Source organism: Vibrio sp. Isolate32 (assembly GCF_022397955.1).
GTDB lineage: Bacteria > Pseudomonadota > Gammaproteobacteria > Enterobacterales > Vibrionaceae > Vibrio.
This window is the reverse complement of sequence record NZ_JAKEUQ010000016.1, coordinates 1-104709: the sequence shown is the minus strand read 5'-3', so window position 1 is coordinate 104709 and position 104709 is coordinate 1. Positions and strand designations below refer to the sequence as shown.

The window sequence follows — 104709 nt, the reverse complement described above, 5'->3', positions numbered from 1 at the left end:
CTTTATTAAGTAAATTGTACGATTGAACTTGAAGGGCACATCGCTTTGAGGCTTTTCTCAAGGCGAGCGAGGTCAAGATAAGGTTGCGATAGCAATCTTATCAACCCGTTAGCTGTTTTCCGTTTCTTTCGTCGTTACATCTCCTTTGATTTCGTCAATGCCATTCTCCTTATTATCGGTGCCTTTCSGCTACGTGGGTCGGCTGACTCCAACACACGCCATTTCATGCTGACAGCAAGGGCATGCCCGYATCGCTTTTGTCCTTATCGGTGCGGTGAGTGGCGGCATGAKATAGAGCAGGTTCAACAGCAGCAGTTGAATGCGAACTCTTAAGGCGTGTGCTTGACCACGTAAAAATCCGTAATCTCGAACTCGTTGTAGCCCTTTGGGGAKCACGTGCTGCAAGATGAGCAGCAAGAACTCAAGGATGGGTAAGGTTCGAGTTTGCCATGCTTTGGTCTGACTCTCTTTATAACGGAAGGTGACCGTATCATCGGTGACCTTGATAATGTCTTCATCAGGCAGCACACCACGATAGAGGTAGCGAGATAAATAGTTCAGTGCTGACTGACCATAACCAACCTGCCTACAATCAACCACCCATTGTTTGGGTATGCCACTCGGCAGCCACAACGTTAAAAAGGTAATGCTTGTTGTCTTTGTGCCACGTTTGTCTGGATGGGGCGTAACTGCCTGCTGCCACAATAATGTGCAGGTGTGGGTGCAAGTTTCGTTGTCGGCTGTGGGTATGCAGCACAGCAGTAAACCCAAGTTCACCTTGCAGCTGGCGGTTGACAAAATCCTTTAAAACCCCCGATGCCACCTTAAACATACCGTTATATGTCGCTTTAGGCTGATGCCTTGCTAGCACTCTCAATTGATACGGTAAAGTAAAGGTAACCATGAAGTAGTGAATAGTTAACCGTTTTTGTTGCTGACGCTGAAGCCAATCAGCGGTGGTGCGCTGTTGGCATTGAGAGCAGTGACGATGACCACAAGAAAGGGGCAATCGGTCATCATGATGGCAGTGGCTGCAAAACCATTGTGACCGACCTTGTTGCTCTGTTTGACACCGTAACATCGCTTGGGTAGCCGAGCGCATATTTTGGTTGAGTTGATTGGCATACAGATGTTCGAGCGCCTCTTTATGCCTGCGCAACAGTTCAATGAAAGTACTCATGCCGCCTCTGTCCATGGGCGCATCGCAACCTTGACCAAGGCCAGGGAAAAGTAATTGAGGGTGCTTATGCGTGAGCCAATGTGCGCGAAGGGCATCGTCGGTCTCGACGATAGTAAACTCAACAGTTTGAGTGGATTCATCGACCTTAATCGACTGGATTGCCTGCCCCTGAATGTGCAAAAGCTGAGAAAGTAACTGGGTCAAAATAGGATCCATCCATGCTGACTAAAAAAGGGTTATTAGTCAGTATGGTAGAAGTCAGAGTCATTGCGTTCTGACTCAACAAAGCGGAGAAGAACCGAAAAACCTTATGGTTCAGCCTACGGGCTTACGTACAGCCTTTAAGCCCATACCTGATGATTTAGATCTCAACACTATCTGTGTGCAAAAAGAGTATCGCAAGATACGCCGAGACCACACCCTCAGTAATGACATTAAGTCACTCTGTGACCCGACTATCAGCTAACCCTGTTTAAAGTCCGTCAATTTTAACAAACCTTCATAATCACTGTCTCGAATCACTGAGTTGATTTTTCATATACGCCAGAAACGAAAAATGTCGCATCCATGCGACATTTTTCTTTTGGCGGCCAAACCAGTTTTGCTATATCCATTCTAGAATGAAACTAATTAAGAATTTATTCAGAATGTACCTATAAGACGCTGTTAATCTTGATTAGTTCCCTCTAAGCAGCATTTTTTTCTGATTTATTTTCTAAGTCGAATGACGCTGCGATTAACTTCTTGGTGTAGTCATTTTTCGGTGCATTGAAAATCTCTTCAGCTGAGCCTTCTTCCATCACTTCACCTTTCTGCATCACCACTACTCGATCCGACAGTGCCTTCACTACCGAGAGATCGTGGCTGATAAACAGGAAGCCAATATTGTGCTTAGTTTGGATGTCTTTTAGTAGGTCGATTACGGTCAATTGCACTGAACGATCGAGCGCTGAAGTCGGCTCATCTAGCAGAATAAAAGATGGCTCAAGAATCAACGCGCGAGCAATCGCAATACGTTGTCTTTGTCCGCCAGAGAATTCATGCGGGTAGCGGTTAATTGAGTTTGGCTCTAATCGAACCTCAATCAGCGCTTTACGAGCTCTTTCTAAACGTTCTTGTTTTGATAAGTGAGGTTGATGCACCGTTAAGCCTTCGGTGATGATCTCCCCAACCGTCATACGTGGTGACAAGGAGCCATAAGGGTCTTGGAACACCATTTGAACATCTTTTTTCAGACTATGGCGCTGTTTGTCGTTGAGTAAGCTGACGTCCTGTCCCTTATAAACAATACGACCTGAGCTTGGCAATAAGCCGATTAACGCACGTCCAAGGGTTGATTTACCAGAACCAGATTCGCCCACAATGCCGAGGGTTTCACCTTGTTTTAGGTTCAACGAGATGCCTTTCACCGCTTCAAAGTACTGATTTTTTGACTTGATGAAGTGCGGTTTCACCAAGAACTTAACGCGAATATCTTCAGCAGACAGAAGCTCTGGAGCAGCGGCGCTTACCGGATCTTTCGTTCCTTTAGGTATCGAGTTAATGAGCATTCGTGTGTAGTCATGTTTAGGACTATCGAACAGAGATTGAGTCATCCCTTCTTCTACGAGTTCACCTTTACACATCACTAGCACGCGGTCGGCGAAGTGTTTCACCACACCTAAGTCATGAGTGATGAACAAAATTGCCATTCCCATCTTGCCTTGGATCTCTTTGATAAGAGAAAGCACTTCAGCTTGAACCGTTACATCGAGTGCTGTCGTCGGTTCGTCCGCAATCAGGATATCCGGTTCATTAATCAGTGCCATTGCAATCATGATGCGCTGTAGCTGACCACCCGAAAATTCGTGCGGGTACTTGGTGTAAGCCTGCTCAGGCATTGGTAAATGCACAAGGTTAAACAGCTCTAACACACGCTGTTTTGCTTTTGATTTCGATACCTTACGGTGACACATCATGGCTTCCGCCACTTGAATACCTACGCGTAAATACGGGTTGAGAGAGGTCATCGGCTCCTGAAAGATCATGCCGATCCTGTCGCCACGAATCGACTGCATTTCTCGCTCAGTCTTGCCAAGTATTGATTGCCCCTCAAATTCGATTTCCGATTGAGCATCAATAATCGCGTTGTCTGGAAGTAGACGCATCAGTGCGTTAGAAGAGACAGACTTACCAGAACCTGATTCACCAACAATGGCCAAGGTTTCGCTGGATTTAAGGGTAAAGTTAACCTTTTTCACCGCATCAACGATTCCATCGTTGGTTTTGAAGCTAACGGAGAGGTTATTGACTTTAAGAAGAGCCCGGTCCGACATGATATATCCTTATCAATTTAAGACGTTTGGTGAAGATTGAACTTCTGACGTTGTTTTAAGTTGCCCAAAATGGTGATGAGCACGTTGAATTTGTTCTAGCTCTAGCATCCAATGCGAGCTGCGTTGAGCACTGCAAAAAGCGATAAGGTGATTTAGTAGATCTTCACTCTGCTTTTCGAGCAATTCATGGATGCGTTGAATCAACTCTGTGCTCTCAAGAGAGATAAATTGCATTAACGCATAAGACTGATTCAATGTATCAAAGGCTTGCTTGTGCTGACCTAGGCGGTTGAGAATCTCAGATTGAGCCACGCTTGCATCTCTGAGTCCCGCAAGTAGACAGGCAAATTGGCAAGGCTTGATATCGCTTTGGTATGCCGCATCTTGAATGTGGTGAGGAAGAGAATTGAGAACATCACCATAAAGGCGCTGTGCTTCTGGCCAGTGACCTTGCTCCATTAACTGTTCAGCTTTTAGGTAGTGCATCCAACATCGTTCAATTTCCATATCCACATCCTCGATTTTTAATATCTAAAAATGTTAATGATATTTATTATCAATTGCAAATTAAAATCATTCAGATGTTAAGTTTGGTGAATTAAATTGCTTGTTATTCGTAAAATCGCATTAAATTGCGTGTTATTTGTTCGGTTGAACAGCGATGTAGCGTAAGTCACTAAATTTATAGGTAATTACATCTACACTGAGTATATCTACACCTAAGAAATAAAGGACTAAGGAGGCGGCGATGGCGATTCAAAGACTCAATACAGAACAGCTGTATCAGGTAGCAGAACTCGGAAAGTTACCATGCAAGTCGACCAAAGAACTGGCTCCAATTGACGAAATCGTCGGGCAAGAACGTGCGCAAAAAGCCGTTGAGTTCGCGATGTCAATTAAGGAAAAGGGTTACAACATTTATGCGATAGGGCGCAACGGTCTGGGTAAGCGTACCATGATCCTGCGCTATCTCAACCGACACCCTCATGAAGTTGAGGAGCTTTTTGACTGGTGTTACATCGCGAATTTTGAAGATATTCGTACACCTAAGGTATTGAAACTTCCACGTGGTGTGGGCAGCAGCTTAAAGCAAGATATTGAAAAGTTGATGCGCAAGCTCATTAAAGCGATGCCACTCGCGTTCGACAATGAGATGTACTTCAGCCGTGCTGACCGATTAAAGAATCAGTTAGCAGCGAAACAACAAGCAGCGCTAGAGGCGATCAGCCAAGAAGCGAAAAAGAACGGCGTGAACCTGACGATCACCACTCAAGGTGATTACCAGTTTGTGGCGATGAACGGTGATGAGCTTCACACCGAAGAGAGCTTTGATCTGCTATCACCTGAAGAGCAAGATCAGTTTGATAAAACCATCGATGAGTTGGAAGTTGGGCTGCGAACTATTTCTCGTGAACTGACGGAACTTGAAGAGACCTATACCGAGAAGATTCAAAAGCTTAATGATGATACGGCGCGAGATGTGATCACGCATTTCATCAAGCAGCTTAAGAAGGATTACAGTCAATATTCAGACATTAAAAAGTACTTAACCGCATTGCGTAAAGACATTGTCGATAACGCTGATATTTTCTTAGAAGAGAGCACAGAGCAGGCCGAAGTCGCGACAGCCTCTTTGGATAAGAAAATGCCGCGTCGCTACAAAGTGAACGTGATTGTGAGCCAGAAGGAAGACACTTTACCGATAGTGGTCGAGGAGAATCCGAATTATCACTCTCTGTTTGGTTATGTAGAAACGGCAACGTTTAAAGGCACTGTATTTACTGATTTCTCATTGATTCGCGCGGGTAGCTTACACCGAGCGAACGGTGGCGTGCTGCTAATGGACGCAGTCAAAGTGCTAGAACAACCTTACGTATGGGAAGGCTTGAAACGTGCGCTGCGTTCTCGTCAATTGAGCTTCACTTCATTAGAGAAAGAAGTGACGCTAACAGGTGCGGTATCGCTCGACCCAGAACCTATTCCTCTAGACGTGAAGATCATCTTGTTTGGTGATTACCGCACATACCAACTGCTGCAACATTACGATGCGGAGTTTGGTGAGCTGTTCCGTGTGACGGCCGACTTTGAAGATGAGATGAAGCGTACTGCTGATTCTGAAATGCATTATGCGCGCTTCATTTCGAGCATCGTCCATGACAACAATATGCTCCACTGTGACCGCAAGGCGATTGCTCGTATCATCGAGCACAGTTCTCGTCAGGCGGGTGACCAAGGTAAGCTATCCCTGCATTCAGCACACATTGCTAATTTGCTTCGTGAATCCAACTACGTGGCGAGAGGTTCGAAATCGAATCTGATTCGTGCATCGCACGTCGACCAAGCGTTATCGAACCAACAGATGCGTGTTGGGCGACTGCAAGACAGCGTGATGGAAACCTTCACCAACGGTACAACGCTAATCCATGTTGATGGTCAGGCGGTAGGGCAAGTGAATGCGCTGTCTGTACTGAGTACAACCGATCATATGTTTGGTGCGCCGAACCGAATCACGGCGACTACCGCTTATGGTGATGGTGAAGTGATTGATATCGAAAGAAACGTTGACCTTGGTGGCAGTATTCACTCGAAAGGGGTGATGATCTTGTCGGCATATCTCTCTTCTGTGTTTGGCAAGACTGCGAAAGTCCCGCTCACCACCAATATCACCTTCGAGCAATCGTATGGTGGCGTAGATGGTGACAGTGCCAGTATGGCCGAGTTTTGTGCGGTGGTGTCTGCATTTTCAAAACAGCCAAACCGTCAAGACATTGCGATTACTGGCTCGATGAACCAGTTCGGTGAATCTCAGCCAATTGGTGGTGTGAACGAGAAGATTGAAGGCTTCTTTGATGTATGTGAAATCAAAGGTCGTTCTAATGAGCAAGGGGTTATTATCCCGCGCTCTAATGTTCATAACCTAATGTTGCGCAGTGACATCGTGAAAGCAGTGGAAAAAGGTGAGTTTAATATCTGGGCGATTGATCATGTGACAGAGGCGATTGAGCTGTTCACTGGTAAAGCCGCAGGTGAAGCGAGTGATGAGGGCAGTTACCCTATCGATACTATCTTTGGTATCGCGCAAGCTAAGCTTAATGCCTTACGTAAATAGAGATATACGGTAGTTGAGAACAGGAAAATGTTCTCAACCTATTATCGAGATAAAACAAAAACAGCCATCGATAACGTCGATGGCTGTTTTTCTATTTGGGGTCTTTTGCTGTTTCTATCGCGAGCTTTTAAGCGTTACGCAAACGAAGTTTGGTGCCGTCGAACTTCAGCTTACTGAGCAGGTTCTTGGCGTTGGCTTTACCGATATCATCAAATTCTACACCGTATCGAGCGTAGTGCGTCGATTTTTGCAGATTACAGATGATACCTCTCAATGGCAGGAGCAGCGGGCCATTGTAGTTCTCAGGCGTAATCTCAATAGAGACTCGATCGGCAATTTGAATCGGACGAGAGGTCGGTGAGGTAACAAAACGGCAACCACTCTTCGATAAGTCTCTTATCTCACAGTTTGCACGTTGGTCGCTGAAGATGATTTTTGAAGCTAAATTCACTTCGTAGCGAGTCTCTTTACGCAGTTGAGCCACTTGCATTGAGCTTGGTATAGAAAGCACGATGATAGGGAAGGGTTCACCAACCTTGTGATGAATTTGGCTTCTAAAGTGGATAAGTGCACCTTCACCTCTCAGAGAATAAGCACGAGCTGTCATCCAAAAACCTTCTTGAAAGAAAAAATCAAGATCTTCATTGGATATCTCTGGAACCTCAACCACAATACAGTTATCACTGTGCGTACCGATAAATCTAGTGGTGGCGAGGAACTTAGTGCCAATAGGAGTCGAGATGTTTAACGTTAGCTCACTGCCATGCTCTATCATGGCCAGAGCATCGGTGCTATTAATGGTAGAAACCATTCGGCTACCAGGCTCTTGAACTACCTGATTATGCGCCAAGGGCTTCTTCAGTGGTGCATTCATTATATGTTTCTCCATGTGCCAGCATGCGTCCGTTATATTAATAACCGCGAACAAAAAGGTTATTGCGTGCCAGCTTTATTCTGTGTGCTTTACTCTAATTTATAGAGCGCTTTTATTGACTAGTGATTTATGCAAATTGTAGCTCTATAAAGTGTTTTTTTGTAAGCAATTGACATTATTTATATGTAACTAATTTAGTATATTACATAGTGTTCATACTTCATACTTCATACTTCATACTTCATACTTCATACTTCATACTTCATACTTCATACTTCATACTTCATACTTTAATTGTTTGTCGTATCCATTATTTGCAGGAGTTGAGAATGCAGGCTGTTAAATGGGATCAAGATGCGAACCAGATCACGGTTGAGTTGGAACCAAATCAATTTGCGGTTGTTAAGTATAAAAAGGATGGCGATGTACTGCATATCACCTCAACTCGAATCCCTGATGAACTGCAAGGCAAGGGTTTTGGTAAGGTGATGATGGAGTCGATACTCCCTGAAATTGAGCGCGCGGGTTATACAATTGTCCCGGTATGCAGTTATGTTGTTCATTACATGAACAGACAGTCACAATGGTCACACCTTTTAGCCGATAAGGCGTAGCAACGAGTTATATGTCTCAATCAATATCTTCAAAACAGTCTGTCGAATCCGATGTTAATTCCATTCAGCAACCTTCTGAGCTTTATCAAAAAATAGCCACGTCACTCGGTTGCCATCAAGGGTTCGATATTCACGTGATTCAGCGCTTGTGGGGCGGCTATGGCGAGTTAGTGCGCTCAGTCTTCACAAATAGTAGTGATGCTGGATTCAACAGCGTTATCGTTAAACATGTCGCGTTGCCCGACAAAACTGAACACCCGAAAGGATGGAACACTAAGCTGTCTCATCAGCGTAAAGTGCATTCCTATCAAGTCGAGACGGCTTGGTATCAATCGTTCACTCAGCAATGGGATGAGCGCTGCCCCGTGCCTGTGGGTTTGCAATGTGAATTAGCAGACAACGAATGGCTTATCGTGATGCAAGACTTAGACGATAGCGGTTTCCCATTAACGTCTCAGTTTGATGTACTGGCCGCTTCTGATGAATCAGCTTCAGGCGAGCAGCATCATGCTTATACGCCTGTTGAGGTTAAACAGCGTAATGCTTGCTTAAAATGGCTGGCTAATTTTCACGCAAAGCACATCAATGTTAATCAAGAGCAGTCGGCATCATTATGGCCAGTCGGTACTTATTGGCATTTAGACACTCGTCCTGATGAGCTGAGTGCCTTGGCGGATTTACCTTTGAAACAACAAGCGCAACGTATCGATCGTTTATTGAAAGAGTGCCCTTACCCAACTTTAGTGCACGGCGATGCTAAGCTCGCGAACTTCTGCTTTGATCCTGAAAGTGAAAACGCGGCTGCAGTCGATTTTCAATACGTTGGCCATGGGTGTGCAATGAAAGATGCCGCCTTGTTCATGAGTAGCGCGATTAGGCCGCGAGATTGCCAGGAGTATGAAAGTGAGGTGTTAGATACTTATTTCCAGCACTTGAAAGAGGCGCTTGCACACTATCAACCACAGCTCTCATTTGAAGACGTCGAACGCGTATGGCGACCACTGTTTTATGTTGCGTGGGCTGATTTCCAACGTTTCGTAAAAGGTTGGAGCCCAGAGCATTGGAAAATCAACCCTTACACTGAGCAGTTGACCCAAACGGTCATCCAACAGTTAGAGAGAGCTGAGTAACAGGCTTATAATCAATGGATCAAACAAAAACGCCCAATCATTGATTGGGCGTTTTTGAACATTGAGTGACGGACTAATTTATTTGGCTGCTAGGCTCCGCTGTACGGGCCGCTACAAGCTGATTAGCAAGTTTGAGCTTACTGTTAAAGCCTGCTTTGTCGATATCTCCCATGACTCGTGCCGGTTCTAACTCACCGCTAGCGGGTGAGTAAAAGAAAATGGCTGGTGGGCCAAACACATTCTTATTGTTGAGCCATGCCATTTGTTCTGGCGAGCTTTCTGTCACATCTAGCTTGATGGTCTGCCACTCTTTGAGTTTTTGGCTGATTTCTTGATCATTGAATACGTTGGTCTCAATTACCTTACAAGAGACACACCAGTCCGCATAAAGGTCGACTAGCACCTTTTGCTCAGCATTGGCTGCAGCTTGTAATTGCTGTTCCAAGTGAGCTATTGAGTCGGTTTTCTCAAAAGGCGTGATGGCCATAGATTGTGCGGGCTCTCGGTTCGCAAGTGGGTTGAGAGGATCGGAATTTCCTAGGAAAAAACCAACAAACAGAATCAAGCCATAGCTCAGTGGTAGTAGCGCGGAAAACTTACGAGTACGAGCCCAGCCCGGTTGTGCGGCTTCTAACGCGCCGAAGTGTACACCCGTACCAATAGCAAGGAGCGCCCACAAAATCATAATGATTGATGGGTCAACGAAGCGGCTTAATAACACGATAGCCACCGCGAGCAGCAGTACGCCAAAGACTTGTTTAACCGATACCATCCATGCACCACTTCTTAACAGTAAGCGTCCGCCACTAGCACCGATCGCGATAAGCGGAACACCCATGCCTAGAGCCATGACAAACAGGGTGGCACCGCCAAACACCCAGTCTTGAGTGGTGGATACATAAAGCAATGCACCGGCTAGTGGCGCACTCACACAAGGTGAAACCACTAGCGCAGATATTGCGCCCATCGCGAATACGCTAGCAATTTTACCGCCGCCCAACTTGTCTGAGCCGCTGTTGAGTTTCTGCTGCAGTGCGGCAGGGAGTTGAAGTTCATAGAAACCGAACATGGCTAACGCTAGTAAAACGAACACGGCGGCAAAAATGCTGAGCAACCAAGGTTGTTGCATCGCCGCTTGTAAATTGATGCCTTTTGCTAATGTGGTGACCAAAATCCCGGTTAGGGCATAACTGGTCGCCATGCCCAGAACGTATGAGCTGGAAAGCGCAGCACCTTTCTTGCCTGTCATCGCTTTTTCACCACCTATAATGCTGGCTAAGATAGGGATCATAGGCAGCACGCACGGCGTGAGAGATAGGCCTAAGCCAAGCAAGAAGAACACAAGCAGTGCCTGTAACTTACCTGCTTGAGAGAGAAACGATGACAAGCCATTGGTGTCGTCACTGATCTCACCTAGTGTTTGAACCAGAGAGTTTGATGGCTTCTCAGTGGCGACTTCTGTTAACGCTTTGCGCGTAGGTAAATCCAACACTAGCTTTTGTGGCAGGTAGCAAAGCCCTTTGTCTGCACAGCCCTGATAGCGGACGGTGAGCTTGCCAATCCCGGTGTAAGGCACGGTAACGGTAAGCGGTTCGTGAAACACCACTACATTACCGAAGTTAGGGTCTTGTTTTTCTTCACCTGGCAGAGAGTATTGAGGAGCTAGTGTCGATAATGAGGACTCTTCTTTAAACGAGAAGCGAGATCGGTAAAGATAGTACCCCGGGTGTGTATCAAAGCGGATAACCGCTCCTTGATCCGTGGCTTCCCATGTAACAGGGAAGGCTTCTTCAACTGGAAGAAACTCGCTGTCTTGAGCATGTAAAAAGCTGCTAAAGAATAGAATTAACGTGAGTAGGTAGTTTTTCATGAATGCAAAAACTCCGTGCTTTGGTGAATGTGTAATTGATCGTCGATGTAAATAACGGCGCTCTCTTCTGGTACTGAAATGTTCGGGTTGAGCGTCAAGGAGGTGCTAAGTACACCCGCTTCCAAAGTGGAGGAAGCTATTGCCGTAACAGACAGAATTTTCTTTTCCACGTCTTGTTTCGACAAAATATGAGACGTGGTTTTATCGCCGAACTGCATTTGACGTTCACTGTGGGCTGATGTGGTCAGCGCCGCGTCGGTAATCGGAACGGCAAAAAAAGGTGTCTTGTTGTCTCTTGGATCCAGAACTGCAATATTGAATGGCGAACCATCTGGCTTTGTACCCAATGCATAGATATCGCCGCCAAAATTCACCAACATTGAAGTTGCACCAAGTCGCTTGCCTATCTTTACTGCTTGATCGACCGCGTACTCTTTGATGACGCCACCAAAATCGAAGCGGGTGCGTGGATCAGGGATGTGTAGTCTTGTCCTTTGTAAATCAAAAGCTCTTTGTAGACCGACCGTTCCTTCTCGATCCATTGTATCTTCTAGATCAATTGTTTCTTTTAGCTCCCATGCTTGCTTGCCCAGCGCGGTAGACAGGGCTTGAAAGGCATGGCTGTGTGACATCTTCGGCTTCTGCTGTAAAAGATGTTTAATGCTGCCAACAGTGGTATCAAACGTGTCGAATGTCAGTTGGCTTAATCGGTCGAGATGCTCAAAAACTTCCGCAGACTCTGAGTCGAGTTCGACTTCATTGGCTGTACGCTGATTAATATGTCGTGTTAGCCATGAATCATCGCTGTAGAAGTTATATTTGTCTTCTAAGCGGTGTGTGTTCTGCTCTATCTCATCAGCGATGTCTTTTGCGCACGCCTTTGGGAGGTGGGTCAAATCAAGCGATAAGATCTGCACTTCACATGGTACTGTCATGGCATGGAAGCGATGGACAAAGGGCAGCTTAGAATTCATAAGTTGCTCCAACCGCCCACCACTGCGCTTCAAATCCGTTGCTCTGTTCGTAGTAAGCCGCCAGCGCATTTAAACGCACGGTTTTATGGACCTTAACGCTCGCGCCAAGCTCATAAGCATTCGCGGTGAAGTTACCTAGGCGAAGGTCGGAAGTCGCGTAACCTGTCGAAGCAAAAGAAGGATCGGCACTGCTAGGATCGCGATAGAAATCTGCCGCATCTTGCGTATACCAGAAATAACCGGGTGCTAAGGTTAGCAACTCACTGATATGCCAAGATAATTTACCGCCTATTTGATGAGACATCACGCCCCAGTCATCCGTGAACCATTTGTAACGTGGTCGGATTTTTATGCTATCCGACAAAGAGTAAAAGGCCTGAAGGTTAATACCGCCAGAGAGTCGGGTATCTGGTCTAGAATCTTGCCCCAAGAACACTTCGTCATCATCGATTTTGCCATCGTCATTGATGTCGACTTCACGAAGCACCGTTAAATAGTGGTTGCTCAAGTAACCGCTACGGTAGCCTGCATAAGCGGTAAAAATGCTGTACAGATTTGGTGTAAAGGTTTGAGATAACCCCGCTTCTAAGCTACCAGTGAAGATGTCTTCCCAGCTTTGGCTGTTAGAAGAGCCATAAACGTATTTGCCAAATGCCTGAGTTTGGTCGAAAAGAGCAGAGCCCCCCAAGCTGTACGAACGGTTTTTAGCGCTATCGGCATAAATCAAACCTTTACCATTGATACCAATGCTCTCGTAGTCTTCTTCTTGGGATACATTGCCACCAAAGGTCCATTCATTACGCAGTCTGTCACGGTAGGTGGCACTCAAGCTGAGTGCTTTTCTTGTGTCTTCTAGGCCGACTTTCTGGACCTCATAACTGTCTCGGTGAGGATCATAACCCGCACGGATGACCTCGTTAGTTTTGTCTTGAGCTTGCTGAGTTTTCAGGGCGCGATTTATTTTGTCGGCATCCGAAGCTGGAGGCGTCGTAGGGCCCCATGCTGGAGAAGCACCTGAAACACTGTCGTAGCTTATTTCTGCGTTTAGGGTCCAATCTAAGCCGATACTTTTTTCAATCGAAACCATGGTGTCCTTAGCTGAAACTCTGTCGTCATACTCTTCATAGTTCAGGTAATGCACAGAGACATGGTCTTCAGCTAATGCCACATTAGCCACTGCCGCTGCACTTAGCAGCGTAATTGGTAGTTTTTTCATTTTGTTCTTATTTTGTTTTTGAAGTACTGAATGTTTTTTTATTGATTGAGTGTTTTTTGTCGATTGAGTTTTTGGGGTCGATTTACTCGTTAGTTACAGCCGCAGCCGCCACCGCCAACACCGCTGCCACCCACAGAGCCCTGTTTGTAGGCAAAGACTTTTTCAGAGAAAACATCGAATTCTGGTACTGGACCGCCCGGTTTCATCTCTTTTTGAGCTAGCGTCCCTTTCTCCCAAGGCTTTACCGGCTTAATACCAAGAAATTCATCGACAAACGCTAACGCTGAAGGCTTGTTAGTCTCTTCTGGCTCTTTTTTTTTGATAACCAGCTGTTTTGCCTTTGGTGTAACCATGTCGATGTTGCGTCTAGTTGCGCTTTTGGTGGTTTGGTTTGAGTGCGTGCCGCCACTGGAGTAAACTGTGCCGGAAATGATCTCTTCTTCTACGATAGGAGCATCGCTATTAGTGCTGTTATTACTGGTTTGCTGTTCAACGGACTTTTTTCCTAAACCACTAAGGTCGAGTTCAAGAGCCGCGTTCGTGGTCATTGGAATAGCGAGCAATCCAACAAGAGTGGCTTTCATCAACATCATAACTGCACTCCCATTTTCACTAGGTCATCAGTAATGACGTCGCCAATGTGGTTGATTGCGCCAAAGCGAATCTTGATAACCTTGCCTTGGTAGATGTAATAAAGTGCAGGCATACCGATAGGTTTAAACTCTGCGATCAATGCTTGCTCTGGATCGTTGACTACTGGGAATTCCAATCCGAGTTGCCTTTGAAACTCAAGAGCAACTTCAACATCCTCATCGACATCAACACCTTTGAATGTCACGCCAGTGCCTTTGAGTTCTTTGTAGAGTTGGTTTACTTCTGGAAGTTCTTTACGGCAAGAAACGCACCACTCAGCAAAGAAGTCGACAATAGTGAGCTCCTCGTTGTTGAGTTGCAGTTTCTTGACAACGTCTTGCGATAAAGCATCTCCTTCTTGATAAGCCATTGCAGGTAAAGAAAGGCACAGCGCTAATAACGCTAGGGCTCGTGTAAACATGTATTTCTCCATATTGTTTTTAAATTTGTTTGTTTTAATTTCAGATGTTTTGAGTCACACGCTTTGTTTGAATTAGCGAGTGAGTTGGATGCTTGCTGAGTATTCAACCGCCAAAATGTCGGAAAAGTACTCGTTAAGTTGTGTCGTATTGGTGGCACTGAATACGCGTAAAGGATTTCCTGCACAGTTCTCGAATTGAGTAATTCGAGTTGGGCTGACGCCATAGCCGATGAAATTCATTTCAATGCCGTATTGCTTGATAGCCTTAGTGCAGAACCCAGCGTTTACCAGTTGATTGAACGCGTTTCCTTCGTCAGCGCCATCGGTGAATAACACCAGTTTTCTTCTAGTTTCGGCTACCGTGCTTACGTGTATTCCCCATGCTTGTTGCCAACTTGGGATAAGCTGCCTTACGCCCCATACCAAACCTTGATAAGAGCGAGTACCGCCATTTGCTTTCAGGCTGTTTATCGAGTTTTGGACGCGGGAAAAGACATTGGTCAAGGGCAGCATTGGTGAGTCTTGATTACAGTCGCTTAACCACTTACTTGGCGGCGTAAACTTCACCGGTCGCTCTGAATGCAGCGTCGCGAGGTTATCTACGGTCAGCGACGCAGAGAAATCACCATTACGATAGCTAAGCCCATCGATACAGTAGATTCCGGCCGCTTCTTTGGCTAACCAGGGCGGGCGATATGTTGCTACCCCAGAATCGAAAGGAACGATCGAGATGCTTACTGAATCTAAATCGTTAGCGTTTTCGCTCTGAGATTGAATCGTATTCAATGCGTTGGACAAAATAGATTTTAGTGACGACATGTTTGAGCCCATGGAGCCAGATACGTCGAGCACTAGTACCAACTCTGTTGGAATCGCAGAGTGTTTGCTTTCAACCACCCCCTTAAAGCCTCCACCTGTTGCAGTCACCTTTTGGTCATCGCGTCTATAACTGAAATGAGGCAATAACGGTGTAACGGAGTAACCTAGGCTAATTCGACACTCTTGGTTTTTCGGTGTTAATCCACTTACACCTTTCAGTGTCGGGTGATAGTAATCTTGGTATGCGCGCATCATTCTCAGAGTCGCCTCATCAGCAAAAGCACAAGCTAATGCGGCAGAGTCAGCGGCTTGCGCGGCTCGATTAGAAACCATCACTTGCGCCGATATCATCAAAGTGCCGACGGCGATAAATAGTGCAGGGAGCAGTAGTGCAAGAAAGGAAAGGGTGATGGAACCCTTTTGCTGACGGGCTAGGCTGCTAAACATTGACTTAACCATAGTGCTTACCTATCACTACAGATGAGCTCTTTAGGCTTTTTGGAAGATCGAGCCGTTCGTAGTCAAATGGTGTCTTTACGCATAAGGTCAGCTGAATCAAAGTGGATGGTTTTCCATCCAACGCAGGATCGCCGCTGCCTACAACGAGCATGTCCGTAAGCTGCTCAATCGGTGAATCACTTTGGCAGTTTCTTCCCGCGTAAAGACGTTTGTATTCCCACGTTGAAGTAGCAGTATCAAAGACACGACTTTCAAGTAAAAGCCCAATATCGCCGCGGGCAATGCTACTCGGCAGGTAACTTTCAGCGAGCACGAGTAATGGACCTTTAAGAGTCTCGGGTAAACCATTCTTACCTTGCTCAGGTTTGAGTTGAGTTGAAGAAATCGCATTTACGAGGTTGTAGGTAACATTGTCTAACTGAGTCTGCATACTGAATAAGCGGTAGATAGCAACGAACCCCCACAGAATGATCATCATCGCAAGCACGACAAACGGGAACTCAACTGCGGCTGAGCCTGCCTGTTTTTTGGTGTGTGTGTTATTAACCGTCATAACTCACCAATACCTTTCTTTCCAAGGTTGTCATTTGGCCGGTACGTTCTAAAAAACGAGTTGAAAGGCTAGGCAGTAGAGCGAATGAAAATGCGTAAGACACCGTGTATTCCCCCAATACCGCTTTGCTTATCGGTGCCGCTTTCCTGTTAACTAAGTCCGGTAGGGTTTCAACGTACAAAGGTTGGGATAGCTTGATCTTGCTGCGATCGATCAGCGGGAACTTGTCGATAGTGTCGATGAAAACTTGGTTTGATATAGGACTAACTGGTCGAGTTTTGACTTCTCGAGCTCCTGCATGAACGGCAACATCGAAGATGATGTTGACTAGCAGTAGACGGCAGATCTCAAAGACCCCTAGTATCAGCAATAGAAACGGTAGGGTGATCATTAGAAACTCAACGCTATTCGCACCTTTCTGACGAGAGAGCATTATTGTTCTCCTCGATCAGCGTGAGCGGCTAGGGCTTGGTAATACAGGCTATTGTTAGCGTATTCCGGTTGCGATAAGTGTTCACGAGCGATCGCTTTTGCAGACTCGCTGTCGCCAGAAAGTGCGTAAGCCAACGCAAGGTTAAGCTGGAGTTTTACGCTCGCTTCGCCTCTGACAAAGATCGGGTACAGAATATGAATCCCTTGCTCTGGTTTACCATCGAGTATCCACGCCATAGCGAGGTTGTTTCGGTATTCGTTGCTTGAAGGCATTAAGCTAAGTGCATTTGAGTAACACTCTCTGGCTTTGGGATACTGCTTATTGAGCGAGTAACTGACTCCTAAGCTATTTTGAGCAACGTCATCGGAAGCTTCCAGTCGAACAGACTCTTCAAGAGCCGAGGTTGCTTGTTCAAGCTCTCCTAAAGCTAGCCATGAACGGCCTAACTCACGGTAAATCGCACTGGATTGATTAAGCTCGATAGCACGCTTTAAGTAATGCAGTGCTTCGTCATAACGACTGGCTTGATTGGCTGCGGAGCCCATCAAAAGTAGTAACTGCGGGTCATTGGGCTTCGATACCAGCATTTTGCGATAGAGCTCCATGGCGCTCTCTGGCTTACCATTCATTAACGCAACTTCTGCCACCTTCATGTTTTCGGCGGTATCTTTTTCAACATGGTTGGTTGATTGACAGCCGAACAATATCAGCGACAAAAAGAATAACGGGATGGTTCTCATAAGCCCCCCAGAGTTTGTGTAAGAGACAACATGATTGGCACGACGATGATGCCCACCACAGGTAGCATGATGAAAACCACCAAAGGGAATGACATTTTGGCTGGTATTTTCCCCACCCACTCTTCCAGTTCTAAGAAGTGGTATTGACGGCTATCTGAAGCGATCAGTTTGAGGGCATCAGCGATAGGCGTACCGTATTGCAGCGCTTGGTTCATGGTAGTGACAACGTTGTTGATGTCAGACAGTTGGACACGTTTGTCTAAGTTGTTGAGTGCCGTTTGTGGTGAATCAAGAACAGATATTTCTGTTGCGGTTAACAGCCATTCTCGTGACAAGGCAGGGGAGATCGAACGCATCTCTTCACCAACGCAGCGAAATACCGCTTCGAGTGTTAAGCCAGATGCAACACACACCACCATTAGGTCGACGGCATCGGGTATTACTCGGCTGATCTGCATTCGAACTTGGTTCACTCGCCATTCAAGAATGCGATCGAATAGAATGCCGACCACGATGCCGATAGCAATACACTCTGCCGCCGAATTCATCGTTAGCACTGGAATGCGAGTGGCATACCAAGTACCAGCACCTACGGTCATTGTGATTAATCTAAGCCCTAAAAAGTACATCTCTGCATTTGGGTTAAGCCAGCCAATCAGAACCAGCTTTTGACGTCGAGATTTCTCACCTTGGAAACGCCACTTACTCGACGTGTTTTTATACTTTGAGGAATAGCTTGATACGCGATTCAGTCGCTCAGCCACAACGTCTCGTTTGAACGAAGATAGGTGTGCGATCAGCGTCAGAAGAACAGCTAATCCCAACAGCAATATGGCAACATACATCATGATGAGAACCTCTTATTGCGAGTCAGAGCATTCAAAATTAAGGTGCCGATACTGATGCTGATTAGTGCATAGGTCAGCACTCGTTGGCCCAGTTCAGTGTTAAACAGCTGCTTAATCATGTAGGGCTCAATTAAATAGATGCCACCCAGCAACCCTATGGGTAAGACAGAGAGAAATAACGCTGTGATACGAGGCTCTGAGGTTAAGCTCTTCACCTTCTTTCTCATCGCTCGGTTGTCATGCATGGTTCGGCTTAAGCTATGAAGAATGTCGCGCAGTTGACCACCATTCGACTGGTTAAGGATCAGTGCAACAGAGAAATAACGAAAGCTGCTGTAAGGGAGGCGAATGCACGCATCGTCGAGACTCTGGCGAAGACTAAGGCCAAGCGCAAGATTGTCGCGAAGGTAAGAGAACTCGCGTCCTAGTAAGCCAGGTTGCGTCTGTGCCACTTGATCAATCGCTTGTGGGATAGATAGCCCTGCTGATACCGCTCTAGAAATCAATCCAAGGACATTGATGATGTCTTTTTCAAACTCTTCTACTTGTCTCTTTCTGCGATAAAACACAATGGCACACGTACATATGAGCCACAGCCCAACTGCTGCAAGCAATCGAAGATGCACTGGAAGTTCCGGTACTAACAGGTAACCAGCAACTGGAAAGCCAACAACCATTGAGGCGATAAAATACTTATCCCAAACAGGCAGCAAGGCATTTATTCGCAGGAAAAAGGCATGCAGCTTGTTGGTGCGCTGGTGGCTCGACTTTTTGATAGAAACGTCTGCAGGACTTGCTTTGTAAACAGCTGATACCAATGACAGTCGCTTATTAACAATGGCTTGTTTTGAGTTGAGCTTTATTAGCCAAACCGTAGCCAGCAGCGCAGAAATTGTAAGAACAAGAATCATCCGGCTTCAAGCTCCATTGCCACCCTTAGTTGAGCGTCTAGCTGGTGATATTTCGCTTTTTCGTTGAAGCTTGGCACGCACTTGGCACTCTTATATTCACCAATTAGGTTGCCTTGCTGGTCTTCCGATAGCGTTTTAAAGGCGAACAGCTCTTGAGTGACGTATTGCTCGCCCTCTAATCCTTGTACCTCGGTTATTGAAACAATGCGTCGCTTACCATCGCGCATTCGTTCTACTTGGATAACCACATCAATGGTGTCGGCGATTTGGCGACGCAGTGAAAATAGAGGTAGCGTCGCTTGGCTCATCATTAGCATGTTCTCCATGCGTACCAGCGCATCCGTTGCAGAATTGGCGTGAAGTGTACACAGCGAGCCATCGTGGCCTGTGTTCATTGCTTGCATCATTTCAAAGGCTTCATCGCCACGAACTTCGCCTAAAATGATGCGATCTGGTCGCATACGTAGGGCATTTCGTACTAACTCTCTTTGAGTAATCGGCGTTAAACCTTCTGCATTGGCTGGGCGAGTTTCTGCACGTACCACATGGGGTTGTTGCAGGCGCAGTTCTGCTGTGTCTTCAATGGTGATGATGCGCTCTTTAGGTGAGATGCTGAAAGACATTGCATTAAGCAGGGTGGTTTTACCTGCACCGGTACCACCCGCAACAAGAACGTTGAGACGAGAGCGAACGATAATATCAATAAGCTTAATCATCGAATTCGACATCGCACCAAACTGTGCCAATTGGCTCAGTGTCAGCTTCTTTTCATTGAACTTACGGATAGAGATGTAGGTTCCATCAAGCGCGAGCGGTGGGATCATGACATTGACACGGCTGCCGTCGTCTAGCCTTGCATCAACTAATGGATTCGATTCATCGATTCGACGACCTACTTTGCTCACGATGCGTCGAGCTAAGTTAAGAAGCTGTTCTTCATTACGGAATTGGACCGTGGTTTTTTGCAGTTTGCCCGAACGCTCGACGTAAACTTCACGGTAACCATTGACCATGATGTCAGTGACCGTTTGATCTTCAATCAGAGGCTGGAGTGGCCCCAAACCTAAAAACTCATGTAAGAGCTGCTCTACAGAATGAGTCACATCCTGATGCCCGAGTGGTAGGTGCTTAGAGATCACAATTTCCGATACCATTTCTGAAATTCGAGCTTCAAGATCGGACGCACTTAAACTCACAACCGCTGAAGGATCGATTGCCTTGATGATCTCTTCATGAATCACATGATAATGATCACGTAGCGAAGGAGCGGATGTTAACGTTTCATGCAACCGAGCTTGGCTGACTTCAATAGGATCAACCGTGTTTGCTTTTTGACCAAACATTATGCACCTCGCTTCCAAAAACGGCGGCTGCTTTGCTGCGATTCACCTGTGATTAATTCAACTAAAGAGTTGAACGCCACTTTCACCTTTCTGTTGCCTTTGTGGGCAGGTTGACCAAGTGATGACTTGCTCAAAAAGTGGTTCGGGGAGAATGGAATGACTACGTCTACCGGGACACCTAACGACTTTTTCACATCGTTAACTGAAATCATTGAGCCTGAATCGGACTTGGTGTGATTGAGCACAACAAGCGTTTGGGAGTCGGCTTGATTCTGAAGTCGTTTGATTATTTGACCGGCATTGCGGATAGAGCCGAGTGTCGGCTCTACGACAATCACTCGGATATCGGCACTTTTCAGTGCGTCAAAGCCAACTTGATCACGCAAAGAGTAAGTCGGGATATCCACTAATAGGTAGTCTGAGTTTTGTAGGCAAAACTTGGTAAATTGGTCTAAAGCGCTCTTTTGTGGCCAAAATGGTGTGGCATCTAAAGGTAGATAGCCAGTAAAGAGGGTGTGTTTTGCTGATACACTGATCCCACTACGTTCGAAAACTAACGGGTCGAGTCTCTCTGGGTATTGTAAAAGCTCGATCAATGCTGAGTTTCCCTCAACATTGAGTAGCAGATCCAAGTCGCCCATTGAAAAGTCTAGGTCTAGACAAGCCACTTTCTTATCGAGCTCTGCAAGTTGCTGAGCAAGAGTTGCAGTAATGGTGCTGCTGCCTGAGCCACCCTTTGCACTGACAACCGAGATGACTTTTTCATGTCGTTTTTCGCTGTTGTTTTGTAAAGCCGCGAAAGAAACGTGTTCCAGATCTTGCTGAGTCACGGGAGGTACTAGATAGTCACTCGCGCCTGATGCAAGCATGCCACGGTAGATGAAAATTTCATCTGAGTGGCCAAGAGCGATAACTTGACAACCTGTACGCTTAATCAAGCGCTGCAAGGCTTGTTTCGACTCAGCCAGCTCACAACTCAACACATCGAGAAATATCGTCTTGATGCCATGCTTTAGCACTTGACGCACTACGTCGTCTTCTTGATTTGAAGAGACAGTGATGTTGTGGATACCAAAGTCATTCAGTGTATGCGTAAGCGCTAAGGCATCGAGTTGCTCAGACGCTGCGATCAGTACCGTCAACTGGTGTACTTGATTCATAGCGAACCTCCTTGCGTGGTCGTCGAAGAACCATTATTTGGCTGTTGGTTTTGGGCTGGTGGAGCAAAGTAGTTATCAATACTAGAGACAGCTTTCTGCCCTTGAGCACCATTAATCGGTTGACCGACGATCAGGTCTTTAGGGTTGGCTACCATTTGTGCAAGCGCATTGGCATTTGCACACCCAAAATTGCGCTGAGTACGGTAGGCGTTGAGCGTCGTTCTTGGCGTTTTACCCGCGTCACAGGCTGTGACTTTGGCGCGGTAAGATTCGACTAAAATAGTGATGTCGCCTTTACCTTCTGTTGCTTCGTCTGCTACCCAAATTTGTGATGGGTAGAGCCCTGATTCGATAAGATGAAGCCTTACTTTCTCGAGCTGTTTTTCACCTTTCGGAGTTGTTTTTTCTATTTTGATCATCAAGCTACTCGCGCTGCCTCGACGAACGATAAAGTCAGAAATATCCGCTTTTTCCTGAGTCGACAGTGTTTTCCCGGCAAGCGTTAGAGAGAACTTGTTAGTCACAGACACCACATCGACCGATGGTTGTTGAGTGGTTGGTGTAGGTGCGCATCCCGCAAATACAAATAGGGCAGGGAGCAATAAGGATAATTTATTCATGATGTCCTCAGTAATAGAACCCGTTGTCACCCAGCAAGCGAGGCTTGTGGTTGTCGGTGTATGTGTCTTCGTCGTGTGTTCTTTTACGTTGAATTCTTGGCCATGCTAGAAGACGTTCTACATCGCTTAGTGGAATGAGACCGTCGGTTGGTAGCTGCATCGAATCTGAACGAGTTGGCTTCACTAGGTAAGCCGTGACAATGATGATCAACTCTGTTTCTCGGCGAGTGAATTCAGTTGAACGGAACAGACTTCCTAGTACAGGTACTTCACCGATAAGCGGCACTTTTTGCAGTTGTTCAATATCTTCTGATTTCAATAAGCCGCCCAAGGCAAAGCTCTGTCCGCTGGCCAATTCGATGGTGGTAGCAGCGCTACGACTAGTAAAAGAGGGGAAGTTAGTCCCATGTATCACTTGTTGGCTTTCGATGGAGAGGTTACTGACCTCAGGATTCACCTTTAAACTGATGCGATTTTGACTGAGCACCGTTGGCGTAAAGTTGAGTTTTACACCGAAGTCTTGGTACTCGATTTGAGTCGTATCAGCAGTGATCAAAGGCAATGGAACCCGGCCACCCACCAGAAACTCAGCGTCTTCGCCGGACATCGCCGTCAAGTTAGGCTCAGCCAGTACAGACATCATGCCGTTTGTCGCTAATGCATCAATCAGTGCGGTTATGCTTGGTTTAGTCCAACTGCTGACATTCGGCAGTTTTGAGAATGAAAACTGTCCAACACCACCTGCGATAGATCCCCACTTGATCCCCAATTTGTTAGAAACATTTCTCGATACTTCAGCGATTTTCACTCGAATGTTGACCTGGTTTGGCATGGTCACAACCAATTGATTAATCAGCTCATCTTCATTGGATTGCATTGGCTGATCTTTCGTCGTCGTATTGCTACTACCTGCATTGTTTTGAGTGTTTGAGCTTTCTTGTTGCTGGGTTTGGTCAACAATAGGAGACAGGTAGCCTTTCGCTAAGGACACGATATTATGCGCCATCATAGGTGAAGGCACTTGCCCTTTTAGCCATAGCTTTCCACCCAGAGATTCCGCATTTACGGACGCTTCTGGGAACTTGTTTTTGACCAGTTCATTGAACTCGCGGCTGTTGTGAGTCACGCGAATCTTATTGGTATAGATGACGCGTTCTTGCTCGTTCAAAACAGTGATAGTGGCACTGCCAGCTCGCTTACCAAATACCATTACCTTGGTGTTAGTTAAGGTCTGGTAATCAGCAATATGGGTGCTAGAGATGAAAATCGATTTCGCTTTTTCTGGTAAGCGAATCATTTTGGCCTCATTGATTGTCACATCAAGCGCAGATGCTGCTGATGCGAAAGAGAGGCACAGGCTTGATAGTAGGAGAATCCCCCACCAACGACAGGTACTAGCCATTGTTATCAGCTCCGGTTTTATTGTTGATCGTTTTGTTGTCGGCTCTAAACTCCACCAAACCGACGTCAGGCAGTACCTGAGTTGTGTCTGGCGAGATGGCTTTCAGCGTCGCTGAATTTGCGTGCTGAGTTTGATTTGGGTCTTCGTTTTGTCCGCGTAAGACAAGTGTTAACTTGCCTAATTGCTTAGCCAAAACAACTTGGTTTGCTTGTTCCGGGGTTACCTCTAAAGAGACACTGCTGTCGTCAGGGATACCATTTTCATAATGATTAGATTCGCGGGCCTTTTGATAAGACTCAGCCGTTTGTTTGTCATTAAATGCCAAGACTCTCACATCATGAGCGATCGTTGTGACATACAAACCCTGCGACGAATTGCCATAACGAAGCAGTTCACCATCTTGTGAACCGAGTAGGAGAATATCCACGTGGTCGCCCGGTTCAATAAATCCCGAATTTGATGTCACCTGATCAACAGGCACTGAGATAGCGCGATAACCGGGTTGTAGCTTTAATGAAAGCGAATAACCGCCTTCTGGCTCGGTAATATCCGCTCTCGACAATATCGAGTCTTTGACAAGCTTGGTACGCGCAAGCCCCGACATAGAGTGATCAGCAGAAATATCTTCCGGTGTCACATGGTCGATGTAGTTCTCCAACTCTTGTTGTGGAACTTCTTTCCATCGGAACGAGTTTGGAGTGTAGGCTTGACCTATCTCTATCGTGCGAGTTGGAACCAGCACTTTGACCGTTTGCTTAACGGCTTGTTTAGAAGAGGTGGTCGCAGACTCGCTATTGGTTTGGCTCAACAGCAAAACGGATATTCCGAGCACCGAGCAAAATAACGACAGCAACATGAGTCGCTTGGCAGTCATAACTATTCCTTTAATTTGCAATAAACGGGCTTACTCTGAGGCTTGTTGTGCGTTTTTTAGTTGGTCGACTACAGTACCGTAGGCGTCACTGATAGCTGTAGTTAGCTCACCGTTCTCACCGCCAACAAAATTGAGTAGTACGACTGCCATTGCTGCTGCGAGAATGGCGTATTCGATTGCGGCTGCACCGCGTTGCTTTTTCTTGTTCAACATTTCTTGTTTCCTAGATGAAAACAGCCTCAGCAGAGGCTGTTGTAGTAATTAATAAGAGATTTTGAGTGCCTATTGGGCAACGAGTCGGTATAGGTAACGGCCGTCGTAACTTTGAGTGCCAACTTGGTTTTCATCCATGGTTGTCATGTTCAATCCGAGGACACGACCATAAGGAGCGGGATCGCTGGTGATATAGGAACTATGGTTGGAATAACCTCCACCAGTTACTTCGTTAAACTTGAAGACATCCGCATTGATAGGAAGTAATCCATACAGCTCTGCTTTCGATGGATAGCGCCAGTTCGCTTTGCCACACACCTTTTGTGTATTTCGTGTTGAAATTAAAGGTGTTACCTCTACGTATTTCTTGAAACGACTGCTGTCTCCGTTGGTAAACAGTTGCCAAACGAGCTTGCTGTCAGTGTCTTGCGCGCAAATCGCATTTTGGCGATCGGCTACTACGTTCCCATGCATATCTAGGTACTGGTATGTTGTCGCTTTTTCTCTAACCAGACGCCCTAAGATGACGGCATCTTCAGTACCACCGACTGCCGAACGACGGACATCTTGGTAGCTGCGTTCAGAGCTGTAGTTTGTGATGTATTGTTTGGCGTCCTTTGCTTGATTCGACCAGTAATAAAAGATCACGCCGCCATAAGAGCTATATTTGTCGTATTCCGGATCCAGCCCTCGGTGATGAGGGAACGCATCTGTATCGATTGTTATGGTCGAGTTTGAGCTAGATATTGCTTTAGTTTGTAGTGAAAGTAGCTGAGACAGCGCTGGTACTTTCCAATCATTGAAGCCACATAAGTTCGCATCATTAGTGCTTTCTAGCAGGCCGTTACTGCCTAAGACACTCGCGACACCAGATGCCGAAGCGTCATAAGCAAGATCGTCAGCACCTTTTGGTCGGCCGTCTTTGAGCAGTGTCCAAACTCGGCGTTTGCCTGTGGTGTTAGTGTCCTCGACACAACGCCAGCCTTGTTGGTAGGTGGTGTCTTTTGGTAGGTAGTTACCTAACTCGTCCAATTTAGCGAAGCGGTTGCTGACCATTGCGTCTGTTTGAGAAACGCTAAAGCCATTGTCTTTTGCCAGTTTCAGTCCATCTTTTGCTAGCACTTTTGATTGTACTAAGTTGTGGATTGTGGCCGTTGTGTTCATCTCAGTGACAAACTTCTGGAACAATGTACTTAGGGTGGCAAATTCCGAGCCTAGCGTTTGTGTTGATGTATTCAGCTCGCTTACGAGCGAATTAACCATGCCATATTGATACTCTAAGTCTGAGATAGCCTTGTATAGGTCTAAACTTGCTTGGTGAATATCCTTAGCCAGTGACGCAGAGCTTAGTGCGTTGGTTGAGCTTGATAGAGTTACGGACTTTTGCTGCATGAACGCCAATTTTTGAGCAAACTCAGAACCAGAGACTAATGCGCTCAGTGCAACGGTGTTTTGTTCTAATTTAGCGACTTGTTCCTTATACGCTTTGACCTTGTTAATGAATTCAAGGCTCTCAGCATCAGTTCGGCTTTGAGCAACAGACGCCTGAAATTCAAGAGCTTTTAGCTTTAGCTTCGTACTCTTAAGATCATCTGCCCATGGTTGGGTTAAAGCCTGCAGTTCTACTACTTTAGCCTGAGCTTCCGTTTCTAATGCAGCGTAACCTTTGCTCTTAGATTGGTTGGCGGTTAGCCAGGTTTCTAAATAAAGCTCTGTAGCGCTAATCTTCGTATCTTGTGTACTCAGAAAGGTGGTTATTTCAGTCGTCGCGCTATTTATACCAGTGAGTAACTTTGTACCTGATGGCAATTGCCATTTAGCGTATGCGTATTTTGAATAATATTGCTCAACAGATTCTTGGCCTTTGTTGATAGTGACAGCGACGCCACTTTTATCCGCTAATACATTCACTGACTGATTCGATACCAAGTAACCACTTCTTAGATTTGAAGGGAGTGTTGCAGGATCTCTCTGCGACAACGTGATCACTTCATTGGTGTCTGGAAGTGTCCAACCAGTGATATCACAAGCAATGAGTCGAGCGACTTTATCGAAGACGGTATCGGTTTCTGAAGAGAATCGCTCCGCCCAAAACGTCGGCTCCCCTTGTCCTTTATCGTTGTATTCAGCAATACAATTGAGCGAGTACGTATTCCATGAACCGTTGTAACTAAAATCAGCGGCTTGCGAGCGGGTTTTCATCGGTACGAATTTTAGGCCGATAAAGCGACTGCTTGCTGCTGTTGCCCAAAGCGTGTCGCTGGCTGAGTTTGCGACACCTTCTTTCGCATGTGCTTTTAGTCGGATACCGACATTAGCATTGTCATATGCTTCAGGGCCAATGAACTGTGGGTTCGAAACAGCAGGGTGCCAAGTCAGGCCTTTGTCGTTGGTGAACTCATAGTGTTCAGCTTCATCAAAGCGAACAGATTGGCCATCAACGTTAGCCGTTAGATAGTCCCACTCAAAACCATTGGTCTTGATTGGGTTTGAGCCAGTGAAAGTGTTAGTGATTTCAGGCGAGGTTGGTGCTGGAATCTCAAACACTTTGGTGAAGGCTTGTGTGGTTAATGCTGCTACGCCATGAGGCATGCCATTCGTCGGATTTTGAGCGACGCGTAATTGAACCTCACCGATACTCTTGTCGAGGTTACCGATCACAACCGGTTTTGCGGTGACTTTAGTCCAAGTAGAACCTGAGTCGAGCGTGATTTCGAAATGCTCTGGTTGTGTGAATTTGCCAAAGTATGTCCAATCTAGCGTGTTGTCCGTATCGTTCACCACTAGGCCTGTCGGAGCATTGGGTGCAGATGGACGAACGGTAAACGCAGTATTATTTGTCAGCTCTGATCCACTAGGACGACCGGTAATTGGGTCTCGTTTGACTCGCACTTGAATTGAGTCGATAGCGTAAGCTTGATCGTTTAACTGATAAGGTTTCTGAGTAACAGCTATCCAACCAGTGTTGAGCACATTGATCTCGTAATCCGCAGCATCTGAGAAGCCTGTTACGAATGTCCAATCAAATGTATCTAACCCATCGTGAGTGATTGGAGATGTTGGTGCCGATGGCTTGTCAGGTGTCACCGAATATGGCTTATCTGAGCACAGCGTTTCACCAGGATCATGTTGAGGATCGGTTCCTGCTTTCACTCTCACGCAGACTTGTCCCTTAGCAAACGTCTCATCTGGGATTGCTTGTGGGTTGTTAGTTACCGAGCTAAATGTAAGACCTCTGTCTAGTGAGTATTCGTAGAAGTCATTGCCTGCAAACTCTGTAACTTCTGTCCACGCAAACGTGTTTTCAGCATCATCAATAATCGGCAGGGTTGGTGCAACAGGCTGGTTTTCTGAGCGAGTGAAAGCCGTACCAATCACTAGTGGATTGCCTGCAGGGCGAGCATCTTGCAAATTTGATTTTACACGGATAGAGATGCTGTTAGCCGGAAGTGAAACGTTGCCAACCACATAGGGAAGTTCAGTGACAGTATTCCAACCGTTACCTAGATTAATCTCGTAGAAAGATGGCGCATCATATCCAGAGACCCAAAGCCAGTTGATCTGATTAGTGCTGTCGTTTGCAAAATCCAGCACAGGTTTTACTGGTTGCGCTGGGGTTACTGTCATCGGTTTGTCTGAAATAGCACTTAAGCCGGTCGGGTGACCTAGGGAGTCGTCTTTCGCAATACGTACTTTTAGATGCCCAACTGGAATATCTAAGTCTTGAATGCGTTGAGGTTTTTCGGTTGCTTTTACCCAGTTAGCCCCGTTATCTAGAGAGTACTCGTAAAGAGAGAATTCATTGAAAGAATCGACCAGCGCCCAATCAAATTCGTTGCTTGCGTTGTCCACTGTAACCCAAGCGGGTGCTGCCGGGACTGTCGTAAGCGTAAATGCTTTGCTTGAAAGAAGCGGTTTACCTGCTGGAGTATTACGAGCACTAGAGGCTGCGACTCGTACCTGAATAGCGCCTTTATCGAATGCCTGTTTTCCAACCACAATTGGTTTGCGAATCACAGTAGACCAGGTGCTACCCGAATCTAAGGAATATTCGTAATCTGTGTTTTGGTTGAATCCACGCACAAACTGCCAGTTGAAAGTGTCTGATGCATCATTGACTTTACCGTGCTTGGGCGCTGGTGGCTTAACCACGATTTCACTACCGTCGATATCTTTTTGCGAGACTTTGAGCTGCTCTCGGTACTCCTTGCCTAGTTGCTCCAGAGCACCCTCTGTCCCAGACGCACCGTGTGAAAGTCGATCCGTTTTGGCTTTGAACTCGACCAAATCAAGATCAGCAAGTTTGTACATTGCACCTTTACGGGCGTTAACTTGGTCGACACCTGCGTCTACCGAAGCCTTTTGAGCTTCTTGCAGTACGCGAGTCACACCACGCGCAAACATGTGCACTTCACGACTTTTCGCTGAATTTGATGCAGAGTAATCACCTAATGCTAGGCTTTTGTCGATCCCTAGGTCGTTAGCAACAAGCTCAGTCGCATCATCGAAGCTGATACCGCTGGTCTTTGACACACTGGCAATCAGTGAGGTAACCGGGCTCACTACGTCCGAGTTGTTACTTGGTACTTCTAAGGTAAACCCAGACTCAATTGCTTGGTTGGGGGAGTCCATATCTACGGTGATGCCTGCTACGGCCTCAACCAGCACTTTGTATTGAGCCACATCATCGTCGACATTGAGTTGGAATTGTCCTTTGGCGTCCGTCGTCGCAATTTCTCCATCGGCAGAATCACACATCGCATTGCTGTTTTTGTCTAAACAGACCTTGGCTTTGTGCAAATAACCATCTAACGCTATGCCTGAAATGTTCGAGGATTTTGGCTGAGTTTGTGACTGGCTAAGCTTGGGATCTGACTCTGCACCACCACAAGCAACAAGCATTGTAGAGACGAGTGAAACACCCGCTAATTTGTATGGATTCCTTACCACTTGAACTCCAAAAGATTTATAAATTACCCGCAAGAAAGGCTGAGAATATTAATTTAAATGATAGTAGTTATCAATATCATTTGATCTTTTATTTCGTTAAGTGATTTAATAGCAAAATAAAATACTATCAACGCAACAATAAACTAGGTGAATCGGTCGAAAAAATGCACAATAATTTTTTAGTATGCAAACTATCACTAGCTATATCTAGTGTCTTAATGGTCGCAGGATGCGGAGGCGGTTCTGATGGCGAAAACCCAGTTGGATCTACTACTTCAGGCTATGCATTTCAAAGTTCATTAGTATGTGCTGATGCAGATCTGAATGGTGTATGTAGTGAGCAGGAAAAGCAGCTTGAAGAGGTTTCTGGTTATGCAAAACAGCGCCAGTATGATGGTGCAATTTTAACCGCCTCACCGAGTATGGCGTTGGTTACCCCATTCACCACTTTGATTCATAGTGAGATGATGTTTAATCCTGGCGTCAGTAACAATGTTGAACAAGCTAAGGTCTCACTTCAAAGTAAATTGGGTGACCATGTTGGTGTTAATTTTGCCTCACTAGATACAACGTACGGCCCTAAAGCTCAGTCTAATGTGTTGCTAAAGTCGCTGAAAAAGGCACAAACTGAAGGGAAGCAAGCTGCATACACCAATATCGCTCATGCGCTCGACCTCATGATCGAGCATAAAACGTTGGATCTGTCAGGCGTCGATGTCGCGGGGACCGCTTCGAGGCACTTACAAATAGAGGATGTTCTGGTTGTTCGCGGTTCACAATCAGTACCACAGTTATCTGGTGCGAAGTCGATTGCTCTCAACCCAGCGAGCAGTCAGATAGTGTTTCTAACGGCGAATGATGTCGTGATGCAAATCGATAGCTCTTCACGTAATAAGCCAGTGACTCTTGATAATGGTTTGGCGTCCCAAGCTAATTCTGGCTTGATTAGTATTCGTTCTCACGACGACGATTACGATGATCATGATGACGATGACGATGACGATGACGATGACGATGACCACCATGGAGGCGGAGATATACCGGTAGAGTCTAATGAAATCATTCAGTTAGTACCTACATTGAATGGTAGCCAAGCCTATAAAGTTTATAAACCTACGTCTTACGCCTCACCGACGGCGAGTGATATTTGTAATAGTAAAGGTGCCAATGGCATCTTCTTATCTAATCTAACCAGTACCAATAATAATAGTGTTGTAAAGGTATTTAAGGTTGATACCTACAGTAGCCGAAGCGGAGGAACGCTGCCGCCAATTCCTAAACCTAAACCTGCTGAAACTCCTGACTCTAGTCAATCATGTATCAACGATAACTTTACAAAAGTGATTCCATTGCTGCAAAGCGGTTCGTTGTTGGCAGTTAAGAATACCGGTAGTTCGATTTACTCGCAGCAAGAGCTTAGATCACTAAGTGCTGACAAGTTAGCGATGAATAATTGGCGTCACGCACTTAAATCCTCTTCGCCGCAGATAATGCCATCTTACGACCAAAGTGAAGCTTTGATTGTTTATAAGAATTATTTTTCGAGCGCCAACTTAGCGGCTGAGGTTATTGATACGACCAACCTATCGACGAAGATGACGCTTGATAAGTTGAACATGAAAACAGCCAATATTGTAGCGAACCAGCAAATTTTGTTGGGGCTAGATAATAACAAGCTTGAATGGGTTTCAAACTCGATTCAGCAAACGGTACTTGGGGAGTTGGATGTCGATTCCACCATCAGTAAGATAGCAACATCGAAGGATGGCAAAATAAGTGCGGTTGCTACAGCGAACACTCTCTATATCGTTGATAACACGAATAGAACCTTGGTAGTGAAAGAGGTGTTGAGCAGTTCGGCAATCAACTCTTTGTATGTATTGGCTGAAAAAGTGATTGCGCTGACTTCTTCAGGAGTAGATTACTATCAATTCCGAAATATTAGTGGTCCAGCTCTTAAAGTTGGCAGCCAACTGGTAACAAAAGAACTCCTAAAAAAATGGGAAGACAGTGGAAACTCAAGCTGGAACTCTACTAACTTGGGCTACATTCTTTCTCAAACAGGAACGGAAAGTAGCATTTCTGATAAATTCAAAAATGTTAACCTTTCATTCTCTCCTTCTAACGCAACAACCTCGAGTGGTATCACTGGAGTAAACGTTAGCGGCTTAGAACGAGGCGAGTGGTTAACCTTCTATAAATCTCTATAAGAGTTTTTGTTAGTGAAAGGGGGGAGTGGAGGTTAGCTCCCTTCTTTTTACATTTTTGCCTCTAAGCTTTATTAAATAATTTCCCCTGCATATCATTATTACCACCCAATATTTACTCGCCATATAAGCATAGAAAAACAAAAGTTAATTATTTGTTACTCGACATAAAACCGGCGTATGATACAGGGCGGGATCGCACTTTGTTAACAAATATGATCTAATAGCGCCAAATCCATAATCACACAGCCACTTTCGCTTTGAACTTAATCGAACACCTATCAGTCGTCCGAGGTACTCGATCAGATATTAATCAGAAGCATGACCTTATAGACGTTATGTTCCTTGTGATTAGCGCCATCGCACCTGGATGCGATGGATGGCAAGATATTGAATTGTTTGGGAAAGATAAACTAGATTGGTTGAGGAAATACAGACCATTCGAACATGGCATTCCACGTCGACATACAATAGCCCGTATTTTGCGTTCAGTTGTTGCAGAATCTTTGCTAGAGGCATTAGCCCTCTGGATTAACGAACAAAGCACGAGTCAAACAAGCCGATTATCGCATTCGATGGAAAAGTGCTTCGGGGCTCATACCGAAATGACAAAAAAACAGCGTTACAATTGGTCACTGCCTACGATACTGAACGTGGTCTTGTACTGAGTCAAAATCCGACTGAGAACAAGAATGGCGAGATCAACGTTGTACGGCAACTGCTTGATGTTATAAATGTAAAGGGTAGTGTTGTTACAGTTGATGCACTGCATTGTCAGCGTGAAACACTAGAAAAAATCAAAGAAAAACAAGCGCATGTTGTTGTTCAGGTTAAGAATAATCAGCCTAAGCTTAGAGCGGCTGTTGTGGCGCAGTTCAAAGCAGTTTTTGATGCTGGTAAAGAGAAAATAGTCACCGAGGTCAAAGAGAAACAACATGGTCGTAGTGAAGAGCGATACGTGTTTCAGCNTGCTTGATGTTATAAATGTAAAGGGTAGTGTTGTTACAGTTGATGCACTGCATTGTCAGCGTGAAACACTAGAAAAAATCAAAGAAAAACAAGCGCATGTTGTTGTTCAGGTTAAGAATAATCAGCCTAAGCTTAGAGCGGCTGTTGTGGCGCAGTTCAAAGCAGTTTTTGATGCTGGTAAAGAGAAAATAGTCACCGAGGTCAAAGAGAAACAACATGGTCGTAGTGAAGAGCGATACGTGTTTCAGCTAAAGGCTAAATTACCCGACGAATTAGCGAAGAAATGGGCGACGATAAGAAGCATCATAGCAGTAGAACGCCATCGAGTGATCAACGGAAAAGGCACTGTAGATACCTCTTACTACATTAGTTCTTTGTCGCCGAACCACAAGCTTTTGGGCCATTATATTCGCCAGCATTGGCGGATTGAGAGCAGTCAACATTATGTTTTAGATGTTGTTTTCAAAGAAGATAGCTCTCGAATTACTTTAGATGGTGCCGTTGAAAACATTGCATTGTTTAGACGTTTTGTGATGAATATGCTCAAGCAATGCGAATGGCGGATTGAGAGCAGTCAACATTATGTTTTAGATGTTGTTTTCAAAGAAGATAGCTCTCGAATTACTTTAGATGGTGCCGTTGAAAACATTGCATTGTTTAGACGTTTTGTGATGAATATGCTCAAGCAATGCGAATGTGGTGCGCCGAGTCAAAAAGTGAAGCTGAAGAAAGCGGGTTGGAACGATGATTATAGGGCAAGAGTTTTCTTTGGGTTATAAATCCATCAAAGTATGCTCCCGCCCTGATTCCTACCCAGTCTGAAAACCTGAATGCCTAGCGATGTCAACATGTTTGGATTTTTTTGTAGCAATAAGGTTCAACATCGACCTGATGGTCACCTCTTGCCATTCTCTATGTAAATTATTTTTAAATCTCAATAAAAATAGAAAATTTCGTTAATTCAATAGTTAATAAAAAATTACTGATTCATTATATGTCTTATATAAGACATATAATGAAATACATCTTGCATAAATGTTGCTGTATTGTTAAGTTTTATGGAGACTAATAATCAACAAGAGGATACTGGGATGAGTGAGACTCACTTTCTGATACATGATAGTAATGATTCAGTTGGCGTAGCCGTCGTTGAAACGATTAAAGCAGGGATGGAGGTTGTCGGTTATAAGATGGATACTAATGAAGAGGTTCGTTTAACAACATTAAGCGATATCCCGCTGGGTCATAAGATTGCGTTGGCAGACCTCGATATTGGCGATACCATTTTTAAATACGATCAAGACATGGGTAAAGTGGTTCAGCCTATCAAGAAAGGCGAGCATGCGCATGTTCATAATATTAAAACAAAGCGTTGGTAATCACAGGATTTAGGAGAATAAGACTATGACTTCAAAAACATTTATGGGTTACCGTCGTGAAAATGGTCGTGTAGGTATCAGGAACCATGTTTTGGTTTTACCGTTAGATGATATCTCAAATGCTGCTTGTGAAGCGGTATCAAATAACATCAAAGGTACGATTGCTATCCCGCACGCCTATGGTCGTTTACAGTTTGGCGCCGATCTTGAGTTACACTTTCGCACTATTATTGGGACAGGCTGTAACCCGAATGTAGCCGCTGTCATTGTGATCGGTATTGAGCCTGGTTGGACGCAGAAAGTGGTAGAAGGAATCGCAAAAACAGGCAAACCGGTTGCTGGCTTCTCAATTGAGCAAAACGGTGATTTAAATACGATTGCGAGTGCATCACGCAAGGCTAAAGAATTTGTTCATCATGCAACGACCCTTCAACGTGAAGAGTGTCCAGTTAGCGATCTTTGGGTCGCTGTTAAGTGTGGTGAGTCTGATACGACATCGGGCTTGTCAGCAAACCCTACCGTGGGTAATTTTGTTGATAAGATGGATGCCGCTGGCGCCACATTATGCTTTGGTGAAACATCAGAAATTACAGGCGCTGAACGTATCGTTACTGGCCGTGCTGCAACACCGGAAGCTGCTCAAAAATTCATGAAAACGTGGAGTTCTTACAACGATTTCATCATGGCAGAGAAAACGGATGACTTATCTGATTCGCAACCAACAAAAGGTAATATTGAAGGCGGTTTAACAACCATAGAAGAAAAGGCTTTGGGTAATGTTCAGAAAATCGGTAAACATACAAAGTATGTCGATGTTCTTGAGCCTGCAGAAGAACCTGCGAAAGGTAATGGTTTGTATTTCATGGATACCTCTTCAGCCGCTGCAGAGTGTAATACATTGCAAGCTGCCGCAGGATATGTGTTGCACTTGTTCCCGACAGGACAAGGTAACGTTATTGGTAACCCTATAATGCCAGTCATTAAAATTACGGGTAACCCACGTACAGTTCGTACTATGAGTGAGCATATCGACTTAGATGTTTCTGCTATTTTGCGACATGAAATGACACTCGACCAAGCTGGTGATGCACTGATTGAACAAGCTATTGAAGCTGCTAGTGGCCGTAATACAAGTGCTGAAGTTCTTGGACACCGCGAGTTCTCACTAACAAAACTTTACCGAAGCGCATAATTCACGCTTAGAGTCGGCTAATTAATCGAAATTAGCCGGCTTTTTATTTTTCACACCTTTTACAAGGGTAAGGTTTCATCATTATGGATACACCAAGCTTTCTGCCTTTATACACCCAAGTGAAAGAGTTAATGATTAAGCGCATTACAGACAGTCTTTGGCTTCCTGGAATGTTGTTACCCAGTGAGAATGAGCTAGCTAAAGAGTTGAAAGTAAGTCAAGGCACTGTGCGTAAAGCGCTTGATGAAATGGCTTTAGACAAATTGGTTGTGCGAAAACAGGGAAGGGGAACTTATATTACGGAGCACGACAACCAAAGAGATTTGTTTCATTTTTTTCATTTAGTAAATAGCAAAGGTGTCGGTAAGAATTTACCTGAAAGTCATGTTATCACTATCGAAGAAGGGGTTTGTACCCAACAAGAATTAGAGCTGTTGGAACTGCAACCTACTGATGAAGTGATTAGAGTCTCGAGGGTCCGGTTATTGGAAAATAAACCTGTGATATATGAGCTGATTTCGGTGCCTAAAAGCTTGTTCCCATACTTAAGTGAGACGGAAGCAAACCTACCTAATTCGTTGTATTCATTGTATGAAAGTCGATACGGTGTTTCAGTAGCTAGGGCCTCAGAATGGTTGTCTGCCCGAAGCGCTAACCAATACACATCTGAACAATTGAAGATAGAAAATGGAGCGCCGATTCTCACTATTCGACGTTTGGCTTACACTCTTAGCCACCGTCCTGTGGAGTTACGTGTTAGCCATTGTAATACAGAAAATCATCATTATTTGTCTGAATTAATTTAGTTCATTAAAGTAAGAATAGTTCTCTGTTAAGCAATAACTGATCCTCAGCTCAATGGGAGTGTTATCCAATGCCATGGCTAGACGCTCTATTTTCAATATTGGACTGCCGGTTTGGATGTTGAGATATTTAGCCGTTGCTTCTTGTGCAGCGATTGCACTCAAATTTTCATTTGCTTTGGTGACTGATTGGAAAAATTCTCGCTGATAATAGCTATATAAATTGTTCGGTAATGTATCTTTTTCGATTTCACGAGTGAATATTGAAGAAGGTAATACGATGTATTCCAATATCGCAGGATGACCTTCCAGTAATCTTCCTCTTAGAATTTCTATCACTTTTTCGTTTTTAGTCAGGTTCAACTTTTCAGCTTCAAGTTTTGTTGCCACTCGTTTAGTTGAAGATATGACTTCACTGTTTGGCGCCTGTCGATTACCATTTTGGTCCACGAGTTTGAAAAAATGGAAAAGCGTTTTTTCGTCGGTGTGCTCGGCAATAAATGTGCCTCTTCCTTGCTTGCGAATTACAAGCTTTTCAGTAGACATTTCATCCAATGCTTTACGCACGGTACCTTGACTAACATTCAGCTCTTTAGCAAGCTGTTGTTCGCTAGGTAGGTGCATGCCGGGTTTCCATGATTTATCGATAAGCCTTTGGATAAAAAGTTGTTTCACCTGAGAATAAAGCGGTTGGTATTGGGTAAGTCCGTTTGCGTTTGTCATTTTCTCGCTCGTTCTGTTACTAAAAATTATTCAGCTCAATAGGATTGACAACAGACGGCACTATGCCCTTTTCGTTTTACTACGTCAAATTAAGGATGAAAAGTGGAAGGAAAATGGGAGAAAAAGGAGAAGAGAAATTAAAGGTTGTTATTTAGGCACCACTCAAATGCCACCCTCAATTTCTCTCTTAAAAGTCAGTTCTATTGGCATTTCAATACGATTTTTGCTGCCGACGTTTTGCCTTGGTCTAGGTCTTTAAAGGCTTGTGCTCCCTCGCTAAGATCTCGGACTTCCACCCAACTTAAGTCACCCAGTGCACCGCTATTCAGGGCATGCACGGCAGCAATCATGTCTATTTGAGTATAAGAAAAAGAACCGACTAGGGTGATTTCGAATAAGGTTAATTTTCGCATATCGAATTCTCCGACGGAGTCTTGTAACCCAACATGGACAATTACGCCGCCAGGCAATACCGCATCGATAGCAGTGTTTCGAGTGATACCGGCTCCGACAGCATCAATGACTAGATCAAATGTATTGCTATCTATGGTGTTATCAGTTGATGGATTATGTGTCTTACAGACTCTTGTCTTTGACGCTGTCTTTAATCGTAAGTCATTGGTATCACTTATAACGATTTCTTGGCAGCCTTTGCTTTTAAGGAACAAGGCTATCAGTAGGCCAATTGAGCCTGCACCAATGATTAAAGCACGTCCTTCGCTCAATGAGCGAGAGGACAGCTTTTCCGCTAACGCGACGCTGTGTAAGGCTGTCGCGGCTGGCTCTGCTAACGCAGCATGAACCGATGTCATTCCTTCGGGAACCTTGATCAGATTTTGTTGTGGAACCAATGTAGATTGCGCAAGCGCACCTGGCTGAGATAAACCGATCGCGGTCCTTTCGATGCATAAATTCTGTTTACCTATTTGGCAGGAAGGGCAATGGCCACACGTTATTAGTGGGTTAATAACGACACGCTTACCTTTAAATATGCCTTGTGTTGCAATTCCGCATGCTTCATGCCCAAGAATTAATGGTGGAACCCTTCTTGGATCATGGCCATGATAGGCATGCATGTCAGAACCGCAAATACCTGCAGCCTCAATATCGACTACGACATGCCCAATCCGATAGTCTGGTGTGGGTTCGTCGCGATACGTCATTTCATTTTTTTTTGTGTATACAAGAGCTTTCATTCTATCCCTCATTGGCTTTATCCATTTATCAGTTATTTCGCGGTAAATCCGCCATCAACATACAATATTTGTCCGGTTACATAATCTGATGCTGACGAGCTGAGGAACAATAATGGTCCGTCTAAGTCTGTCAGCTTGCCATTGCGTCCGAGCGCAGTTTGGGAAGCTAATTTGGCAATGTGTTCGGGCTGACTAAACACCTCCTCCGTTAATTCGGTTGGGAAAAATCCGGGAGCGATTGCATTACAAGTGATACCAAAACAGGACCAAGCTTCGGCCATGGCTCTTGTCATTTGCGCGACGCCGCCTTTAGACGCCCCGTAGGGTAAGCTATTAGCAAAAGCACGTTGTGACTGAAGAGAGGCAATATTTATGACCTTCCCCCAACCTTGATTTTTCATTGCTGGCATAAATGCACGAGCAACAAAGAAAGGGGTCTTTAGGTTGATGTTAAGAGTTTGGTCCCAACTTTCTGATGTTATTGCATCGATGGGTTCTCTAAGGTTAACGCCAGCAGCGTTGACGATGATATCAGGTGGTCCAAAAGGCTCGCTGGCAGATTTAACTATGTCGTCTAATTTGGATAAATCACTTAAATCTGCGACTAGTGCTGACGCGTTTCCATTCAACGAGCGAATAATATTAACGGTTTCATTTAAAGGTTCAGCTCTACGAGCAACAACTATGACTTGAGCACCTGCTTTTGCTAAAGTGATAGCCATCGCTCGCCCAATGCCTGAACTGCCTCCAGTAACGAAGGCAACTCGGTCGGCTAAATGGGTTGTATTTAGCAGGCTATCCATCTATTTGTAATCCAAATTAAAGGTTTCTTGTGGGAAGTATTTGGCCAAACGTGCGTCTCCTGTGCGAGCATGAGCTTCCATACCTTCAAGGCGAGATATACGTGCGGTAACGGCAGCAACTTCACGGTTAGCCTCCGGTGTCAGGCGTTGATAAGAGCAGATTTTGACAAATTTACTGACAGAAAGACCACCAGTATAACGGCCAGCGCCCTTTGTCGGTAAGATATGGTTAGGACCTGAACACTTATCACCAAAGGCAACAGTAGATTCTTCACCGAGGAAGAGCGAACCGTAATTAGTGAGGTTGTCTAACCACCATTGGAGATCCTCGGTCTGAATTTCAAGGTGTTCTGACGCATACTCGTCGCTCACTTGAACCAATTCTTCGCGTGTATCACAAAGAATAACCTCACCGTAATCACGCCAAGATACTTCGGCTGCTTCACGTGCCGTAGCAGGTAGTTCAGCGATTAACTCAGGGATACGAGCCATGACTTTTTCGGCCATTTTAGGGCAGTCGGTAAATAACCATGCCGGTGTATCAAAACCATGTTCGGCTTGCCCAACGAGATCGACTGCGACAATTTCTGGATCAGCGTGAGTATCTGCTATTACTGCAATTTCTGAAGGCCCTGCAAACATATCGATACCGACACGACCGTATAACTGGCGCTTAGATTCGGCGACGAATCGATTACCAGGTCCGACCAAAATGTCAGCTTTATTACCAGTAAATAAACCATTGGCCATAGCTGAAATAGCCTGAACACCACCGAGAGCCAAGATGTGGTCGGCTCCACATAGCTTCATTGTGTAGAGAACGGCCGGATTCATGCCTATGCCAGCTCGAGCTGGTGAGCATGCTACAACATTTTTAACCCCAGCGACTTTTGCAGTGGTAATACTCATGATTGCAGAAGCGACATGAGAATAACGACCACCAGGCACATAACATCCTGCGGTATTCATTGGGATCAGTCTTTGGCCAGCAAACAAACCTCGTGAAAGCTCCGTTTCGAATTCTGAAATAGATGCTAACTGTGCTTCAGCAAACTTACGAACACGGTCATAAGCAAACTGAATATCATCTTTAATTGCTTGAGATAGCGAAGCTTCTGCTACCGCAATTGTTTCGTCTGAGACTAAAATCTCTCCATCATAGTTGTCCAAATTTTTGGTGTATTGGATGACTTGTTCTTCACCATTTAAGTCAATATTTTTCAGCATATCGGCCACAATGTCTTTTACATCGCTTTCTCCAGTTGCTGCGGTTTTAGTTGCTTTTTTAATGTATTGAATAGCCAAGATGTATCTCCTTAAAATTAAAAATAGGGTGTTTATTTTCGTTTGATTAGACGTTTTATTAATAATAATTAGTTGTAAAACTTAAATAGTTAAATAGTTAAATAGTTAAATAGTTAAATAGTTAAATAGTTAAATAGTTAAATAGTTAAATAGTTAATCGTTTTATGTTATTGCCCAAAGTGATAACTCGGGTACGAAGGCGAGAATTAACACAACGCCTAGCATGGAAAAAACATATGGAATGGCATATTTTGCTACACTCAATACAGGTGTATTGGTGACGCCAGATACAACAAATAAGTTCAAACCTAATGGTGGAGTAATAAAACCAACGCCTAAAGCCGAAACCATCATGATACAAAAGTGGATATCATCCATCCCTACAGAGCGAGCGAGTGGCAACAGTATAGGTGACAAAACTACGATATTGGGTGTGGTTTCCATGATGCAACCTGCCAGGATTAATATTCCTATCATAAGAAGCGTCAGATAAGTCGGGTCTTCTGTGATAGACGTCATCATATGAACGAAATTATCTGGAATCTCTAGTACGGCCAGTGTTTGTGCTAATGGTAAAGAGAGCGCGATAATCGGTAGGATAATGCCATTGACCTTAGCTGAGCTATGCAACATTTTAGGGAAATCTCGCCAACTCAGTGTTCCTTGCATAAAACCAATAGACATACCAACGACAACTGCAACTCCTGCAGCTTCTGTTGGGGTAAATAGTCCAGAATAGATCCCGCCTAAAATGATAAAGGGTATTACTAGAGCGTAGCGTCCATCGTAGACCGCTTTGAGCCATAGTTTTAATGAAAATCCAGTTCTGCTGTTTTCGTACCCATTAAGTCGATTGACGACTGCGTTAGTTGCCATAATTGAAACCATTATCATGACGCCAGGCACGGCTGCAGCAAGGAATAAAGTAGAAGCAGATATCCCTAATATTAGCCCGATAATAATGTAGGCAATCGATGGTGGAATAAGAATGCCAGTACAAGAGCCTGCGGCAACAAGAGCACCAGCGTAAGCTTTTGGATAACCTCGCTCAACCAAGCGATGTACTGTCATGCGGCTCACTGCTGCGGCACCAGCAGCATCAGATCCCGAAATACAAGCGAAAAACCCGCAACCCAGTACCGTGGCAGTACCTAAGCCGGAACGTGCACCACCTGCTGTTGCTTCTGCAACATCTAGTAGCCGATTTGATAATCCAGTTCTGACTAAAACATCGCCTGTTAAGATAAACAGCGGTATTGCAATCAATGCAAAAGCGTCAATACCATCAAACAGGGACTCTCCTAGCAATGATATCGGTAGGACATCAGTCATGAGCAACATGCCAAGCGTACCAAGGCCTAATACTACCCATATAGGAAAGGCAAGTACGACCATAATAATCATTGCGATTACAGGAATATAAACACCAGCCCCGATGACAAAGTCCGCGCTTTCTTGTGGTAAATAATAATTCGTCATTTTTTTTCTCTTAGTCGATTATGCTATCGCCTTCAAATACGTCACGGTTCGAAATTAAATCGGAAATATCTCGTTTCATCGACTGTATCAGTCGTATAATAATGAGGCTAAACCCAAAAGGGACAGCAGCAAAGAACCAATATTGACCAATTCTTAATCCATGAGTTACCGATTCATACTTTATAGATGTTAAAACGGGGTCTGTAGACACCCATAATGCAACACATGCTAGAATTAAAGTGGAGAAATCAGATAAAATATAAAGAATAGCTTTTCCACGATTCGGTAACATATTTAATATTACGTTGATTCTAATATGAGACCGGTTTTTAACGGCAAGAGCAGCTCCAATCCAAGCAAGGTAAATAAAACTATATCTCGCTACTTCTTCTCCCCAAGATGAAGAGTAACTGAGTGCAAATCGCCTAATAATCTCAGAAACAATAGTTGTTACGATCATCGAATAGAAAATCAAACATAACCACCGCTCAAAATTACTATCTATTTTAGTAATAAACGATTTCATACTAACCTCAAATGTTGACAATCCACTTTAATTATTAAAACTAGCAATGATGATTTTAGGGTAAATAATTAATTCTTAAATTTACAGTCGAAAGAGTTGATATTCTTTCTTTTGCCTATCTTTAGAGTGAAATTAAAAATTTTGCATCATTGTATTTTGTGAATAAATTAATATGGCTATCCGTTATTTAACGGTATCCACGTACAATGTGGACAGTTTGGAATACCCCCGCCAAAGGCGGGGCTAACAGGGTTTGATGATATACATCAAGCCGAATTATATTTCACTTACTTAAATGTCATGTACGTAATAACGTCCTCTCGTATTCGCAGCCTCATGTAACTTGTCAAAAACTTCCAATGAACCAGCGAGTTCTTTCTTAGTATCAGTCCAAATCGGAAGTTGGTGTCCAGAGGCCTGTTTCCATTGTCTTATCTCATCCTCAGTAGGCGAGTAGAAGTTAATACCTTTCTTACTGAGTTCAGACATTGAGTAAGCTCGTGCTGCAGGCACCTTAGCTAAATTCTGATGGGCGGTTATTTCACTTGCCATTTCGATACCTTCTTGAACATCTTTAGGTAGGCTGTTGAACCATTCCAAGTTACAAGAGTAAACTTGAGAATCTGGAACGGCACGAATGAAACTAACCGAGGAAAGTACGTCTTTGAAACCAAAAATATTAAGTGCTTCAACAGAAGGATCTAGTGCTTCAGCAACACCTTGTTTGATTGCTGATGGTGTTTCCCCCCAAGCGATTGGAGTCGGGTTTGCTCCTAGTTGGCGATAGAATTTCTGAAGTATTTTAGAACCAGAAACTCTAAACTTTATACCTTCCATTTGATCTGGTGTTTTAACAATGGTGTTTTGACCTGTTCGCATTGCGACCACTCTAGGATCAATACAAACATACCAAAGTGCTTTGAAGCCACGAGCCTCTAGCTTCGGGTCTACATGGGATTTCCAAACATCGGAGTTGACCAAGTTAGTAAATTGTTGGTTTTCACCACACCAATAAGGGATGTTGATTAGGTCAACTATTGGGGCAAAAGAAGAGAAGTTAGCTAAAGAGTGTTGAGCTGCCTGTATAGTACCTTGTTGAACTTTTTGTGCTAATGCCCCCCCTACACCAAGTTGACCCCCAGGTGCCAATTTCACATAAACTTGACCGTTGGTCATATTCTGTATGTTCTCTTTAAAATCCAATTGCATAATTGGATAGCTTCTAGAGGCTCCTAGGATATAACTGGTTGCGATCGTCATCGTGTATTTTGCGGCTTTTTGTCTTTCTTTCTCTTCTCGAGAAATGGCTGCTGCGGCTTCTGGCGTATAGAGGGCGCCTGCTGCTGTCGTCATTAGTGCTACGGTAAAACCAAATTTACCCGTTGTTTCAAAAAACTTACGACGTTCTGGAGACTCAATTGAGTCACTGGACTTTAGTGATTTCATTGCACTTCCTTATGGTTGAGTAGATATATTCTTCTACTCATTGTTAGTGAAAAGTTAGCTTTCATCGTTCAAAAGAATAAAAATCATCCCGGCAGTTACTGCGGCAAATAGAAACGCAGCTTCATATAGGTCAGTAAGGTGGATGGCATCAAAATCAAAACGAATCGATGCGACGCCGAGAAGTATATTTGTCAAAAAAAACAAAAAAAACAGCGCAGACGTCACCAGTAACTCTTTGTGATGCGTGTTTTTTAACTCAACCTCAGTTACTAGATCAGCGGCTTTGGGGCTAACTGATTGTTTCGCGTCTGAGTTCATATGTACTCCTAGCAAGTTCCAAGCGGGTGCAGTGAATAGCAGCCCTTCCCCTTATTAATGAGTTGTTAACATAAATATAACAACTAAGGTTATTATTTAACCAAACATTAAAATAGTCAAATGCAAGCGCTTACATTTTTTCTTTTATTGAGAATAATGTTATTTACATCACACCCTTTAAATGGAAATCCAATGTATAGTTCCCAACAGTAATAACGTGATATAGTTAGAAGGCTTACAAGTAAATAACAGACATAATAATTTAATATAAACAATATCTTATTGGATTTTGTTGATGTAGGAATAGATAGGGTTTCAAGGTGTACACTATGATTTTTGATGGTTTTTTTACAAAGTATTTTTTTTATGAAAGAATGTAATCGCTTACTAATATCACCAAAAGCAAAGAAGGTAACGCTTTCTGATGTCGCGAAAGCGGCTGGGGTTTCTACCGCAACTGTTTCACGAGTTGTTAACAATAAAGGGTCGGTAAAAGAAAAGCTTAAACTTCATATTGAACAACAAATCCAACTTCTCGGTTATGTGGCGGACGGAAGCGCGAGAGCGTTAGCGTCAAATAAAAGTAGGATGATCGGTGCAGTGATACCAACGCTCGAAAATGCAATTTTTGCTTCAGGAATTAATGCTGTCGAGGCGGTTTTGAAGAAATTCGGATATACACTGCTTGTTGCTGTATTCAATTACGATCAACACAATGAATTGGCACAGATCCGGTCTTTAATGGAGCAAGGTATTGATGGTTTACTTCTAGTTGGTAATGATCATCTCCCAGAGACTTATGCTTTGCTAGAGCAACGCGAACAGCTTTTCGTGAACACTTGGGCCTTCGAGAAAAACAACCCGTACCCATGTGTTGGTTTTGATAACAAAGCAGCAGCAAAGCAAGTGGCTCAACATCTCATCGAGCTTGGACACACTAAGTTTTCCGTTGTTTCTGCTTTGCAAGTTGGTAACGATAGAGCCAGAGGTCGTATCGCTGGAGTGATTGAAGCGCTCGCGGAGCATGGTTTACAGCTCAAGGAGCAAGACATTGTTGAAGCTAAACTTGACATTTGGAGTGGTCGACGAGCCACTCAATATCTTCTTAATAGACCGCTAAAAGAACGTCCAACCGCTATTATTTGTACGAATGATGTTCTGGCGTTTGGATGTCTGATTGAGTGTCAGCACTTAGGCGTTGAAGTGCCGAAACACATCTCTGTAACGGGGTTTGATGATCTTCCTCTGGCGGAGCATTTACAACCTAGTTTGACAACGGTACATGTCCCCAATACCCTAATGGGTAAGCAAGTTGCGCAGTTTTTAATAGACACTATAACAGGAGATGTTCGCGCCGAAAGTTTCGAAATACCCACACAATTTCTCATTAGAAATAGCACGGGAGCTCCCCCTAGTAATGAGTAGGAATAACTAGGTAAACACATATAAAAAAGAGAGAACCCTAAGCTTCTTTTTCCTGCTCTGGTTCTAAAAGTGGGAAGACAGTGTCAAGTCTAGTTAGAGTGCAGCGCCCTCGTGTAACATTTCTGGGGTACACGAGACTGGTTTAGAACGAGGTGAGTGGTTAACCTTTCATGAAAGCCTTAACGGTTTGTTGATCGCCATAAAACCGGCGTATGATACTGGACTACCATTTAGGATTTGGCTGCTATGAGTACATCGAAGGCGAACTGGAAAACGTCGCAAAATTTTTTATTACTGATTTCGATTGTTGTACCGATCGCGTTTTCGAGTTGGATGGCTCTGTTGAATAACTTCGTGATTGAAAAAGCGAACTTTGATGGTGCTGATATTGGGTTACTACAAAGTGTGCGTGAGATCCCCGGGTTCCTTGCGTTTACCGTGGTATTTGTGTTGGCTTTTATACGCGAGCAGCGCTTGATGCTGGTATCACTGGTGATGTTAACTGTGGGTACGGCGATAACGGGTTTATTTCCTTCACTCACAGGCCTGTTGTTGACTACGATTTTGATGTCGACTGGCTTCCATTATTTTGAAACGTTAAAGCAGTCTTTATCACTGCAATGGTTGAGAAAAGAAGAAGCGCCAGAGATGTTGGGTAAAATGATCTCGGTTGGCGCACTGGCCTCGTTAATCACTTATGCTTTTATTTGGGTGATGTTAGAGCAACTTAAATTCGACTTCGTTTGGGTGTATGGGATTACGGGGGGCATCGGTTTTATTCTGGTTTTGGTGATGATCTTTGGTTTTCCTGAATTTCAGACCAAGACTCAACAGAATAAGAAGTTGGTACTGAGAAAGCGTTACTGGCTTTATTACGCATTAACGTTTATGAGTGGAGCAAGACGACAAATCTTTACCGTGTTTGCAGGCTTCTTGATGGTAGAGAAGTTCGGTTACTCAGCTGCTGAGATAACGCTATTGTTCTTAATCAACTACCTATTTAACTTCTTGTTCGCGAAACGTATTGGCCGATTTATCGGTGTGTTTGGCGAGCGCAAGGCGTTGATCTTCGAGTATGTTGGCTTGATCGGTGTATTCGTCGGGTATGCTTTAGTACAAACGGCGGAATGGGCGGCAGTATTGTATGTTGTCGACCACCTTTTTTTTGCTTTAGCTCTAGCAATCAAAACTTACTTCCAGAAGATTGCAGACCCGGCAGATATGGCATCAACAGCTGGTGTCTCTTTCACCATTAATCATATTGCCGCGGTTGTTATTCCAGTCGCATTTGGTGTTATTTGGTTATCGTCCCCTGCAACGGTTTTTTACACTGGTGCGGTGATGGCGGCGGTTTCTTTGGCGTTATCTTTAAATATTCCTAAAAAGCCTGAAGAGGGCAACGAAGTTCGGTTGTTTAGCTGGCGCTAAGTTGGTTTCAATCTGATGAGATAAACAAAAACCTTCAATATTGATATTGGTGTTTTTTTATATGTGTTAGGTCGAGAGATCTAATCGATCAAATAGGTTCCAGTAGGATTAGCTTCGTACGGTTTTTAATCCTGTGCGTAGCTTGAAGATGCTCTTCGGTGCTTTAGTTAGCAGGATGCCACAAAGCAGAGGGAGCATCATAAGCAGTGACTGTTCAGATAGAACTTCACCATTGATGTAGCAAGAGATCAACAGTGCAACCAGTGGGAAGATAAGGAAACAAATGGATGCTTGGAAAGGTGTCGACACCTGACCTAGTTTGAAGTAAGCCACAATACCGCCGACACTCGCTACAAAACCTAAGTACACGACTGCCGAGATAGAATCCCAAGTGAAAGATTCTACGTTCACGTTCTCACCAACTGCCGATACAGCAAACAAGAAAATCGCAGCAATGAAACTTGGAACAGCGTTGTAAGTCAGTACTTCGATGCCTTTACAGTGTTTTTGAACTAACACGTACATTACCGCATGAATTGCAACCGCAAGACCTAGGCAAACCGTACCGATAAAGTCGTCATCACCCCCCATTTGCATTTCGTTACCAAGAATCAAGCATAGGCTCACAACCGCAGTCACTAGGCCGAATATTTGATGCTTTGCTAAGCGTAGACCAAGGAACAAACCCGACATCAGCATCACAGCAACAGGCATGTTAGCGAAGATGATCGAAGCCAAACCAGAAGAGATGTATTGCTCACCGTAGATCATCAAAGTGAACGGAATCGCGAAATACATCAGTGCCACAATAAGTAGCCATTGACGCTTGCCCTTAGGGAACAGCAAGGGTTGATTGAAGGCTTTTGCTAATACTGCAAGTATAGGGGATGCAAGTAAAAAGCGCAGTCCAGTAGCAAAAATTGGTGGGATAGAATGCAATGCCACTTCCATAGCGAACTAAGTGGTTCCCCAAATTAAGCAAACAGAGACAAAAAGCAAGATAGTTAGCGACTTCGAATTCATGGTGACTACTCATTAATAATTATTTTAAATCATAGGCTTGTAGCGCCTTAATGACGTGGCACAGTATAAGGAGGTCGTCGGAGAAAAAATTTGTCTTTTTGTCTCTAATTGAAATGAAATTTAGGAAATTAATCTAAAATATAACTATTTAAAAGTAAATCTTTTCACTAATTGATATTTATATAAAGTAATTATTCTTTTTGAGGTTTAATTTAGGTTGATAATTAACCAATTTAGCGGCGCATAGTGATTTGGTTAAAATCAATCCAACCGTTCGCCAACTGCTCCACAGGGTTTACGGTTTTGGCATAATTGAGCCGCTGTTTAACGTGAAATATTGGTCGATAGATTCCGAATGTGATCAATTGCGCTTCTATGTCTAGGAAGAAAGGTTGTCGTTGTTGGTAATCGGTTATTTTCCAAAGCCGTTCAAGGCTTTCATCTCGCCACTGTTTTTGCTCATCAGTGAGGCACACTTCTAATGCGATAGAACTTTGTAGCCACCCCATCCAACTGCTATCGAGGTTATCTGAAAACACTTCGCCGCTAATTAATATGTCTGCATCTTTTAGGTTATCTGGCTGACAAAATTCAGGGAACTCAAGCACTTGGTATTCGCAGTTAAAACCAAGCTCATTCAAAAGCTCACAATGGTGGCGAGCCATTTTTATGTGGTCAAATAGCTGATAGGTTAAGATCTTTAACGGTTGTTTAGGCTTGATAAGTTGGTCAGCGAATTGTCGAGCCATTTGTAATGGGCTTTGGTTATTCGCCGTTTCTATCTTTGGCTGTGTTGATTGATTGGACGTCGATAGCATCCCCGCAGCGTAGCCGACAGTGTCCAGAGGTATGTCTTTCGCGACCCCCAGCAAACGTAGTAATTCACTCAGTGATTTAAGGTGTTGTGGGTTTGATAGCCAAGTGTGTCGATGTGGGTTTATCAAAGCGTACTCGCACCCCTTTTCCCACTGTTCTATTTCGGCAAGCTCATTTGATATGGATGAGTGTTGGTAATGTGGGTGTGAGTGAACAATATCACAGTGCATTTCATAGTCTTTGGCTCTATCACCGACATTCCAAATTTCGATACCGTCTACCCAAGGCCGGTGTCCATGATAGGAGTTGAATGTCTCGAGTTTGGTTAGCCATTCGGACTGTTCCACTAATTTAAAGCTGCCGCTACCAATGATTTTATCTCCTACTTTTTTGGCAACACCTGCGGCGGAGCACGATAGCAGTGACGGAAGGTAGCCAGCGTTAGCATTGATATCGAAACAGAGGTGAAGCGGATCGATAACAGTAATAGCGGAGATGCATTTAAATTGCTGACTATTGTGATGACTGCTGCCTATCAGACGTTGAAAATGTGCTTTGATATCTTGCGCTAGAATTGGTGAACCGTCATGAAAGACTAAGCCTTTGCGTAACGTGAAGTGCCAACGGTGCTCTGTTTGGTACCAATCAATGGCAAGATCACCATCAAACGAGTGAGTCGATTTGTTGAAACGCAATAGGTTACTAAAAAGGTAGCTAGTGATGTGAGCTTCAGTGCGTCGTGTGACCTCAATCGGGTCCAGACTGTGTGTTCCTCGATAAAAAGGGATTTGCAGAATATCTAGTTCAGTCGGCAAGCTTTGATAGCGGCTGATATAACCTAGTAGAAACTGATCCCGTTGTGACTCATCAACCAGATCCAATGCTTGATCAACTTTATTCTCAGAGAGCAATTCATCTATCCGCATCTCAAGCTCACTGTCCAAGTTTTTTAATAGCGTGAGTGTGGGTAGGTTGCCTCTGCCAACTCCCGACTTCCAGTCAACCCAACCTTCGCTGACTAGCTTTTTGATCACCAATTGAGCGTTACGTTTGGTACAACCTAGCGCATTCGTTACTTCAGTTAAAGAGAGTGAAGTCGGTTGGTTAACGAGTACCCGAGAACGTAAAAATGCTAGAGCCTTCCAGTAATACATAAAGGTGAAATCCTTGTTTAATCTTTCTATTTTTCTTCATCTTTTAATCTCGATAATAGAGTTATTCGATTATTTTTAAAAGGAATGAGAAATGGAAAGTGTAAAAGATGCAGGGGCATCACCCTCTATTTGGAAAAGCTCAAGCTTTATTGTTTTGTTCTCAACAGCGTTCTTTGTTGCCTTTGGTACCAAGATTTATGACCTTGCTTTGCCCTTGTTGGTTTACGAGTTGACAGAGTCTTCAGAGATGATGGGTTGGATGAGAGCCGTCGAGTTTTTACCCAACCTACTATTCGCTCTGTTCATCGGTGTTTGGGTTGATAGGTTTAATAAAAAGCAGTGGTCACAATACATGTTGATCGGGCAAGCAGCAGTATTGGTCGTCTCTTATATTGCAGTGAGATGGTTGCCGAACCCTTTGTACGCACTGTTTCCGTGCGCATTCCTGATGATGGCGTTTAACTATGGTTACCACAATGCGCGTATTGGGATGATGAAAAATGTTTTACCTCAGCACATGCAAAATACCGCCACCGCGAGAATGAGTTCTTTGTACAGTTTGTTAGAAACTGTTGGCCCGGTTTTTTCTGGTGGGCTGCTTTTATTGTCTTCGTTACATAACGTGTTTTTGCTTATTGCGGGGATGTATGTGCTAGCATTTTGGCAGCTCAATAAACTGGAATTCAAGCCATCAGCCCCCGTCGCTCAACAGTCGGTGCTGAGCGCGCTTAAAGAGGGTTGGTTGATCTTATATGCGAACAAAAACATGTGGCACATCACCTTGGTCGTGATGGTGATCAATACCACGGGTGCAATTTTCTGGATTCAAGCCATCTATTTTGCCAAAGCTGAATTAGCGCTCAGTCATATCGAGGTGGGTTACTTGATCGCGGCGTCCGGCGTCGGTGGTTTATTAGGTTCTTTTACCGCGGATAAGGTTAGAAAGCGCATCGGGCTTGGCGTGCTGCTTATTTTGTCGATTGTTTTAGAGGCGTTTGGATTCTTGTTCCCTGCATTGCTGAGTCAAAGCTATTTATTGCAAGGTATGACTTCAGCGCACATGGTTGTCATTGAAAAAGGCGTATTGATGATGTCGTTCTTATGGGTGAGTGCGATTGGCGTCTACAGCAGCATTTGTATTTGGAGCTATCGTCAAGAAGCATTCGAGGAAAAGCACCTTGGTCGTGTTGCTGGAATTACAGGGTCTTTGTTTAAACTCTTGATGCCATTTGGTCTGGCTGCTTCTGGATACTTGGTGACAATGTTTGGTTTGCCGGTACTCTTTGTCAGCTGTTTCGTGGCTCAAGTGTTGGCTGCCTTTGGGTTGATGATGACCAAGGTTCGATATATTGATTAGACTTAGACTTAGACTTAGACTTAGACTTAGACTTAGACTTTGGCTTAAGTTTTGTAACGACCATTGATAAATAACGCGCCAGTTTAAGGCGCGTTTTTACAATTTAGTTTGCAGCTTTTACTGCGTAACGGGTTTGATTGTCTTGGACTGTCGGATTGCAAGGATCAGTTGTGGTAGTAGTGACATGATGATCATGCCTGTCATGAGTGAGTATTGTACCGCAGTGAAGGATTCACCCATCAACACCATGCCTGTCACGATGCCAGCTACTGGATTGGCGATGCCACCAAAGGTGAAATCAACCACCGTCATGCGTTGCAGTAGCCATACATACATGCCATAACCTAGCGCTGTGTTTAGCCCAATCACCCAAACTAAGCCCATTGCGTTACGAGTATCGAAATGAGTCACCGCATTTAAATAAGGTTGTGGGTCGATGAAGGCATGAACGCCAGACGCGACAGATAAGATTACACCGCCCAGAATGAGCTGCCATGTCAGTACCTTCCACCAGTGCATGCGATTACCCAGTGATTTGGTAATGCTGCTGCCGATAACGATACACATGATCGCGGCAAACATGGCACCTAAACCGATAGGGTTCAATGCGATTTGACTTGGGTTGAATAGAATCCACGCCAAGGTGACCAATCCAATACCTGACAGGGCTTGAATCAAATGTGGGCGCTGTTTTTTCACTACCCAATGGAAGATCATTGCGAACACAGGCACAGAGATCATACCCACGCCCGAAATCGCTGAAGGCAGGGTCAGTGCCATCACGAAGATCAAACCAAAGAAGGTCGCGATGTTGATCAGGCCTAGAGTGAAAATGATTTGCCACTCGCCTTTTTTCGGCAGTGTTGGTTTTACCGCTAGCAATAACAAACCAGCAGGTAATGCACGCAAAGCACCGAGTAATAGTGGTGGCCACTCCTGTAGCGTAAATTGCGTCACTGCATAAGTTGTTCCCCAAAAGAATGCGGGAATCATTGCTAATAATATGTTCATCTAAAATATCTTTATGTTAAGATAACTATTGTGTGAACTGTATACTGAGAACTAGTGGTTGTAAAGTATCTTTATGTTAAACTAGTTTAAAGTAATCAGACTAATAACGGAGCTAGATTGCAAATGGATGCTATCGACCGTGTTGTAGAGCAATGGGCAAAGGAAAAGCCCGAATTAGAAACTGAGCCTATGGCAATGATGGGCCGGATTATGCGTATTGCCAAGTATATGGAGACGCAAGTCGCCGATCTTCATAAAAAGTACGACATGAAATTGGGCGAATTTGATGTATTGGCGACCTTACGACGCTCTGGCAAGCCATACCGACTAACGCCCTCTGAGCTAATTGGGTCAATGATGCTGACATCAGGTGCGATGACTAATCGTCTTGATAAACTGGAAGCTAAAGGGTTAATCAGCCGTGAGCACAGTAAAGAAGACCGACGAAGCGTCAGCGTGAAATTGACCAAAGATGGTTTAGTTCTGATTGACGAGATGATGACTGAGCATGTCGAAATGCAGAAAAAGCTGGTTAAGTCTTTATCGGCAAGTCAGAAGAAAAACACTAACCAACTTTTAAAAACTTGGTTGAGTGCCTACGAGTAGGTTCGCTTATCTCTTTTTAGATTCATTAAAAAAACCGAAGCATAAGGCTTCGGCTTTTCTTTTTAAGTTATCTCTATTGCTGCTGAAGTAAGCTTGCAGCATCTCGTCACTAAACAGTTCTGCGCAGCCAATTCCATTGATGGCGCAGCTTTCATCGATGTCTGAAATGTCACCGCTGACACCAATAGCACCGAGTACCGTTTTATCCTTGTCTCGAATCAGTAAGCCCCCTGGTACTGGCACCATGTTTCCGTGTGCGAGTACGTTCACCGCGGAGATAAATGCTGGCCTGTTGTCTGCATCTTGGGCGAGTTTTCTTGAGGAACACCCTAGTGCGAGTGCGCCCCAGGCTTTAGCAATGGCGATGTCAGGTCGCATCATGCTGGAGCCATCTTGACGTTGCAGAGAAATCAGTTTTCCACCGCTGTCTAACACAGCAACAGTGAGTGGCTCTGTGTGAATCTTTTTGCCTGCTTTAAAGGTACCATCTATAATGGTTAACGCTTGTTGTAGAGTCAAACTTCCCATGTTATCTCCTAATTTTCAGGGGCTTGGCTAATTCAAGCAGACCAAAATCAGTGTTTATTGATCTGTTTGAATCGCCGCAAGACGCCTAGCTGGATTCTTGCAAAAGCCCATAGCTGGGTAAAGTTAGGAAGGCAGTGAACTCTTCGGCTGTAGAAAGTTGATAGAAAAGATCGGCCGTCTCTTCGAATCGACCTGCTGCGTAGCGCGAGTCACCGACTTCGTGTTTTATTGTGTCTAACTCTTGGTAAAGCCAAGAGTGGAACAGTTGTTTGGTATAGGTTTGGCCGTCATCGAGCGTGACGCCATGATGAATCCATTGCCAAATGTTGGCTCTTGAGATCTCCGCGGTGGCGGCATCTTCCATTAGTCCGTAGATAGGTACGCAGCCGTAGCCTTGGATCCAAGCCTCGATGTAATACAGCGCAATACGGATATTCTTACGTACGCCGGCTTCGTCGCGGCTGCCTTCACATGGTTTCAGTAAGGTGTCGGCATTGATGGTGTGTTCAGGGCTTTGGAAATCCATCTGATTTACTTTGCCATCAAGGTGCTTGTCGAAGATCGACATCGCTAAATCGACTAGGGCAGGGTGTGCGACCCATGTGCCATCGTGGCCGTTTTGCGATTCTCTTTGTTTGTCTTCAATAACCTTGGCGGTAACACGCTCCATCTCTTGTGGATCTTTTGCTGGAATGAAGGCTGACATGCCCCCCATTGCCAGTGCTCCACGAGCGTGACAAGTACGCACCAACAGCTGGCTGTAAGCGTTCAGAAACTCTTGATCCATGCCGATCCCGTGACGGTCTGGCAAGATACGATCTTTATGATTTTTCAGAGTTTTAATGTAGCTGAAGATGTAATCCCAACGGCCGCAGTTCATCGCAACGATGTGATCGCGCATGGCGTACAAGATCTCTTCCATTTGGAAAACGGCCGGCAGCGTTTCAATCAATACGGTCGCACGGATGGTGCCTTTTGCTACGTTGAAATAGTTCTCGGTGAAACTGAAAATGTCGTCCCACCATTGTGCTTCTTCCATGCTCTCAAGCTTTGGAATGTAGTAGTAAACGCCCAAGCCTTGTTGTGCACGTGATTGATAGTTATGGAAAAAGTACAACGCAAAGTCCATCAGACAACCCGCGATAGGTTGATTGTTGAATTGAATCGATTGTTCAGGTAGATGGATTCCACGAGGGCGAGCGATTAGTAACGCTGGGTCGCTGTTTAGCTGGTAGTTCTTTTGTTTCTTCTCATCGAAATAGCTGATGGTGCCTAAATTGGCATCTCTTAAGTTAATTTGCCCTTCGACCATGTTGGCCCAAGTTGGGGAAGACGCATCCTCAAAACAGCACATGAAGACTTTCGCACCTGAGTTTAATGCGTTGATCACCATCTTTCTCTCTATAGGGCCTGTGATCTCTACGCGTCGATCCAGTAGTTCTGGTGGCGGTGTTGCCACTTTCCACTCTTTATTCTGACGAATAGAGCTAGTGTCCTTTCTAAAATTAGGTAGCTCACCGTCATCATATTGCGCTTGTTTTATGTCGCGATCATTTAGCAGGGCATGACGGCGATCTCCAAACTTGTTAACGATAGCTTCTAAGAACTTCAATGCATCTTTAGACAAGAGCTCTTTGTACTCGGGGTTGTCCATATTCCCAAGTACCTGCATACACAGTGTTTCTTCTCTTTCTTTCACGTCATTCATCATTGCTTGTCTCCTTTACACAATACGATGTCATTTTGTATACAAAATGTTATTTTTAACGGTATTTATATTGTAGAAATTGTAAGCAAGCAAATGGTATTTAACGTTTATTTATCATTTGATCTTTTTATAATTTATTTTTACGTAAAGATATTTTATGTAAAGCATTGAATTGTAAGGTTTTCAGGCTTGTTTTCTGTTCAATAGGATAGGTTGATGTAACAAAATTGTTTCAAGTTGGGCTCGATAAATGCTGAGGATAATCCATAGTACACAAAAGTTAATTTAATTGAATACAATCTGAACTGGAGGTTCGAATGGCAATTATGAAAGCGATTGAAGCAGCGGTTGAAGTGCTTAAACGTGAAGGAGTAGACATCGCATTTGGTGTTCCCGGCGTATCTGAATTGCTGCAGCAGTTTGCTGAGGTCACAGGTGTACCTGTGACCCTAACCTTGTTGTACTGGGACTCTATCCTAGATGAGCATGACTTAATGGCAGGCATGGTGGGGCTACAAACTTCCCACCGTTACGATAACGAAACCATGTTCAACTATGACTTTGTGTTTGGTGTCGGTAACCGCTAGGCAAACCGTCATACTGGCTCTGTGGATGTTTACACCGAAGGCCGAAAATTCGTACATGTGGATATTGAACCGACCTAAGTCGGCGCGTGTTCTTCCCAGAACTAGGCACTTTCTCTGACGCGAAAGCGGTGCTAGAGCGAATGGTTGAAGTGGCACAAGAGTGGCGTGACGCTGGCAAATTACCGAACCGAAATGCTTGGGAAAGTGAGTGTTAGAAACGTAAGTCGACCATGCTGCGCAAAACTAATTTCGATGAAGCACCAATGAAACCGATGCGTGTTTATGAAAAGGTGAACAAGGTATTTGGTCGTGATACTTGCTATGTGAGCACCATTGGTTTGTCGCAAATTACCGCTGCGTTTAAGCAAGCAAAAGAGCTGATGAACAAGCATAAAGTACCGGTTGTTGTTGAGCTGATTCTTAAGCGAGTAACCAACATAGCGATGGGCGTAGAGATCAACGCCATCAACGAATTAGAACTGCTTGCCGAAAGTAGTGGCAATGCCTCAACCGCGCTAGCGTACAAGTAATCATTAAGTAATGTGTATCCGTAGAGCGAGATTGAGCTCTACGGAAAGCCTCCAACAGAGCGAGGCTTCACCAAACCACATTAGCTTCATCAAACCAAGAGTAAGGACAGAATCATGGCAAAATTTGCAGCAAACTTGTCAATGTTATTCACGGAAGTTGATTTTATGTACCGTTTTGAAGCCGCCGCAGAGGCTGGTTTTCAAGGCGTCGAGTACCTTTTCCCATATGCCTTTGATGCGGATGAGATTAAACAAAAGTTTGATGCTAGTAATCTAAGCAAGTGCTATTTAACTTACCTGCTGGAGATTGGGATGCAGGCGATCGTGGTATTGCGGTTGACCCAGCACGCGTTGAAGAGTTTCAAGCGGGCGTGCCTAAAGCGATAGCTTATGCCAAGAAACTTGGTTGTAAACAGGTGAACTGCTTGGCGGGCATTGTCCCACAAGGTGTCACTCCGCAAGACGCTCAGTCGACCTTTGTGATTAACCTTCACTACGCCGACCATGCAGCAGAATATTGGTCAAATCGCTCACGTGCAGCTGGCTGATAACCCAGGTCGACACGAGCCGGGTACCGGAGAAATCAATTATCCATTCGTACTTAACTACCTTGATGAACTTGGCTATAAAGGCTGGGTTGGCTGCGAATACAAGTCGATGTGCTTCTTACCACGAGGCCTACGCTGACCAATGTGAATGACTTCCGTGCGATATTGATTATTTAATTTGAACAGTTCAAAAACACAGCATGGAATGGTCGCTTCTTAACAAATAGAGCGGCCATTTTATTGTTATCAATACGGTGACCTTGAGTTCTGAAATTATCTTCTGGACTAATAAAGCACGTTGATTACTATGGTTTAAGTAATGAGCTGTAAAGGAAGTCATATGTCTAGGATCAGACAAAAGAATCAACATTTAATCATCGAAGTGGCGTGTGTACAATTCGCTACTCATGGTTATGCCGCAACCAAAATGACGGATATCGCGAAGGCGGCGGACATTCCCAAACCCAACGTATTCTATTACTTCAGCTCGAAAGACAAGCTCTACAATGCCGTTTTAGAAACTGTCACACAGCCGTTACTTGAAGCATCTCGTCCTATTGAAGAGCTGAGCGATCCCGTAGAAGCTCTATCTCAATACATTCAAACTAAGTTGATCATCTCACGCGACCATCCACACGCTTCTAAAGTGTTTGCTAATGAGGTGATGTCAGGCGCTAAAGTGCTTCCGAAAGAGATCGGTGATGAGTTGTATAAGCAATCGCAGATGATCCTTGATAAGTTCTCTACTTGGTCGGCAAAAGGGCTGATGGACGACGTGCCTGCGCATCACCTGATGTTTACCATTTGGGCTGCTACTCAAACCTATGCCGATTTTGGTTGGCAGATTTGCAGTGTAATGCAGAAAGATAAGCTAGATGATAAAGACTACGAAGAAGCCGCTGAGTTTATCACCCAGTTAGTTATTAAAGGTTGCGGTGTGAAAAGTTAACGGTATTTGAAGGTTTATCTAGGTCTGCGGTTGCTGGCCTTTTCTGTTTTTGCACATGAGCGACGACTAGCGTGAAGACACTTTTTGCGGCAATGTTGTTCTCAAGCTCCAATAGCTAAGAACATCTAAGTGAAGCTTCTAACAATATTAAACGCACAACATAAAGGTATAGTAATGACGCTTAAAAGCTTGGCATGCACCATCAGCGCCGTTTTACTGGCTGGCTGTGGTTCGACAGTGGCAACTCAAACATATAACGCCGATCTGATTATCACTAATGGACAAGTCCTGACGATCAACTCTGAAATGGATGTCATTGAAGATGGTGTTGTTGTCGTGAAAAACGACCAGATCATCGCGGTGGGTAATGAGGACTTGATTACTCAATACCGAGCTGAAAAGGTTATTGATGCTCAAGATGGTATTGTTATGCCGGGCATGGTCAATGCTCATAACCACCTTCCTATGATAGCGTTTCGCGGTCTAGGCGAAGAGGGTATTTCCAACCGATTATTCGCTTACTTCTTCCCGCTTGAAGCAGAAAAGTTAAGCCGTGAACTGATTTATAATGCGACCAAGCTGGGCAGTATCGAGCTAGCACAGAGTGGTGTCACGACTTACGCCGATATGTATTACCACATGGATGAAATGGCAAAAGCGACCAAAGAAGTTGGCCTACGTGCGGTACTCGGCGAGACCGTGATTAAGTTCCCCGTGGTAGACGCTAAAGAACCTTATGGTGGTATCGATTATGCCAAAGGCTTCATTAAGCAGTACCAAAACGACGAGCTAATTACGCCCGCTTATGCACCACACGCGGTGTACACAGTGAGCAAAGAAAAGCTTCAAAATATCAACAAACTGTCTGCTCAATACGATGTGCCGGTGTTAATTCACGTTGCTGAATTCCCAAATGAAGAGAAGCGCATCAAAGATGAAACTAAGGCAACATCGCCAGTCGAATACATGGATGAAATTGGTGTGTTGGACGAGCGCGTAGTCATTGCTCACGGTATCCACCTTTCAGAGAATGATCAAAAGCTTCTAAAGCAAGCTGACGCAGGGATCTCATACAACCCAATGGCGAACGCTAAAGGTGCAACCGGCATTGCACCAGCATGGGATATGTACCGTGCTGACATGCGAGTAGGTTTGGGAACCGACGGCCCAATGAGCTCAAACCAAGTAGATATCATGCGTACCCTAAGCTATGCAGCGAACATGCAACGTTTGAAGCACTCAGATCGCACCATCATGATCCCAGAGCAAGTGATCGAAATGGCAACCTTAGGTGGCGCGAAAGCCTTACACATGGAAGACCAAATTGGTTCTCTGGAAGTCGGTAAAAAAGCGGACATCGTGATTGTCGAAACACAATCAGCGAACATGATGCCAAGCTACGACCCATACGCAACCTTGGTTTATCAAGCGAACCCGAGCAACATCGACACGACGATTGTGAACGGCCAAATCGTAATGGAAAACCGCGTAATGCAAACTGTTCAACTGGATGAGATTCGTCAAAGCGTCGATGAGTTTGAAGCCGACATTACCGAGTTTGCCAAAGAACTGTCTAAGAAGGCGATTAAGTCTAAGAGTTTGATGGACTAGTCTCCAAACGAAACTAAGCACTGGAATGAAAAAATAAGGCCGACGAGATGTCGGCCTTTTTATGGCTATGAGATAGCTTGGCAATTCCTCACATCAGTTTGAACAACTGTTGCCATTTGGGATACCACTGCCTAAGAATTCGACCCTAATTTGTTCGATATCTTTTAGGTATTGGTTGTTGGCTTGGTTTGCCTCATCAAAGTTGTTGAGGGTGACATTCCATGTAGAGAATGGAGTTGGTTGGAAGTACGCATACTCGAATTTATTCGCCACTGCGCCATCGGTGATAATGCTAACGTCATTGGTGGTGGGATCATCCAAGCGGTAGTAAAACGCTCGTGAGACCGGATTAGAACTGAATTGGTAATCCTGATCCTGATAGCGGTCGGCATAGTTACCTGAACTCGATATTCCAAGGTTGAGCTGCTTGCCATAAGGTAAGTTTTCCCCTTCTAAGAACACACGTACTGTAGAGAGTCTGACTCGGTCGAATGAACATAGTTGTGCCTGCCCTAATGGAATAGTGAAGTTCAACTCGCCAGTGGTTGCGAAGCTATCGAGTTGCTCTGGGCTAGAGATGGTGTAGTTGTCGATAGTGAAGTCTTGTGGTGCTGGCTGGAATGAAGAGAGTGCATTCACATACTCACTTTCTATGGACGCGAGGTCAAACTGGTAGTCCAAGTAACTTTTATTTAGCGAAGGCGTGATCTCACTTGGTTTCAACGCCCAGTATTCGTATGCCTGAACATAGTTAGACAAAGCCACATACATTGGTCGTTTGAAGTGCATTAGCACTCGCGAAAGCTCACGCTCGATGGAGTCGAAACTTTCGCTGTCTACCTGATAACCTTCAATGGCGTCACTCAATCTTTGCTGTTGATTCGCGGTGACGTTTTTGGTCAATAATAGGTCGACGAGTTTGGCTTGCTCTTGTGCAAAGTTGAGCTGAGTGGTGTTAATTGCTTTGCCTAATAGCACCTGTTTTTCGAGTTCGACTAGGTATTGTCTTGCGCCTTTAATTCCCAAGGTATCAGCAAGTCTTAAGTTACTGCGGATCTCGGTGATCATCAGATCCCAAGCAAGATTGCTCTCATTCAAAGTCGGAATATTAAAGTTAAAGCCATCCATTGCTTCAGAGATCTTGTGAAGTTTGATGGTCGATTTCACATCGGCGGTGAGCTGCGCGATGCCCGAAATGGTCTTAGTAACGCTATCAATGATTCCCGTGACTGATTTGATATTGGTGACCAAGTTTTTCGCTTTATCTAACGCTTCTGGGGTTTTGGCTAATTGTTCGGTGAGGTCGTTAACGCCAGAGAGGTTCCCTGTGAACACACCGCTGACAGCACTGCCAATCTCGGCAATAGCTTTGAAAATAGCCAATGCTGCCTTGAGCTCTTGCTGAGTTTTCCAGTTTTCTACACCGACCAAGTAAGTGGTTCTTGCACTCAGGGTCACAAGTTCCTGAGCTTTGTATTGGCTGTCGATTTCGGTCAGGCTATCTCCTATTTTGTCTATGTTGGATTGGGTTTGAGTGATGATCGAGCTTTGTGCTCTGATAACGTCTTCAACATTAGCGAGTGCTAACTTCGCGGCTTCAATCTTGTCTTCGATCACCGTACTTCTGTCTTGAATGACATCCCACTGTGCTTGATACGCGATCATTGCATTCAGGTATGCTTCGTATTTGCCTTGGTAGAGCACCTTGTCGAGATAAGGCACATAGTTGCTTTCTTTAGTGCTGAAACTAATGAACTGTTTAAAGGCGACGGTTTGGAGGTACAGGTCTGAAAGGATAGGGTCATCTTCCACCACTGAGCCTGCGTGGCGCAAACTTTGCTCAATCCAGTTAATCAGTTCGAGGCTAAGCTCTGGGTTGGTGTCGAATAAGCTGGCAGCCATATCAAAAGAGCGGTTAACAATGTCTGTAAAAGGTCTGGTCGCCAGTTTCATTTGCCCTGTAATGTTCGAGTCGATGGTGGTTCTGCGGTAGTGTTCTCCTGCTAATACCACAGAGGTTCCATCACCGTCTTCTGCAGAAAGGGCATCTCGTGTAATGCTGCCATCGCTTTGGAAGGCAAGGACATTAATTGGAGTTTCGATCTGTCCTGCTATTACAGTCACCGATGCTGCGGCGCCTTGTTGCCCAAGAACGAAAGTTGGGGCACCTTGACCGACAATTTTACGGGCAAAAATGAGAATATTTTGGTTATTCACTACCAAGTTGAAGTTTTCAGGAACCTCAATGGTATCGGCAAAAACGACGATCTTTGAGGGTTTAGTCACGTAGAGGTTCTGCTCCGCAATCCAGTCACTGAGGTTGATGTGAAGATCAGATGTAGATCGAGAGAGAACATCGACATCGGAATAGACAGACTGAACCCAAGTTGGGTATTCGGTGGAATTAGGCAAGTTATTAAGTTCTAGCCAGTCACTAGCAAAAGCTTGTGGAGATAATGAAAGAGAAATAATAATCGGTAGAATTCTCATATTAATGTCCTGTCGAAATGAGTATTAGCCAAATTTTGGGTAGCAGAAACCAACACCTTATTTTTCATAAGGCGTGGTGTTCTGTTGTTATTTTGTTTTTATTGGTCTTGCTGGTTTAAGTTATAGCGAGGCGTCGCTTTGCCGAGCTATTTGTCGATAGTTATGGACTACTCCATTTCTTGAATATAAGCATTATTTGCAAATGCCTTGGCTTTCTCGCTGATGTTTTTCCAGTTCATTTCTGCAATCGATGTATTGGCTAATGCACCGATGGCACCGAGCATTGCGTTGTCTTTCATGATGTCGGCATTATTTTGAGCTTCATCCAATGCAGCAAGCAATGATGTGAAGTCGGTATTCATTTTCTGCCAATTTAACTTCAGCTTATTAATATACGGGATAGCGTTTTCAATTTGCTGAGATATAAGCTCAATGCTTTCTGAAGAACGATGGTAAGAGTTATATACCTTTTGTGTGTAAGACAACTGTTCTTCTAGATCTTTGACTTCATTTTGCAGCTCATTGCGAAGCTTACGCGCTTTTTCGGCTTTATCGCCAAAGATTCCCATGATTGGTGCGGCCACCAAAGGGAACCACGCGTAGATAACGGCAGTAGAAGAAACGGTGACATAGTGAGTATAGTCTTTATTAAGCTGGGTAATACGAGCATTTATGTCATTCACTTGCCGTTGAAGTGCACTGCCATCATCCGTTAGATACCCGTTATGGGTCCCTTCTAATACTTCAAGTTGTAGCTTTTGTGTTTCTAGCTGCGCAGAAAAGTCCAACAAGTTGTCACCCACATCGGACACCTCTTGCTGGTATCTCAATGAAAAGTTTTGCAGGCTTTTCAGGTAAGCAATCGCCATTTTTCGGTTGCGTTCAACTGCTTCGATATCTTCTGGTAACGGTGAGAATGCCTTTGCCAACATCTCATTCAAAGCGTCGCTCAAAGGGTGCAGCATGTAATCTTTGATTTGTGCGTAGTTAGCCAAGCTTAGTGACAGGTTAACGATGCTTGGGTACAGATCCTTTTTCCAGTAGAAAGCGGTGTCGTGAATATTAGAGTACTGGTCAACGAGCGCTTGGAAGTTGGAGAAAGGGATATCATTGGGGATTCCTAGCGTCGATTTCATACTAGCTTCTGTTACGGGTAGAGCCAAAGCACCTTCTATATAGGCTTGGATTTGATACCACTCTTGCTGTTTGAGAATAAAGTTATCGGTATTCAAATCGATAAAGACGCCATTCTCGCCAATGATCGTATCGTAAGTCACTTGAGGTATGTTTTGTTCAGCCGACGCTTGGTTTATTTGAATTGGAGTTGCTTGAGAAGTGAAAGCAAGAGAGGAAAGTAGTCCAATTGAAATCGAAGATAATACGAGTGTTCGTGTGATTTTTTTCATTCTTTACGCCTGTTAAAATTGTTATTAGCTTTTTAGAGACAATTATAACCCTACCGTTAAAGTGGTATTTAGGTGTGTTTATGCGGGTTTATTGAATTCTTTATATTGTTATTTTTGTAATTATTTTTTGGGTGTTTTAAATAAATCTCCATTAATGTGTTTTTTGTTTTTATAATATTTGGTCAATCTATAGTAAATTTATAATGAAAAGTTCTATTTAGATCACATATTTGAATCCATATTGTTTTATTGTTGATCTATTGAGTTTAGTGATATTTAAATCACTAGTTCCTATTCTTTCTTCAGGCCATGCCTGAAAAGGCGTTGGTGGGTTTTATTTTATTCATTAATGCATTAACTGATAGAAGTGTAATTAACTAAATTCAATTGTATTATTACTAAATATGTTGATCGAATTGATGTTTATATAATTAGAACAAGCGTTTTAAATTTGACCTGTGCCAAAGAAATAAGAGGATCTAATTTAAGCTAGAATTAAATTAGACCTATTCACTTGAAGGTGCATGTCTCAGGGTCTGAAAATTAGCTGTAACTCTGGGCACAAGTGAACCTGCAATTTTTGTTAACGTCACATCGAAAAAATTTTTGATAGCAGGGCGGGATCGCACTTTGTTAACTAATGTGATCTAATGGTGCTAAACCCTCAGAAATACAGTCATTTTGAACCTTATTGAACACTTATCTGTCGTAAAAGGCACTCGATCGGACATTAATCAGAAACACGACCTTATTGATGTGATGTTCCTTGTGAACAGCGATATCTCATCGGGATGTGAAGGTTGTCAAGATATTGAATCTTATGGATAAAAAAGGATCTCTTGGCTTGTTTGGGCATCAGTACCGCATCGACTTACAAATCCAGGCCAATGCCATAATATTGAGATCATCAACATACCAATTTACCATTTTATGTCGCAGGCTCTCAGTCGGATTTAGTCAACCAGATAACTCACTTTAGTGTGTTGCAATCGAATTCCTGTTTGTTGAACAATGGATTTGAAATTTCACGTTGGGCGCAAGAGATCAAGCATTCGTCCGAAAGTCGTCAACAGTTGGCTATGGATGAAATTGGTTTGATGCTTAAACGAATTTGTCTTGATGGCTGGCCACAACTGTTGGTAAATCGACAGGATAAGTCGATCAAGAAAGGGGTATTGAAACACTCCCAATTCTATGTCAGCCAGATGGTGGAATATATTGCGACTCATCATAATCAGCCATTGACCGTTAAAGATATTGCTGAACATATTGGATTACACAGCAACTATGCGATAAACGTATTTCAGCGAATGATGCAAATGACCATTAATCAGTATATTACTGCGATGTGCATCAACCACGCTCGTGATTTGCTGAGTGATACGGATAGAATCATTCTCGATATCTCACTCACGGTGGGCTTCAATTCGAGCAGCCGATTCTATGAAAGTTTCCAAACATACATTGGTGTCACGCCGACTCAATATAGAAAATTAGCTAGGGAAGAGCACCGATGGAGCAACTATGGGCCAGACCGCTATATGACCTTGAGAAAGGTGCGTGTGATGGGGAAAGGCCGTTAACGACGACAGTTAGCGGTATTGATACAACCAGATAAAGAAAAGCCACAGCATTTTGCTGTGGCTTGGTCATTCGAGTTGGGGCGTCTTTGAGTTAGTTAGAGTGGTGCAAGCCGTTCCAAACAATGTCGCGATATCGCGGTTGGTTGGTATCACCTTCAGTGCTAAATAACATGATGGTTGCGTCTTGGTTTAAACCTAGCTCATCACGTACTGCTTGGTCTGCACCTTCACGACATAACGTGTAAAGTAAACCAAGTGTGATAGCGCCAGATTCACCACTGATCAATTGCTCATCACCGCTAAGTGGGTTGCCAAGGATACGCATACCCGTTGCTGAAATATTGTCGTCAACCGAAACAAAGTGATTGCTGCAATCGCGCAGTACAGGCCACGTTACTGGGTTTGGTTCACCGCAAGCAAGGCCTGCCATGATGGAATTCATTTCGCCCGTTACATTAACCATTTCACCTTTCTCGCCGGATCGGAAAATGCAATCTGCCGCTGCTGGTTCCGCAATGATGGTTTCAAAGGTGTCAGCCCCCAGTTTGTCTGCAAGGTAACCTAACACACCACCTGCCATTGCGCCTACCCCAGCTTGCAGAAGAACGTGAGTGGGAGCGCCGAACTCTAATGCGTGAGCTTGCTCAACAGCTTCATCTGCCATTGTCATGTAGCCTTGAGAAATCCACGTTGGGATCTCTTCATAACCATCCCATGCTGTGTCTTGAACTAGCATCCAACCGTTGTCATGAGCGGTTTGGTTCGCCATGCGAACCGTATCGTCGTAGTTCACTTCTGTCACGATACATTCAGCGCCTAGACCTTGAATACGGTTAACGCTTGCTTGAGACGAACCTTTTGGCATGTAAACCACGGCTTTTTGGCCCATTTCACGAGCTGCCCAAGCGACACCTGTACCATGGTTGCCTGCGGTTGCCGTGGTGAAAATAAGTGGTTTTTCTAGCTTTGAAGCCACCGTCTTAAGGTTGATCTCAGAGATATCAATACCAAGGTGTTTTGCCAATTGGCGACCGAGAGCGTAAGAACCACCGAGTACCTTGAACGCATTTAAACCGAAGCGCTTTGATTCGTCTTTAACTAGAATCGCTTTAACACCAAGCTGCTTAGCAAGATGTGGAAGAGACACGAGCGGAGTGGGTTGGTAGCCTTCGATCTGTCGGTGAAACTCACGCGCTTGTTGCGCTTGAGAAGCGGTAAACAGTTCGCAGACTTGACCAGTGTAGAATGAATTTTTTGATAGTTTTAACATAGGGCACACTTAGATACAGGCGGAGGAATTAAAGGTCATCAACGATGCTCAATGACCTTGTTTTGTTGTTATAGCTTTACGTTATTGGATTTAGCTATACGTCTTCAATTAAAACGGTTCGTGATTAGTTGATGTAAGCGATCGCTTCTACTTCAACTAATGCGTCTTTTGGTAGACGAGCTGCTTCAACACAAGAGCGTGCAGGTGCGTTCTCTGTACCAAATACTTCCGTGTACACCTCGTTAAATGCAACGAAGTTTTCCATATCAGATAGGAAACATGTGGTTTTAATAACGGTATCCAGTGAACCACCACTTTGTTCCAAAACTGCTTTCAGATTTTCTAATGACATACGAGCTTGCTCTTTGATGCCACCTTCAACAAACGCCATTGTTTTTGCGTCAAGCGGTAATTGACCTGAAGTGAAGATTAGGCCTTGGAATGCGATACCTTGAGAGTAAGGGCCGATTGCTGCTGGTGCTAGATCTGTTTGGATTTTTGTTTTCATTTCATTTCTCTTTATATGATTTCTATAGCTCTAAACTCGCGTATGTATTTGTAAATAGCGTGGCGAGTAATACCAAGACGCTCAGATACGAATGCTGTCGCCTCTTTTAATTCGAAAATACCGTTCTCAAGCAATAGCTTGGTGATGGCTTTGTTTCGACCTTTTAAGTTAACTGACTCATCGTTGTCGACTTCAAAAATGGCATGATCAAGCGCTTGCTCAATCATTTCCGTTGTTGAAGCTCCAAAGTTCTCATGCACGCCCACAGGGGCATGAGCCATGTCTGGCATTAAAGTTTTTATGATCTCAGGAAACGGGTGAGACAAGTTCATATTGATACAGAACAGCCCGATTGGTTTGCCACTGTCTCCTGCCAACACACAGGTCGTAGACTTAAGCAATGCCCCGTCTTTACTGGTGGTGAAATAACTTTTTGGTGTCACGTCACCAGTGATCTCAAACACACTCAACATTTTTAGACCCAAATCGGTAATAGGTGACCCTACATTTCTCCCGGTATGGTGTCCGTTCACAATCTTCACCACTGACTTTTCAAAGTTCTCGAATGAGTGAATCACAACCTCACAATGCGGACCTATAAAGTCGGCAATGGTCTCGGCTAAGCGAAAGTTCAGTGCGAGATGCTCTCTGTCATTGTCGGTGAATTCTACGTTAAACGATTTATATGCTGATGCGTTCATTTTAGACCACTGTTGTTAACTTTAATTGCCAGTCATTATCTTTGGTTACTCAAAGATTTTCAAGTTGCCAATTAACTTTATGTAACTATGAAACTATATATCCGCCTCCCGAACAAGCGCAAAGTTACAAATAAGTGTCCAAAATTGATCAAAATCAACAATAACTCCAGTTTTGGTCAATCTCAGATCACTATAGTTGACTGTAAGATCATGGTCACATTATTTGACTGAAATGTCAGTAAGATGCTCGACGTAACGTAAACAAAATTGAACTACAGGGTTGGTTACTGGTTGTGAAGAGCAGCAGAAGTGCCTACCTAAATACAATAATTAGAGGTTCCAATGACTAACTACCTAAACCGCGGCTTTGAACAGGCTGAGTTTGAACACAGAACATCACGCGCTCAAAAAGTCATGCATGAGATGAATCTGGATGCGATGATTTTCACAACCGAGCCAAACGTTCGCTACTTCACTGGCTTCCACACTCAGTTTTGGCACAGCCCAACTCGTCCATGGTTTGTCATCGTTCCTGCAGAAGGAAAGCCAATTGCGATTGTTCCTGAAATAGGAGCAAGTGGTATGGCGGGAACATGGGTTGACAACATTATTACTTGGCCTTCTCCACGTCCTGAAGATGACGGTATTAGCTTAGTTGCAAGCGCGTTGAACTCTTTACCTTGTCGTCATGGCAGAGTTGGCGCGACATTAGGTATTGAGTCTCACTTACGTATGCCAGTGAACAACTACCTCAAATTAACCACTATGGTTAAGAAAGATTTTGTGGATGTGTCTTTAGCGATGCATGAGCTACGTCAGATCAAATCACAAGCTGAAATCGAGAAAACTCGCGAAATCTGCCGCATTACTAACGTTGGGTTTAGCAAGATTCCGGGTTACGCAAAAGCTGGCATGACCGAGCGTGAAATCTGTAAACAGTTCCGTATCGATATGTTGTTAGAAGGTGCGGACGAATGCCCTTACATCATCGCAGGCTCAGGGCCAGATGGTTATGACAGCATCATTATGGGCCCGACTGATCGCATCATTGAACCGGGAGATGTGTTGATCATAGATACGGGTGCTGTACGCGATGGTTATTTCTCCGATTTCGACCGTAACTGGGCATTTGGTCATGCAAGTGAGCAAACCAAAGCGGCATACCGTGCTACTTACGAAGCGACCACGAAAGGCTTCGAGGCTGCGAAACCGGGCGCAACCACGACTGACATCTACAACGCGATGTGGGGAGTACTAGAAGCGAATGGTGCACTGGGTAACGACGTTGGTCGTCTTGGTCATGGTTTGGGTATGGAGCTCACAGAGCGCCCGTCTAACACGGCCACCGACAATACAGTACTTAAGCCAGGTATGGTGATGACGCTAGAACCGGGCATGGTTTACGCACCAGGTAAGTCAATGGTTCACGAGGAGAATATCGTGATCACTGAAGACGGCGCTGAATGGTTGAGCGAACGAGCTGAACCAGAACTGATCATTATTTAACTCCAGATTCAACACCCCTACAAAAGCTGACTCTGGACTTCGGAGTCAGCATACAAAAACTATAAAAATACGAGTTTCTCATGCAAACAATAGAACAGTTTCGACAATTTGAAATCCCATTACAGCATGTTCAGGCCCCAAGGATTGGTCGAGTTCATATCGGTTTAGTGCAACTAAGTACTGACCACTCTTTAGAGATGGACTGGGCAAAATTACTGGGTAGACAAGCAGGAGTGTTTAGCTCCCGTGTTTATTACAGCAGCGAAATGACTCCAGAAGCGCTCGACCAAATTGCGGTTGGGATCAGCGAAGCATCAGATCTGATAGCGACGGGTTTACCCATGGATGTCATGGCGTTTGGTTGCACTTCAGCCTCTATCATTATCGGTGAAGAAAAAGTCGCTAACCTTCTTACACAAAATCGCGGTGATATTCCCGCCACCAATCCATGGACAGCTGCTCAAGCCGCATTTAAGCACTTGGGTGCAAAAAAAGTTGCTGTGTTTTCCCCTTACCCAACAGAAGTGAATTTCCCTCTTTATCAACAACTGACTGCCGCTGGCTTTGAAGTTCCTGTTTTAGGTTCACTTGGCATTGAGAAAGACACTGACATCACGACGGTTTCAAAGGAATCGATGATGGAAGCGTTGAACAAAATGTTACCTAACTCTGGTGCTGATGTGGTGTTTATGTCTTGCACCAACCTTCGTGTTCTTGACCACATTCAAGAGATAGAAGACCGATTTGGTGTCCCAGTCGTGTGCAGCAACTCTGCGATGTTCTGGCACTGCATGCACTTAGTTGGCAACAAAGCTCAATGTCCAGGTTACGGACAATTGCTCAATCAATAGCAACGAATGAAAGGAATTTAATGATGAGTAATACAGTAAAAGGTTGGATTGCGGCTATTTTCATTGGCCTGTTATGGGGTATTCCATGGATCGTAGGGACACCTATTTTAGAAGTAATGGACGCACAAGTCTTGGTATGGGTTCGCTATACCGTAGCTTTCATTACTCTGTTTGTGATTATCCAAGTCAGCAATGCGATGGGTAAACCACAGAAAAAAGTCGATTTTAAACTTAATTGGGCAAACCGACACGACATCTTCTGGGCGGCATGTTGCGGCATTATTGGTCAAGGTGCTTTCAGTTTTCTATCGTTCCTATCTCTTGATTACATTACCGCTTCAGAAAACGGCGTGATCCAAGGCCTTATCCCAATCATCATTTTGTGTGTTGGTTTCCTTCGCCACGGCGAGCGTTTTACACCACTACAAATTTTGGCAGCCGTTGGCGCCTTCGTTGGTGTCACTATTTTGGTAATGGATCCTTCTGTTGAAGGCAGCGGGTTTAACATTGGTCATTTGATCTGTCTTGGTAGTGCCGCGAGCTTCTCTACGATGGCTTACGCTCGTGCCAAGCTTGCTGAGAAATATGGTTCAGTGGCGACGATGTATCACCAGTTTGTTTTTGCGGCAATTGGCTTCGGTCTTTACCTATTGGTTGTCGGCGCCGATTTCTCTTCAGCGCTAGGCATCTTTAGCTCTCCACTTCGTATGCTCTGTATTGCGATTCTAGGCGTCGGTATCTCTGGTATTAGTTACCTGATTTACATCTACGCAATGGAACGTGTTGGCGTAGACGGAACGGGTATGGCACTTAACTTGATGCCTCTGTCTTCTTTTGTCCTGGCTGTGTTTGCTCTCGGTGAAGCGGTAACACCAATGCGATTACTTGCGATAGCCGTGGTTATTGGTTCGATGATGATGTTCATGAAATTTGGCAAGGTGAAGAAAAAAACGCCTCAGCTGAAAACGGCGACAGAAGCGAATTAACCACTAGTTTTTATATGTAAATCATCAGTATTCAGGCGGTGTTCTGCACCGCCGTTATCAAAAGTTATGGAAGATAGACAGATGAACACAACAAACAGAGACACAATTTTAGGATGGACTGCTGCCATCGCTGTAGCCTGTATCTGGGGCGTAACTGGGGTGGTATCAAAGCCACTTTCTATGGCTGTTGACCCGATGACATTGGTATTTTTCCGCTACGTTACTGCGGTAATTGGCCTTTCCATCATTTTCTTTTTTACATCACGTAGCAAAAGCTTGAGCGCTGATTTAGGTTCTTCATTAAAGATCGATACCAAAGATATTGGACGCATTGCACTTTGTGGCATCGTAGGGCAAGGTGTTTTCTCGTTATTTAACTTCCTTTCTCTTTCTCATATCGGTGCAACCGAAAACGGTGTTATTCAAGGCATGCAACCTTTCGCGACAGTATTCTTTGGCATGATGTTTATGAACTTCCGCATGAACAATATTCAGTGGGGGGCTTTCATTGCCTCTGCAGTATGTATCTATGCGATGAGTGTTGGTCCAACAAATAGCATCGAAGGCGGTACACCGTTGTTAGGCTATGTGTACGTGACTTGCTCTATGCTCGCTCTAGCATGGACTGCTCACTTGAGAGCGAGTTTGGCAGATAAATATGGCTCAGTTGTTTCTATGCTGTACCAATACATTTCGGTTGCTGTCATGGGCATTATTGTTGTGATCACCATGGGGTTGGACCTATCTCAGATCTACATCATATTCTCTAGCCCATTGTTGATTGCGCTGCTTATTTTCCTAGGTACAGGTATCTCTGGTGGTAGCTACTTGATTCAGTTGTACTCTTTCAAACGTATTGGTGTAGAGAAAGCGACAATGGCTCTTAACTTAATGCCTTTGGTTGGTTACTTGGTGGCCGTTATAACACTTGGCGAACAGATGGCAATGGGTAAAACCATCGTTGTTTCATTAATTGTGGTTGCACTTTACGTGTTCACGAAGTTTGAGACAAAGCGGGAAGAACAATCATCAGAAAATTTAGCTTGCGTTAAAAAAGCAACACCAGAAGCGAGCTAAGTGATGAAATCAGTGACTAAAGGTTGGATAGCGGCAATTGGCGTAGGGTTGTTACGGGGTTCAGAGGGCGCATTAGCTACCTTGCCATTACAAACCATTGATGCGCGATTGTTGGTGTGGCTACGCTACATGATGGCATTCTTTGTTTTATCTTTAGTCCTGATTTTCTAAGCAATGATCCACAAGAAAACTCAAAGCAAACCGAAGTTGGCGTTGAGTTGGGCTAATCGGAGCGATCTATTCAAGTTGTTGGTGTGCGGTGTCGTTGGCCAAGGTTTGTTTAGCTTTCTTTCGTTTCTCTCGTTGGACCATATTTCACTGTGAGAAAATGGCGTCACCATGTTAGTGCTAGCTCCTCCGTTTACTTCTCAAGATAGAGGGGTAAACATCGGGCACCTGATTTGTCTATTGAGTGTGCTGAGCTTTGCGTCGGTGACTCATTTACGCGCTCAACTTGCAGAAAAATACGGTGCAACTTGCACCATGTATTAACAATTTAATTTTAAGTATTTATTGGAGTTTCCATGACTAACATTGCCAACGTTACAGAATGGCGCCGCCATTTACATCAGTACCCAGAATTCGGTACTGAAGAGTTCATAACATCTGAATTCGTAGCGAACAAGCTCGAAGAGTTCGGCATTGAAGTTCAACGCGGTATTGGCGGAACAGGTGTGCTTGGAATTCTGAAAAATGGCACAAGCGATCGCTCGATTGGTTTACGTGCGGATATGGATGCACTGCGCATTCATGAACAGAACACTTTTTGTCACGCTTCAAAACATGAAGGAGCAATGCACGCTTGTGGACATGATGGCCATACCGCAATGCTACTGGGTGCGGCGCAAGAGTTAGCAACCAGTAAGCAATTCGATGGCACTGTGTACTTCATTTTCCAACCAGATGAAGAGCGAGGCACAGGAGCGAAAGCGATGATCGCTGATGGCTTGTTCACTCGTTGGAATATGGATGCGATTTACGCTATGCATAACTTACCGGGTATCCCAGAAGGTAAATTTGTGACTCGTCCAAGCTCGCTTATGGCAAGTGAAAGTAGTTTTGAAATTGTGATCAAAGCGACGGGCGGCCACGCGGCGATGCCACACATGGGAACCGATCCGATTGTGGTTGGGGCTCAGGTGGTCACAGCACTGCAAACTATCGTTTCGCGTCATTTGAGCGCCATTGATGAGACGGCGGTTATCTCGGTGACTAACTTTGTTACCAATGGCACCGTGAATGTGATTCCTTCGCAAGTGACTATTTCTGGTGACACTCGCAGCTTTACCGATCAAGCATTACACAAGATTGAGAAAGCGATTGAGCGTGTCGTCGCTGGCCAGTGCATGTCGGCAGGTGTTGATTATCAATACCACTTCAACAACAGCTTCTTATCAACGATTAACACGCCTGAAGAGACTGCTCACGCAGTGAAAGCAGCACAAGCGGTTGTTGGTGAAGAGAATGTGAATGGAGCATGTGAACGCTTCACCATAAGTGAGGATTTCTCGTTCATGTTACGCGAAGTAAAAGGGTGTTATGTGTTAGTTGGGAATGGTGTTGGTGAATGTGGAGGCACTGCGCTTCATAACCCACACTACGATTTCAACGATAATATTCTGGAGTACGGTGTTGGGTTCTGGAAGACTTTGGTAGAACAACAATTGTCGCAGTAAATTGATGAAAAAAGAGCGAGAGGCTAACTTCTCGCTCTTTTTGTATGTAAGTCGTTATTAAGTTTTTGAATTAATTGGCTTTCTTAGCGGGTCACCTGCTTAACAATCTCTCGCGTTAGGCGGGCAATCTCATCCCACGCGCCATTTTCAACGAGTTTTTTGTCGACCATCCACGTACCACCACAGGCTAATACCTGAGGCACTGCTAAGTAGTTATCGATGTTTGATGGCGTGATACCGCCTGTAGGCATGAGTCTAATGTCGCCGTATGGGCCAACGAGTGATTTCACCATGCTGATCCCACCTGAAGCTTCTGCTGGGAAGAACTTCAAGGTTGTTAGACCCATTTCTAATGCCGCTTCAACGGTGCTTGGATTGTTCACTCCTGGAATGATATCGATGCCGATCTCTTGGCATGCTTTAACTGTGTTCGGATTAAAGCCCGGTGAAACCACAAAGGTCGCGCCCGCTTCTTTTGCTGCCAGTGCTTGCTCACTATTTAAAATTGTTCCGGCACCAATCAGCATGTCAGGCTGAGCTTCTCGTAGCAGTCGAATAGCTTCAACAGCTGCGTCTGAACGGAACGTAATCTCAGCGGCTGGCAGTCCATTTTCAGCCAATACCTTGCCTAGTGGGATAATATCCTCTGCGTTATCTAGAGCAATAACAGGGATGACTTTAAGTGCGTTTAGCTGTTCGTTAATTGTAGGCATGTGTACTTCTTAATGTCAGTTTGAAAGAGTGTCGGTGATGGATTTTGGGATGATTGCGCCATGATGTTGAATGACCAGTCTCGCCAGTGCATTACCTTTGCGACAGGCTTGCTCAACAGAGCCACCCGATAGATAACAAGATAAGAAACCACCATTGAATGAATCACCGGCCGAAGTGCTATCGATGACGGTTTCGACTGGCGTGGTCTTAATGAGGCTTGGTGCTTTCTCTGGAGTTTCACTGACCAAACAGCCTTCAGCACCGAGTTTTATAATGATGGTCTTCACGCCAAGCCTGTGTAGTCGGTCGATGGTGTCTTGAGGTGTTTGGTCGCCCCATAGTTGCTGTTCATCATCAAAGGTAACCAAAGCGATATCAGTGATTTGATAACCCAATTGATAGCTCTCTTTGGTCGCGTTTTCTGATTCCCATAGCTTCGATCGGTAGTTACTGTCAAAAGCGATAGTGACGCCTCTTGAACGCAGTTTCTGGATGAATTCTAGTAACTTGATTTGATCGCTTTGTGGCAATATCGCTAGCGATATACCGCTGAAAAAGATCATATCCACATCGTTTAGTGATTGGCAGATCTCATCGAAATTAGGGTGTTGAACTAGATAGCGTGCAGCAGAGTTGTTGCGCCAGTATAAGAAGGTTCTTTCCCCTTCGTCATCCAGCTGAATCAAGTACAGGCCTGGAGAACGTTTCTCGTCGATAACGACAAGATCTGTCGATATGCCCTCACTTTGCCATCGTTCTAGCATCTGTTGGCTAATGGCGTCAGATCCAAGCGCAGTCACGTAGCTGGTACGTATTGAAGGATTGCCTGTCTGTTCAACATTGCTGGTGGCACTTCGGTTTAGGTAAACAGCGGCGTTGAGCGTGTCTCCGCCATAGCTTTGTTGCATGGTGCCAAATGGTGCGCCATTCAGTTCAATCATGCATTCGCCGATAATCGCAATATGGCTCATAGTGTGCCTTTTTGAAAAGTTGGATTGCTGGGTATCAAATGATGGAACGTGGCTACAAAGCAGGTAGCCACGTGGATCTTTTGAGCAAGTCAAAAGGAGCTTATTTGTTGTCTAGTTTCACAAACAACATGGTTAGAATGAAAGATAGTGTGAATACACCCACCACGCCCATGATTGCTTGAAGGAAGTTTTTTGTACCGCTTGCAAGGTAAGCTGGCAGGCTGAATACAGAAGAAAGAATGTAGCTCGTTAAGTGAGTATCAATCGTTACTGAGATAGCACCGAATACACCTGCTGCTAAACTCGCAGTCATCATCGCTTTGGTGTATTTAGTTAGGACACCAAACAGAGCTGGCTCTGTAATACCTAGAATCGCCGTTACACTTGAACCCATCGTAATCGAAGATTGCTCTTTAGAAACTGTCTTGCGCTGTTTGTGCCAGATAGCCATGGTTGCACCCGCAATCGCCATGTTACCCAAACACATGATAGGCATCAGCAGATCCTTGCCATACAGTGCAAAGTTATTCAGGCTAATTGGCGTCATGCTGTGGTGAATACCAAATACAATAGTAATTGGGCGAGTTAGACCAAATACAAAGCCCGTTAGCGTCGGAGAGATCTCCAGTAATGAACTCATTACCCAACCAGCACCGTTACTTAGCCAAATGCCCGCAGGGCCAACAAAAGATAGTGTGATGGTAGAAGTTACTGTAAACGCTAGCAGCGGTGTGAATACAGGCTTAGCTGAAGCAGGGACCATTCGATCAACCAGAGGTGTCACTTTAGATAGCAACCAGATTGCAAGAATCGCAGGAACAATTGCACCGCCGTAGTTAAGTAATTCAATAGGAACCACGCCAAGAACCGTTAGCTCCGGAGCTGCGCCTGCGTCTTTTAGCATCGCCGCTTTATCTACTAGCTTGGGTGCTAGCATTGCTGAGGAAACAGCAAGTGCTATGTACTCATTTACTTTAAAGACCTTGGCTGCAGAGAAAGAAACCAGCATAGGTAAGAAGAAGAACACCGCAATAGAAATTGAACGGAAGAAGTAAACAGTGTCTGAGGTTTCAGAGATAACATTGGTAGCAATAAGGCCTGATAGCAGGCCCATTAACATACCGGCACCCGCAATGGCGGGTACTACAGGGCCAAAGATACCAGCAACAATGCGCATCACGCCTTGGAATAGTTTGCCTTTCTCTAGCTCATCAGCAGAACTTGCATTAGCTTGTTGCGTATTTGATAGGGCGTTGAACCACTTCTCTACCTCAACCCCGATGATAACTTGAGTTTGACCTTGTTGAAGAACGACACCTTTCACACCTGTGATTTGCTTGATGTCATCTTCGTTAGCCAATGACTCGTCGGCTAATTTGAATCTCAGTCTTGTCATACAGTGCGTGATACTCACGATGTTCTCTTCACCGCCAAGAGCAGTGACTAATAACTGTATATTTTCTTTGAAGTTTTTCTTTTTCGATGATGACTTAGAGCTATTCACAACGGCATCACTCTTTTCTACCATTTGCATACTAAACCTGTTATTGGAATATATTTAACTCGAGAAATCATAACGATAACCAATTTAAATCCAACGGAATAAAAAGAGATCTCAATCACATTTAAAATCTGAAAAATTATTTTTTCACCGTTTTTTGCCAATTGGTATGTTTTGTTTATCAAAAAAAAACACTTAACGTACCAATTATTTTTAGGCAAAAATTAGCGCTTGAAATGTGATTTTTAAAGCGGTTAGATAATAGGAGTTGACTTAAGTTTAGGTTATTTAATTGTGAAAGAAACTATTATATCCGATATCCATTGTATTATTACTAAGCCAGACAGGCACAATCTCATTACCGTGGTAGTTGAAACGAATGAAGGCGTGACTGGGTTTGGGTGTGCGACATTCCAACAACGACCGCTTGCTGTGAAAACAATGGTCGATGAATATTTAAAACCTATTCTTATTGGAAAAAACGCCAATAATATTGAAGACTTATGGCAAATGATGATGGTTAACGCTTACTGGCGAAATGGCCCTGTCATCAATAATGCAATTTCTGGTGTTGATATGGCACTGTGGGATATTAAAGCCAAATTGGCGGGTATGCCGTTACATCAATTATTTGGTGGTAAGTCTCGTGATGCAATTCCTGTATACACACACGCGACTAGCGACACCATGGAAGGTATTTATAAGTTGGTGGAATCTTTCCTAGACAAAGGTTACAAGCACATTCGTTGTCAGCTTGGTTTCTATGGAGGTGTTCCAACTGATTTGCATACCACTCAAAACCCGACTGAAGGTTCGTACTACGACCAAGATCAGTACATGGACAATACGTTAAAGATGTTTAAGTCGCTGAGAGAGAAATATGGTAACCAATTCCATATCCTTCACGATGTTCATGAGCGCCTATTCCCGAACCAAGCGATACAATTTGCCAAAGAAGTTGAGCAATATAGGCCTTACTTCATTGAAGATATCCTGCCGCCAAATCAAACGGAATGGTTGGATAATATTCGCAGCCAGAGCTCAGTTTCATTAGGTTTAGGGGAGTTGTTTAATAACCCTGAAGAGTGGAAATCATTGATTGCTAACCGTCGTATTGATTTCATTCGTTGTCATGTTTCACAGATTGGTGGCATTACCCCAGCTCTGAAACTAGGTCATCTATGTCAGAACTTTGGTGTTCGTATTGCATGGCATTGCCCACCAGATATGACGCCAATTGGTGCAGCGGTAAACACGCATTTGAATGTGCATTTACACAATGCGGCCATTCAAGAACATGTCGAGTACAACGAAAACACGCACAAGGTATTCCCGAACGCTGCAGAGCCAATTAATGGCTACTTATACGCTTCAGAAATCGCAGGTATTGGTGTTGAAATCGACCGAGAGGTTGCAGCCGAGTTCCCTGTTATGTATCGCCCCCACGAGTGGACTCAAAGCCGCCTTCCTGATGGCGCTATCCATACCCCTTAACTCGTATTTTTAATATAAAATGGCCGCTATTAGCGGCCATTTTTTTGAGTTAATTTGATTGGTCTAATTAAAATTAGGTACTAACAAGATTATATTATTGATGGTTTAAATTGATATTTTTAATAGCTAGCCACTAACCCTATCAACTAAATATAATTATCATCTTCTCATTATTATTTTTTGTCTCGGTAACTCATACTTTCACTGTTAAAAGGTGTGTGATACGTGCATTGGTAATTAATATCAATAATATCGCTGACTATAAATAACTCACCAGACGCTAAGAAACCTCGGTTAGTAATGTTCATAGCAGCGACATTCTTTTTACAACCAAGCAGTTCAGCATCTTCTTTAGATACGTTAACAGCCTGATAAGTCGTCAAATAACTATCGATCTGCAGCCCTTTTGACAAAGCGTGCTTTTGAATCGAGCTTTCTATGATCTCCGCATTCATTTCAGGAAATACGCTAACTGGGATTTTTGCTTCTTCAATTTGAACCACTTTATTGTTGATCAATCGAAGGCGTCTAATTTTCCAAATATATTCGTTGTCGCTTAATGAAAAAATTTGCTGTTCGTGATTGTCGGGTAGTGCTTTGTTCAACTGGATCTTTTTGTAAGAGATCTCCTCAAAGCTGTTCTCTGTGATCGAGTTGTAGACTAAAGGTGTACCAATCAGAGCGGTGTTGACGAAGTAACCTGAACCCACCTTAGATGTGACCATGCCAATCGCTTCTAGCTTTGCTAGTGCCTTTCGAATAGTAAATCGAGATAACCCATATATTTCAGTGAGTTCTCTTTCTGCTGGAAGCTTATGGTTGATACTGTTTTGGCAAATTTTGCTCACAATATCTTGAACAACTAATTCATATTTTTTCATTCTAAAAACTTAAAAAAGCACTCATGGTGATTAAATTATAGTTAACTAAATCAGATACTCAGCACATTCCGAACTAGCCGGCAATTCTAACATAGAAGGCCAATTATATGATGAGAAATGAGCCGTGTTCTATCGTAAAAATGCTTCTGACAGCGCATCGACAATCGTGTTGTCTAAAGCTGATTTATGTTGATGATTGACTCGTTAATGAATATTGCGAAGGCCGTTGTAATGATGGTCTTTTTTGTGCTCTGTTGGTTGTATATTCTACTCGGGGCTTTTAATTTATAAACGTGTGTTATGAACATTGATGTGTGGCACTTTGTGTCTCTTTACCATCAATGACATGCGTTCATAGGAGTGTGTATGAGTTCTAATGAAATCAAAAATGTGGTGTTTGATGTGGGTAATGTCATTGTGCGTTGGGCACCACTGGAAATTGCCCGTCTTACTTTTGGTGATATTGAAGACTTGGAGTCTCGATCACGTTCTATTTTCCAAAGTGCAATTTGGTTGGATTTAAACAAAGGCTTCTTGAGCGAAAGCGAGGCCAAGCTTTGTTATCAACGCGAACTCAACTTATCTCCATTAGAGTGTGTTCGCCTGTTTTATTACGTTAAACAAACGCAGATCTTACTGCATGGTTCTGTAGAACTCATTGAGCGTGTAAAGCGCTCTGGCTATGCCGTGTATGCTCTGACCGATAATGTGGTCGAGATTGTCGAGTACTTGAAAAAGACCTACGAATTTTGGCCATTATTTGATGGTGCGGCGGTATCTGCAGAGCTTGGCATGCTCAAACCGCAGCCCCAAATTTACCAAGCGCTGCTATCTGAAAACAACCTCAAAGCGTCAGAAACTGTCTTCATTGATGACATGCCTTATAACGTCAAAGGGGCGGAAGCAGTAGGCATAGCAGGTATCCAATTTGTCGATGCCGAACAGTGTCAAAATGCGTTACAGAGGCTAGGTGTTAATTTAAAAGAGTGACGTACAGCGAGATACCTTCACTGATGATGAGGAAAATGAAAAGATACCCATCTAAATCGATCGTTACATTCTTGATTCTGACATTGTCGGTGTTGGTATTGTTTGTCGCTGTTGTGCTTCAAATTCGCGGTGATAAGGCATGTGACGATTGTTACGAATCAGACAAAGGGCCGTTAAATATGTCCTCTACAATGGAACATCACCCTCTGTCATTCCCAGTATTCATAACACCTTGTTGCTCTACCGAGTTCCGTTGATGCAAGCGTTCGAACTTGAATCTATGCCGCCGGTGACCATTAGAGTATGGCAGGACCAAAAAGACTATTTAGATGAACAAGAGCGAAGTCTTGGCTATCGATACGCTTTCTCTACTGGGTATATGGAGCCTAAGAGTCACGAAATCAGGTTGCTTCACTTTGGTGGTGAAATTCAAAAGACTGCGCTACATGAATTTGTGCATTTACTGACACTTCAAATCAACCCCAACTTCGCGAACAACCCTCGTTGGTTGTGGGAAGCGGTGGCTATCTATAAATCTGAAGATTATTGGTTCCATATGAATAACCGGAATGCCATCAAATCCCGCTTTGATGGGCTTGTTCAAGAGTTATACATAAACCCGAATGGTGGTTCAACAATCTATGAAGTCGGTTATACCATCGGTGAGTTTATCGAGCGTTCTTGGGGGGAAGAGGCTTTTATCAAGCTCATAATGAGTAACGGTGATGTATCAGGAATAACGAATGAGCCGATAGAGTCGCTATTTTCAGGGTGGAAGGATTTTGTGAAAACCACTTATCTTAGCTCACCACAAACCGAGTATGAGAAGGCTTTAGAGCGGAGCCCGTTACAGGCCTCTGAGCAATGAATGAGATGAACTAAGCTAACTATTAAACTAAGAGCCATGTTATTGAAACATGGCTCTGTTTGTTTTTAGCTTTTGATAAGCAACGTACTTGGTTAGTCGTGGGCTTGTTCGGCATTCAAGTATCGAATTAGCTTCGCTGGTGTGCCGCCGTATAGGGAGTCTGGTGGTACATCACTGTTGACCACAGAGTTGGCTGCGATCACAGAGCGAGCGCCAATGGTCACGCCTTGGTTAATCACCGAGTTTCCACCAATCCAGACATCATCTTCGACTGTAATCGGTAGGCAGAAAGTTTCCCACTTACGACGGCTGAGGTAGTTCAGCGAGTGAGAGGCCGTATAAAACTGCGCACTTGGCCCCACCAATACATTGTTGCTTATTTTGATATTCGCGCCATCAAGCATCACTACGTTCATGTTGATAAAGGTGTCGTTACCGATCTCGATGGTTTTACCAAACTCGCAATGAAAAGGAGGTCGGACAACGCTGCTGCCTACTTTACCAAATAGATTAGCTTGAAGGCTTGGCTGCTGAGTATCGTCTGAACATTGATTGAAGTCTGACAGAGCCTTGCTCGCATGAGTACGCATGTGGTCTATCTCATGGTCTGCGCCATCAAAAATTTCGCCGGATAGCATTTTCTGGAGTTCTGTTTTCATTGTTTGCATCTCACTAGTCAACATGGGCATTAGAATACGGAGATACAGACATAAAAAAAGAGAAAAGCCTAAGCCTTTCTCTTCCTGTTTTGTGCCTTTAAGCATTAATGCTAAGTGAGCCCAGCTATTCAGCAAAAGGCGCGCTTTGTTAAATTAGATTTGCTCAACAAAACCCATTAGGTGTTGTTTCACTTCGTCTGAAGCAAAAGCGCTCTCCACAGAGTATTTGTAGATTTCTGCGTAATCTTCTCTCGTTAGGTCGAAAGTTTCACATACGCGTTTCACTTCGTTAGTCATTGTTGTGTTCGACACAGTGCGGTTGTCTGTGTTGATCGTTACAACGATGCTATCTTTCTTGAATTCAGAAATTGGGTGGTCGCTGAATTTGTGAATACACTTGGTTTGAACGTTACTTGTTGGGCAAGTTTCAAGCGCAACCTGCTTCTCTTTCACAATGTTGTACGCATCTTCGTTACCTTGGATGTGTACACCGTGGCCGATACGCTCAGCGTCAAGCATAGTCACTGCGTCGTAAACGTTTTGACCGTGCCATTGCTCACCTGCGTGAACCGTCACTCGGTAGCCTTGCTCGATCGCATATTGCGTGTATTCAGGGAACTCAGCACAGAAACCTGGCTTTTCACCGCCAGCAATATCAAATGCGACTACGCCTTTACCAAGGTATGGCTTACCTGCATCGATCACGTCTTTGATTGAATCTTTAGGGAACATACGCAGTACAGACATGATGTAATTGCCCTTGATGTCGTATTTCTCTTCAGCACGCTTCATGCCTTTCACTGCACTCGCAATGATCGCGTCAAGAGACAGGCCTTTATTTACATGCAGGATTGGTGCGAAGCGAACCTCTAGGTATTTAACGTTTTCTAGTGCAGCGTCTTCGTAAAGTTCGAAAGAGATACGTTCAATCGCTTCTGCAGTCTGCATTACTTGCAATGGCAGGCTGAAACAAGCTAAGTACTCATCTAGGTTTTTGCAATCTTCAGGCACCGTTAGAGATTGAACAACCGCGTCGCGATCTTCAGGTAGTTCGATATTGTACTGTTTTGCTAGGTCAATAATCGTATCTGGGCGAACACTTCCGTCTAGGTGGCAGTGTAAATCAATCTTTGGTAGTGCTAGAAAATCCATGAGTATTCCTTAATTCTATTATTCTTTGAGTGTGTTAACTCACATGCGCTAAATTTACCAAGACAATGATATGATTTAAAGTGACAATTAATCATCATTAACCTGAATTTAGGGAATATCATGGTAGATGTTAAAAGCTTACTTAAATGCGATATGAACTTGCTGCTTTGCTTACACGTTCTGATTGAAGAGCGCAGTGTAAGTAAAACGGCAGAGCGACTCTTTTTGAGCCAGTCTGCGGTAAGTAAACAACTTACCAAGCTCCGAGCTTTGTTTGATGACCCGCTGTTTGAGCGCGAATCCAAAGGGCTATTCCCAACCCCTAAAGCACTCGCATTAGCACCTAAGATCCACCAAATCTTGCTGCAGATCGAAAAGCTAACTGTCCCTGAGGTGTTTGACCCTAAGGAGAGTGAGCGTACTTTCACTATAGACCTTGTTGAGACCGCCTACACAGCGGTTTATCCGCAATTTATGCCAACAGCGCTTGCCGATGCACCCCATATCACCATCAACAGCTCAACGTGGAGTAGTGATAGTTTCAAACGTTTACTCAAGCGCGAAGTCGATTTTGGTATCGGCATTTTTGAATTAGATGAACGTGCTTCAACTCATGTGCAATGTATTCCTGATGAATTGGATTACGTTGAGCTGTGCTTGGATTATTCCGTTTGTTTGATGCGTAACGATCACCCTGCTTTGCAAGAAGAGTGGGACCTCGACACCTTTCTTAGGTATCGACACATACAATTGGTGACGGGCGGAGCGGGCGACTGGTTATTGATGGAAGTGCTTAACGCTAAGCAATTAGAGATAAACAAGGCCGCTAACGTGTCGGATATCACTAGTGCCATTAAACTGTGTAAGCAGAGCGACCTGTTGATGTGCTATCCATACAACTCGGTACGTGATTATATCGATAGTGGTGAATTAGTGATGAAGCCCGTTCCCATCGATTTGGTACCAGGCGGGTTATTCTTGTTGTGGCACCGTTATTTTGATTCTGAGCCTAGTCATCGTTGGCTGCGAGAACTGATCGTTAATAAGACGCAAGACACTCAAGAGTAGATGGTGTTTGAACGCATTATAATTCGTAAAATATTTTCGCTTTTCGTTCGTCTTTTCAGACTGAGTATCGTCTTAATTGGGGGCGTAATTCCCGATAATAGTGAGAGAGCAAAATGAATCCAATGTCAGCGTCATTGATTCCACAACATACTTATAAAAATTGGTTGGAAGATTCATCAGCAATCCCGGCAGAAAACCGAGGGCTTGAACAATTGGCTTTCGGTATTGCTACCTCGGCAAGAAAGGTAAGCGATCACTTTGATGATTCAGCTAAACCTACATTTTTGATGGTAGTGCAGAAGAACGAAGATAACGTCTATGACCAGCACTTGCTTGAAATTGAACTGCAAAAGCAAGGTATTCGTACGGTGCGTCGTACCTTTGAGCAGTTGAGTTGCCAGCTTTCAACGGGGGATAACCAACGCTTGTTACTGCAAGATGTTGGCGCAGTCGATGTGGTGTATCTACGTGCTGGTTATCAATACTCAGATTATTGGGCGCCTGAGTTGAATGAGGCCGTTTGTTGCCACACGTTGAGTCAAACTCGCTTGTTTATGGAACAGCACCATGTCGTAATGAACGCGGCCATCAGCCAGCAATTAGCGACCAGTAAAACCATGCAAATGTTGCTGACTATGATGGCTGCATCAGAATACGCCCGTTGGGGTTTAACGCGAGAAGAAGCCGAATTGGTGAAGAGTGTTTTGGCCGACATGAAGCCAATTACCAGTGAATCGATAGAGTGGTTTAACACGCAAGCGAATAAGCAAGAATGGGTGTTGAAAAATCAAGGCGAGGGCGGTGGTCACTGTGTATTTGGTGACGATAATAGCCAGCAACTGAGTCAACTTAAGCCTGAAGAGTACGACGCATGGGCATTGATGCAGCGTTTGGACCCGCATGAGCGTGACGTACCGACTATTGCAGTGCGTGACACCCAGCAAACACTTGTAACAGATCTAGTCAGCGAGGTCGGCCTATTCACCGCCTATTACCAAGGTAAGCCGGTCACTCAGCTTGATGGTTATGCGGGTTACTTGATTCGCAGTAAACCGGCCAGTGAAAATGAAGGCGGGATCCACAGCGGCAAAGGGATTCTCGATTCATTGGTGTTGATTGATTAGTTTATTAGTTCTCAATAAAAACCAGAACTCATGTTCTGGTTTTTTTGTATGTAAGAGACGTTGAACTGAACTCATGGAAACGCATCCGTCACGCTCTCAACTTGGTGAAAGCGAGGGGCGTTTGTCCAGTTTGTTGCTTGAAAAAGGTAATAAACGCACTATTGGATGAGAACTCCAATAGCTCTGCGACATCGCCGACCTGTCGATTTTCTGAGAGCAGTTCGATGGCTTTAAATAACCGCCATTGTTGCCGCCAATCTTGATAAGTCATGCCGGTTTCTGCCTTGAACAGTCGAGTGATGGTTTTAGTGCTTGCCCCAACTGAATCCGCTAATGTCGATAACCCAGGGGCTAAGAATGAATCGCTTCTCACTTGTTCACAAAAGCGTTTGAATCGGCGATCTGTAGGAAGTGGCAAGATGAATGAATGCTTATTAGCGCAGTAGAATTCCTCCCAAAATAGGTTGGCAGTATTGGTGGTTTGCTCCGATGCAATGTCCCATTCCCAAAACGACATTTTGTTGATTAGCGCCTTTAGTAGCTCATTTACTTCGATGATTTCTATGTCTTCAGGGCATGTGTAAATACGACTGTCGAAGTAGAGCGAACGATAGGCCACGACGTTAGTCATCTGCGCTCTATGTTTGGTATAAGGCGGGATCCATACCGCTTTGGTCGGCGGTAAAATGCAAAGAGCGTCTTCTAAGGTCAAAGTGATGCAGCCTTGCGGAGCATACAGCAGCTGTCCTTTTACATGGTGATGTATTCCTGAGTCATGCTGACCTAGCTCTGCGGCAATTCCAATTGCAGGCGCAGGCAAGCTGTCTGCATCAAACTCGATGGTCTCGCTAATTAATGCCATTTGTCCCAATCTTGTTGTTTTTTGTTTTAATGTTGTTAACGAGCCAAGGTTAGTTTCCCCTAGACTTCCCGTCAAGTTCACTGGTCTTGGAAAAATGATGAAAACAAAACCTTCTTTATGGCAAATGGTGCTGCTGTTGATGTTCCCTCAAATCGCAGAAACCATTTATAGCCCAACTCTGGATTCAATATCGAAATCCTTTGATGTCAGTTACACACAAGCCGCTCAAACTCTATCGATTTACTTCTCTGCATTTGCGCTGGGTGTGGTGGTATGGGGCGTGTTGGCGGATAAATGGGGACGTCGTCCTACCATGTTATTGGGTATGGGGTTATTCGCCTGTTCTGCACTCATTGCTATGCAAACCGATAGCTTTACGTGGTTGATGATAGCAAGAGCAATGGGCGCTTGCGGACTTGCGGTTGGCTCGGTTGTTACACAAACCATGTTGCGAGATGCCTTTAGTGGCACTGAATTGGCCAAGGTGTTTGGTTATATGGGCATGGGGCTGTCGATTAGCCCAATCATCGGGTTACTTCTAGGCGGTCAATTAAGCCAAGCGGGCGGGCATCAATATGTGTTTATTGCCTTGTTTATTATGGTATTAGTGTTGCTAATACACAGCCTATGGTCTCTGCCTGAAACGCAACAAACTAAACAGCCGTTGCAGTTAAAATCGCTTGGAATGCGTATGGTAAAAGATAGCGATATATGGATGTCTGCGTTGCTCGTTGCTTCGTTCAATATTGCGCTATTTTCGTATTACCAACTGGGTTCATTTACATTCTTACATCTTGGCTTCAGTGTAGAGCAGTTTGGTTATAGTGGTGTCGTACTTGGCTTCGGAACTTCGCTCGGCAGTTTAGTGAACAAGGCACTGTTGAAGAGAAAATTTTCTTCTCGATCTTTGATCGGCATAGCCGCTGCTCTTCAAACACTAGGTGCGGTTGGTGTGTACTTTTCACAGGACACGATCTGGTTCTTATTACCGATGATGCTGGTGGTGATGGCGTTTGGAATCGCGATTCCTAATGTACTGAGCCGAGCCTTGGTACGTTACCAATCTCAAGCCGGAAGTGCAGGTGCACTGTTTGGTTTGGTGTATTACACCCTGATTGGTTCCGGCCTTGGTTTAGCAGGAATGATTCAAGATTTAGGTGTGGTGTTAGTACTTTATGGGGCGCTGTCTGTGTTGGTAGCGATACGCAGTCGCCTCTAGCAGATATGAATGCACACCACTTGGCCCATCTTTTTATTTTAACTAAATGAATTGTATGTACTATTTGTTGGTAGCAAAAGATTGAAGTAGAGCAATTTAAGCTAAGATGTAAAGAGGCACTAATTTCACCAGCGGCATACAAGGTGGCTAATCGGATTTATAAAGAGTCTGAATTGGCGCTAGTGAGCTAATCCCTTAGCCTATGCGACCTGCGCTGTGACTGAACATAATGACTGGTTGCAGCTTGGTTGGGCTAGGTTGTGCAATACAGTTCAGCTACGAAATACGCTTACAAATGGCTAACCCACAACTTATCGAGGTCACACCAACCGAATCCATTTACTCGTGCTCCGCGTATTTTTTCAGATACTTCTAGATTGAATGCCTCTTGCTTAAGCTCGACCACAACTTCAGTCTTGTATAGCCAGCATTTGAGTTTCAAGAGCATTTTGGCGGCTTGTTCAAAGTCTGGTTCGCATTGAATTGAGGTTAAAGCCTGTTCGATGGTTGCGAGCATCTCAACGGGTAGCGACAAATCTTCGAAAGGGAAACGGGTGAAGAAGCCTAACCAAGAAGAGAATGAGTGGTTTTCATCGATAATGCTGCATAAAGCAGCGTCTCTTATTGTTGAAAAATCCCCATACTCGACGGTGAGTTTAGTCTCTCCAGGCTCTGAAGATTGCATGAAAAAAGCTTGGCATTCCGAGGTGTCTTCAACGGTGAATGTTCGGTTGGGAGAAGACAACTCTGGATTTTTAATTTTGAAAAAAGTAGAGCCGTGAGCTCGCGAATGTGCACAGCTGTATTCGCCAACTTTGAGTGTCTTTTCAGGCATTTTTACGCACACCTGATTTCGAGCACACGCTTTACTCTCTGCCCACTCTGGGTAAACCCATAATTCGACTCGATTTAGGATCGGAACCTGATTTGAATACCCATCATTGCGGTTAAGTCTTAGCATCTTGTTTGAGAAGATCGCCAATGAGAATGGACCGGAACCGACCAACCTATCGACAGAATTAGGCTCAAAAATCGATGCTTCGGCTCTGGCAAGCAAGCGAGGCAGATGCCAACCCGTCTTGCTGAGTTTTATTGTGATGATGTTGCCTGAAGACGCAGAGACTTCAGTAATATGCTGATAGCAGCGATGCCATAACTTGCTTGAAGAGAGCAAAGTCAGACAGTGTGCTATGTCTTTAGCTTCCAGTGTTCGGCCGTTGTGGAATTGCACACCATTGCGAATTTGGAAACGCCAGATCGTTGCATCTTCATTAGGTTGCCAATGATAAGCCAAGTCGCCACATAGCTTGCCTCGTTGTACCGAGGTGAGACGCTGGCAAATCTGGGTCACTAAGAAACGCTCGGTACGTCTCAGTACACGCTGAGGATGAAGTACTTCGAGCTCACGGTGGAAGGGAATGTACGCGACGCTCTGCGCCGATTGATTAGCGCTATTTAGAAAGGCTTGCAGCTCTGTACCAGCATTGCGTCCATTAAAGCTCAAGGTGTTGAAGACCTGCTCGATGTTGCCGGAATCTGCTTGGCTTTGTGCGTATTGGTAGCACGCTTCCATCGGCTCAATCAGACACGTGAGTTGTGCCTTTTTATTGCGTCCTGAACTGGCTTGCCACTCAATCCAGCCTTGCGCTGTCATTGTTTTGAGTAGAGTTTGAACGTGACGCTCACTCACATGTAGAAGCGTTGCGATTTGACTGACTTGGCAGCGTGATACTCCAGGCCCAAAAGCCTGAAATATCTTTTCGTACAGTTCAAGCTTGCGCTTTAGGTTGCCCAATTCGAATTCCTAAATGTTAGGTTGAGTTAAGTGTTGGTAGCCTGCATCAGTGAGCGCTTTTTCTATGGTTTCAAGAACCTGTGCACTTATCTTTGAGCTTAGGATATCAGACTCAAGTTTTCCCTCTAATACAAGTTGCGAGAAGTGCTCGATTTGATACTCGAACCCATTACCTTGAACGGGGTGCTCGATGGTGAAGGTTTCTTGTTTGTACTCCACCGTTATATGGACTGGGTTCCACCACTTCTCTTGAATCGTGATGGTGATCTCTGGACCAGTTAATCGCGCTGCTCGTGGCAGATTGCGTACTGTCGAAGCTGATATCGTTGCGCTGATTTCTCCAGAGAACCGGAAGCGTGAATCGGTATCAACATTCGAACCCTCATATAGACTCGTCATCTCGACCTGAGGCTTTGAAGGGTTCACACCCAGAGTTCGGCACAAATCATAGAAAAACCATAGACCATACACTCCAACATCGAGCGTTGCCCCGCCTGACAAATCCGGATTGAAGATAAACAAATCGGGCTCATAGTCGTGATGGTTACCAAAGCTGGCTTCGATTGAATCTATCTGAATGTTGTTATCGCCCAAGAATGATTGGAGCTCACGATACGCGGGAAACACTACGGTTTTCATCGCTTCTAACAGCATCACGCCATTCTGTTTCGCGAGGGCTTTCATCTCAAGCCAATCACTAAGGTTGGTAAAAGCCGGCTTCTCGACCAATACATGTTTTTTATTCTTTAGAAACAGTTCGGCGAGTGGCTGGTGGTATGGATGAACCGTAGCTATGTAAACCGCTTCAACACTTGGGTCATTCGCCATCTCTTCATAAGAACCATAAGCCTTGTCGCAACCAAACTTGTTGGCGAACGTGGCTGCGCGGGAGTGATCTCTTGCGGCAACGGCATACAATTCACCATGCAGACAGTGCTCGGTGAGTGCAGTCGCAAAGCGGTTAGCGATGTTACCTAATCCTGCTATGCCCCATTTTATCTTACGTTGCGTGTCGCTCATCAGTTGCTCCAAATCGTTGTTTTGTATCAGTGTACTCAGAGAAGCCACAAACAAATAGAGAACAGATTTCTCAACTTGTTCTCTATTTATTTTATTCTAATCGAAGCTCTGGATCAGCTCAGTATGGAGAGCTTCCAATCGGCTAGGGCTTTAATGTGTTTTGGCCCGATGCCACAACAGCCACCGATAATATTCGCGCCCAGTGCGTGCCAGTGTTTAGCGTAAGCTAAGTAACCTTGGCCATCCAGCTCACGCATTTCTTGAAGCATGTCATTCGCTTCATGTTCACAGCTGATCGGCGCAAAGTTATTCGCATAGACACCGATTTCTAGATCTTGGCCTAACTCATCCATTACCTGTTTGGTATCGATAATCGCTTGGTCCATAACTTCCGGTACCGAGCAGTTAAACATGATGCCTGTCGCGTTAGACTGGCAAACCAGCTTGACGGCTTCTTTTACGCTGTCACCAGAACGAATAGATGCAGAGTTGTCTTTGGCATCTTCTAAGCTAAAGGCGTAATAGCATGGTTTCGTTGATTGCTTAAGTATCCCATGAATGGATTCAAACTCTTGTACGCTGCATAGGGTTTCTACCAACCACAGATCGATATTTGGTTCTTGTGCATCGTAGAGGGTTTGAATGATAGATGCCGCTTGCTCGACTTTGAATAAGTCAGGTCGGTAGCTGCCAAACGGTGGTGGAATAGAGCCTGCCACTTTGACCACTTGAGGCGCTTGGTCAGCAACTGCTCTAGCTAATTCGCCAGACAGCGCTGCTAGCTCAAATCCTCTTTGTGCGAACAGCTCTTCACCCAAATGAAAAGGCACACACGCATAGCTGTTGGTAATTATGATTTCAGCGCCTGCATCAATAAAGTTTTGGTGCGCTTGGCTAACAAAATCCGGGGCTTCAATCAGAGCTTGAGCACTCCAAAGAGGCTGTGAGAACGGCGCGCCAATCTCTTTGAGTTCTCGGCCCATGCCGCCATCAAGTATGGTGAGTGTTTTCATATTCAATACTATCTAAAACAATTGCTGAAGTTCTGCCGACACCATATCAGACAACCTTGCGTGACTAAAGCAGTCCAAGCGCGAGGTTCTTAACAAAGCCAATACCTCATTGATAGGAAAAATAAAATATTGCACCTCTGGCGCTATGTTGTATTGGATTTGGGGGATATATTATTAATCTAGTGCCAATGATTGACCTGAACCCAACAAGCTGTAGAGGAAAAGTGCATTGAAGTTAACGAATAAGCTCGTGCGTTACCCGCACATTGATGTTGATCGTGCGTTTGAAAAAGAAGATGAGCTACTGCAGCAAATACAGAATGGTGAGATTGGGCAAGCCTTAATGTTGTGGCAAGCCAAAACGCCGACACTTGTTTTGCCTGCAGGTAAAAAGTGGCCAGTGACGTTGGAATCTAGAAAGCAGCTTGAGGCTCAAGGTTGGCAACTCTCTTCGCGTAAAACGGGTGGCGCTCCAGTTCCCCAGCTACCGGGCGTGATTAACCTGTCGCACATTTATCATTGGCCGAGCGATGAAGCGTACAATATTCAAAAAGCCTACTTGTATTTATGTGATATTTTAACACGATTTTTCAAAGAGTTAGGCGTTGATGTCGGTGTGCACGCAACCCTAGGTTCTTATTGCGATGGCGATTATAATCTCAACATCAATAAACAAAAAATAGTGGGGACGGCTCAACGTGTTTTGCTGAAACGAGGGGGCGGTCAAATCGTACTTTCACAAGCCTGTATCTTGTTAGATGCAGACTTAGAACACATCGTTGCGCCCGTGAACTTTTATAATCAAATTTGCGGCAATCCAACCGTTGTAGAGCCACACGTTCACACTCTTTTATCTGAACATGTGATGCCCATGCCCAACGTAGACTCACTCTTTCAGCAACTGAGCCAAGCCTTCATCAAGTATGCGTAATGTCCTCCTTTCGTTAACGTCATGCTAATTTGTTGATGGGTGAACTATTTCGATGCTATTTGTTATCACTAGTGAACGCGTCGGGACCTTCAAGCTGTTGTTATCGGCTTTGGCTTAGGGCCGTGAACCCAAAAACTAAGAGATACGTTAGGCGCTACTGGACTTTGACTCTTCCATAATATGGAGTTGCAACGCCTGTCGTTTGGTCTGTTTACGTATACTGGTTAGGAGTTAAATCGAGCGGTTACCAAGCAAATATCTTAATGACGTTTTGCTTAGTGATTGGGTTGTGAGCGATGTCTTGATTGATCTTATCAAGAAACGGTTTTCGGCCATGAATCAGGACATGGTGCCCTTGTTGCGTCAGTGCTTTTGCGGTCTCTAAACCAATGCCATCCGTGGCCCCTGTGATCAGAATTATTTTGCATGTTCCGTCCTTCAAAAAATAGTTTGAACAACGTTATAACAAAGATTAATGACACATAGTTGCATTTGGCTCACAAGCTGAAGACTCAAATGCGAGTCTTCAGCTTGTGGCTGACCCAAATTAAGAGAAGTGAACGAGTTATTTGATTTCTTGAACATTCATAACCAGATTTTCCCAGTTACGTTGGTTTTCCATATCGTACTCTAGGCCTTGCTCATCGGCAATTTGGAAGCGCTTAACCGCAGGGGTTTTGCTGGCGGCTTGATACAACCAGTAAGCCTCTGCTTTGAGTGCTTCGTCGATCGGTTTATCAATAGACTCGTACACCGCTTGCTTACATGCATTGATCGATTCGGCAGGGAATTGAGCGATTCGCTTGGCAAGAGTATCAACATATTCGCCAATTTCATCCGGCTCTAGTACCTTGTTGATGGTGCCGTATGCTTCGGCTTCGTCAGCATCAAAGTCTCGTGCACTTAGGATGATCTCAAGTGCTCGACCTAAGCCGACTTGGCGTGCCATACGTGAGGCGCCGCCACCGCAAGGAAGGATGCCCATGCCCACTTCCATTTGCATGAATTTGTATTTACCACGAGCCGCGAATCGCATGTCACACGCAAGTGCAAATTCGTGGCCTCCACCTCTAGCGAAGCCTTCAAGCTTGGCAATAGTGGCTTGTGGCAGTTTGCTGATTCTTTCTAGCACCACTTGCAGGTCGAGTAACTTCGCGTCTTCACGAGAAACGGCTTCAGTCGACATGTCTTTTAATAAATTGGTGTCGTAGTGACAGACCCAAACTTCAGGGTTTGCTGACTGAAATACAACGACCTTGATGTCACGATCGCGCTCTAGTCTCATTGCTAAACCATTGAGGTCGGCAAGCATCTCTTGCCCTTGAACATTCACAGTACCGAAGTCAAAAGTGACGGTAAGAATCCCATTATCGGCCTGAGCTTTAAACGTTGTATAACCTTGATATGCCATTTCCATATTCCTTCTGAGAGATTTCATTTCAGCCTATTCAATGTGAATGCGACCTAAATTCAGGCTAGCGAGGAATGTTCGAACCAACAATTAACCATTAAACGAAACACCATTAACGAATTGTTAAGAGTATTGATATTTTTGGAAGTTTCATTATATTCAATGTCTTATTTGGTTGTTATGACGTTAAGATACACGACCAACTCGATTATCAACGAAATCTAAAAACTCATTCCTTGTTCGGTGCTCTTATCCTTTCAATTTCGCTTCGTATACTGCTCAACTAGGTAATTAGTGCTCCCAAGCACAGACAAGAGTGAACCGACTAATGCAGATGCGATCCGCGACTTTGAAAACTATCATTGAGAAAACACTGCCACTGACGCTTGGTGTGTTTGCGATTATGATGGTGCAGTTGGTTGATTCGGTCTTTATTGGTCAGCTTGGGGTGAATGAGTTGGCGGTTCACGGTATCACCTTGCCATTCCAAGCGGCGTTTACCGGTGTTCAAGTGGGAATCGGTGTCGCGGCAACGTCCATTATTTCTCAAGCTGTAGGAGCTAAAGATCAACGTAAATCCACGTCGATTGCCACGCTGTCGATCGGGTTTGGTGTCTTGGTGATTGCATTGCTCTGCTTAGGCTTGGTTGTTTTTGGTGATTCTGTTTTTGCGTCGTTTGTGAATGATGTTTCCGACGCTCAATACCAATCCATGTTGTCGATTTTTAATGTGTACTGGCCGCTGTGGCTGTTCAGTGCTTTAACCGTTGCCGTGCTTTATTTGGCCACCTGTGTTTATCGAGCAAACGGTGATACCAAAACGACAGGCAACATGTTTTTGGCTGCGAGTGTGATTAACCTGATTCTCGATCCTATTCTGATCTTCGGATTGGATATGGGCATTGCGGGCGCGGCCATCGCATCGAGCATTGGTTACGCTTTCGGTGCTATCTACATGTTGATCAAATCTCGTGGTAAAGGTTGGTTTGGCTTCAATGGCGCGTGTAATGATCAGATCAGAGGCTATGGTATTGAGTTGGTTAAGACGGTAATTCCAACTACAGCCAATCAGATTTTACCTGCAGTGAGCGCGTTCTTCTCAATGTTTTTGATTGCGAGAATTGGTACCGTTGAGATGGCTTTTTGGAGCTTACTCGCTCGTGTTGAAAGCTTTATGTTGGTGTTTTCTCTTGCTCTGACGATGTCCATTTCGCCAATGATTGGTCGTTACCTAGGGGCGCAGCAGCGATTCAAAATCCCTGAGCTATTGAATACGACAGCGATGCTTTTATTGGTTTTCCACAGTGTGTTGGCGCTTTTGTTGGCCATCAGTAGTCGTTGGATCATTCCTATCATTTCAAACGAACAAAGCATTCGCAGTTGGTTTGAAGTGACTTTACTATTTATACCGTTTAGTTATGGGCCACTTGGGCTTTGTATGTTGGTTGCATCGGTCTTTAATGCGTTGGGTGTACCTCGCAAAGCGTTGAGTGTCTCTTTCTCTCGTTTGTTTGTGTTTTATATTCCAGCCCTATGGATGGGGTCAATAACTGGCGATATGGTGAATGCCGTTATTGGAGCGACAATCTCCAATGTGCTAGCAGGTGCTTTTGCATGGTTCAAAATCAATGCCTATATTAAAACTCACATTATCCACAGTGCAGTCGTCGCCAATGACCAATCTGCACTCAGCACAGACTAGTCAGAACTGATGAATATTGAACATTTAAAATTATTTATGCGGCTTGCATCAACGCACAATATCAGCCAAGCCGGTCAAGAATTGGGTTTATCTCCTCCGGTAGCGAGCATTCATATCGGCAAGCTCGAAGAGCGCTTAGGTGTGCGGTTGGTGCATCGGACAACAAGAAAGGTTTCTCTCACGGAAGAGGGGATGGCCTTTCTTCCACACGCCAAGCAAATTCTTTTGAGTGTCGAAGCGGGTGTGGCCTCTGTTGGAACTGGTAATGAATCGCCCAAAGGGGTGTTGCGACTATCTGCACCTTCTTCATTTGGTCGAATGCATGTTATGCCTGCTTTGAAAGGTTTTTTAGCTAAGTATCCCGATCTGTTGGTGGACATTTCACTCAGTGATTCGATCGTCGATCTGGTCGATGGAGGTTTTGATGTGGCGATTCGTAATGCGGAGCTACAAAACTCAAGCCTGATAGCTCGTAAGCTCTCTACTGATAAACGTATTTTGTGTGCGTCGCCAGAATATCTGGCAACTCATGGCCATCCGAAAACACCAGAAAACCTCAAGCAACACCAATGCATCAACCAAACTGGCTTGGAAGGTTGGACGTTCAATACTCCAGAAGGCGATATTACCATCAAGAAGAAAGGCGCTATTCGCGTTGATCACGGTGAAGCCGTTAGAGATGTGTGCGTTGATGGTTTGGGTATCGCCATGTGTGCGACTTGGATAGCATACAAGCAGCTCGCAGAAGGTTCGCTTGTTGAGGTGTTGCCGGATTATCCTTTAAAAGATGAGGCTGCTATCTGGGCGGTATATCCGAGTGCGCAGTTGCTTGCACCTAAGGTTCGCGTATTTATCGACTACTTTGTTCAATATTATGGTTCACCTTCTTATTGGGATTGTGAAGTAAACGGGCAAGCTCAGTAGTGTTCAAAAAGCACTTTTTGACAACAAATAAGAAAGCCCCGACCAAAAGGTAGGGGCTTGTTTTATGTTCTTTATAGAACGTTTTTCTAGCTAACTGCTGTTGTTTTTATTTAGTGTATCCGGAGTTTAATGAGCGTGCACAGCTGAATCTTGGTATAGCTCTGCATCAACTTCTGAGCCTTTATTTGGACGCGGTACAATCTCAAAAGAGGTGTCAGCTTCTGTCAGTGAAGACAGCAGTTTGTTAAGCGATGTCTTATCACCTTTCACGCCTGCTTGCCTGTCTTCTAACAGTTTGCCAAGGCTTGTTTTCTTAAGCACGATGTTAGACACGTCAGACTTATTGATGGTAAGTGTCGTATCGGCGTCTTGTAGCTCGTTCACTTGAATGTTGTTTAGGCTACCGTTAGACATTTCAACGTAGTAGAACTCTTTCACATCAGGTAGCTGAATATTCGCCGTAAATGGTGTTTCTTTCGCCTTTAGCGAATCCACTTTTACTGCTAAGTAATCGAGTAGGTTTTCAATCGTCATGTTCGTTCGCTAACACATCACGAACAGTTATGTGTGAAGTTGTATTAAAGTGAAGGTTCAAGACTAAACCTTGTCGTATGTTGAATACGGCCACAAGTGAACATGGAGAGCAGCTGTGAGCGATGTTGAAAAGCACATTACTTTCCGAATGCGTCGAACGCGTTTATACACCGCTGACTACTTTACTAAATCGCCGCTTAAGCAAAGAAAGGTCGGTGCGGAATGTGATTTACTAATGACCATGTGTGTGTTGGCATCGGGCTCGGACTGTGTGGGCAGTATGTCGCGTGATTTTGCCAATCAGTTTGCGAAACCCTTCCAGCTTCAGGTGCTAGATCAGCCATTCGAGGTTTTGCCTATGCAGCAATACATGATCTGGCATAAAAGAACCGATTTGAATGCGGCTCACCAGTGGTTAAGAGACAAGATCCAACAATACATGAAGAAGTCTGAGACCAGCTGAGTTCAAAAGATACGCATGTAAAAACGGCCTCTAAATGAGGCCGTTTCTGTATCTGCTTATCCCGCTTTTCGTTTTCTCTTTTGGCGCGCATTTTTCATCATCTGAACAGGGGATAAGCCAGTGACTAACATGGTGCCAGTGATAACTAGAATAGAACCGACAATGGTATTAATGCCGATTGCTTCGTCTAGGAACAAACTACCCCAAAGGATACCAAAAACCGGGACTAAGAAAGTTACCGAGAGTGCCGAAGGTGCGCCGAGTTCAGAGATGAGATTGAAATACAGTAGGTACGCTAATCCAGTACAAATCGCACCCAACAAGATAACCGATGTTGTGATTGTGAGGTCGGGTGCTTCTCTTATCGGAAAAAAGAAGACGAACGGCAACACGAGTAATACGGCTGCCCACATGCTGCCATGGGCGTTATTAAAGGCTTCAACTTTTGGTGCTGTTTTAGTGTAGTTAGAGGCGATACCGTAGCTAAATGCGGCCATTACCGCGGCAAAAATAGGAACAATGGCTTCTTGGCCGATGTTTATCGCATCCCAACCAACTAACACGCCTACACCAGTTACCCCAATACCTAATCCAAGTAATACCTTTCTTTCAAGTGCGGTTTTCGTCCAGATTGCCCCAATGACTGCTGCCCATATCGGTGCCGTAGAGTTCAAAATCGCAAGGGTTGAAGCATTCAAAGTTTGAGCGGCATAAGCGAAACACAAAAAAGGAAGCGCGGTGTTAAACAATCCAAGAATGAAAAAGTGTTTCGAATGAGTATTAAAAGAGAGCTCCCTTTTCAGATAAAAAGAAACCAAGAGTAGGGTGACTGCTGCGCACAGAACTCGGGCTTCAATTAGGACTGCTGGACCTAAAGGGCTAGCCGCGATTCTCATGAAAAGAAATGAACCACCCCATATCGCAGCGAGAGTTATTAGTTTTAAAAAATTCACGGCGTATATCTCAGAATGTGTAAAACCCTGACTATGGAGGAAAGATAACTTTTACACAAACATAGATACCAATACTGTGCATTTATGGAAATAAGATCGAGCCCACTAAATAGGAACGGTTTCGATGAATGCTGTTCTGTTTATTGCTCCTGATTTGATGAGTAATCTAGTGTTAGACATCAAACTTAGGTGAACAAAATGAAGATTGAACATATCGCAATTTGGACCAAACAACTCGAAGTGCTGAAACGATTTTATGAAGACTATTTCGGCGCGAGCTCGAACTCAAAATATCACAACACGACCAGCATTTTGAAGATCACTGATAGAGACGCTGACTTCTGATTAGTTTGCGGTTCGTTCAAAAAGAACGTTTAACTATTGCTGAAACCGGTTTCAATCTGTATCTTTGCTTTTATTGAAATCGGTTTCAGAGTTGCAATCACATCTCTAATCCTGATCTTTTTCACGAATAACTTGTAGCGAGTAATGGTATGAATAACGAATTTCCAAACGATTTTTTATGGGGTGGCGCGGTTGCGGCGCATCAGCTAGAAGGCGGCTGGGATGCTAATGGTAAAGGCGTGAGTGTGGTCGATGTGTTAACGGCAGGCGCTCATGGAGTACAACGTCGAATCACCGATGGCGTGATCGATGGCGAAAACTACCCAAACCAAGTGGCGGTTGACTTCTACCACCGCTACAAAGAAGACATTAAGTTATTCGCTGAGATGGGCTTTAAGTGTTTCCGAACCAGCATCGCATGGACACGTATTTTCCCGAATGGTGATGAAGCCGAGCCGTGTGAAGCGGGGTTAGCGTTTTACGATGACTTGTTTGATGAACTCCTGAAATACGACATTCAGCCAGTGGTGACACTGAGCCACTTTGAAATGCCTTATCACTTAGCTAACGAATATGGTGGCTGGATGAACCGTAAGGTGATCGACTTCTTCGTTAAGTATTCGACCACGGTGATGGAGCGTTATCAGCACAAAGTGAAATACTGGATGACGTTTAACGAGATTAATAACCAGATGAACACTTCGGCAGACATCTTCGGGTGGTTATGCTCTGGCGTGAAGTTCCCACAGTGCGAAAAGCCGCAAGAAGCGATGTACCAAGCGGTTCACCACCAGTTTGTTGCGAGTGCGCTGGTGGTTAAGAAAGGTCACGAGATCAATCCAGATCTTCAAATTGGTGCAATGTGTGCGATGGTGCCTTTCTACCCTCGTTCTTCAAAGCCTGAAGATATTATGGTGGCACAGCAAGCGATGCGTGACCGCTACTTCTTCTCTGATGTCATGGTACGTGGTCACTACCCAAGCTACGCAAAACGCGATTGGGCTATCAAAGGCTTCAATATTGAAATGCAGCCAGAAGATGAGCAGATCCTAAAAGAAGGTAAGGCCGATTACTTAGGCTTTAGCTACTACATGTCGAATACATTAGATTCGTCTTCTCACCAATCGACAGAAGAAGCGATGGACGGCGGTCATGAAAACTCGGTCGATAACCCGTTTATCAAGTCGAGCGATTGGGGCTGGCCAATTGATCCAACAGGTTTGCGTTTCTGTTTAGCGTCTCTGTATGAACGTTATGAAGTGCCATTGTTCATCGTTGAGAACGGTTTTGGCGCAGTTGATACCATTGAAGAAGATGGCAGCATTAATGACGATTACCGCATTGCTTACCTTGGCGACCACATCAAAGAGATGAAAAAAGCGGTTGCGATTGATGGCGTCGATTTGATGGGCTATACCCCTTGGGGCTGTATCGATTTGGTGTCGTTTACCACAGGTGAGATGAAAAAGCGCTACGGTTTCATTTATGTAGATAAGCACAACGATCAATCTGGTTCTTTAGAGCGCAAGCGCAAGAAGTCGTTTGAGTGGTACAAAGGCGTGATTGCATCTAACGGTGCCACTATTTAAAATGCCTCTTACTGTGTCGTTCTACGTAATATAAAGATACGCGCAACATGAATTAGCATTAAATTAGTCGGCCTATGTCGGCTAATTTTTTATAAAGGAAGAGAAGCCAATGGTAACCATGCTTGATGTCGCTAACCGCGCAGGCGTATCTAAATCGACCGTTTCTCGTGTCTTAAATGGCAAGAACATCGTGCGCCAGGATGTGGTGAAAAAGGTATTTGATGCGATTCAAGAAACAGGTTATCGACCGAACTTGTTGGCTCAGCAATTGGCGACCAAGAAGACCAATTTCATCGGCTTTGTAATCACCAATGAGTTGTTCAATGGCCCTTACTTTTCTTCCTTGATGTATCACGCGGCTTCTTATAGCGAAAAGTCGAATCACCAATTGGTGATCACCGATGGCAAACACAGCGCTGAAGACGAAAGAAAGGCGATCAACTTCCTGCTGGATATGAAGTGTGCGGGCATCATCATCTATCCGCAATGCTTAACCGAAAGCGAGATTGCAAAGGTCATCGAAAGCACTGACACACCGATTCTGGTACTCAACCGAGAAATGCCGTCGAAGCCTAATCATGCCATTACCACCGACCATTATCAGAGCGCTTGTTTGATGGTTGAACACATCATCGAGCAAGGCCATACAGACATTGCAGTGATTCGTGGTAAAGCTGGCTCTTCGACCGATGAGCTGCGTTACCAAGCCTATCAAAATGTGCTCACTAAACATGGTATTGCATTGGATGAGTCCAAGGTTGTTCAAGGTGATTGGGCGATGGAGAGCGGTTATCACGCGGCTCAGGCTCTGGTAAAAAGCAAAGCAACATTCACCGCTATCTTGTCGGAAAATGATGACATGGCGATTGGTGCGATTAAGGCGTTAACCGAACTTGGGTATTCATTACCTCAAGATGTTTCTATCGTTGGTTTTGATAACAGCAAAGTGGGGGCGTTTTTAACGCCAAGCTTAACGTCTGTCAGTGTGCCATTAGAGCAAATGACGCAAAAGGCGATCCTCCAAATTGTCGGTGAAACAGAGCAAGCGACCACCATCAAAACCACTGGCAGTTTGGTGTTACGTGATTCGATAGCGAAGCTAAATTAGCACTGATCGAATTTCATATTTCACCTACAAAAAGTGACGAGCTGCGCATCTCTTAAACCAAGCTCCAACACTCCTTATTCACCGTTATTTAGATGTGCGATATTGCGTTTTTGGTCGATGAATTGACCAGCATTAGTTAAGTAATGTGAAACTAGATAAGTAATATGAAAATAACTAATTGATGTGAGAACAGGTAAGTAACGTGAAAACAGAAAAACAAAAAATGCTAGCAGGCGAACCTTATCAGGCTTGGGATAAAGAGCTTTATTCCGCTCGTATCGAATGTCGTAAGGTGCTTCAAAAGCTCAACAACAGTATTCCAGACACACCCGAATGGGAAGCAGCGACGCAAGAGCTCATTCCGGGCTGTGAAAATGCGCATTTAGAACCTCCATTTCGTTGTGATTACGGCTCGAACATCAAGCTCGGTAAGAACTTCTACGCTAACTTTAACTGCGTGATTTTGGATGTGGCTGAAGTGACCATTGGTGACAATGTGCTGCTTGGTCCGAACGTTCAAATCCTGACCGCAGGCCACCCACTCGATGTGAAAGGCCGAGTTGAAGAGGGCGTAGAGTTTGGCACACCGATTAACGTTGGCGACAATGTTTGGCTTGGCGGCGGTGTAATCATCTGCCCCGGTGTCACTATTGGCGAAAACAGCGTTATTGGCGCAGGCAGTGTGGTAACCAAAGACATCCCAGCTAATGTGGTTGCAGTCGGTAACCCATGTAAAGTGCTGAAATCGATCGAAAACGACTAAGCCTGCGGATACAACCATCTGCTGCATCATAGGCACTCTCTATGTGCAGGTGATGAACTAACCTTTACAGTTTAATTATTACCAATATGTAATAATAATTCTCAAAAACATGGGATTATCAAATTAGATGTTCACACCTATACTAGCCTCAACAAAACGAGAGAGCGATAACAAACAAGCTCAACGTTGACTGACTAATATAGGAAATATCACATGACTATCGAAATCAAACCTGGTCAAACTCATATCCAATCTAAAGCTATGGTTGCTTGGAAAGCTGGTGAGCCACTAAAGCGTGAAACGGTTGACGTTGAACTGCCAAAGGCTGGCGAAGTACTTGTTCGTATCGTTGCTACTGGTGTTTGTCACACTGACGCATTCACTCTTTCAGGTGACGATCCAGAAGGTATCTTCCCTTCTATCCTTGGTCACGAAGGTGGCGGTATCGTTGAAATGGTTGGCGAAGGCGTAACAAGCGTTGAAGTTGGCGACCACGTTATCCCACTTTACACAGCTGAGTGTGGCGAATGTAAATTCTGTAAGTCTGGTAAAACTAACCTTTGCCAAGCGGTTCGCGAAACTCAAGGTAAAGGCCTAATGCCAGATGGCACAAGCCGTTTCTCTATCAACGGTGANTGACGATCCAGAAGGTATCTTCCCTTCTATCCTTGGTCACGAAGGTGGCGGTATCGTTGAAATGGTTGGCGAAGGCGTAACAAGCGTTGAAGTTGGCGACCACGTTATCCCACTTTACACAGCTGAGTGTGGCGAATGTAAATTCTGTAAGTCTGGTAAAACTAACCTTTGCCAAGCGGTTCGCGAAACTCAAGGTAAAGGCCTAATGCCAGATGGCACAAGCCGTTTCTCTATCAACGGTGAGCCAATTTTCCACTACATGGGTTGTTCTACTTTCTCTGAGCACACTGTACTTCCAGAAATTTCACTAGCGAAAGTAAACAAAGAAGCACCTCTTGAGGAAGTTTGTCTTCTAGGTTGTGGCGTAACCACAGGTATGGGTGCGGTACTGAACACAGCTAAAGTTGAAAAAGGCGACACAGTTGCTGTATTCGGCCTAGGCGGTATCGGTCTTTCTGCAATCATCGGTGCTCGTATGGCTGGTGCAAGCAAAATCATCGGTGTTGATATCAACGAGAGCAAATTCGAGCTAGCGAAACAACTTGGCGCGACTGACTGCGTTAACCCAATGAACTACGACAAGCCAATCCAAGACGTTATCGTTGAGATGACAGACGGTGGTGTTGATTACTCATTCGAATGTATCGGTAACGTAAACGTGATGCGTCAAGCTCTTGAGTGTTGTCACAAAGGTTGGGGTGAATCAGTTGTGATTGGTGTTGCAGGTGCAGGCCAAGAGATCTCAACTCGTCCGTTCCAACTAGTAACCGGTCGTGTATGGCGTGGTTCTGCTTTCGGTGGTGTTAAAGGCCGCTCTGAGCTTCCAGACATCGTAAACCGTTACATGGCGGGTGAGTTCGGACTACAAGAGTTCATCACTCACACTATGGGTCTTGAAGATGTAAACGAAGCATTCGAACTAATGCACAAAGGCGAGTCTATCCGTACTGTTCTACACATGGATAAATAGCCTTAAATCTTAAACCTCATTTGGTTTTCATAAAGTCCGTTAGATTGAATCTAACGGACTTTATTTTTTCCTAGGCATGCTTTACCAAAGCATGCCTTTATTAAAGGTGTTTCCCTTTAATAAAGGTATCTGAATTGCCCTACAGGGTTACTGGAATTGTCCTTATGTTGACTAAACTTCGCCACTCTTTACCTCTACAGTTAATGCTAGCTGCTTTGCTTGCATGGCTTTTTGCACAACTTATTGCTTCAACCTCTGGCATTACCCAAACGGGGTGGTATCAGTTCTTAATGCTTGGCAAAACTACCTATATCGGCTTGCTAAAAATGGTCGTTGGGTTAGTGGTTTTATTCTCGTTATTGCAAGGCATAACAAGCATTGGTTCGATAACTCGATTGAAGCAGATTGGACGCAATACCGTACTTTTCTATAGCTTCACGACGTTGATAGCCATCTCTTTGGGCTTGGGTGCTTCACTGCTGTTACCTGCTTGGGAGCCTTTGACCAGTGTTGCTACGATTGGAGACGATGTTCAGCTTATCAGCGAAGATGCGGCAGGTGGAGCTGCGATTGCCAGCAAGCTGTTTAGCATGGCATTAGTGAACCCGGTAGCGGCATTAACCAGTGGTAACTTGCTCGCGATTGTTGTGTTCTCATTTATGTTGGGTATTGCTCTACTTTCTTCATTGCCAGAAAAACACCCGATTTTTGAGGTGCTTAATGGCTTAAACAAGAGCATCAATACCATTGTTGGTTGGATAATTCGTTTAGCACCGCTCGCGGTTTTTGCCATTGTTCTCGATTTTACCGTTCGTGGTGGTGAATCACTGTTTGAGCAATTGGCACTGTTTGCTTTGCTTGTGTTTGTGCTGACTTTGATTCACGGAGCGATTGTCTTACCGACCATTGCGAAGGTGATGACTGGGATTCCTCTTAGCACACTATTCAAAGGTATCTCGGCACCGATGGCGATGGCGTTTGCAACGTCATCAAGCTCTGCGACCTTGCCATTGGCGATGAAGAGTGCGGAAGAAAAGCTCGGCGTATCGCAAAGTACAAGTAGTATGGTGTTGCCACTTGGCGCGGTGATGAACATGGATGGTACGGCACTTTTCGAAGGGGTGGCGGCAATCTTCTTGGCTCAACTGTTTGGTGTGGATCTCACGACTTCAGGCTTGGTGATGATCTTCATTATGGCGATGGTCTCTTCTGTGGGGGCACCGGGTATGCCATCTGGGTCTATGTCTGGCATGCAGCTTGTTCTATTGGCGGCAGGTATCCCACTGGAAGCGATAGCGATCTTACTGATCATTGAACGACCGCTGGATACATTCCGTACTGCGGTCAACGTAGAAGGTGACATGATTGCTGCGCTAGTCGTGGATAAATGGCAGAAACAACAAAAGACAGTGCTTGAGCCTGCACTGAGCGAGTCTGTAGCTTAGAGAATACCAAGTTTAATAAAAAAGGTTCATCGCGGCTTTCCGGGGAAAGCCGCTTTTATCTTCAAGAAGAAGTAGTCTGTATCTCGATACCCATATCCCATTCGCTTGATTAGTTTTATCTTGTTGTTTATCCCTTCCAATGTGCAGGTGTTAAGCGGATAACTTGCCGATGCGATAATGCCGTGAAGATAAGGACTCAGTTTTCGTGCGAACTCTTGCAATGGCTTAATTCCACTCTCCTGTACTTGTGCCCACCACACCT

General features: G+C 44.4%; 83 protein-coding genes and 18 pseudogenes. 45 read left to right on the top strand and 56 right to left on the bottom strand.

The window, feature by feature from the left end; genetic code table 11:
- Nucleotides 1–189: 189 nt before the first annotated feature.
- From L1D11_RS13535 to L1D11_RS13525, 3 genes and pseudogenes are all read right to left on the bottom strand, one after another.
- Nucleotides 190–1180, bottom strand: a pseudogene (locus L1D11_RS13535) (transposase).
- 686 nt (nucleotides 1181–1866) lie between these two features.
- Nucleotides 1867–3495, bottom strand: a complete 1629-nt coding sequence (locus tag L1D11_RS13530; protein ID WP_239832111.1) for an ABC transporter ATP-binding protein — start codon at nucleotides 3493–3495, stop codon at nucleotides 1867–1869.
- Nucleotides 3496–3507: 12 nt separating this feature from the next.
- Nucleotides 3508–4002 (bottom strand): hypothetical protein, encoded by a 495-nt coding sequence (locus L1D11_RS13525; RefSeq protein ID WP_239832110.1) that lies wholly within the window; start codon nucleotides 4000–4002, stop codon nucleotides 3508–3510.
- A 241-nt stretch (nucleotides 4003–4243) separates the two neighbouring features.
- On the opposite strand from L1D11_RS13525, the gene L1D11_RS13520 reads away from it, so the two are divergent.
- The gene (locus L1D11_RS13520; protein WP_239834770.1) at nucleotides 4244–6604 is read left to right on the top strand and encodes an ATP-binding protein; all 2361 of its coding nucleotides are present in this window, start codon (nucleotides 4244–4246) and stop codon (nucleotides 6602–6604) included.
- 127 nt (nucleotides 6605–6731) lie between these two features.
- On the opposite strand, the gene L1D11_RS13515 is transcribed toward L1D11_RS13520, so the two are convergent.
- Nucleotides 6732–7478 (bottom strand): flagellar brake protein, encoded by a 747-nt coding sequence (locus tag L1D11_RS13515; RefSeq protein ID WP_239834771.1) that lies wholly within the window; start codon nucleotides 7476–7478, stop codon nucleotides 6732–6734.
- A gap of 329 nt (nucleotides 7479–7807) precedes the next feature.
- Between L1D11_RS13515 and L1D11_RS13510 the strand changes: the two genes are divergently transcribed.
- Both L1D11_RS13510 and L1D11_RS13505 read left to right on the top strand, forming a co-directional pair.
- Nucleotides 7808–8092: a GNAT family N-acetyltransferase gene (locus L1D11_RS13510; RefSeq protein ID WP_239833176.1), complete on the top strand. Its 285-nt coding sequence runs from the start codon at nucleotides 7808–7810 to the stop codon at nucleotides 8090–8092.
- A gap of 11 nt (nucleotides 8093–8103) precedes the next feature.
- The gene (locus tag L1D11_RS13505) at nucleotides 8104–9222 is read left to right on the top strand and encodes a phosphotransferase (protein WP_239833175.1); all 1119 of its coding nucleotides are present in this window, start codon (nucleotides 8104–8106) and stop codon (nucleotides 9220–9222) included.
- A 73-nt stretch (nucleotides 9223–9295) separates the two neighbouring features.
- On the opposite strand, the gene dsbD is transcribed toward L1D11_RS13505, so the two are convergent.
- The 18 genes from dsbD to L1D11_RS13415 form a co-directional block, all read right to left on the bottom strand.
- Entirely contained in the window at nucleotides 9296–11092 is a 1797-nt protein-coding gene (dsbD, locus tag L1D11_RS13500; RefSeq protein WP_239833174.1) for a protein-disulfide reductase DsbD, read from the bottom strand.
- The gene (locus L1D11_RS13495; protein ID WP_239833173.1) at nucleotides 11089–12066 is read right to left on the bottom strand and encodes an FAD:protein FMN transferase; all 978 of its coding nucleotides are present in this window, start codon (nucleotides 12064–12066) and stop codon (nucleotides 11089–11091) included. Before L1D11_RS13495 ends, dsbD begins: the two co-directional genes overlap by 4 nt.
- The gene (locus L1D11_RS13490) at nucleotides 12056–13282 is read right to left on the bottom strand and encodes a DUF3570 domain-containing protein (protein WP_239833172.1); all 1227 of its coding nucleotides are present in this window, start codon (nucleotides 13280–13282) and stop codon (nucleotides 12056–12058) included. Before L1D11_RS13490 ends, L1D11_RS13495 begins: the two co-directional genes overlap by 11 nt.
- An 89-nt stretch (nucleotides 13283–13371) precedes the next feature.
- Nucleotides 13372–13872 (bottom strand): DUF4266 domain-containing protein, encoded by a 501-nt coding sequence (locus tag L1D11_RS13485; RefSeq protein WP_239833178.1) that lies wholly within the window; start codon nucleotides 13870–13872, stop codon nucleotides 13372–13374.
- On the bottom strand, nucleotides 13872–14336 hold the full coding sequence (locus tag L1D11_RS13480; protein ID WP_004740713.1) for a TlpA disulfide reductase family protein: 465 nt from the start codon (nucleotides 14334–14336) through the stop codon (nucleotides 13872–13874). The genes L1D11_RS13485 and L1D11_RS13480 overlap by 1 nt, the downstream gene beginning before the upstream one ends.
- A 72-nt stretch (nucleotides 14337–14408) precedes the next feature.
- Nucleotides 14409–15614, bottom strand: coding sequence for a VWA domain-containing protein (locus L1D11_RS13475; protein WP_239833171.1), 1206 nt, complete (start codon nucleotides 15612–15614; stop codon nucleotides 14409–14411).
- Nucleotides 15607–16167 (bottom strand): tight adherence pilus pseudopilin TadF, encoded by a 561-nt coding sequence (tadF, locus tag L1D11_RS13470; protein WP_128163376.1) that lies wholly within the window; start codon nucleotides 16165–16167, stop codon nucleotides 15607–15609. Before tadF ends, L1D11_RS13475 begins: the two co-directional genes overlap by 8 nt.
- Nucleotides 16157–16600: a TadE family protein gene (locus L1D11_RS13465; protein WP_239833170.1), complete on the bottom strand. Its 444-nt coding sequence runs from the start codon at nucleotides 16598–16600 to the stop codon at nucleotides 16157–16159. Before L1D11_RS13465 ends, tadF begins: the two co-directional genes overlap by 11 nt.
- Nucleotides 16600–17340 (bottom strand): tetratricopeptide repeat protein, encoded by a 741-nt coding sequence (locus L1D11_RS13460; RefSeq protein WP_239833169.1) that lies wholly within the window; start codon nucleotides 17338–17340, stop codon nucleotides 16600–16602. The genes L1D11_RS13465 and L1D11_RS13460 overlap by 1 nt, the downstream gene beginning before the upstream one ends.
- Nucleotides 17337–18188, bottom strand: a complete 852-nt coding sequence (locus L1D11_RS13455) for a type II secretion system F family protein (RefSeq protein ID WP_239833168.1) — start codon at nucleotides 18186–18188, stop codon at nucleotides 17337–17339. The genes L1D11_RS13460 and L1D11_RS13455 overlap by 4 nt, the downstream gene beginning before the upstream one ends.
- Nucleotides 18185–19099 carry a type II secretion system F family protein gene (locus L1D11_RS13450; RefSeq protein WP_239833167.1) on the bottom strand — a complete coding sequence of 305 codons (915 nt, stop codon included), beginning with the start codon at nucleotides 19097–19099 and terminating at the stop codon, nucleotides 18185–18187. The genes L1D11_RS13455 and L1D11_RS13450 overlap by 4 nt, the downstream gene beginning before the upstream one ends.
- Entirely contained in the window at nucleotides 19096–20442 is a 1347-nt protein-coding gene (locus L1D11_RS13445) for a CpaF family protein (protein WP_239833166.1), read from the bottom strand. The genes L1D11_RS13450 and L1D11_RS13445 overlap by 4 nt, the downstream gene beginning before the upstream one ends.
- Nucleotides 20442–21602 (bottom strand): P-loop NTPase, encoded by a 1161-nt coding sequence (locus tag L1D11_RS13440; RefSeq protein WP_239833165.1) that lies wholly within the window; start codon nucleotides 21600–21602, stop codon nucleotides 20442–20444. Before L1D11_RS13440 ends, L1D11_RS13445 begins: the two co-directional genes overlap by 1 nt.
- On the bottom strand, nucleotides 21599–22222 hold the full coding sequence (locus L1D11_RS13435) for a CpaD family pilus assembly lipoprotein (protein WP_239833164.1): 624 nt from the start codon (nucleotides 22220–22222) through the stop codon (nucleotides 21599–21601). The genes L1D11_RS13440 and L1D11_RS13435 overlap by 4 nt, the downstream gene beginning before the upstream one ends.
- Before the next feature lie 7 nt (nucleotides 22223–22229).
- Nucleotides 22230–23624 carry a type II and III secretion system protein family protein gene (locus L1D11_RS13430; protein ID WP_239833163.1) on the bottom strand — a complete coding sequence of 465 codons (1395 nt, stop codon included), beginning with the start codon at nucleotides 23622–23624 and terminating at the stop codon, nucleotides 22230–22232.
- The gene (gene cpaB / locus L1D11_RS13425) at nucleotides 23617–24498 is read right to left on the bottom strand and encodes a Flp pilus assembly protein CpaB (RefSeq protein WP_239833162.1); all 882 of its coding nucleotides are present in this window, start codon (nucleotides 24496–24498) and stop codon (nucleotides 23617–23619) included. Before cpaB ends, L1D11_RS13430 begins: the two co-directional genes overlap by 8 nt.
- 30 nt (nucleotides 24499–24528) lie before the next feature.
- Nucleotides 24529–24711: a Flp family type IVb pilin gene (locus tag L1D11_RS13420; protein ID WP_239833161.1), complete on the bottom strand. Its 183-nt coding sequence runs from the start codon at nucleotides 24709–24711 to the stop codon at nucleotides 24529–24531.
- A gap of 69 nt (nucleotides 24712–24780) precedes the next feature.
- Complete coding sequence (locus L1D11_RS13415) at nucleotides 24781–29613, bottom strand: DUF1566 domain-containing protein (RefSeq protein WP_239833177.1); 4833 nt, start codon at nucleotides 29611–29613, stop codon at nucleotides 24781–24783.
- A 266-nt stretch (nucleotides 29614–29879) separates the two neighbouring features.
- On the opposite strand from L1D11_RS13415, the gene L1D11_RS13410 reads away from it, so the two are divergent.
- The 6 genes and pseudogenes from L1D11_RS13410 (at nucleotide 29880) to L1D11_RS13385 (ending at nucleotide 36214) form a co-directional block, all read left to right on the top strand.
- On the top strand, nucleotides 29880–31871 hold the full coding sequence (locus L1D11_RS13410; protein WP_239833160.1) for a hypothetical protein: 1992 nt from the start codon (nucleotides 29880–29882) through the stop codon (nucleotides 31869–31871).
- A gap of 257 nt (nucleotides 31872–32128) precedes the next feature.
- Nucleotides 32129–32835: pseudogene (locus L1D11_RS13405) on the top strand (ISAs1 family transposase); the annotation flags it as partial.
- A 4-nt stretch (nucleotides 32836–32839) separates the two neighbouring features.
- Nucleotides 32840–33616: pseudogene (locus L1D11_RS13400) on the top strand (ISAs1 family transposase); the annotation flags it as partial.
- A gap of 312 nt (nucleotides 33617–33928) precedes the next feature.
- Nucleotides 33929–34216, top strand: coding sequence for a UxaA family hydrolase (locus tag L1D11_RS13395; RefSeq protein WP_239834664.1), 288 nt, complete (start codon nucleotides 33929–33931; stop codon nucleotides 34214–34216).
- 25 nt (nucleotides 34217–34241) lie between these two features.
- Nucleotides 34242–35408, top strand: coding sequence for a UxaA family hydrolase (locus tag L1D11_RS13390; protein WP_239834663.1), 1167 nt, complete (start codon nucleotides 34242–34244; stop codon nucleotides 35406–35408).
- An 83-nt stretch (nucleotides 35409–35491) separates the two neighbouring features.
- A complete protein-coding gene (locus L1D11_RS13385) occupies nucleotides 35492–36214 on the top strand; it encodes a GntR family transcriptional regulator (RefSeq protein WP_239834662.1) in 723 nt (240 codons plus the stop codon).
- Here the strand turns inward: L1D11_RS13385 and L1D11_RS13380 are convergent.
- From L1D11_RS13380 to L1D11_RS13345, 8 genes are all read right to left on the bottom strand, one after another.
- Complete coding sequence (locus tag L1D11_RS13380; protein WP_239834661.1) at nucleotides 36206–36934, bottom strand: GntR family transcriptional regulator; 729 nt, start codon at nucleotides 36932–36934, stop codon at nucleotides 36206–36208. The two genes, L1D11_RS13385 and L1D11_RS13380, sit on opposite strands and share 9 nt — an antisense overlap.
- A 200-nt stretch (nucleotides 36935–37134) precedes the next feature.
- Nucleotides 37135–38130, bottom strand: coding sequence for an alcohol dehydrogenase catalytic domain-containing protein (locus L1D11_RS13375; RefSeq protein ID WP_239862564.1), 996 nt, complete (start codon nucleotides 38128–38130; stop codon nucleotides 37135–37137).
- Between the two features lie 32 nt (nucleotides 38131–38162).
- Nucleotides 38163–38933, bottom strand: coding sequence for an SDR family oxidoreductase (locus L1D11_RS13370; RefSeq protein ID WP_239834659.1), 771 nt, complete (start codon nucleotides 38931–38933; stop codon nucleotides 38163–38165).
- Nucleotides 38934–40238, bottom strand: a complete 1305-nt coding sequence (hisD, locus tag L1D11_RS13365; protein ID WP_239834658.1) for a histidinol dehydrogenase — start codon at nucleotides 40236–40238, stop codon at nucleotides 38934–38936.
- Nucleotides 40239–40400: 162 nt separating this feature from the next.
- Nucleotides 40401–41717 carry a TRAP transporter large permease gene (locus L1D11_RS13360; RefSeq protein ID WP_239834829.1) on the bottom strand — a complete coding sequence of 439 codons (1317 nt, stop codon included), beginning with the start codon at nucleotides 41715–41717 and terminating at the stop codon, nucleotides 40401–40403.
- A 10-nt stretch (nucleotides 41718–41727) separates the two neighbouring features.
- The gene (locus L1D11_RS13355; protein ID WP_239834830.1) at nucleotides 41728–42243 is read right to left on the bottom strand and encodes a TRAP transporter small permease; all 516 of its coding nucleotides are present in this window, start codon (nucleotides 42241–42243) and stop codon (nucleotides 41728–41730) included.
- A 291-nt stretch (nucleotides 42244–42534) separates the two neighbouring features.
- Nucleotides 42535–43689 carry a TRAP transporter substrate-binding protein gene (locus tag L1D11_RS13350; RefSeq protein ID WP_239834833.1) on the bottom strand — a complete coding sequence of 385 codons (1155 nt, stop codon included), beginning with the start codon at nucleotides 43687–43689 and terminating at the stop codon, nucleotides 42535–42537.
- Between the two features lie 54 nt (nucleotides 43690–43743).
- Nucleotides 43744–44007, bottom strand: coding sequence for a hypothetical protein (locus tag L1D11_RS13345; protein ID WP_239834834.1), 264 nt, complete (start codon nucleotides 44005–44007; stop codon nucleotides 43744–43746).
- A gap of 339 nt (nucleotides 44008–44346) precedes the next feature.
- Here L1D11_RS13345 and L1D11_RS13340 point away from each other — a divergent pair, with 339 nt between their 5' ends.
- Complete coding sequence (locus tag L1D11_RS13340; protein WP_239834765.1) at nucleotides 44347–45432, top strand: LacI family DNA-binding transcriptional regulator; 1086 nt, start codon at nucleotides 44347–44349, stop codon at nucleotides 45430–45432.
- A 246-nt stretch (nucleotides 45433–45678) separates the two neighbouring features.
- The gene (locus L1D11_RS13335) at nucleotides 45679–46860 is read left to right on the top strand and encodes an MFS transporter (RefSeq protein WP_239834766.1); all 1182 of its coding nucleotides are present in this window, start codon (nucleotides 45679–45681) and stop codon (nucleotides 46858–46860) included.
- 108 nt (nucleotides 46861–46968) lie between these two features.
- Here L1D11_RS13335 and L1D11_RS13330 read toward each other — a convergent pair.
- Both L1D11_RS13330 and L1D11_RS13325 read right to left on the bottom strand, forming a co-directional pair.
- Nucleotides 46969–47883: pseudogene (locus L1D11_RS13330) on the bottom strand (DMT family transporter).
- Between the two features lie 233 nt (nucleotides 47884–48116).
- Nucleotides 48117–49853 carry an SgrR family transcriptional regulator gene (locus L1D11_RS13325; RefSeq protein WP_239834007.1) on the bottom strand — a complete coding sequence of 579 codons (1737 nt, stop codon included), beginning with the start codon at nucleotides 49851–49853 and terminating at the stop codon, nucleotides 48117–48119.
- 91 nt (nucleotides 49854–49944) lie between these two features.
- On the opposite strand from L1D11_RS13325, the gene L1D11_RS13320 reads away from it, so the two are divergent.
- Nucleotides 49945–51210, top strand: a complete 1266-nt coding sequence (locus tag L1D11_RS13320) for an MFS transporter (RefSeq protein ID WP_239834006.1) — start codon at nucleotides 49945–49947, stop codon at nucleotides 51208–51210.
- Between the two features lie 117 nt (nucleotides 51211–51327).
- Here the strand turns inward: L1D11_RS13320 and L1D11_RS13315 are convergent, their stop codons facing one another.
- On the bottom strand, nucleotides 51328–52221 hold the full coding sequence (locus tag L1D11_RS13315; protein ID WP_239834005.1) for a DMT family transporter: 894 nt from the start codon (nucleotides 52219–52221) through the stop codon (nucleotides 51328–51330).
- 123 nt (nucleotides 52222–52344) lie between these two features.
- Between L1D11_RS13315 and L1D11_RS13310 the strand changes: the two genes are divergently transcribed.
- Nucleotides 52345–52827 carry a MarR family transcriptional regulator gene (locus L1D11_RS13310; RefSeq protein ID WP_004737459.1) on the top strand — a complete coding sequence of 161 codons (483 nt, stop codon included), beginning with the start codon at nucleotides 52345–52347 and terminating at the stop codon, nucleotides 52825–52827.
- A gap of 90 nt (nucleotides 52828–52917) precedes the next feature.
- Here the strand turns inward: L1D11_RS13310 and L1D11_RS13305 are convergent.
- Both L1D11_RS13305 and aceB read right to left on the bottom strand, forming a co-directional pair.
- Nucleotides 52918–53355, bottom strand: a pseudogene (locus tag L1D11_RS13305) (heme-binding protein); the annotation flags it as partial.
- 85 nt (nucleotides 53356–53440) lie between these two features.
- Nucleotides 53441–55066, bottom strand: coding sequence for a malate synthase A (gene aceB, locus L1D11_RS13300; RefSeq protein WP_239834004.1), 1626 nt, complete (start codon nucleotides 55064–55066; stop codon nucleotides 53441–53443).
- 392 nt (nucleotides 55067–55458) lie between these two features.
- On the opposite strand from aceB, the pseudogene L1D11_RS13295 reads away from it, so the two are divergent.
- From L1D11_RS13295 to L1D11_RS13280, 4 genes and pseudogenes are all read left to right on the top strand, one after another.
- Nucleotides 55459–56180 (top strand): annotated as a pseudogene (locus tag L1D11_RS13295) (hypothetical protein); the annotation flags it as partial.
- Nucleotides 56181–56294: 114 nt separating this feature from the next.
- Nucleotides 56295–56867: pseudogene (locus L1D11_RS13290) on the top strand (TIM barrel protein).
- 201 nt (nucleotides 56868–57068) lie between these two features.
- Nucleotides 57069–57677, top strand: coding sequence for a TetR family transcriptional regulator C-terminal domain-containing protein (locus tag L1D11_RS13285; RefSeq protein WP_239834003.1), 609 nt, complete (start codon nucleotides 57069–57071; stop codon nucleotides 57675–57677).
- A 174-nt stretch (nucleotides 57678–57851) separates the two neighbouring features.
- Complete coding sequence (locus L1D11_RS13280; protein ID WP_239834002.1) at nucleotides 57852–59288, top strand: amidohydrolase; 1437 nt, start codon at nucleotides 57852–57854, stop codon at nucleotides 59286–59288.
- A 93-nt stretch (nucleotides 59289–59381) separates the two neighbouring features.
- Here L1D11_RS13280 and L1D11_RS13275 read toward each other — a convergent pair whose 3' ends face one another.
- From L1D11_RS13275 to L1D11_RS13265, 3 genes and pseudogenes are all read right to left on the bottom strand, one after another.
- Nucleotides 59382–61778 carry a hypothetical protein gene (locus L1D11_RS13275; protein ID WP_239862562.1) on the bottom strand — a complete coding sequence of 799 codons (2397 nt, stop codon included), beginning with the start codon at nucleotides 61776–61778 and terminating at the stop codon, nucleotides 59382–59384.
- A 167-nt stretch (nucleotides 61779–61945) separates the two neighbouring features.
- Nucleotides 61946–63184 carry an alpha-xenorhabdolysin family binary toxin subunit A gene (locus L1D11_RS13270; protein WP_239834000.1) on the bottom strand — a complete coding sequence of 413 codons (1239 nt, stop codon included), beginning with the start codon at nucleotides 63182–63184 and terminating at the stop codon, nucleotides 61946–61948.
- A gap of 506 nt (nucleotides 63185–63690) precedes the next feature.
- Nucleotides 63691–63798, bottom strand: a pseudogene (locus L1D11_RS13265) (IS630 family transposase); the annotation flags it as partial.
- A 67-nt stretch (nucleotides 63799–63865) separates the two neighbouring features.
- On the opposite strand from L1D11_RS13265, the pseudogene L1D11_RS13260 reads away from it, so the two are divergent.
- Both L1D11_RS13260 and melR read left to right on the top strand, forming a co-directional pair.
- Nucleotides 63866–64009: pseudogene (locus L1D11_RS13260) on the top strand (ISAs1 family transposase); the annotation flags it as partial.
- A gap of 18 nt (nucleotides 64010–64027) precedes the next feature.
- Nucleotides 64028–64802 (top strand): annotated as a pseudogene (melR, locus tag L1D11_RS13255) (transcriptional regulator MelR); the annotation flags it as partial.
- A 56-nt stretch (nucleotides 64803–64858) separates the two neighbouring features.
- Here melR and dpaL read toward each other — a convergent pair.
- The 3 genes from dpaL to L1D11_RS13240 all read right to left on the bottom strand — a co-directional run bounded on the left by dpaL (nucleotide 64859) and on the right by L1D11_RS13240 (nucleotide 67246).
- On the bottom strand, nucleotides 64859–66037 hold the full coding sequence (dpaL, locus tag L1D11_RS13250) for a diaminopropionate ammonia-lyase (protein WP_239834154.1): 1179 nt from the start codon (nucleotides 66035–66037) through the stop codon (nucleotides 64859–64861).
- Between the two features lie 124 nt (nucleotides 66038–66161).
- Nucleotides 66162–66545 (bottom strand): RidA family protein, encoded by a 384-nt coding sequence (locus tag L1D11_RS13245; protein ID WP_239834153.1) that lies wholly within the window; start codon nucleotides 66543–66545, stop codon nucleotides 66162–66164.
- A gap of 11 nt (nucleotides 66546–66556) precedes the next feature.
- Nucleotides 66557–67246: a PAS domain-containing protein gene (locus tag L1D11_RS13240; RefSeq protein ID WP_239834152.1), complete on the bottom strand. Its 690-nt coding sequence runs from the start codon at nucleotides 67244–67246 to the stop codon at nucleotides 66557–66559.
- Nucleotides 67247–67588: 342 nt separating this feature from the next.
- Here L1D11_RS13240 and L1D11_RS13235 point away from each other — a divergent pair, with 342 nt between their 5' ends.
- From L1D11_RS13235 to L1D11_RS13205, 7 genes are all read left to right on the top strand, one after another.
- Nucleotides 67589–68752: a Xaa-Pro peptidase family protein gene (locus L1D11_RS13235; RefSeq protein ID WP_048662519.1), complete on the top strand. Its 1164-nt coding sequence runs from the start codon at nucleotides 67589–67591 to the stop codon at nucleotides 68750–68752.
- An 80-nt stretch (nucleotides 68753–68832) separates the two neighbouring features.
- The gene (locus L1D11_RS13230; protein ID WP_239834151.1) at nucleotides 68833–69603 is read left to right on the top strand and encodes an aspartate/glutamate racemase family protein; all 771 of its coding nucleotides are present in this window, start codon (nucleotides 68833–68835) and stop codon (nucleotides 69601–69603) included.
- A gap of 23 nt (nucleotides 69604–69626) precedes the next feature.
- Entirely contained in the window at nucleotides 69627–70589 is a 963-nt protein-coding gene (locus tag L1D11_RS13225) for a DMT family transporter (RefSeq protein WP_239834155.1), read from the top strand.
- 81 nt (nucleotides 70590–70670) lie between these two features.
- The gene (locus L1D11_RS13220) at nucleotides 70671–71666 is read left to right on the top strand and encodes a DMT family transporter (RefSeq protein WP_239834150.1); all 996 of its coding nucleotides are present in this window, start codon (nucleotides 70671–70673) and stop codon (nucleotides 71664–71666) included.
- 3 nt (nucleotides 71667–71669) lie between these two features.
- Nucleotides 71670–71837 (top strand): hypothetical protein, encoded by a 168-nt coding sequence (locus tag L1D11_RS13215; protein ID WP_239834149.1) that lies wholly within the window; start codon nucleotides 71670–71672, stop codon nucleotides 71835–71837.
- Nucleotides 71838–72005: 168 nt separating this feature from the next.
- Complete coding sequence (locus L1D11_RS13210; RefSeq protein WP_239834148.1) at nucleotides 72006–72158, top strand: hypothetical protein; 153 nt, start codon at nucleotides 72006–72008, stop codon at nucleotides 72156–72158.
- A gap of 32 nt (nucleotides 72159–72190) precedes the next feature.
- Complete coding sequence (locus L1D11_RS13205; protein WP_239834147.1) at nucleotides 72191–73342, top strand: M20 aminoacylase family protein; 1152 nt, start codon at nucleotides 72191–72193, stop codon at nucleotides 73340–73342.
- Nucleotides 73343–73425: 83 nt separating this feature from the next.
- On the opposite strand, the gene L1D11_RS13200 is transcribed toward L1D11_RS13205, so the two are convergent.
- The 3 genes from L1D11_RS13200 to L1D11_RS13190 all read right to left on the bottom strand — a co-directional run bounded on the left by L1D11_RS13200 (nucleotide 73426) and on the right by L1D11_RS13190 (nucleotide 76561).
- The gene (locus L1D11_RS13200; RefSeq protein WP_239834146.1) at nucleotides 73426–74055 is read right to left on the bottom strand and encodes a bifunctional 4-hydroxy-2-oxoglutarate aldolase/2-dehydro-3-deoxy-phosphogluconate aldolase; all 630 of its coding nucleotides are present in this window, start codon (nucleotides 74053–74055) and stop codon (nucleotides 73426–73428) included.
- Nucleotides 74056–74070: 15 nt separating this feature from the next.
- Nucleotides 74071–75027 (bottom strand): sugar kinase, encoded by a 957-nt coding sequence (locus L1D11_RS13195; RefSeq protein ID WP_239834145.1) that lies wholly within the window; start codon nucleotides 75025–75027, stop codon nucleotides 74071–74073.
- 100 nt (nucleotides 75028–75127) lie between these two features.
- Entirely contained in the window at nucleotides 75128–76561 is a 1434-nt protein-coding gene (locus L1D11_RS13190) for a PTS transporter subunit EIIC (protein ID WP_239834144.1), read from the bottom strand.
- 261 nt (nucleotides 76562–76822) lie between these two features.
- Between L1D11_RS13190 and L1D11_RS13185 the strand changes: the two genes are divergently transcribed.
- Entirely contained in the window at nucleotides 76823–78022 is a 1200-nt protein-coding gene (locus L1D11_RS13185) for an enolase C-terminal domain-like protein (RefSeq protein WP_239834848.1), read from the top strand.
- Nucleotides 78023–78195: 173 nt separating this feature from the next.
- Here L1D11_RS13185 and L1D11_RS13180 read toward each other — a convergent pair whose 3' ends face one another.
- Nucleotides 78196–78903, bottom strand: a complete 708-nt coding sequence (locus tag L1D11_RS13180) for a GntR family transcriptional regulator (RefSeq protein WP_239833412.1) — start codon at nucleotides 78901–78903, stop codon at nucleotides 78196–78198.
- A 366-nt stretch (nucleotides 78904–79269) separates the two neighbouring features.
- Between L1D11_RS13180 and L1D11_RS13175 the strand changes: the two genes are divergently transcribed.
- Genes L1D11_RS13175 through L1D11_RS13165 form a run of 3 tightly spaced genes read left to right on the top strand, consistent with a single transcriptional unit; the run spans nucleotide 79270 to nucleotide 80761 of the window.
- Nucleotides 79270–79893: an HAD family phosphatase gene (locus L1D11_RS13175; protein ID WP_239833411.1), complete on the top strand. Its 624-nt coding sequence runs from the start codon at nucleotides 79270–79272 to the stop codon at nucleotides 79891–79893.
- Nucleotides 79894–79928: 35 nt separating this feature from the next.
- On the top strand, nucleotides 79929–80150 hold the full coding sequence (locus L1D11_RS13170; RefSeq protein WP_239833410.1) for a hypothetical protein: 222 nt from the start codon (nucleotides 79929–79931) through the stop codon (nucleotides 80148–80150).
- Entirely contained in the window at nucleotides 80150–80761 is a 612-nt protein-coding gene (locus tag L1D11_RS13165; protein WP_239833409.1) for a hypothetical protein, read from the top strand. The genes L1D11_RS13170 and L1D11_RS13165 overlap by 1 nt, the downstream gene beginning before the upstream one ends.
- Before the next feature lie 92 nt (nucleotides 80762–80853).
- Here L1D11_RS13165 and L1D11_RS13160 read toward each other — a convergent pair whose 3' ends face one another.
- Both L1D11_RS13160 and add read right to left on the bottom strand, forming a co-directional pair.
- On the bottom strand, nucleotides 80854–81420 hold the full coding sequence (locus tag L1D11_RS13160; RefSeq protein ID WP_239833408.1) for a sugar O-acetyltransferase: 567 nt from the start codon (nucleotides 81418–81420) through the stop codon (nucleotides 80854–80856).
- 153 nt (nucleotides 81421–81573) lie between these two features.
- Nucleotides 81574–82572, bottom strand: a complete 999-nt coding sequence (gene add, locus L1D11_RS13155) for an adenosine deaminase (protein ID WP_239833407.1) — start codon at nucleotides 82570–82572, stop codon at nucleotides 81574–81576.
- Nucleotides 82573–82692: 120 nt separating this feature from the next.
- Here add and L1D11_RS13150 point away from each other — a divergent pair, with 120 nt between their 5' ends.
- Both L1D11_RS13150 and L1D11_RS13145 read left to right on the top strand, forming a co-directional pair.
- Nucleotides 82693–83640: a LysR substrate-binding domain-containing protein gene (locus L1D11_RS13150; protein WP_239833406.1), complete on the top strand. Its 948-nt coding sequence runs from the start codon at nucleotides 82693–82695 to the stop codon at nucleotides 83638–83640.
- A gap of 149 nt (nucleotides 83641–83789) precedes the next feature.
- A pseudogene (locus L1D11_RS13145) lies at nucleotides 83790–84764 on the top strand (glutathione synthase); the annotation flags it as partial.
- A gap of 88 nt (nucleotides 84765–84852) precedes the next feature.
- Here L1D11_RS13145 and L1D11_RS13140 read toward each other — a convergent pair.
- Nucleotides 84853–85626 carry a helix-turn-helix transcriptional regulator gene (locus tag L1D11_RS13140; protein ID WP_239833405.1) on the bottom strand — a complete coding sequence of 258 codons (774 nt, stop codon included), beginning with the start codon at nucleotides 85624–85626 and terminating at the stop codon, nucleotides 84853–84855.
- Nucleotides 85627–85723: 97 nt separating this feature from the next.
- On the opposite strand from L1D11_RS13140, the gene L1D11_RS13135 reads away from it, so the two are divergent.
- Nucleotides 85724–86845: a multidrug effflux MFS transporter gene (locus tag L1D11_RS13135; protein ID WP_239833404.1), complete on the top strand. Its 1122-nt coding sequence runs from the start codon at nucleotides 85724–85726 to the stop codon at nucleotides 86843–86845.
- Nucleotides 86841–87036 (top strand): annotated as a pseudogene (locus tag L1D11_RS13130) (HDOD domain-containing protein); the annotation flags it as partial. The gene L1D11_RS13135 and the pseudogene L1D11_RS13130, both read left to right, overlap by 5 nt.
- Before the next feature lie 98 nt (nucleotides 87037–87134).
- Here L1D11_RS13130 and L1D11_RS13125 read toward each other — a convergent pair.
- The 3 genes from L1D11_RS13125 to L1D11_RS13115 form a co-directional block, all read right to left on the bottom strand.
- The gene (locus L1D11_RS13125) at nucleotides 87135–88640 is read right to left on the bottom strand and encodes an SgrR family transcriptional regulator (RefSeq protein ID WP_239833403.1); all 1506 of its coding nucleotides are present in this window, start codon (nucleotides 88638–88640) and stop codon (nucleotides 87135–87137) included.
- A gap of 9 nt (nucleotides 88641–88649) precedes the next feature.
- On the bottom strand, nucleotides 88650–89660 hold the full coding sequence (locus L1D11_RS13120) for a Gfo/Idh/MocA family oxidoreductase (RefSeq protein ID WP_239833402.1): 1011 nt from the start codon (nucleotides 89658–89660) through the stop codon (nucleotides 88650–88652).
- Nucleotides 89661–89773: 113 nt separating this feature from the next.
- A complete protein-coding gene (locus L1D11_RS13115; RefSeq protein ID WP_239833401.1) occupies nucleotides 89774–90673 on the bottom strand; it encodes a homocysteine S-methyltransferase family protein in 900 nt (299 codons plus the stop codon).
- A gap of 229 nt (nucleotides 90674–90902) precedes the next feature.
- Here L1D11_RS13115 and L1D11_RS13110 point away from each other — a divergent pair, with 229 nt between their 5' ends.
- Nucleotides 90903–91604 carry a lipoate--protein ligase gene (locus L1D11_RS13110; RefSeq protein ID WP_239833400.1) on the top strand — a complete coding sequence of 234 codons (702 nt, stop codon included), beginning with the start codon at nucleotides 90903–90905 and terminating at the stop codon, nucleotides 91602–91604.
- 253 nt (nucleotides 91605–91857) lie between these two features.
- Here L1D11_RS13110 and L1D11_RS13105 read toward each other — a convergent pair.
- Nucleotides 91858–92032, bottom strand: a pseudogene (locus tag L1D11_RS13105) (SDR family NAD(P)-dependent oxidoreductase); the annotation flags it as partial.
- Between the two features lie 137 nt (nucleotides 92033–92169).
- The gene (locus tag L1D11_RS13100) at nucleotides 92170–93015 is read right to left on the bottom strand and encodes an enoyl-CoA hydratase/isomerase family protein (protein WP_239833399.1); all 846 of its coding nucleotides are present in this window, start codon (nucleotides 93013–93015) and stop codon (nucleotides 92170–92172) included.
- A 328-nt stretch (nucleotides 93016–93343) separates the two neighbouring features.
- Between L1D11_RS13100 and L1D11_RS13095 the strand changes: the two genes are divergently transcribed.
- Nucleotides 93344–94717: an MATE family efflux transporter gene (locus tag L1D11_RS13095; RefSeq protein WP_239833398.1), complete on the top strand. Its 1374-nt coding sequence runs from the start codon at nucleotides 93344–93346 to the stop codon at nucleotides 94715–94717.
- Nucleotides 94718–94726: 9 nt separating this feature from the next.
- Nucleotides 94727–95641, top strand: coding sequence for a LysR family transcriptional regulator (locus L1D11_RS13090; protein WP_239833397.1), 915 nt, complete (start codon nucleotides 94727–94729; stop codon nucleotides 95639–95641).
- Nucleotides 95642–95767: 126 nt separating this feature from the next.
- Here L1D11_RS13090 and L1D11_RS13085 read toward each other — a convergent pair.
- Nucleotides 95768–96194, bottom strand: a pseudogene (locus tag L1D11_RS13085) (alkyl sulfatase C-terminal domain-containing protein); the annotation flags it as partial.
- Between the two features lie 108 nt (nucleotides 96195–96302).
- On the opposite strand from L1D11_RS13085, the pseudogene L1D11_RS13080 reads away from it, so the two are divergent.
- A pseudogene (locus L1D11_RS13080) lies at nucleotides 96303–96638 on the top strand (LysR substrate-binding domain-containing protein); the annotation flags it as partial.
- 56 nt (nucleotides 96639–96694) lie between these two features.
- Here L1D11_RS13080 and L1D11_RS13075 read toward each other — a convergent pair.
- Nucleotides 96695–97591: a DMT family transporter gene (locus tag L1D11_RS13075; protein WP_345772749.1), complete on the bottom strand. Its 897-nt coding sequence runs from the start codon at nucleotides 97589–97591 to the stop codon at nucleotides 96695–96697.
- 198 nt (nucleotides 97592–97789) lie between these two features.
- Here L1D11_RS13075 and L1D11_RS13070 point away from each other — a divergent pair.
- From L1D11_RS13070 to L1D11_RS13040, 7 genes and pseudogenes are all read left to right on the top strand, one after another.
- Nucleotides 97790–97897 (top strand): annotated as a pseudogene (locus L1D11_RS13070) (glyoxalase); the annotation flags it as partial.
- A gap of 188 nt (nucleotides 97898–98085) precedes the next feature.
- Nucleotides 98086–99525, top strand: coding sequence for a 6-phospho-beta-glucosidase (locus tag L1D11_RS13065; RefSeq protein WP_239833395.1), 1440 nt, complete (start codon nucleotides 98086–98088; stop codon nucleotides 99523–99525).
- Between the two features lie 109 nt (nucleotides 99526–99634).
- The gene (locus tag L1D11_RS13060) at nucleotides 99635–100633 is read left to right on the top strand and encodes a LacI family DNA-binding transcriptional regulator (protein WP_239833394.1); all 999 of its coding nucleotides are present in this window, start codon (nucleotides 99635–99637) and stop codon (nucleotides 100631–100633) included.
- 202 nt (nucleotides 100634–100835) lie between these two features.
- A complete protein-coding gene (locus tag L1D11_RS13055) occupies nucleotides 100836–101396 on the top strand; it encodes a sugar O-acetyltransferase (RefSeq protein ID WP_239833393.1) in 561 nt (186 codons plus the stop codon).
- A gap of 213 nt (nucleotides 101397–101609) precedes the next feature.
- Nucleotides 101610–102029 (top strand): annotated as a pseudogene (locus L1D11_RS13050) (alcohol dehydrogenase catalytic domain-containing protein); the annotation flags it as partial.
- A gap of 4 nt (nucleotides 102030–102033) precedes the next feature.
- Nucleotides 102034–103002 (top strand): annotated as a pseudogene (locus L1D11_RS13045) (S-(hydroxymethyl)glutathione dehydrogenase/class III alcohol dehydrogenase); the annotation flags it as partial.
- A 164-nt stretch (nucleotides 103003–103166) separates the two neighbouring features.
- Nucleotides 103167–104447, top strand: coding sequence for a dicarboxylate/amino acid:cation symporter (locus tag L1D11_RS13040; RefSeq protein ID WP_239834798.1), 1281 nt, complete (start codon nucleotides 103167–103169; stop codon nucleotides 104445–104447).
- Nucleotides 104448–104473: 26 nt separating this feature from the next.
- Here the strand turns inward: L1D11_RS13040 and L1D11_RS13035 are convergent.
- Nucleotides 104474–104709: transposase (locus L1D11_RS13035; protein WP_239834753.1), on the bottom strand; the 236-nt coding region annotated here is incomplete at its 5' end.

Excerpts from the sequence above, each read along its gene's own strand:
- L1D11_RS13275 (WP_239862562.1), bottom strand. The coding sequence starts at position 61,778 with ATGAGAATTCTACCGATTATTATTTCTCTTTCATTATCTCCACAAGCT.
- L1D11_RS13340 (WP_239834765.1), top strand. The coding sequence starts at position 44,347 with ATGGTTTTTTTACAAAGTATTTTTTTTATGAAAGAATGTAATCGCTTA.
- L1D11_RS13385 (WP_239834662.1), top strand. The coding sequence starts at position 35,492 with ATGGATACACCAAGCTTTCTGCCTTTATACACCCAAGTGAAAGAGTTA.
- L1D11_RS13065 (WP_239833395.1), top strand. The coding sequence starts at position 98,086 with ATGAATAACGAATTTCCAAACGATTTTTTATGGGGTGGCGCGGTTGCG.
- L1D11_RS13120 (WP_239833402.1), bottom strand. The coding sequence starts at position 89,660 with ATGAGCGACACGCAACGTAAGATAAAATGGGGCATAGCAGGATTAGGT.
- L1D11_RS13390 (WP_239834663.1), top strand. The coding sequence starts at position 34,242 with ATGACTTCAAAAACATTTATGGGTTACCGTCGTGAAAATGGTCGTGTA.
- L1D11_RS13395 (WP_239834664.1), top strand. The coding sequence starts at position 33,929 with ATGAGTGAGACTCACTTTCTGATACATGATAGTAATGATTCAGTTGGC.
- L1D11_RS13270 (WP_239834000.1), bottom strand. The coding sequence starts at position 63,184 with ATGAAAAAAATCACACGAACACTCGTATTATCTTCGATTTCAATTGGA.
- L1D11_RS13530 (WP_239832111.1), bottom strand. The coding sequence starts at position 3,495 with ATGTCGGACCGGGCTCTTCTTAAAGTCAATAACCTCTCCGTTAGCTTC.
- L1D11_RS13115 (WP_239833401.1), bottom strand. The coding sequence starts at position 90,673 with ATGAAAACACTCACCATACTTGATGGCGGCATGGGCCGAGAACTCAAA.
- L1D11_RS13515 (WP_239834771.1), bottom strand. The coding sequence starts at position 7,478 with ATGAATGCACCACTGAAGAAGCCCTTGGCGCATAATCAGGTAGTTCAA.
- L1D11_RS13325 (WP_239834007.1), bottom strand. The coding sequence starts at position 49,853 with ATGTATTACTGGAAGGCTCTAGCATTTTTACGTTCTCGGGTACTCGTT.
- L1D11_RS13495 (WP_239833173.1), bottom strand. The coding sequence starts at position 12,066 with ATGAATTCTAAGCTGCCCTTTGTCCATCGCTTCCATGCCATGACAGTA.
- L1D11_RS13445 (WP_239833166.1), bottom strand. The coding sequence starts at position 20,442 with ATGTTTGGTCAAAAAGCAAACACGGTTGATCCTATTGAAGTCAGCCAA.
- L1D11_RS13135 (WP_239833404.1), top strand. The coding sequence starts at position 85,724 with ATGAAAACAAAACCTTCTTTATGGCAAATGGTGCTGCTGTTGATGTTC.
- L1D11_RS13285 (WP_239834003.1), top strand. The coding sequence starts at position 57,069 with ATGTCTAGGATCAGACAAAAGAATCAACATTTAATCATCGAAGTGGCG.
- L1D11_RS13460 (WP_239833169.1), bottom strand. The coding sequence starts at position 17,340 with ATGAGAACCATCCCGTTATTCTTTTTGTCGCTGATATTGTTCGGCTGT.
- L1D11_RS13170 (WP_239833410.1), top strand. The coding sequence starts at position 79,929 with ATGAAAAGATACCCATCTAAATCGATCGTTACATTCTTGATTCTGACA.
- L1D11_RS13455 (WP_239833168.1), bottom strand. The coding sequence starts at position 18,188 with ATGATGTATGTTGCCATATTGCTGTTGGGATTAGCTGTTCTTCTGACG.
- L1D11_RS13215 (WP_239834149.1), top strand. The coding sequence starts at position 71,670 with ATGAAATCAGTGACTAAAGGTTGGATAGCGGCAATTGGCGTAGGGTTG.
- L1D11_RS13465 (WP_239833170.1), bottom strand. The coding sequence starts at position 16,600 with ATGCTCTCTCGTCAGAAAGGTGCGAATAGCGTTGAGTTTCTAATGATC.
- L1D11_RS13195 (WP_239834145.1), bottom strand. The coding sequence starts at position 75,027 with ATGAGCCATATTGCGATTATCGGCGAATGCATGATTGAACTGAATGGC.
- L1D11_RS13355 (WP_239834830.1), bottom strand. The coding sequence starts at position 42,243 with ATGAAATCGTTTATTACTAAAATAGATAGTAATTTTGAGCGGTGGTTA.
- L1D11_RS13520 (WP_239834770.1), top strand. The coding sequence starts at position 4,244 with ATGGCGATTCAAAGACTCAATACAGAACAGCTGTATCAGGTAGCAGAA.
- L1D11_RS13095 (WP_239833398.1), top strand. The coding sequence starts at position 93,344 with ATGCAGATGCGATCCGCGACTTTGAAAACTATCATTGAGAAAACACTG.
- L1D11_RS13335 (WP_239834766.1), top strand. The coding sequence starts at position 45,679 with ATGAGTACATCGAAGGCGAACTGGAAAACGTCGCAAAATTTTTTATTA.
- L1D11_RS13360 (WP_239834829.1), bottom strand. The coding sequence starts at position 41,717 with ATGACGAATTATTATTTACCACAAGAAAGCGCGGACTTTGTCATCGGG.
- L1D11_RS13090 (WP_239833397.1), top strand. The coding sequence starts at position 94,727 with ATGAATATTGAACATTTAAAATTATTTATGCGGCTTGCATCAACGCAC.
- L1D11_RS13160 (WP_239833408.1), bottom strand. The coding sequence starts at position 81,420 with ATGAAAACAGAACTCCAGAAAATGCTATCCGGCGAAATTTTTGATGGC.
- L1D11_RS13485 (WP_239833178.1), bottom strand. The coding sequence starts at position 13,872 with ATGTTGATGAAAGCCACTCTTGTTGGATTGCTCGCTATTCCAATGACC.
- L1D11_RS13375 (WP_239862564.1), bottom strand. The coding sequence starts at position 38,130 with ATGAAAGCTCTTGTATACACAAAAAAAAATGAAATGACGTATCGCGAC.
- L1D11_RS13480 (WP_004740713.1), bottom strand. The coding sequence starts at position 14,336 with ATGTTTACACGAGCCCTAGCGTTATTAGCGCTGTGCCTTTCTTTACCT.
- L1D11_RS13370 (WP_239834659.1), bottom strand. The coding sequence starts at position 38,933 with ATGGATAGCCTGCTAAATACAACCCATTTAGCCGACCGAGTTGCCTTC.
- L1D11_RS13490 (WP_239833172.1), bottom strand. The coding sequence starts at position 13,282 with ATGAAAAAACTACCAATTACGCTGCTAAGTGCAGCGGCAGTGGCTAAT.
- L1D11_RS13190 (WP_239834144.1), bottom strand. The coding sequence starts at position 76,561 with ATGCAAATGGTAGAAAAGAGTGATGCCGTTGTGAATAGCTCTAAGTCA.
- L1D11_RS13200 (WP_239834146.1), bottom strand. The coding sequence starts at position 74,055 with ATGCCTACAATTAACGAACAGCTAAACGCACTTAAAGTCATCCCTGTT.
- L1D11_RS13410 (WP_239833160.1), top strand. The coding sequence starts at position 29,880 with ATGGTCGCAGGATGCGGAGGCGGTTCTGATGGCGAAAACCCAGTTGGA.
- L1D11_RS13320 (WP_239834006.1), top strand. The coding sequence starts at position 49,945 with ATGGAAAGTGTAAAAGATGCAGGGGCATCACCCTCTATTTGGAAAAGC.
- L1D11_RS13150 (WP_239833406.1), top strand. The coding sequence starts at position 82,693 with ATGGTAGATGTTAAAAGCTTACTTAAATGCGATATGAACTTGCTGCTT.
- L1D11_RS13310 (WP_004737459.1), top strand. The coding sequence starts at position 52,345 with ATGGATGCTATCGACCGTGTTGTAGAGCAATGGGCAAAGGAAAAGCCC.
- L1D11_RS13210 (WP_239834148.1), top strand. The coding sequence starts at position 72,006 with ATGTTAGTGCTAGCTCCTCCGTTTACTTCTCAAGATAGAGGGGTAAAC.
- L1D11_RS13165 (WP_239833409.1), top strand. The coding sequence starts at position 80,150 with ATGCAAGCGTTCGAACTTGAATCTATGCCGCCGGTGACCATTAGAGTA.
- L1D11_RS13505 (WP_239833175.1), top strand. The coding sequence starts at position 8,104 with ATGTCTCAATCAATATCTTCAAAACAGTCTGTCGAATCCGATGTTAAT.
- L1D11_RS13180 (WP_239833412.1), bottom strand. The coding sequence starts at position 78,903 with ATGAAAAAATATGAATTAGTTGTTCAAGATATTGTGAGCAAAATTTGC.
- L1D11_RS13420 (WP_239833161.1), bottom strand. The coding sequence starts at position 24,711 with ATGTTGAACAAGAAAAAGCAACGCGGTGCAGCCGCAATCGAATACGCC.
- L1D11_RS13510 (WP_239833176.1), top strand. The coding sequence starts at position 7,808 with ATGCAGGCTGTTAAATGGGATCAAGATGCGAACCAGATCACGGTTGAG.
- L1D11_RS13475 (WP_239833171.1), bottom strand. The coding sequence starts at position 15,614 with ATGGTTAAGTCAATGTTTAGCAGCCTAGCCCGTCAGCAAAAGGGTTCC.
- tadF (WP_128163376.1), bottom strand. The coding sequence starts at position 16,167 with ATGACGGTTAATAACACACACACCAAAAAACAGGCAGGCTCAGCCGCA.
- add (WP_239833407.1), bottom strand. The coding sequence starts at position 82,572 with ATGGATTTTCTAGCACTACCAAAGATTGATTTACACTGCCACCTAGAC.
- L1D11_RS13380 (WP_239834661.1), bottom strand. The coding sequence starts at position 36,934 with ATGACAAACGCAAACGGACTTACCCAATACCAACCGCTTTATTCTCAG.
- L1D11_RS13280 (WP_239834002.1), top strand. The coding sequence starts at position 57,852 with ATGACGCTTAAAAGCTTGGCATGCACCATCAGCGCCGTTTTACTGGCT.
- L1D11_RS13440 (WP_239833165.1), bottom strand. The coding sequence starts at position 21,602 with ATGAATCAAGTACACCAGTTGACGGTACTGATCGCAGCGTCTGAGCAA.
- L1D11_RS13140 (WP_239833405.1), bottom strand. The coding sequence starts at position 85,626 with ATGGCATTAATTAGCGAGACCATCGAGTTTGATGCAGACAGCTTGCCT.
- L1D11_RS13435 (WP_239833164.1), bottom strand. The coding sequence starts at position 22,222 with ATGAATAAATTATCCTTATTGCTCCCTGCCCTATTTGTATTTGCGGGA.
- L1D11_RS13525 (WP_239832110.1), bottom strand. The coding sequence starts at position 4,002 with ATGGAAATTGAACGATGTTGGATGCACTACCTAAAAGCTGAACAGTTA.
- L1D11_RS13245 (WP_239834153.1), bottom strand. The coding sequence starts at position 66,545 with ATGAAAACAAAAATCCAAACAGATCTAGCACCAGCAGCAATCGGCCCT.
- L1D11_RS13430 (WP_239833163.1), bottom strand. The coding sequence starts at position 23,624 with ATGGCTAGTACCTGTCGTTGGTGGGGGATTCTCCTACTATCAAGCCTG.
- L1D11_RS13415 (WP_239833177.1), bottom strand. The coding sequence starts at position 29,613 with ATGCTTGTTGCTTGTGGTGGTGCAGAGTCAGATCCCAAGCTTAGCCAG.
- L1D11_RS13240 (WP_239834152.1), bottom strand. The coding sequence starts at position 67,246 with ATGAACGCATCAGCATATAAATCGTTTAACGTAGAATTCACCGACAAT.
- L1D11_RS13230 (WP_239834151.1), top strand. The coding sequence starts at position 68,833 with ATGCAAACAATAGAACAGTTTCGACAATTTGAAATCCCATTACAGCAT.
- L1D11_RS13315 (WP_239834005.1), bottom strand. The coding sequence starts at position 52,221 with ATGAACATATTATTAGCAATGATTCCCGCATTCTTTTGGGGAACAACT.
- L1D11_RS13205 (WP_239834147.1), top strand. The coding sequence starts at position 72,191 with ATGACTAACATTGCCAACGTTACAGAATGGCGCCGCCATTTACATCAG.
- L1D11_RS13175 (WP_239833411.1), top strand. The coding sequence starts at position 79,270 with ATGAGTTCTAATGAAATCAAAAATGTGGTGTTTGATGTGGGTAATGTC.
- L1D11_RS13100 (WP_239833399.1), bottom strand. The coding sequence starts at position 93,015 with ATGGCATATCAAGGTTATACAACGTTTAAAGCTCAGGCCGATAATGGG.
- aceB (WP_239834004.1), bottom strand. The coding sequence starts at position 55,066 with ATGATGAATGACGTGAAAGAAAGAGAAGAAACACTGTGTATGCAGGTA.
- L1D11_RS13060 (WP_239833394.1), top strand. The coding sequence starts at position 99,635 with ATGGTAACCATGCTTGATGTCGCTAACCGCGCAGGCGTATCTAAATCG.
- L1D11_RS13350 (WP_239834833.1), bottom strand. The coding sequence starts at position 43,689 with ATGAAATCACTAAAGTCCAGTGACTCAATTGAGTCTCCAGAACGTCGT.
- dpaL (WP_239834154.1), bottom strand. The coding sequence starts at position 66,037 with ATGTTAAAACTATCAAAAAATTCATTCTACACTGGTCAAGTCTGCGAA.
- L1D11_RS13040 (WP_239834798.1), top strand. The coding sequence starts at position 103,167 with ATGTTGACTAAACTTCGCCACTCTTTACCTCTACAGTTAATGCTAGCT.
- L1D11_RS13450 (WP_239833167.1), bottom strand. The coding sequence starts at position 19,099 with ATGATTCTTGTTCTTACAATTTCTGCGCTGCTGGCTACGGTTTGGCTA.
- dsbD (WP_239833174.1), bottom strand. The coding sequence starts at position 11,092 with ATGAAAAACTACCTACTCACGTTAATTCTATTCTTTAGCAGCTTTTTA.
- L1D11_RS13220 (WP_239834150.1), top strand. The coding sequence starts at position 70,671 with ATGAACACAACAAACAGAGACACAATTTTAGGATGGACTGCTGCCATC.
- L1D11_RS13235 (WP_048662519.1), top strand. The coding sequence starts at position 67,589 with ATGACTAACTACCTAAACCGCGGCTTTGAACAGGCTGAGTTTGAACAC.
- L1D11_RS13345 (WP_239834834.1), bottom strand. The coding sequence starts at position 44,007 with ATGAACTCAGACGCGAAACAATCAGTTAGCCCCAAAGCCGCTGATCTA.
- cpaB (WP_239833162.1), bottom strand. The coding sequence starts at position 24,498 with ATGACTGCCAAGCGACTCATGTTGCTGTCGTTATTTTGCTCGGTGCTC.
- L1D11_RS13225 (WP_239834155.1), top strand. The coding sequence starts at position 69,627 with ATGAGTAATACAGTAAAAGGTTGGATTGCGGCTATTTTCATTGGCCTG.